This window comes from Pseudoalteromonas sp. EB27 (assembly GCF_001974875.1).
Lineage (GTDB): Bacteria > Pseudomonadota > Gammaproteobacteria > Enterobacterales > Alteromonadaceae > Pseudoalteromonas.
On the sequence record NZ_MTQD01000005.1, the window covers coordinates 57,672 to 173,014 of the forward strand.

101 protein-coding genes and 1 other RNA gene (2 of these 102 cut by a window edge) are annotated in these 115,343 nt (G+C 39.4%); 42 read left to right on the plus strand and 60 right to left on the minus strand.

Going from position 1 to position 115,343, the window contains the following annotated elements; translation table 11 throughout:
• On the minus strand, nucleotides 1-211 hold the beginning of the coding sequence (gene dnaQ, locus BW142_RS07100; protein ID WP_076924405.1) for a DNA polymerase III subunit epsilon. It extends 503 nt beyond the left edge of the window; 211 of the gene's 714 nt are visible here — the first part of the coding sequence; its start codon is at nucleotides 209-211; its stop codon lies off the left edge, out of view.
• A gap of 68 nt (nucleotides 212-279) precedes the next feature.
• Between dnaQ and rnhA the strand changes: the two genes are divergently transcribed.
• Nucleotides 280-744 (plus strand): ribonuclease HI, encoded by a 465-nt coding sequence (rnhA, locus tag BW142_RS07105; RefSeq protein ID WP_007378210.1) that lies wholly within the window; start codon nucleotides 280-282, stop codon nucleotides 742-744.
• A 154-nt stretch (nucleotides 745-898) separates the two neighbouring features.
• Here rnhA and BW142_RS07110 read toward each other — a convergent pair whose 3' ends face one another.
• A complete protein-coding gene (locus tag BW142_RS07110) occupies nucleotides 899-1,684 on the minus strand; it encodes a class I SAM-dependent methyltransferase (protein WP_024599756.1) in 786 nt (261 codons plus the stop codon).
• A gap of 53 nt (nucleotides 1,685-1,737) precedes the next feature.
• On the opposite strand from BW142_RS07110, the gene gloB reads away from it, so the two are divergent.
• Nucleotides 1,738-2,511: a hydroxyacylglutathione hydrolase gene (gene gloB / locus BW142_RS07115; RefSeq protein WP_024599757.1), complete on the plus strand. Its 774-nt coding sequence runs from the start codon at nucleotides 1,738-1,740 to the stop codon at nucleotides 2,509-2,511.
• A gap of 155 nt (nucleotides 2,512-2,666) precedes the next feature.
• The gene (locus BW142_RS07120) at nucleotides 2,667-4,247 is read left to right on the plus strand and encodes a LysM peptidoglycan-binding domain-containing protein (RefSeq protein WP_076924406.1); all 1,581 of its coding nucleotides are present in this window, start codon (nucleotides 2,667-2,669) and stop codon (nucleotides 4,245-4,247) included.
• 68 nt (nucleotides 4,248-4,315) lie between these two features.
• Here the strand turns inward: BW142_RS07120 and BW142_RS07125 are convergent, their stop codons facing one another.
• The 3 genes from BW142_RS07125 to BW142_RS07135 are packed head-to-tail and all read right to left on the minus strand — an operon-like array spanning nucleotide 4,316 to nucleotide 5,842.
• Nucleotides 4,316-4,765, minus strand: a complete 450-nt coding sequence (locus BW142_RS07125) for a flavodoxin (protein ID WP_076924407.1) — start codon at nucleotides 4,763-4,765, stop codon at nucleotides 4,316-4,318.
• Nucleotides 4,765-5,529 carry a tRNA pseudouridine(65) synthase TruC gene (truC, locus tag BW142_RS07130; RefSeq protein ID WP_024599760.1) on the minus strand — a complete coding sequence of 255 codons (765 nt, stop codon included), beginning with the start codon at nucleotides 5,527-5,529 and terminating at the stop codon, nucleotides 4,765-4,767. The genes BW142_RS07125 and truC overlap by 1 nt, the downstream gene beginning before the upstream one ends.
• Complete coding sequence (locus BW142_RS07135) at nucleotides 5,522-5,842, minus strand: YqcC family protein (protein WP_024599761.1); 321 nt, start codon at nucleotides 5,840-5,842, stop codon at nucleotides 5,522-5,524. Before BW142_RS07135 ends, truC begins: the two co-directional genes overlap by 8 nt.
• A 104-nt stretch (nucleotides 5,843-5,946) precedes the next feature.
• On the opposite strand from BW142_RS07135, the gene BW142_RS07140 reads away from it, so the two are divergent.
• Together BW142_RS07140 and BW142_RS07145 are read left to right on the plus strand one after the other, a co-directional pair.
• Nucleotides 5,947-6,975: a DUF3549 family protein gene (locus BW142_RS07140; RefSeq protein ID WP_024599762.1), complete on the plus strand. Its 1,029-nt coding sequence runs from the start codon at nucleotides 5,947-5,949 to the stop codon at nucleotides 6,973-6,975.
• On the plus strand, nucleotides 6,976-7,275 hold the full coding sequence (locus BW142_RS07145) for a DUF3301 domain-containing protein (RefSeq protein WP_002963032.1): 300 nt from the start codon (nucleotides 6,976-6,978) through the stop codon (nucleotides 7,273-7,275).
• An 849-nt stretch (nucleotides 7,276-8,124) separates the two neighbouring features.
• Here BW142_RS07145 and BW142_RS07150 read toward each other — a convergent pair.
• Nucleotides 8,125-8,778 carry a GNAT family N-acetyltransferase gene (locus tag BW142_RS07150; protein ID WP_076924408.1) on the minus strand — a complete coding sequence of 218 codons (654 nt, stop codon included), beginning with the start codon at nucleotides 8,776-8,778 and terminating at the stop codon, nucleotides 8,125-8,127.
• A 314-nt stretch (nucleotides 8,779-9,092) separates the two neighbouring features.
• On the opposite strand from BW142_RS07150, the gene BW142_RS07155 reads away from it, so the two are divergent.
• The 3 genes from BW142_RS07155 (at nucleotide 9,093) to BW142_RS07165 (ending at nucleotide 10,479) form a co-directional block, all read left to right on the plus strand.
• A complete protein-coding gene (locus tag BW142_RS07155) occupies nucleotides 9,093-9,329 on the plus strand; it encodes a DUF2789 domain-containing protein (RefSeq protein ID WP_024599764.1) in 237 nt (78 codons plus the stop codon).
• Between the two features lie 96 nt (nucleotides 9,330-9,425).
• On the plus strand, nucleotides 9,426-9,692 hold the full coding sequence (locus BW142_RS07160) for a hypothetical protein (RefSeq protein WP_007378199.1): 267 nt from the start codon (nucleotides 9,426-9,428) through the stop codon (nucleotides 9,690-9,692).
• A 13-nt stretch (nucleotides 9,693-9,705) separates the two neighbouring features.
• Nucleotides 9,706-10,479 carry a Zn-ribbon-containing protein gene (locus BW142_RS07165; protein ID WP_024599765.1) on the plus strand — a complete coding sequence of 258 codons (774 nt, stop codon included), beginning with the start codon at nucleotides 9,706-9,708 and terminating at the stop codon, nucleotides 10,477-10,479.
• A gap of 66 nt (nucleotides 10,480-10,545) precedes the next feature.
• Here the strand turns inward: BW142_RS07165 and syd are convergent, their stop codons facing one another.
• Nucleotides 10,546-11,085 carry a SecY-interacting protein gene (syd, locus tag BW142_RS07170; protein WP_076924409.1) on the minus strand — a complete coding sequence of 180 codons (540 nt, stop codon included), beginning with the start codon at nucleotides 11,083-11,085 and terminating at the stop codon, nucleotides 10,546-10,548.
• Nucleotides 11,086-11,144: 59 nt separating this feature from the next.
• On the opposite strand from syd, the gene queF reads away from it, so the two are divergent.
• On the plus strand, nucleotides 11,145-11,990 hold the full coding sequence (gene queF, locus BW142_RS07175; RefSeq protein WP_076924410.1) for an NADPH-dependent 7-cyano-7-deazaguanine reductase QueF: 846 nt from the start codon (nucleotides 11,145-11,147) through the stop codon (nucleotides 11,988-11,990).
• Nucleotides 11,991-12,504: 514 nt separating this feature from the next.
• Here queF and BW142_RS07180 read toward each other — a convergent pair.
• From BW142_RS07180 to BW142_RS07190, 3 genes are read right to left on the minus strand one after another with little or no spacing between them, the layout of a single operon-like run.
• Nucleotides 12,505-13,410, minus strand: a complete 906-nt coding sequence (locus BW142_RS07180) for a peptidylprolyl isomerase (protein ID WP_076924411.1) — start codon at nucleotides 13,408-13,410, stop codon at nucleotides 12,505-12,507.
• Between the two features lie 32 nt (nucleotides 13,411-13,442).
• Nucleotides 13,443-17,132 (minus strand): translocation/assembly module TamB domain-containing protein, encoded by a 3,690-nt coding sequence (locus BW142_RS07185; RefSeq protein ID WP_076924412.1) that lies wholly within the window; start codon nucleotides 17,130-17,132, stop codon nucleotides 13,443-13,445.
• Nucleotides 17,132-18,859, minus strand: a complete 1,728-nt coding sequence (locus tag BW142_RS07190) for an autotransporter assembly complex family protein (RefSeq protein ID WP_024599770.1) — start codon at nucleotides 18,857-18,859, stop codon at nucleotides 17,132-17,134. The genes BW142_RS07185 and BW142_RS07190 overlap by 1 nt, the downstream gene beginning before the upstream one ends.
• A 217-nt stretch (nucleotides 18,860-19,076) precedes the next feature.
• Between BW142_RS07190 and BW142_RS07195 the strand changes: the two genes are divergently transcribed.
• Complete coding sequence (locus BW142_RS07195; RefSeq protein ID WP_024599771.1) at nucleotides 19,077-19,412, plus strand: ribonuclease E inhibitor RraB; 336 nt, start codon at nucleotides 19,077-19,079, stop codon at nucleotides 19,410-19,412.
• Nucleotides 19,413-19,447: 35 nt separating this feature from the next.
• On the opposite strand, the gene BW142_RS07200 is transcribed toward BW142_RS07195, so the two are convergent.
• From BW142_RS07200 to BW142_RS07210, 3 genes are all read right to left on the minus strand, one after another.
• Nucleotides 19,448-21,199 carry a DEAD/DEAH box helicase gene (locus tag BW142_RS07200; protein WP_076924413.1) on the minus strand — a complete coding sequence of 584 codons (1,752 nt, stop codon included), beginning with the start codon at nucleotides 21,197-21,199 and terminating at the stop codon, nucleotides 19,448-19,450.
• A gap of 124 nt (nucleotides 21,200-21,323) precedes the next feature.
• Nucleotides 21,324-21,626 carry an H-NS histone family protein gene (locus BW142_RS07205; RefSeq protein ID WP_076924414.1) on the minus strand — a complete coding sequence of 101 codons (303 nt, stop codon included), beginning with the start codon at nucleotides 21,624-21,626 and terminating at the stop codon, nucleotides 21,324-21,326.
• Nucleotides 21,627-22,151: 525 nt separating this feature from the next.
• A complete protein-coding gene (locus tag BW142_RS07210; protein ID WP_076924415.1) occupies nucleotides 22,152-24,779 on the minus strand; it encodes a TonB-dependent receptor in 2,628 nt (875 codons plus the stop codon).
• Nucleotides 24,780-25,093: 314 nt separating this feature from the next.
• On the opposite strand from BW142_RS07210, the gene BW142_RS07215 reads away from it, so the two are divergent.
• The 3 genes from BW142_RS07215 (at nucleotide 25,094) to BW142_RS07225 (ending at nucleotide 29,316) form a co-directional block, all read left to right on the plus strand.
• Nucleotides 25,094-26,257, plus strand: a complete 1,164-nt coding sequence (locus tag BW142_RS07215; RefSeq protein ID WP_170071914.1) for a DUF547 domain-containing protein — start codon at nucleotides 25,094-25,096, stop codon at nucleotides 26,255-26,257.
• A gap of 63 nt (nucleotides 26,258-26,320) precedes the next feature.
• Complete coding sequence (locus BW142_RS07220) at nucleotides 26,321-28,117, plus strand: putative 2OG-Fe(II) oxygenase (RefSeq protein WP_076924417.1); 1,797 nt, start codon at nucleotides 26,321-26,323, stop codon at nucleotides 28,115-28,117.
• A gap of 5 nt (nucleotides 28,118-28,122) precedes the next feature.
• The gene (locus tag BW142_RS07225; RefSeq protein ID WP_143475917.1) at nucleotides 28,123-29,316 is read left to right on the plus strand and encodes a DUF547 domain-containing protein; all 1,194 of its coding nucleotides are present in this window, start codon (nucleotides 28,123-28,125) and stop codon (nucleotides 29,314-29,316) included.
• 46 nt (nucleotides 29,317-29,362) lie between these two features.
• Here BW142_RS07225 and BW142_RS07230 read toward each other — a convergent pair whose 3' ends face one another.
• The 3 genes from BW142_RS07230 to BW142_RS07240 all read right to left on the minus strand — a co-directional run bounded on the left by BW142_RS07230 (nucleotide 29,363) and on the right by BW142_RS07240 (nucleotide 36,554).
• Complete coding sequence (locus BW142_RS07230) at nucleotides 29,363-31,015, minus strand: sulfotransferase (RefSeq protein WP_076924419.1); 1,653 nt, start codon at nucleotides 31,013-31,015, stop codon at nucleotides 29,363-29,365.
• A gap of 59 nt (nucleotides 31,016-31,074) precedes the next feature.
• On the minus strand, nucleotides 31,075-33,939 hold the full coding sequence (locus BW142_RS07235; RefSeq protein ID WP_076924420.1) for a TonB-dependent receptor: 2,865 nt from the start codon (nucleotides 33,937-33,939) through the stop codon (nucleotides 31,075-31,077).
• A gap of 275 nt (nucleotides 33,940-34,214) precedes the next feature.
• Complete coding sequence (locus BW142_RS07240) at nucleotides 34,215-36,554, minus strand: DNA polymerase II (RefSeq protein ID WP_076924421.1); 2,340 nt, start codon at nucleotides 36,552-36,554, stop codon at nucleotides 34,215-34,217.
• A 108-nt stretch (nucleotides 36,555-36,662) separates the two neighbouring features.
• On the opposite strand from BW142_RS07240, the gene BW142_RS07245 reads away from it, so the two are divergent.
• The 7 genes from BW142_RS07245 to BW142_RS07275 all read left to right on the plus strand — a co-directional run bounded on the left by BW142_RS07245 (nucleotide 36,663) and on the right by BW142_RS07275 (nucleotide 43,318).
• A complete protein-coding gene (locus BW142_RS07245) occupies nucleotides 36,663-38,396 on the plus strand; it encodes a tetratricopeptide repeat-containing sulfotransferase family protein (RefSeq protein ID WP_024599780.1) in 1,734 nt (577 codons plus the stop codon).
• An 84-nt stretch (nucleotides 38,397-38,480) separates the two neighbouring features.
• Nucleotides 38,481-40,556 carry an ATP-dependent DNA helicase DinG gene (gene dinG / locus BW142_RS07250; protein WP_076924422.1) on the plus strand — a complete coding sequence of 692 codons (2,076 nt, stop codon included), beginning with the start codon at nucleotides 38,481-38,483 and terminating at the stop codon, nucleotides 40,554-40,556.
• Complete coding sequence (locus BW142_RS07255; protein WP_024599782.1) at nucleotides 40,556-41,332, plus strand: TSUP family transporter; 777 nt, start codon at nucleotides 40,556-40,558, stop codon at nucleotides 41,330-41,332. Before dinG ends, BW142_RS07255 begins: the two co-directional genes overlap by 1 nt.
• A gap of 1 nt (nucleotide 41,333) precedes the next feature.
• Nucleotides 41,334-41,942, plus strand: coding sequence for a primosomal replication protein (locus tag BW142_RS07260; protein WP_024599783.1), 609 nt, complete (start codon nucleotides 41,334-41,336; stop codon nucleotides 41,940-41,942).
• A 13-nt stretch (nucleotides 41,943-41,955) separates the two neighbouring features.
• Nucleotides 41,956-42,849 carry a histone deacetylase gene (locus BW142_RS07265; protein ID WP_076924423.1) on the plus strand — a complete coding sequence of 298 codons (894 nt, stop codon included), beginning with the start codon at nucleotides 41,956-41,958 and terminating at the stop codon, nucleotides 42,847-42,849.
• Between the two features lie 51 nt (nucleotides 42,850-42,900).
• The gene (locus tag BW142_RS07270; protein WP_024599785.1) at nucleotides 42,901-43,182 is read left to right on the plus strand and encodes a late competence development ComFB family protein; all 282 of its coding nucleotides are present in this window, start codon (nucleotides 42,901-42,903) and stop codon (nucleotides 43,180-43,182) included.
• Nucleotides 43,166-43,318 carry a DUF2496 domain-containing protein gene (locus BW142_RS07275; RefSeq protein ID WP_076915774.1) on the plus strand — a complete coding sequence of 51 codons (153 nt, stop codon included), beginning with the start codon at nucleotides 43,166-43,168 and terminating at the stop codon, nucleotides 43,316-43,318. Before BW142_RS07270 ends, BW142_RS07275 begins: the two co-directional genes overlap by 17 nt.
• A 2-nt stretch (nucleotides 43,319-43,320) precedes the next feature.
• Here BW142_RS07275 and BW142_RS07280 read toward each other — a convergent pair whose 3' ends face one another.
• A complete protein-coding gene (locus tag BW142_RS07280) occupies nucleotides 43,321-43,842 on the minus strand; it encodes a sel1 repeat family protein (RefSeq protein ID WP_076924424.1) in 522 nt (173 codons plus the stop codon).
• 176 nt (nucleotides 43,843-44,018) lie between these two features.
• On the opposite strand from BW142_RS07280, the gene BW142_RS07285 reads away from it, so the two are divergent.
• Nucleotides 44,019-44,816, plus strand: a complete 798-nt coding sequence (locus BW142_RS07285) for a DMT family transporter (protein WP_253188806.1) — start codon at nucleotides 44,019-44,021, stop codon at nucleotides 44,814-44,816.
• Nucleotides 44,817-44,860: 44 nt separating this feature from the next.
• Here BW142_RS07285 and BW142_RS07290 read toward each other — a convergent pair whose 3' ends face one another.
• From BW142_RS07290 to BW142_RS07300, 3 genes are read right to left on the minus strand one after another with little or no spacing between them, the layout of a single operon-like run.
• Complete coding sequence (locus BW142_RS07290; RefSeq protein WP_076924426.1) at nucleotides 44,861-45,373, minus strand: hypothetical protein; 513 nt, start codon at nucleotides 45,371-45,373, stop codon at nucleotides 44,861-44,863.
• A gap of 25 nt (nucleotides 45,374-45,398) precedes the next feature.
• On the minus strand, nucleotides 45,399-46,139 hold the full coding sequence (locus BW142_RS07295; protein WP_076924427.1) for a hypothetical protein: 741 nt from the start codon (nucleotides 46,137-46,139) through the stop codon (nucleotides 45,399-45,401).
• Nucleotides 46,136-46,627, minus strand: a complete 492-nt coding sequence (locus tag BW142_RS07300) for an RNA polymerase sigma factor (protein WP_076924428.1) — start codon at nucleotides 46,625-46,627, stop codon at nucleotides 46,136-46,138. Before BW142_RS07300 ends, BW142_RS07295 begins: the two co-directional genes overlap by 4 nt.
• 141 nt (nucleotides 46,628-46,768) lie before the next feature.
• On the opposite strand from BW142_RS07300, the gene BW142_RS07305 reads away from it, so the two are divergent.
• Nucleotides 46,769-48,115, plus strand: coding sequence for a S8 family serine peptidase (locus BW142_RS07305; protein WP_076924429.1), 1,347 nt, complete (start codon nucleotides 46,769-46,771; stop codon nucleotides 48,113-48,115).
• Here BW142_RS07305 and BW142_RS07310 read toward each other — a convergent pair.
• The 3 genes from BW142_RS07310 to BW142_RS07320 form a co-directional block, all read right to left on the minus strand.
• Complete coding sequence (locus tag BW142_RS07310; protein ID WP_076924430.1) at nucleotides 48,099-49,052, minus strand: surface lipoprotein assembly modifier; 954 nt, start codon at nucleotides 49,050-49,052, stop codon at nucleotides 48,099-48,101. The genes BW142_RS07305 and BW142_RS07310 overlap by 17 nt on opposite strands.
• 66 nt (nucleotides 49,053-49,118) lie before the next feature.
• Nucleotides 49,119-50,000 (minus strand): hypothetical protein, encoded by an 882-nt coding sequence (locus BW142_RS07315; RefSeq protein ID WP_076924431.1) that lies wholly within the window; start codon nucleotides 49,998-50,000, stop codon nucleotides 49,119-49,121.
• A gap of 135 nt (nucleotides 50,001-50,135) precedes the next feature.
• Nucleotides 50,136-52,337, minus strand: a complete 2,202-nt coding sequence (locus tag BW142_RS07320) for an exonuclease domain-containing protein (protein ID WP_076924432.1) — start codon at nucleotides 52,335-52,337, stop codon at nucleotides 50,136-50,138.
• A gap of 89 nt (nucleotides 52,338-52,426) precedes the next feature.
• Between BW142_RS07320 and BW142_RS07325 the strand changes: the two genes are divergently transcribed.
• Nucleotides 52,427-52,921 carry a dual specificity protein phosphatase family protein gene (locus BW142_RS07325; RefSeq protein WP_076924433.1) on the plus strand — a complete coding sequence of 165 codons (495 nt, stop codon included), beginning with the start codon at nucleotides 52,427-52,429 and terminating at the stop codon, nucleotides 52,919-52,921.
• A 102-nt stretch (nucleotides 52,922-53,023) separates the two neighbouring features.
• Here BW142_RS07325 and BW142_RS07330 read toward each other — a convergent pair whose 3' ends face one another.
• Both BW142_RS07330 and BW142_RS07335 read right to left on the minus strand, forming a co-directional pair.
• Nucleotides 53,024-53,767 carry a competence protein CoiA family protein gene (locus BW142_RS07330; RefSeq protein ID WP_076924434.1) on the minus strand — a complete coding sequence of 248 codons (744 nt, stop codon included), beginning with the start codon at nucleotides 53,765-53,767 and terminating at the stop codon, nucleotides 53,024-53,026.
• 62 nt (nucleotides 53,768-53,829) lie between these two features.
• Complete coding sequence (locus BW142_RS07335) at nucleotides 53,830-54,285, minus strand: hypothetical protein (protein WP_076924435.1); 456 nt, start codon at nucleotides 54,283-54,285, stop codon at nucleotides 53,830-53,832.
• Nucleotides 54,286-54,670: 385 nt separating this feature from the next.
• Here BW142_RS07335 and BW142_RS07340 point away from each other — a divergent pair, with 385 nt between their 5' ends.
• The 4 genes from BW142_RS07340 (at nucleotide 54,671) to BW142_RS07355 (ending at nucleotide 58,238) form a co-directional block, all read left to right on the plus strand.
• On the plus strand, nucleotides 54,671-56,095 hold the full coding sequence (locus tag BW142_RS07340) for a sugar porter family MFS transporter (protein WP_076924436.1): 1,425 nt from the start codon (nucleotides 54,671-54,673) through the stop codon (nucleotides 56,093-56,095).
• 132 nt (nucleotides 56,096-56,227) lie between these two features.
• Nucleotides 56,228-56,641: a YeeE/YedE thiosulfate transporter family protein gene (locus BW142_RS07345; protein ID WP_021032090.1), complete on the plus strand. Its 414-nt coding sequence runs from the start codon at nucleotides 56,228-56,230 to the stop codon at nucleotides 56,639-56,641.
• 3 nt (nucleotides 56,642-56,644) lie between these two features.
• Nucleotides 56,645-57,046: a DUF6691 family protein gene (locus tag BW142_RS07350; RefSeq protein ID WP_076924437.1), complete on the plus strand. Its 402-nt coding sequence runs from the start codon at nucleotides 56,645-56,647 to the stop codon at nucleotides 57,044-57,046.
• Nucleotides 57,047-57,143: 97 nt separating this feature from the next.
• Entirely contained in the window at nucleotides 57,144-58,238 is a 1,095-nt protein-coding gene (locus BW142_RS07355; protein WP_076924438.1) for a mechanosensitive ion channel family protein, read from the plus strand.
• A gap of 34 nt (nucleotides 58,239-58,272) precedes the next feature.
• Here BW142_RS07355 and BW142_RS07360 read toward each other — a convergent pair whose 3' ends face one another.
• On the minus strand, nucleotides 58,273-60,408 hold the full coding sequence (locus BW142_RS07360) for a TonB-dependent siderophore receptor (protein WP_076924439.1): 2,136 nt from the start codon (nucleotides 60,406-60,408) through the stop codon (nucleotides 58,273-58,275).
• A gap of 223 nt (nucleotides 60,409-60,631) precedes the next feature.
• On the opposite strand from BW142_RS07360, the gene zigA reads away from it, so the two are divergent.
• Both zigA and BW142_RS07370 read left to right on the plus strand, forming a co-directional pair.
• Complete coding sequence (gene zigA / locus BW142_RS07365) at nucleotides 60,632-61,831, plus strand: zinc metallochaperone GTPase ZigA (RefSeq protein WP_076924440.1); 1,200 nt, start codon at nucleotides 60,632-60,634, stop codon at nucleotides 61,829-61,831.
• Entirely contained in the window at nucleotides 61,831-62,520 is a 690-nt protein-coding gene (locus BW142_RS07370) for a DUF1826 domain-containing protein (RefSeq protein ID WP_076924441.1), read from the plus strand. The genes zigA and BW142_RS07370 overlap by 1 nt, the downstream gene beginning before the upstream one ends.
• A 143-nt stretch (nucleotides 62,521-62,663) precedes the next feature.
• On the opposite strand, the gene BW142_RS07375 is transcribed toward BW142_RS07370, so the two are convergent.
• From BW142_RS07375 to BW142_RS07385, 3 genes are all read right to left on the minus strand, one after another.
• Nucleotides 62,664-64,190, minus strand: a complete 1,527-nt coding sequence (locus BW142_RS07375; protein ID WP_076924442.1) for an acetyl-CoA hydrolase/transferase family protein — start codon at nucleotides 64,188-64,190, stop codon at nucleotides 62,664-62,666.
• Between the two features lie 286 nt (nucleotides 64,191-64,476).
• An RNA gene (gene ffs, locus BW142_RS07380) (signal recognition particle sRNA small type) lies at nucleotides 64,477-64,573 on the minus strand.
• Nucleotides 64,574-64,712: 139 nt separating this feature from the next.
• Nucleotides 64,713-65,588, minus strand: coding sequence for a DUF3014 domain-containing protein (locus BW142_RS07385; protein WP_076924443.1), 876 nt, complete (start codon nucleotides 65,586-65,588; stop codon nucleotides 64,713-64,715).
• Nucleotides 65,589-65,807: 219 nt separating this feature from the next.
• Between BW142_RS07385 and BW142_RS07390 the strand changes: the two genes are divergently transcribed.
• Nucleotides 65,808-66,953: a patatin-like phospholipase family protein gene (locus tag BW142_RS07390; protein ID WP_024599802.1), complete on the plus strand. Its 1,146-nt coding sequence runs from the start codon at nucleotides 65,808-65,810 to the stop codon at nucleotides 66,951-66,953.
• 15 nt (nucleotides 66,954-66,968) lie between these two features.
• Here BW142_RS07390 and BW142_RS07395 read toward each other — a convergent pair whose 3' ends face one another.
• Nucleotides 66,969-68,942: a monovalent cation:proton antiporter-2 (CPA2) family protein gene (locus BW142_RS07395; protein WP_076924444.1), complete on the minus strand. Its 1,974-nt coding sequence runs from the start codon at nucleotides 68,940-68,942 to the stop codon at nucleotides 66,969-66,971.
• A gap of 133 nt (nucleotides 68,943-69,075) precedes the next feature.
• Here BW142_RS07395 and BW142_RS07400 point away from each other — a divergent pair, with 133 nt between their 5' ends.
• The gene (locus tag BW142_RS07400; RefSeq protein ID WP_076924445.1) at nucleotides 69,076-69,972 is read left to right on the plus strand and encodes a GGDEF domain-containing protein; all 897 of its coding nucleotides are present in this window, start codon (nucleotides 69,076-69,078) and stop codon (nucleotides 69,970-69,972) included.
• Between the two features lie 73 nt (nucleotides 69,973-70,045).
• Here the strand turns inward: BW142_RS07400 and BW142_RS07405 are convergent, their stop codons facing one another.
• The 6 genes from BW142_RS07405 to lpxB all read right to left on the minus strand — a co-directional run bounded on the left by BW142_RS07405 (nucleotide 70,046) and on the right by lpxB (nucleotide 77,992).
• Entirely contained in the window at nucleotides 70,046-70,387 is a 342-nt protein-coding gene (locus tag BW142_RS07405) for a hypothetical protein (protein WP_076924446.1), read from the minus strand.
• Nucleotides 70,388-71,692: a tRNA lysidine(34) synthetase TilS gene (tilS, locus tag BW142_RS07410; protein WP_076924508.1), complete on the minus strand. Its 1,305-nt coding sequence runs from the start codon at nucleotides 71,690-71,692 to the stop codon at nucleotides 70,388-70,390. It abuts the gene before it with no gap.
• An 83-nt stretch (nucleotides 71,693-71,775) separates the two neighbouring features.
• Entirely contained in the window at nucleotides 71,776-72,732 is a 957-nt protein-coding gene (gene accA / locus BW142_RS07415) for an acetyl-CoA carboxylase carboxyl transferase subunit alpha (protein ID WP_024599973.1), read from the minus strand.
• 16 nt (nucleotides 72,733-72,748) lie between these two features.
• Nucleotides 72,749-76,240: a DNA polymerase III subunit alpha gene (dnaE, locus tag BW142_RS07420; RefSeq protein ID WP_076924447.1), complete on the minus strand. Its 3,492-nt coding sequence runs from the start codon at nucleotides 76,238-76,240 to the stop codon at nucleotides 72,749-72,751.
• 2 nt (nucleotides 76,241-76,242) lie between these two features.
• On the minus strand, nucleotides 76,243-76,845 hold the full coding sequence (rnhB, locus tag BW142_RS07425) for a ribonuclease HII (protein WP_076924448.1): 603 nt from the start codon (nucleotides 76,843-76,845) through the stop codon (nucleotides 76,243-76,245).
• Complete coding sequence (gene lpxB / locus BW142_RS07430) at nucleotides 76,835-77,992, minus strand: lipid-A-disaccharide synthase (RefSeq protein ID WP_076924449.1); 1,158 nt, start codon at nucleotides 77,990-77,992, stop codon at nucleotides 76,835-76,837. The genes rnhB and lpxB overlap by 11 nt, the downstream gene beginning before the upstream one ends.
• 301 nt (nucleotides 77,993-78,293) lie before the next feature.
• On the opposite strand from lpxB, the gene BW142_RS07435 reads away from it, so the two are divergent.
• The 5 genes from BW142_RS07435 to cydC are packed head-to-tail and all read left to right on the plus strand — an operon-like array spanning nucleotide 78,294 to nucleotide 84,711.
• Nucleotides 78,294-79,877: a cytochrome ubiquinol oxidase subunit I gene (locus BW142_RS07435; protein ID WP_076924450.1), complete on the plus strand. Its 1,584-nt coding sequence runs from the start codon at nucleotides 78,294-78,296 to the stop codon at nucleotides 79,875-79,877.
• Nucleotides 79,874-81,013, plus strand: a complete 1,140-nt coding sequence (gene cydB, locus BW142_RS07440; protein WP_076924451.1) for a cytochrome d ubiquinol oxidase subunit II — start codon at nucleotides 79,874-79,876, stop codon at nucleotides 81,011-81,013. Before BW142_RS07435 ends, cydB begins: the two co-directional genes overlap by 4 nt.
• Nucleotides 81,014-81,025: 12 nt before the next feature.
• The gene (gene cydX / locus BW142_RS07445; RefSeq protein WP_002958303.1) at nucleotides 81,026-81,190 is read left to right on the plus strand and encodes a cytochrome bd-I oxidase subunit CydX; all 165 of its coding nucleotides are present in this window, start codon (nucleotides 81,026-81,028) and stop codon (nucleotides 81,188-81,190) included.
• Nucleotides 81,180-82,973, plus strand: coding sequence for a thiol reductant ABC exporter subunit CydD (gene cydD / locus BW142_RS07450; protein WP_076924452.1), 1,794 nt, complete (start codon nucleotides 81,180-81,182; stop codon nucleotides 82,971-82,973). The genes cydX and cydD overlap by 11 nt, the downstream gene beginning before the upstream one ends.
• Nucleotides 82,966-84,711 carry a thiol reductant ABC exporter subunit CydC gene (gene cydC, locus BW142_RS07455; protein WP_076924453.1) on the plus strand — a complete coding sequence of 582 codons (1,746 nt, stop codon included), beginning with the start codon at nucleotides 82,966-82,968 and terminating at the stop codon, nucleotides 84,709-84,711. Before cydD ends, cydC begins: the two co-directional genes overlap by 8 nt.
• Here cydC and BW142_RS07460 read toward each other — a convergent pair.
• From BW142_RS07460 to rpsB, 14 genes are all read right to left on the minus strand, one after another.
• Entirely contained in the window at nucleotides 84,694-85,086 is a 393-nt protein-coding gene (locus BW142_RS07460; protein ID WP_010553743.1) for a septal ring lytic transglycosylase RlpA family protein, read from the minus strand. The two genes, cydC and BW142_RS07460, sit on opposite strands and share 18 nt — an antisense overlap.
• 146 nt (nucleotides 85,087-85,232) lie before the next feature.
• The gene (gene lpxA, locus BW142_RS07465; protein WP_007580998.1) at nucleotides 85,233-86,003 is read right to left on the minus strand and encodes an acyl-ACP--UDP-N-acetylglucosamine O-acyltransferase; all 771 of its coding nucleotides are present in this window, start codon (nucleotides 86,001-86,003) and stop codon (nucleotides 85,233-85,235) included.
• Between the two features lie 2 nt (nucleotides 86,004-86,005).
• On the minus strand, nucleotides 86,006-86,458 hold the full coding sequence (fabZ, locus tag BW142_RS07470; RefSeq protein WP_076924454.1) for a 3-hydroxyacyl-ACP dehydratase FabZ: 453 nt from the start codon (nucleotides 86,456-86,458) through the stop codon (nucleotides 86,006-86,008).
• Between the two features lie 26 nt (nucleotides 86,459-86,484).
• The gene (lpxD, locus tag BW142_RS07475; protein ID WP_076924455.1) at nucleotides 86,485-87,507 is read right to left on the minus strand and encodes a UDP-3-O-(3-hydroxymyristoyl)glucosamine N-acyltransferase; all 1,023 of its coding nucleotides are present in this window, start codon (nucleotides 87,505-87,507) and stop codon (nucleotides 86,485-86,487) included.
• Between the two features lie 7 nt (nucleotides 87,508-87,514).
• The gene (locus BW142_RS07480; protein ID WP_007580993.1) at nucleotides 87,515-88,033 is read right to left on the minus strand and encodes an OmpH family outer membrane protein; all 519 of its coding nucleotides are present in this window, start codon (nucleotides 88,031-88,033) and stop codon (nucleotides 87,515-87,517) included.
• A gap of 11 nt (nucleotides 88,034-88,044) precedes the next feature.
• Nucleotides 88,045-90,516 carry an outer membrane protein assembly factor BamA gene (gene bamA / locus BW142_RS07485; RefSeq protein WP_024599063.1) on the minus strand — a complete coding sequence of 824 codons (2,472 nt, stop codon included), beginning with the start codon at nucleotides 90,514-90,516 and terminating at the stop codon, nucleotides 88,045-88,047.
• 96 nt (nucleotides 90,517-90,612) lie between these two features.
• Complete coding sequence (gene rseP, locus BW142_RS07490) at nucleotides 90,613-91,965, minus strand: sigma E protease regulator RseP (protein ID WP_024599062.1); 1,353 nt, start codon at nucleotides 91,963-91,965, stop codon at nucleotides 90,613-90,615.
• A 1-nt stretch (nucleotide 91,966) separates the two neighbouring features.
• Nucleotides 91,967-93,172 (minus strand): 1-deoxy-D-xylulose-5-phosphate reductoisomerase, encoded by a 1,206-nt coding sequence (gene ispC, locus BW142_RS07495; RefSeq protein ID WP_076924456.1) that lies wholly within the window; start codon nucleotides 93,170-93,172, stop codon nucleotides 91,967-91,969.
• Nucleotides 93,169-94,035, minus strand: a complete 867-nt coding sequence (locus BW142_RS07500) for a phosphatidate cytidylyltransferase (protein ID WP_076924457.1) — start codon at nucleotides 94,033-94,035, stop codon at nucleotides 93,169-93,171. Before BW142_RS07500 ends, ispC begins: the two co-directional genes overlap by 4 nt.
• A 19-nt stretch (nucleotides 94,036-94,054) precedes the next feature.
• Nucleotides 94,055-94,834 carry an isoprenyl transferase gene (locus BW142_RS07505; RefSeq protein ID WP_024599059.1) on the minus strand — a complete coding sequence of 260 codons (780 nt, stop codon included), beginning with the start codon at nucleotides 94,832-94,834 and terminating at the stop codon, nucleotides 94,055-94,057.
• Nucleotides 94,835-95,158: 324 nt separating this feature from the next.
• The gene (gene frr / locus BW142_RS07510; RefSeq protein ID WP_024599058.1) at nucleotides 95,159-95,716 is read right to left on the minus strand and encodes a ribosome recycling factor; all 558 of its coding nucleotides are present in this window, start codon (nucleotides 95,714-95,716) and stop codon (nucleotides 95,159-95,161) included.
• A gap of 13 nt (nucleotides 95,717-95,729) precedes the next feature.
• Nucleotides 95,730-96,479 carry a UMP kinase gene (pyrH, locus tag BW142_RS07515; RefSeq protein WP_024596498.1) on the minus strand — a complete coding sequence of 250 codons (750 nt, stop codon included), beginning with the start codon at nucleotides 96,477-96,479 and terminating at the stop codon, nucleotides 95,730-95,732.
• 157 nt (nucleotides 96,480-96,636) lie between these two features.
• Nucleotides 96,637-97,488, minus strand: a complete 852-nt coding sequence (gene tsf, locus BW142_RS07520) for a translation elongation factor Ts (RefSeq protein ID WP_008168613.1) — start codon at nucleotides 97,486-97,488, stop codon at nucleotides 96,637-96,639.
• A 103-nt stretch (nucleotides 97,489-97,591) separates the two neighbouring features.
• The gene (gene rpsB, locus BW142_RS07525) at nucleotides 97,592-98,320 is read right to left on the minus strand and encodes a 30S ribosomal protein S2 (RefSeq protein ID WP_024599057.1); all 729 of its coding nucleotides are present in this window, start codon (nucleotides 98,318-98,320) and stop codon (nucleotides 97,592-97,594) included.
• Between the two features lie 271 nt (nucleotides 98,321-98,591).
• Here rpsB and map point away from each other — a divergent pair, with 271 nt between their 5' ends.
• Genes map through dapD form a run of 3 tightly spaced genes read left to right on the plus strand, consistent with a single transcriptional unit; the run spans nucleotide 98,592 to nucleotide 102,863 of the window.
• Complete coding sequence (gene map / locus BW142_RS07530) at nucleotides 98,592-99,377, plus strand: type I methionyl aminopeptidase (protein WP_024599056.1); 786 nt, start codon at nucleotides 98,592-98,594, stop codon at nucleotides 99,375-99,377.
• A 30-nt stretch (nucleotides 99,378-99,407) separates the two neighbouring features.
• Nucleotides 99,408-102,026 (plus strand): [protein-PII] uridylyltransferase, encoded by a 2,619-nt coding sequence (gene glnD, locus BW142_RS07535; RefSeq protein WP_076924458.1) that lies wholly within the window; start codon nucleotides 99,408-99,410, stop codon nucleotides 102,024-102,026.
• A gap of 9 nt (nucleotides 102,027-102,035) precedes the next feature.
• On the plus strand, nucleotides 102,036-102,863 hold the full coding sequence (gene dapD / locus BW142_RS07540; RefSeq protein ID WP_076924459.1) for a 2,3,4,5-tetrahydropyridine-2,6-dicarboxylate N-succinyltransferase: 828 nt from the start codon (nucleotides 102,036-102,038) through the stop codon (nucleotides 102,861-102,863).
• A 112-nt stretch (nucleotides 102,864-102,975) separates the two neighbouring features.
• Here the strand turns inward: dapD and BW142_RS07545 are convergent, their stop codons facing one another.
• From BW142_RS07545 to pspA, 10 genes are all read right to left on the minus strand, one after another.
• Entirely contained in the window at nucleotides 102,976-103,821 is an 846-nt protein-coding gene (locus tag BW142_RS07545) for a DUF4435 domain-containing protein (RefSeq protein ID WP_076924460.1), read from the minus strand.
• Nucleotides 103,811-105,235 (minus strand): AAA family ATPase, encoded by a 1,425-nt coding sequence (locus BW142_RS07550; RefSeq protein WP_076924461.1) that lies wholly within the window; start codon nucleotides 105,233-105,235, stop codon nucleotides 103,811-103,813. The genes BW142_RS07545 and BW142_RS07550 overlap by 11 nt, the downstream gene beginning before the upstream one ends.
• A gap of 197 nt (nucleotides 105,236-105,432) precedes the next feature.
• Entirely contained in the window at nucleotides 105,433-105,777 is a 345-nt protein-coding gene (locus tag BW142_RS07555) for a 4a-hydroxytetrahydrobiopterin dehydratase (RefSeq protein ID WP_002958326.1), read from the minus strand.
• A gap of 37 nt (nucleotides 105,778-105,814) precedes the next feature.
• Complete coding sequence (phhA, locus tag BW142_RS07560) at nucleotides 105,815-106,612, minus strand: phenylalanine 4-monooxygenase (RefSeq protein ID WP_076924462.1); 798 nt, start codon at nucleotides 106,610-106,612, stop codon at nucleotides 105,815-105,817.
• A 237-nt stretch (nucleotides 106,613-106,849) separates the two neighbouring features.
• Entirely contained in the window at nucleotides 106,850-108,031 is a 1,182-nt protein-coding gene (megL, locus tag BW142_RS07565) for a methionine gamma-lyase (protein ID WP_076924463.1), read from the minus strand.
• A 150-nt stretch (nucleotides 108,032-108,181) separates the two neighbouring features.
• Entirely contained in the window at nucleotides 108,182-109,204 is a 1,023-nt protein-coding gene (locus BW142_RS07570; protein ID WP_076924464.1) for a TIGR01620 family protein, read from the minus strand.
• Complete coding sequence (locus BW142_RS07575) at nucleotides 109,201-110,619, minus strand: YcjX family protein (RefSeq protein ID WP_076924509.1); 1,419 nt, start codon at nucleotides 110,617-110,619, stop codon at nucleotides 109,201-109,203. The genes BW142_RS07570 and BW142_RS07575 overlap by 4 nt, the downstream gene beginning before the upstream one ends.
• A 63-nt stretch (nucleotides 110,620-110,682) precedes the next feature.
• Nucleotides 110,683-111,084: an envelope stress response membrane protein PspC gene (gene pspC / locus BW142_RS07580; RefSeq protein WP_024596503.1), complete on the minus strand. Its 402-nt coding sequence runs from the start codon at nucleotides 111,082-111,084 to the stop codon at nucleotides 110,683-110,685.
• Entirely contained in the window at nucleotides 111,081-111,314 is a 234-nt protein-coding gene (gene pspB / locus BW142_RS07585; protein WP_076924465.1) for an envelope stress response membrane protein PspB, read from the minus strand. Before pspB ends, pspC begins: the two co-directional genes overlap by 4 nt.
• A gap of 67 nt (nucleotides 111,315-111,381) precedes the next feature.
• Entirely contained in the window at nucleotides 111,382-112,041 is a 660-nt protein-coding gene (gene pspA, locus BW142_RS07590) for a phage shock protein PspA (RefSeq protein WP_002958333.1), read from the minus strand.
• A 186-nt stretch (nucleotides 112,042-112,227) separates the two neighbouring features.
• On the opposite strand from pspA, the gene pspF reads away from it, so the two are divergent.
• The 3 genes in view from pspF to BW142_RS07605 are tightly spaced (at most 15 nt apart) and all read left to right on the plus strand, a layout consistent with a single transcriptional unit that may run on beyond the window.
• Nucleotides 112,228-113,292, plus strand: coding sequence for a phage shock protein operon transcriptional activator (gene pspF, locus BW142_RS07595; RefSeq protein WP_076924466.1), 1,065 nt, complete (start codon nucleotides 112,228-112,230; stop codon nucleotides 113,290-113,292).
• 15 nt (nucleotides 113,293-113,307) lie between these two features.
• Entirely contained in the window at nucleotides 113,308-114,915 is a 1,608-nt protein-coding gene (locus BW142_RS07600; RefSeq protein ID WP_076924467.1) for an ABC transporter substrate-binding protein, read from the plus strand.
• Nucleotides 114,915-115,343, plus strand: partial view of an ABC transporter permease gene (locus BW142_RS07605; RefSeq protein WP_024600106.1) — the 5' end (the start) only. It continues 606 nt past the right edge of the window; only the first 429 of its 1,035 coding nucleotides appear in the window; the start codon lies at nucleotides 114,915-114,917; its stop codon lies off the right edge, out of view. The genes BW142_RS07600 and BW142_RS07605 overlap by 1 nt, the downstream gene beginning before the upstream one ends.

Sequence of the window (115,343 nt, forward strand, 5' to 3'; positions counted from 1 at the left end):
ACGGTTTATCACGTAAAAATTCGTTAGTGATACCGTGAACGTCTATCGCTTCTTCTTCACTTGGCCGTTGTGGATTTATATAAACGTGAAAGTTATTGCCTGTTAAACGGCGATTTACTAACTCCACACACCCAATTTCTATAATACGGTGCCCTTGTTTAGGGTCTATGCCGGTGGTTTCTGTATCTAAAACTATTTGTCTACGTGCCATATCGAATTTAGCCTGATTCTGGTATCTTTCTATAATCACTTTATTGTACATAAGATCAAGGTAAAACAGTGCAAAAAACCGTAGAGATTTACACCGATGGCTCATGTTTAGGTAATCCAGGCCCCGGCGGTTATGGTATTTTTATGATTTATAACGGCCACGAAAAAGAAATGAGCCAAGGTTATAAACTCACAACAAATAACCGAATGGAAATGCTCGCGGCTATTGTAGCCCTAGAATCACTCACTCGAGAATGCGAAGTAAATCTAACAACCGATAGCCAATATGTTAAGCAAGGTATTGAATCGTGGATCACTAACTGGAAAAAACGTGGCTGGTTAACATCAGCTAAAAAGCCGGTTAAAAACGTCGATTTATGGAAACGCCTAGATAAAGCCTGTAGCGAGCACAATGTAACCTGGAAATGGGTTAAAGGGCATAGCGGCCATAAGTACAACGAAATAGTTGACGATTTGGCGCGCGATGCAGCTGGCAGCAAAGATTTACTAGAAGATGTAGGCTACCAGCCTTAATTAGCTGTTGTTACACCAATTTTATTAAAAACAAGTTCATTCTATCGCATTAAATAACTCACTAACTGCGTTAAAAATGATTCATATAGAACAACTATATGTCACAATTTTCGTCTTGTTAATGTGCTATTTTCTTAGCGCTATAATAGATCACTTATTTAATGCAATTGGTATTATTTTCTTGGTCGCACGTTTTGTAATGCTGCTTTGACGTTTGTCTAAGCCCTGCCCCTTTTACTGGTGCAAACTGCGGCCTTGCATGCCACTTAGGTTTTATTGGCGTAAGTGGCGCAACTCTTTTTCGTGCCACCAGCATATAAACACTGCCCATTGGTTTTAAATACTGTTTTGCAAAAGTACGCCAAAACTCAAACCTTGATAGCCTATTACCTCTTGCCAGTGATGAATAAATAAAACGTTCATCACTTACAATTTCAAAACCAAGTAAGTTTAGCCAATCTTTAACCCGTGCGGGTGTAAAAAAGCGCCCCGTCCATGGTAATTTCTGACCACTAAAAGGCAGCATTTGTGCAAGTCCGCATAAACTAAATGGATTAAAGCCAGTCACTACTATATAACCACCCGGAATAAGCGTGCGATGTGCTTCTCGTAAAATGTGATGTGGGTCTGAATGATACTCTAAGCAATGGCTTAGTATGCAGGCATCAATACTGTGCTCGTAAAATGGTAATTCGTCTATGTCAGCGACTACCCCGGTGTAAGGCCCAGGCTCTGCAACACACACTTGGTGTTTAATCGTACTTATACTTGTGTTTAATTCGCCACTTAAATTACCTAGCTTAAGCATATGATAGCCAAACATACGCGGCAGCCACTGCTCCATCTTACGTTCAATATCTGCACGCAAATAATCCCCATGAGGAAACTGCTGCCACGACAGTGGTTTGGGTCCTTCTTGAAAACTAAGGGCTGGTTTCATTTTTTGAGCTCGTTATACTATGCGATAAATGTCACTTTATAGAGCAATTTACCATGGTGCAAGTCAAAGCAATTAAAGCCTTTTCTGATAATTACATTTGGTGTTTAACTACCGATAACAGTAACCAAGCATGGGTAGTCGATCCTGGCCAAGCACAGCCCGTATTAGCGTATCTAGCTGAGCACGAACTTACGCTTGGTGGGATTTTAATTACGCATCATCACTACGACCACACTGATGGCGTAGCTGCATTAGTTGGCGCCTATCCAAATATATCGGTTTATGGCCCCGCGAATAGTCCATTTAAAGGCATTACTCACTCACTTACTGATGGTCAAAGCATTAGCGTACTTAATATTAACTTTACTATTTTAGCGACGCCTGGGCATACACTTGATCATATTTGCTATACAAATGATGAACTTGCTTTTACAGGCGATACATTGTTTAGCGGTGGATGTGGGCGCCTATTTGAAGGCACGCCAAAGGAAATGTGGGAATCGTTTAATAAACTAAGAGAGTTGCCTGCAAGCTGTAGTGTGTATTGCACGCACGAATACACGCAAGCTAATCTTGCCTTTGCCAAAGCGGTTGAACCACGCAACCCGGAACTCCTTGCGTACAGTAAAAAAGTAAATGAGTTACGCAGTAATAACCAAATTTCCCTACCAACTTCTATTGGACAGGAGCTAAAAATAAATCCATTTATGCGTAGCGATTTGCCAACCATTACAGAGTTAGTGCCAGGAAAATTCATCTCGGTTACAAAAAACAATGAACCTTGGGGAAACTTTGCTAGTCTGAGACAGTTCAAAGACAATTTTTAATGCACAAACTAATACTTTAATATTTATTTTATTAGAATCATTAACTTAAGATATAGTGATGATTCTATTTCTGCGTTTTAAAAAGTCATTAAGTGGCAATGTTAACTCATAACAGGTAGTATTCGCCGAGTTTTTTACCCGATGTATTGGTATTTATGAATAAATCTCCCCTATTAATAGCCTTGGCGTTAGCGCTAAGTGGTTGTCAAACTGTGGCAACTCTAGACTCAGACTCTCAAGTCGCCACGCAAGCAAACCAACAACTCGAAGGCGCAAGTCCTAACGACATTAACAATGCATTGATGGTAAACGCACAATATCAGCAAGTTGACCCTGATGAGCAAGAAGCTCCCGTATTTGATGATGTATGGGAGCGAATTCGCTACCAACTTTCTATCGAAATACCGCAAAACCGCCCTGTTGTTACTGAACGTAATTATTACGCTCGCCACCAAGCCTATTTAGATCGTATTTCTAAACGTGCAGAACCTTACTTACACTTTATTGTTGAGGAAGTAGAAAAGCGCGAAATGCCAATCGAGATTGCACTACTTCCTATTGTAGAAAGCGCATTTGACCCATTTGGATACTCTAATCGCAGTGCGTCGGGCATTTGGCAGTTTATGCCTGCAACTGGTGAGCGATTCGATTTAAAACAAAACTGGTGGTACGACGGTCGTCGCGACATCGTGCAATCGACTCGCGCAGCACTTGACTACTTATCGTATTTACACAAAACCCTTGAAGGCGATTGGCTAAATGCGATTGCTGCTTACAACTCGGGTGAAGGGCGCTTGATGCGCGCTATTAAAAAGAATCGTAAAAAGCATTTACCTACCGATTTTTGGTCTCTTGATTTACCAAGTGAAACAACAGCCTACGTACCAAAGTTATTAGCACTTGCCGATTTATTAAAACGCTCAGATGATTTTAACGTTACATGGCAACCAGTAATTAATGCACAAGTGGTTGAAGTGGTTGATGTTGGCTCGCAAATAGATTTAGCGCTTGCTGCTGATATGGCTGATATGACGCTTACTGAGCTATACAGATTAAACCCTGGTTTTAATCGCTGGGCAACTGATCCTAATGGCCCTCATTCTTTATTATTGCCTGTTGATAAATCAGAGGAATTTAGTCAAAAACTAGCAAACACTGATGTTAAAAACAGATTACGCTGGCAGCGTTATATTGTGGCTCGAGGCGACAGCTTATCGGTAATTGCCAAAAAGTTTACAACAAGCTCAAGTGCAATCCGATCGCTTAATAAACTCAAATCAAATACGATTAAAGTAGGCCAAGAGTTATTAGTCCCCCTTACTGATGGCGCTATAAATAGCGAACATTTACCAAAGCAGATGCGTTTAGCTGCTAATAAAGCAACTCGCACAAAGCTTTCGCACACAGTTAAAAGTGGCGACACATTATGGGACATTAGCCGCGAATATGACGTAACTATGGATGAGCTGGCTAAATGGAATAAGCTAAAGAAAAACTCTGTATTGCGCCTAAATCAAAAACTAACTGTTTATAAATCAGCTAATAAACCACAAGCAACGGCAAGTACCAACCGTACTATTACATACAAAGTACGCCGTGGTGATTCACTGGCACGTATTGCGTCTAAATTTAATCTCAGCGTTAACGAAATTATTAAGTGGAATAACTTAGCCGGTCAAAAATACTTACAACCTGGCCAAAAGCTAAAACTTAAAGTAGATGTCAGAAGTAGTTAATTTATAAAACTATATTAAAAGTAAAAAGGAGCGCATGCGCTCCTTTTTCAATACTTTAACGTTAAGGATTAAGCAGGTAGTTTCTCCAGCCATGCTTTTAACCAAGGCTCGGCTACCGGCCATGGTTCAAAATCTTCACATGCATCTATTTCTAGGCGGTTGCCCACAGGCTTTGCTTGTAAATCGCGTAGTAACTCGTCAAAGCTACGTCCTGCGCCACAAAATGTATCGCCGTAACATCTGTCACCCATTGCAATTACACCAAACGGTTTATCGGTAAGCATTGGGAAAGTGCTATTCATTGCAAAGTACAATCCTGCCAAATTACTCGGTACATCACCTTGGCCTGTTGTGGAGGTAACAATTAAAATATGCGATGCATTTTTTATATCATCAAGTGATGCTTCAGTAATTAGCGTTGCAGTATGACCCGCTTGCTCAATTGTGGCTGCAACTTCATCGCTTAAACGCTCTGCACCGCCATTAACGCTGCCTACAAAAATACTAATATGTGCCATTAATAATCCTTTTCTTGCTTTGGCCAACCTAGCTGCTTACATATTTCAAGCATGTCTTCACCTAGTGGCGCTTTAATTGTTATTGATTCATTACTATAAGGGTGCAAAAAACTAAGCTCTGTTGCAAATAACATTAAGCGTCTTAGTTCAAAATGCTCTCTAAAAAATTGATTATGCTGATTATCACCGTGATTTACATCACCAATAATAGGCAGTGATAAGTGCTTTAAGTGTCTGCGAATTTGATGCTTGCGCCCTGTTTTTGGAAAACACTCAACTAACGAGTAACGCACTGTTGGGTACTTACCAATAGGAATAGGCAGTGCAGCTTGGTGCAGACAATTAAACTGGGTTTGCGCTTCTTGCGGTGCTTTATCTTGATCTGCAAACTTATCGGCTATTTTATCAAGTTCTTCTTTAAGTGGTTTATCTAAAAATACTGACTCTGGTGCAAAACCGCGCACTAAGGCCAAATAGCGCTTAGCAATGGTACCTTCAATAAATAGCTGGTTCATATCGCGAGCTGCTTCAGAGCTCAGTGCAAACAGCAATACGCCCGACGTAGGTCTATCGAGCCTATGTACTGGAAATACATGTTGCCCTAGCTGGTCACGCAACATTTGCATAGCAAACTGGGTTTCGTGTTTATCTAAAAACGAGCGATGCACTAATAAACCTGAAGGCTTATTTATAGCCACATAATTTTCATCTTGATACAAAATAGTCAGCTCGCCATATTCAATAGGCGCTGGACGCTCACTCATTTGGTTCTCCTAAAAAGGTATCAAGGGCTGTTAGTAATTCAATTATTTCATCACTCCCTGCTTTATTCACAAGTGTCATTTGCGCCATAGGCGCAATAGCAAAGTTACGTGGCAGTGGTTGCTTGTGCGTTATTAATTTTTGTATTTTATCAATAAATACAAATTGTAACCACTGCTCAAATGCCATTGTATCGTGACAAAAAGGAGTATTTGAAAGCAGTGCATCAGCGTCTATTGGCTCACTTTGCCAAAGCTGATGCTTTTTTAAAAGTGCCGTTAACTGCACTAAATAAGTTTGGGTTTGCTGGTACATAACCACCCTCTTTTATATATGTAATGCAATTATACCCTGTTCCCTCATAGGCGGCTATGGCGTATAATTGATGTAATTTTGCAGTAAAAACAGTTGAGAAAACAATGAGTGATCAAATAGCTACATTAGGTCAGCTTTTAGATGGTGCGGGTACTCAGTGGCGTGCTTTTGATATTGGCAGGCATATTACTAAGCTTGATAAAAAACAATTTTTAGCTATTGAACAAGCTCAAGTGCCTTACCCTTATCCTCTTGCTGGTCATGCTTGGCTAGCTATTCAATTTTGGGATACTAAAGCCAGTAAAGAACCTTATGTATGGTTTTTAAAGTTTCCACTAGACGAGCAAAGTATACTTGTAAGTGCTAGTCGCGATCATTTTGCTGATATGATTATTCAAGCCCTAGGCACTGAAATTACAGGTGAGCAAGCCGATGGAAAGCTTGATAATAACCCTTATGTTTTTACGCCAAACGCAAATAAATTAGCGGCATTTAATGCCCAAGTAAAAGTACTATTAAAACAGCCTGCGTCGCAGTATTACGAGCATGCACAATTATACTTTAGCGGTAAAATTGGTTTTGATAATTGGCAAAGTGTTGCACTGCAGGGTATTGCCGATTTTGCACTACGCTTAGACAGCGATACAAACTTAAGTAATCTTCAAAAAGCATGGGCGCATTTACCCATTGAAGTACTGCAACCACTCAGTGCCATGCTTGAACACGTTGAAATACCAACATCAATGAGTGAGTTACTTGTTAATTACACGCAGGCCGCAATTAGTAACAACGACACAGTGGCTATAACCGCAGCACTAAGATCTGCATCAAAAGGTCAAGCTCAAGGGCTATGCGCTCAATTAGTTGATAATGTATTAAGCTCACCGGTGGGACAAGACTCTGATGTATTATTAACAATAGCTGGACGGTGTTTTAAGCAATTAGAGAACCCTGAACGCTTACATGTATTTATGGATAATTGCGCACATCATCAAAAAATTGAAGAATTGTTTCCAAGTATTTTTGCTGACTTAGTTGCAATACCGACTATTCGCCCGCATTTATTAGGCTTATTACGTAAAGAAAATCGTAGCGAAACCCTCGCGCGTGCAATTGGAAGGTTATTCTCTTAAATGGCAAGTTTATGGACGTTCATACTTATTGGTAGTGTAATTTACTTATTTTGGCTTAACCGAAAGGTTGCTGAAGCGGCGAACGTTCATGCTAAACGTCAAAGTGAGCAACTGCAGGTGCAGTTGATGAGTGTTGCATGCACAAAACGCCGCTTTGGTTTTTTAAAGAACGGCAAGCCAGGCATCAAAAGCGAATTTATATTTGAGTTTTCAAGCGATGGTGAAAATGCTTATCAAGGTGTGCTAATTATGGAAAATGAGTTTTTGAAAAGTGTGGTTGTTCCGCCGCATAAAATATAAAGCTTATACCTTAAGGGAATTTGTTTTGATTTAATAAACTTAATTCAGCACAAAAAACTAAGGCGTAACTAAAGTTACGCCCCAATTGGACTGCATCCTGCTAGATATCCATTATCTTAAATCCGTATTATCATCCCCTGAACGAGTAAACAACCTTGTTTACCCTCACATTGCATCCTGCAATATCCATAGCCACCTTGGCAAACCCACGAAATCTATCGTTTGGCTACATACCGTAGCATCATCCTTGGTAATCCTTTTAAGTAGCTCCTGCCACTTATTGCATCCAGCAATATCCATAGCCATCTTGGCAAACCCACGAAACCTATCGTTTAGCTACATCCCGTAGCATCATCCCTGGTAATCCTTTTAAGTAGCTCCTGCCACTTTTTGCATCCTGCTATGTCCACTTGCCATCTTGGCCGTCCTGCGTAAACTAACGCTCCTGCTACTTCCTGTAGCGCCATCCGTGATTATCCTAAAGTAACTCCTAGCTACTAAGTGCTTCATGCACTTCCTTATTCTTCCTTGTATCCGTTTTAGCTTGTCCTTTATGCTTCCTGCTAGCGTCTGCTATGTTGCCTATTCCGTATCCTTGGCAGTTACTCAATCATTGAGCTATGTCGTCTTGACAAAGAGAAGTTTAAAGCAATCAGGGGGGAGAAATAGGACTTAACATTAAATAAATAAACGTCACAAAAATGAAAAATAAAAATAGACTTTAAATAACAATAGCTTGAATGAAAAAAGGCTACTTATTAATAGCCTTTAACTGAGAATGCTCACGACAATGTAAGATATATCTCACGGTCTTATGTCCGTTTGGGCGCATTGGCTTACATTATAATTTTAAATAGTTGGCTCAATTATTGATTTAAACAGTAACTCGCCCTCTACTTGGTTAAAAGTAAGGTTTTTAAATGCTTCAAATTTTTCGGTTTTAAAAAATTCAATGTGTTCTTTGCGCGTTACAAATACAGCCATCCCCGTTGACTCAGTGTTACATTTAACTAAATCATCAAGCCCTCGTAGTAAGTAACGACCAAACCCTTGCCCATGAAAATGCGGATCTACGGCAATAAAAGCTAAAAAGTAGTAATTGCCTTTCTCTTTAAGGGCATCTCTAATTGTTTGTTCTTTATCTATTAATTGATTTGTTTGTAAGTAGCCCGCACTCAGCATTAATTTTAAACGCCAGTGCCAATAACGCTGCGCTTGTAATTGGCTATTAGATTCAAATACACACGCTACTGCTTTTAATTTATCGTTGCGGTATAAACCAATTAATGGCTGCTTTTCTTGCCAAAAACTACTGAGCTCTTCGCGAATTAATGAGCGTAATTTTTTTTCGTAAACTGATTTATTTTCGTCATTGTAGCTAAGCATGTTTAGTAATACAGGATCGTCATGGTAAGCCTGATAAATTAAGCTCGCTGCAGTGCTAATATCTTCTGCGGCTAAATACTGTACGCTGAACGTATCAGCTGGTGTGGTTACACTCATTGTATTTCCTTTATTATTTAGCTATAGACTGTTTAACTTTATACCTAACTATATACCTAAAATTATTAACCGTAAATTCAGCGAGAGTTTAACTAGCTAGGAGTAGAGTTAGTCCTTAGAATAAGTTTTCATTTAGTTAATACCAATTGCATTAAATGAGTGTTCTATTATAGCGCTAGGAAAATAGCACAATAACAAGGCGAAAATTATGACATATAGTTGTTCTATATGAATAATTTTTAACGCAGTAAGTGAGCTATTTAATACGCTAGAATGGTCATGTTTTTAATAAAACTGGTATAAGGAGCAATATCATGGATACGACTAAACACGACATCAATACACTATTTGCACAACTTGGATTACCTAATTCTGATGAACAAATAGATGCATTTATTGCCTCACATGAATTAGAAGACACAACGCTACTCCAAGAAGCTTCTTTTTGGGATGAAGCACAACAGCACTTTTTAGCTGAATCGCTTGCACAAGACGGTGATTGGTGTGAAGTAATTGACGAGTTAGATGTACGCATTCGTCAAAGTAAGTAACTTTATTTAATGTACCCTCCCTTATTTATTGCTAACATAGCATCTGCGCAGCATTTATATGCTGCGTATTTATTTTATTAAAGAGTTATATATCTAATGAATTCAGTTGTATTTGATGCAATTAAAGCCCTTCTTGATGAAGGCAAAACCCCTACTGTAGCACTAACTAAAAGCCGTTTGGCGCAACCGGTTCCTATGCCGATGATTATTGCAGCAGTAAGCCAATATAAAAACAATCCTGATTCAATTAATAACTTCATGAGAAACCCACAGCAGTCAGATAATACTGAGCTTAAAACAAGTCAATTAGATAGAATTGAGCAAAAACTCGATAAACTTCTTGCACTGCTAGAACAAAAATAATTTGAGACTATAAATGTTCGTTGTTGATTTAACTTTTGATTGCTACCAAGACACCACCTTAGAACAAGCCGAACAGGCAATAAATCGCTTAGTCAATGCACTGCGTTTTAATGGTCAAATAATGGGTGAAGAATTTCCAACCGTTTTAAAAGATGGATTTTTTATTACCCGTGTAATGTGCCCGACCGAAGATGCAATGCACCCGCTAAATAACAGCCCGTTTGTTAAGCACAGTATCGAAAAGTTGCATAGTGCGGGGCTACTTGCGCCAAAAGTGAAAGTGATTGGACAAGATATTCATTCCAACGGCGCTGATTGCTGTAAAGAACCATCTAGTTATATTTTATACACAACCTATGTACATACGTGTAGCCCGCTTTATTGTGGTGATGACTTTTTGCCTGTGCCGCTATTTCGTATTCCGGCAATTGCTAATGGTGATTACAAAACACTTATAAAATGGCAAGAAGATTGGCAAGCCTGCGATCAAATTCAAATTAACGGCGCAACCCGTTGTGAATTCCCGGCACTTGAAGAAATATCGAGTATTAAAAGCGACTTATATAGACGCGGAAAAGACATAACAAAGCGAATTAGTTTTTTAACTAAAAAGCCAACCTATTATTATTTATACCGTGTAGGCGGCGTAGATAAAGCGTCTGAACTTGAACGAAAATGCCCTAGTTGTAATGGCGACTGGAAATTACCTGAATCGTGGTTTGGGTTATTCGACTTTAGGTGTGAGCCATGTGGCTTAGTGTCTAATATATCGTGGGATTTTCAGTAATTACACTAAATTAATGAGCAACAATAGCTTGGTGCTAAATGCACCAAGCTGATTCTTGAATAGACTCTAAACCTCTAATGCCTTTAAAAAAGCATTAATGTTGGGAGCAAGTACATGGTGTGTGTTTTTGCCAACATGCTCTAAACATACTTCACCAGTGTGCACCAAAACACTCACTAGTAAATCATCTTGATCTGTTAAACCAATAAATACCGTTTCTGGCTGCTTGAGCTTGCGTTTCATTAAAACGTGACCCGTTATATTTTGCTGTAACAAATTAAAGTCTTCTTCGTTCCATGCTTGTAGCAATTCAACTTGATGCCCATCAATACTTGCTGAAATGCTTCCACCGTACATATGCCCATATAGCTCGCTAAGCTCTTTTGGAAACTCAAGCTCAAGTGCGCTGGCTAAATCATTAAGCGAACCTGCAGGTTGCTGACGCGCGCCCTGCCATTGAATGTTACCTTGCTCGTCAACCTCACCAACTTCACATGGGCTTGGCCATTGATCGTCGTGTGTAATAAGTGGGTACTTTGCAGTGTTTTTAAGGGTATTTTCGCTAAATTTTTGATGAAGTTGTTCTATAAGCAATGCAACAGACATACTGTGAAACTCATTTAAATTAGATATAATGTCCCCATTGTAACTATTTAAGAGCAAACATGACAGATTACAGCAATTCTCCAGACCTTAAAGGTAGCGTATTAGGCCAATCTACTGAGTATGTAGATGTGTACACGCCAAGCTTGCTTTTCCCTATTGCGCGCAAATTAAATCGTGATGCTTTAAATATTGACGAAGCTGAGCTGCCATTTAAAGGCCAAGACATTTGGACAGGTTACGAGCTTTCATGGTTAAACATTAAAGGTAAACCCCAAGTTGCCGTGGCCTTATTTACCTTTGAGTGCCAAAGCAGCCATATTATTGAGTCAAAGTCGTTTAAACTTTATTTAAATAGCTTTAACCAAACCCGATTTGAAAGCATTGATGTAATAAAACAGCATTTAATTGATGACTTATCAAACGCGGTTAACAGTCCTGTCAAAGTGACTTTATATAATCCTGATGATTACAATTGCTTACCGTGTACGGCGCTACCAGGTGAATGTATTGATGACTTAGATATTGAAATTAATAATTACGATATTGATGCTAATTCACTTAAAGCAAAAAGTGATAACGTAGTAACTGAAACGCTCTACAGTCATTTACTCAAGTCAAACTGTTTAATTACCTCCCAGCCTGACTGGGCAAGTGTGATTATACGATACACAGGCGAGCAAATATGTCGCGAGTCGTTACTGCGTTATTTAATTTCGTTCAGAACGCATAACGAATTTCATGAGCAGTGTGTTGAGCGTATTTATAGCGATTTAACAACACAACTTAATATTAAAGAGTTAGAGGTTTACGCGCGTTATACTCGTCGCGGCGGGCTTGATATAAACCCGTATCGCTCTACGCACTATAACGATACGCCATTTGCCGTTAAAATTAATCGTCAGTAGGTTATTTTAAACTGGAATATTAGGGTCTGTTGACCTTTCATGGTTAAATTTGCAGCAGTCTATTTAGTATTTAGGCAAGGCAGAGCCTAAGTAGTGTGGTTGTTCCCCATAAATAGGCGATAACGTAGCATTAATGCCAAACAGGAGTTGCCCAAAGGGTTCTGCCTAGGGGCTATTCACTCTTTGTTGCTCGGTTTTTACTTATTCTTACATGGATGTAAGCCAGTAGAATAACGCAGGAGCAGTTATCGAGCCCACTAGGTTACAAACCTCGCGCCGCGATTAAACAGCCCCTAGGTTGAACAAATTTTAATCCGCAAAGTTCGACAGACCCTAGTATTAAAAAAGGAGCCTGGGCTCCTTTTTACATTCTTTAATTAATACCAATTCCATTAAGTATGTGATCTAAATTTTACGCAGAAAAAACAATTCAGTTCTAGGCGTAAATTGATGTAAATGTTCCCTTTGTGAAATTTACAACAAAGAAATGGGTTGTTTTAGCAAGTAAAATAGATCAGCTATTTATTGGAATTGGTATAACTTCGCGCTTAGTAGGTATGGGCATACCACACACATCAACGTAGTTATGTGCTTTAACAAACCAAGGTTCAACACGGTTTTTACGAGCACTGATTAAGTTTTTAAACACAGCTGAGTTTGTTTTCATCACTTTAAATATACTTTTATCGCTTTGGACATCGCCAAGGACTTGTATATTGGTAATTGGGTTAAATGCTTTTCCCTCAGTTGGTGTACGCGCTAAACGGTTAAAATGTTCTATACCTTCGAGCACTCGACCAAACACCGTAATGTTTTTATCAAGGTAGCGCGGGCCTTGCCCTATCGTTACAAAAAACTCCGTGCTCGCACTATTTATATAGTTATCGCGCGCCATGGCAAACACGCCACTACAATGCACTTGCCATGTTTGCGTATGTGCTGAGTTTTGAGCTACTGCAAAGCCGTTTAAAAAGCCAGTAACTGGTGCATATCCGTCGCCATTTAGCTCAGTAATTAAAAGTGGCTTGTTTGTTGTTGAATAAAACTCAGCAGGGACTGTTCTATCCGCTGTTTTAATTAATTTTTTACCCGAGCTGTCGCCACCTTGCGCTACAAAACCTTCAACAAACCGATAAACGCTGGTATTTTTATAAAACCCTTCTCGTGCTAACTTTTTAATGTTTTGAACGTGCTTTGGGGCAAGCAGCTCATTAAGCTCAATGTACGCATCGCCCGTTGGCAGCGTTATCTTTAAAATATTTTGAGCGTCCACCACTCGCCAGTCATTATCTGTTGCACTAGCAATGACTTCACTCGCGCTCAATAAAGGTAGCTCTTGATTAACAACACCATTGCCAAATTGTTGAGCACAACCGCTTAATAAAACACTAAGCAGAGCTGGCAATATAATTTTTTTCATCACTCATATCCTTATAATTATTATAGTTTTGGTTATTCCCAGTCAAACTTATATAGCACATCAACATTTTGGTATAGGCCGCTCGTTATTTCTATGTATAACTGTGAAAGTAACTGATATCGCACAGCCACCTCACTGAGCGAATCAAATACACCCACGCTATATTTAACTTGTAAGCTGGGTGCTACGTAACCTGATATTTCTACTTTGGTGCTATCGCCACTACCAGATGAGCTTAAACTTACATCTGATAACCCAAAGGTTTCACCCACCTTAGAAACAACCCCTTCGCTGCGGCTAACCCCTTGAGAAAGTAATAACTGTGTGAGCATAGCATCGCTTGACGAACTTTCCCCGTCACCCAAAGGTTGGCCATTAAGTAAATATGCAAGTGCTTGAGCTTGATCCATCGCAGGCTCAGAAAATATTTTGAGCGTGGGTTGTTCAACATTTCCCGTGAGCGTGACCCCTGCAATGACTCCATTTGCAGTGGTATCTGGGTTACGTATAGCTTTTATATTCAAAAATGGTTGTTCAATTGAGCCGCTAAAACCGACTTGCCCGGTGCTGATTATTAAGTCTTGCCCAAAGGCTAAGTAAGTACCTTCAATTAAGTTAAGCTCACCTGTGGCTATAATTGGCGCACCTTGACTCATTTTTATCGCTAAATCACCCGCAACTTTTGATTCCAAGCCAAACGATTCTACTTTTACATCGTTTTTAACAATCACTTTTAAATCTATGTCGTAATCAAACGGGACTTTTTCGGTAGCTTCAGTTTTTTGATCAACAATAATTTCATCATCGCTAACTTGCACCGCCCCCTCAGGGAGCTCTTCAATCATTATGCGACCGTAAGGCACAACTACCTCACCAACAAGCTTGAGTGCATTATTAGCCAAACCTATTTTTAAGTCTGGCGATACTTTAAAAGTAACTCCCTGCTGCGCGCGAACATAAAACTGCTCGCCAACTACCGCAACATTTACAGCAGGCTGCGAACCTTGCCAATCAACATCACCTGTTAGGTTTATTTTACCGCCCTGATTGTCGTTTAAGTTGCCTTTTATTGTGGCTGTTGTTTTATCAAACAATACGTTTATGTTTGATTTTTGCAGCGCTATAGGTAGTTGCTCGCCCTCTAAACTAATATCGCTAACGTTAAGCTCGCCATTTAATAAAGGATCTTTTAACGTACCTGCTAACGCGACTTTCCCACTAATATCTCCTTTTAACTGCTCGAGAGTTTCAAGAAATGGTTGTAAGTCTGACAGTAGTATTTTATCTATATTAATGGTGCCATTAAGCGCTTGAGTATTTTGTATATCGTCGATATTAATTTGTGTATTTATTTTACCAAGTACACTTGATTCTAAGTTAGCTTCAAGCTTGCCAATTTGAGAATCCGAAAATGCACTGATACTTAACGTTTCGATAGGTAATTTGAAACGATCTTCATCAGAAATTAAAACCGCAGTTAAATCGCTAGAATCGATATTTGCACGTAATGTTTTAAGTGCACCGCCACGCCAATTAAGTGCGACATCGCCAGCAATATTACCGCGAGTCCGAATATTATCAGGCAAAAAGTGCTTAAGCTCTTCAAGTGCTAAGTTACTTAATTTTGCATTTAACTGACCAAGTTCTTTTGTTTGAGCTAGCGTGTCTATACATAATTCACTTTGCTCAGATGCCCAACAATGCGCGCTTACATTAAAGTCGCTGGTTTGAGTATTAACCATAATGGCAATATTTTTAGTGTTACTAAAGCTTAGCTTTTTATCACTAAGTGTTATATTGCTAAGCTCGCCATTCCAAGTGGTATTATTAATTTTGCCATTAACTTCCAGCTCTACACTGCCTTGCTCGGCATCTACTGATGCCGTAAGTTGGTGATCAGTTTTATCGCCGCTGGCATCAATTTTAACGCTATTAATTTTTTGGTCGGCCACAAGCGCCGAACCAACACTTACCGATATATCCGTTTGCCAATCGGCAGCGGTATCTAACTGCCCTTTTACTGATAATTTATTAATGTTTATTTCATCAAAAATAAAGCGATCTAGTATTAACGCTAAATCAACAGAGGGCGTTAATCGCTCACCTCTCACTTTTAAATTTGCGTTGCCATCAGCAGTAAATGGAATATTAGCTTTTTCATCACTTTTTAGCGTTACTTTGCCATCAACCTGCCAAGTATCATCAACTTGTCCGCTTAGTACTAACTTATTGGTGCCGCTACTTAAATAAAAGCTATCAATGTTCGCTTTTAACGTATTATCGAGCTTAAAGTTTGAAGCAAATTCTAGTGGTACATCGTTAAGTAATCCGCTTAACTTTGTATTATCCATTTGTAGCTGCCACGCATCAGCTGCGGCATTAAACGAGCCTTTAAACTGCCCTGAAATGTCACTAGTGACAGCGTCAGTTAAGTACTGCGCTTTTAAGTTAGCAAGCGTGCCATTAAAGCTAGCCTGTATTCCTTTTTGCCAATCAACATTGGCTTTTATAGTTGCACTGCTTTCGTTCGCTTTTATGCTTAGCGCTTGTAATGTTGCTTTGGTGAGACTGCCATTTAATTGGGTCTTTAAGTCAACAGCTGGGTAAGCGCCTAGTTGGCTATTCGCCTGCAGGCTAAGCTGATAGTCGTCAGCATTACCTTGTGCGTTAAGGTTAACATTTCGTACTTTAAGCTCATTACTTTGCGCATCAATAAGCCACTGCTTAATTTTGCCATTTAACTCAAACGGGTAGTTTTTTTGCTTTAAATTTGCTGTTGCCGTTAAATTAAGTGGATATTGCCCCTGTGTTTCTAAATTTAAGTTTAGGTTTGATAAGTCGCCACCTAGTTCCAAGTTAGCTTGGTGCTCATCACTTTGTAAAACAACACTCCCTTTTAAAGGTAAGTTTCCTGCAAGCTCAGCGTTAAGATGTGTATTGAGCTGCCACTGTTCATACTTTGCTGAGAATGACTCTAAATTAACAGCCGCATCTTCTACATTTAACCGCAGCGCTATATTTTCAATAATATGCTGGGCTTCGCCTTGTTCTATCGTAACTTCAGCTATTTCAAAGTCCTCAACGACTAAATCAAGTGGCGAAGTAAATTCTATATTAGGCAAAGCAGGTAGATGCGTTAAAGGCGCTTGAGCATTTTGCGCAGTTTGTGTTTTCGCGTCTTGTTCTTGCTCTTTTAAAGCAATCAGTATGGTAGGGATATTCAGGCTTTTAACCGTGAGCTTAGAGCCCTCTGCTTTTGCTGAGAGTTTAAAGTTATCCACACTTACGTTTGCGCTTGGATGCTCTAGAGTAAATTTGTTTATCGCAATATTTTTTACAGCAATATTAAAAGGTAAGCTGATTTTTTCAAGCGGCTCTGTCGGGGCTTCTTCTTGTGATTCTGCAGTTTTTGGTAACGTTAAATCTATAGATTTAGCACTTAAGTTATCTATACAAATCCCATCGCATTGCCACCAAAACAAATCAATTTTCAATTGTTGAGCATTAAAATCCAAGCCATTGCTAGTAAAGCGTACATTAAAGGCATCATTATAAATAAAACGGCCATCTTTGATTTCAATATGTAGGCCATCTACGGCTTTGTTTGCACTATAGGCAATAAATTGATTACCGGGTGCGGTAAATAACAAACAAAATAGTGCAACAACTAACGTGACAAAAATAGCACTTACGGCGGCTGTTATCTTTTTTAATACTGACATTAAATTTCTGGCCCTATGGTAATACTTAAACGTGTGCTTTTACTTTCTTTTGTTAATCCCCAAGCGTGATCTATACGCACAGGGCCAACGGGTGTTAAATAACGAAAACCAAAACCAGCGCCTACTTCAAAGTCATCAGAAAAATCATTCGTCGCAGTACCACCGTCAACAAATAAAGCCGCGCGCCAGTTTTGAGCAAACTGATAGTTGTACTCTATTGTACTGGTGAGTAAGTATTTACCACCGATGAGGTCGCCATCATCATTTTCTGGCGATATTGATTGGTACGCAAAACCACGAACACTTTGATCGCCACCTGCGTAAAAACGCAGTGAGTAAGGTACGTTTTCAATATCATCAACTAGCATTGCACCTACATTTGCTTTTAAAAACACTAAATGCTTATCTAAATAAGTACGTAACCATGCATGTTGCATTTGCACCCTAATCAAATTAGTACTCGAAAGTACATCATCTAAACCAAACTCAGCAGATATAAGCCACTGCTCTCCCCAATAAGGAGTCGTGCCGCCTTTTGATTTTTTGCGCGCGTAGCTAATGCCGGGCATTAACATTTCGGTGCTTTCTTCAGGCTCATCACCAATGCGATAAGTTTCTTGGTCACGGCGTAAAAATGCCGTACGCACCCACTTATTTTCGGTCAACCATTGTCGCTGAACTTGCCCCGTGAGTATTTCACTGTAAGTGTCGTTTGTTAGTTCATCTTCTAACTTGTAGCCAACAGAGAAACGCCATAAATCATCATTAGGATCATCAACTGGAATTGTATAGGCCATGGAAATATCTTGCTGTTTTTGTGCCACGTTTAGATTAGTTTCGAGGTAATGGCCGTCTTCTGTGATCCACGGTTTACTCCATTTAAAACGCACTTTGGGTCCTAAGTCAGTGCTATAGCCGCCACCAACTTCATAGCTATTAGCGGGCTTAGGGAGTACATCTACTTTAATAGGAACTTGGCTATTTTGACGTGCTGCAATGTCAGCATAAACACGCACGCTTGCGAAATAAGGGGTGCTTGATAGATCTAAATTATAATCAGCAATATGTGTTGATTTATAAGGTTGGCCCTGCGAGAAAGGCGCTATAGAGCGTATGTATTTTTCAGCGGGTGTATTAGTGGCAATTTGTATATTGCCAAACTGATACCTGACTCCGGTATCAATAACAAAAGTAATAACAGCACTATTTTTTTTAACCGACACTTCTAATTTACGTGCTGGCCACTTAGCATCAAAATAACCAAGTTCTAATAGCATTGATTCTATTTTTTTATGGGTTGAGTCGTATTTACCATGATTTAGAACATCGCCTTGTTTTAAGCTGATGTTGTTAATTAATGCCTGCAATTGGGTATCGCTTTGGCCATCCCCATTTAAAGTAATGTTAATTGCTTCTATACGAGTTGCAGGCCCTCGCTCAACTTTAACGATTAATTCACTGTCGTCTTTATCAAACTCAACTTCAACGGTTGGGCTGTAATAACCAAGTGCTTTGATACTATTTTGTACTTGCTTTTGAGCATAGCGGCGAAGTGTACGGGTTGGCTTCTCACCAATTAATTGCTTGAGGTAAAGGGCTACGTTACTTTCTAAATCACCATTTAACCCTTTAATTTCGTAATCTTCTATGACTTTTTCTGCCGCATAGCTATTTGTCGCAATTAAAGCGATCACAACACACATGCAACGTAAAAACTTAATAAACAAGTAAATATCCTTACTTTTAATATCTTAAATACACAGTTAACGAATTAAAGGCATATTAGCATAGCCATAATGAGCAACACATTAACTTAATAACAATCTAAGGTGATAAATTATGTATTGTATAAAGGTTGATATAATGAAAATTAGTACGCGTTAGGACAATATTTTAGTTACAATAGTGCCTACGAATACAAAATTAATTTTAAATGAGTTTTTAATGCAATTCCCTGATGATGATAACGGCCAACTTTTAGCCGAAATAGCTGCTGCTGGCATTGATTTAAATAAAATGCACCAAGTCGATTTTTTTATCTTATTTGAACAAGAAGCCGATGCTGAAAAATTTGCTAAAGAAATAGTCTCTGATGCATTAGTTCAAAACACTGAGCTTGGAAAATGCAAAGACACTGGCGTTTGGGAAGTAATCACTCAAGTACAAATGGTGCCAGAGCACACCCTTCTTGGACAAGCCGAGCAATACATTGAAAGCATTGCTAACAGCTTTAATGGATACGGTGACGGTTGGGGATTGATGGATGATGACGAGGCTTAATTGCCTTTTAATCTAATGTACTCGATCAGTTAAGCTTATCGGCTTAACTGATTTGCTTTTCTAAAATTCCCTTTATAGTCAAATAGCTTGTCTGCCACTTTCCAACCATACTTTTTACTTTTTCGTGCAATAACAAAATCCGGTGGTACTAATTCAAATTGTGCTTTTACTACTTGCTCTGCAGTTTTAAAGTCTATCGGTGTTTGCCCAAGCCCCACGCGTTGACCAAATTGCTTATTAAATATAAATTGCCCGCCTTTATTTGCCAGGTTATATACCTCATCGCAACTTGTGCCATCTTCATCAAAATACGTTATTTTAAAGAGCTCATCTTTAATTTGAGTTACTGATAAACCACTACAACGAAGTACAAGTGCGTCTTTTAGGTTTAAGGCATTACGTAATTTATCATCAGGATCGGCCATTACCGCGCCGCAATCGTGGCATTTACGTGCAGCAATATCATTTTGGGCACCGCACTGCTCACACTCTTTAAACCTAAAACGATAATCGCACTGCTCTTTATGCCCATCATCATCTTCTAACAGCCCTTTACATCGCCTGCCAAAGTGCTCTATTACTTTTCCTGCAGAATCAGTTTTACCCCAAAATATATTTGCAAAACCACAGCCAGGACAAAGTACCTGCACAGGTTCATTATCACTATCGCCTTTTTTATCGCCTACTTCTGGGTGAAATAAATTAAAACCATTGCCGGCATAATCGATTACTAAGCAATCTGTTTTTGATTCAGATAACCTGAGACCTCGCCCCACAATTTGTTGATATAAACTAACTGATTCTGTAGGTCTTAAAATAGCTATAAAATCGACGTGTGGCGCATCAAAGCCGGTCGTTAGTACTGATATATTAACTAGATACTTTAATTGCTTAGCTTTAAATTGCGTAATGATTTTATCGCGCTCATTGTTTGGCGTATCACCTGTTATAAGTGCGCTTTGATGAGCTGGCAAGTAGCTTAATATTTCCTGAGCATGCATTACCGTGGCTGCAAAAACCATAACACCTTCACGCTCTTCACTGTATTGAATAACTTGCTGTAATATAGCTTTCGTAGCGCGCTCACTGTTTTTTAAAAGCGCATTCATATCATTAGTCGTGTATTGCCCAAATGCATTACTATCTAAAGACGAAAAATCATAATGACTTATCGCTGCATCAACTTCGTTTGGCGGCGTTAAATAATTATGTTTGATCATATACCTGAGCGGCAATTCAAAAATACAACTTTTAAACGGACTTTCTTGAGTACCTTTAACAAAGCCATGATAATGATGATGGTATATCCACCCCGTTCCTAGCCGATAAGGTGTTGCTGTTAAACCCAATACTTTTAACTGAGGGTTATATTCTTTTAAACTGTTTATTACTTTACCGTACTGACTTTTTTTATCCCCATTTACCCTGTGGCATTCATCAATAATAAGTAACGAATAATGCTCATTTAATTTATTTAAATTACGAGAAAGTGATTGCACACTAGCAAACGTTACTTGATGGTTTAATGACTTTTCTTTTAAACCTGCTGAAAATATACTCGCCTCTAAACCAAAACTTTTATATTTTTGCGAATTTTGCTCTACCAACTCTTTTACATGAGCAAGTACTAATATTTTTTGCTTAGCAATACGGGCAAGTTCAGCAATAACAAGGCTTTTACCTGCACCAGTTGGTAGCACAATAACGGCAGGATCATTACTCTTTCTAAAGTGTAAAACGGTGCGTTCTACGGCTTCTTGCTGGTAAGGTCTTAGTTTATAGCTCATGGGAAAACAAATAGGTTTGAGTAAGGAGATTTTAGCAAATAATAGCTGGGAGTTTTAAACTTAAATTATATTTTATTGAGGGGTAAACAAAAAAGAGAAGCCGAAGCTTCTCTTATATTTAGCTTTAGGCTAAAAATTTCTCAAGCTCAACACCTTCAAACGCTTTAGGACGACGGCCACGGCCTGTCCATTCAATAGTCTCACCATTGTGTTCCATACGGTACTTAGGCTTAACTTTGGTACGTTTGTCAGATGCTCCATCTTGTAAATCTTCTAGCGTAAGTCCTTTTTCTTTTAAAAGATCCAAAACTTCCTGTTTCGCTTTTTGCTGCTGGGTATATTTTGAAATTGCATCATTGATAAGCTGTTGAGCTTTTTCAAGATCCGTTAATGATGCTGTTTTAATAAAAGATCGGACTTCTTTCATTTATATCTCGCTAAATTGTGTGATTGGAATTATTTAATTATTCTTTTTTAGTATAAGGGTATTTTTCAGGAATGACTATTACAAGATATAAACTAAATAACCCCTCTATTAAATATACGCTATTAGTCTTACGTTATTAAATTAGGAGTAATTTAATATAAATTGCCGATGTATAAGGGAACTTCATTTTATAAGATATATAGTCGATAAAAACACTACTAATCCGTTGAATAATAAATGTCAGCTTTCAGTACAATAAAGCAGCTAAGAACTTATATGCAATTTGCAAATATCATTACTTCGACTCAATTAAAAAATCACATTATTTATTCTTAGTGTCAGGTGAATATAATCGGAAATCACAAAGTAACAAGCTTAAAAATGAAGTGAGCCAGTAAGTTCATACAAACCATAATTTAAATTTCAAATAGCAAACCAAATGTAAAAAGGTCAGAAGCATAAGCAACTGACCTTTTACTATAGTCGTCAGCGTATTAAAGACGAAACATAATCTATAAACGATTTTTAGAAGTTTTGTTCAACTTTTAAAAATACAGCTCGGCCTAAAACATCATATAATGATGTTGAAGCATCGCGATAACCTCTAGTGCCATCGTTTAGCTGAGGCGCTTCTTTATCAAACACATTGTTCACACCTAGTACAAACTTACCATTCCATTCATGGTTATATGATACTTGGATATTGTGTTTAATATAGCTTGGAATATCAGCTAAATATGTTACACCATACTCCTCATTGCCTGAGTCTTGGTCGCCTATGTAGTATGTAGTCCATGCTGCACCAAATGCATCATTTGTCCAATCAAAGGTAACATTACCACGAAGCTCTGGGTACTCTTGCAGACCAGCGTAATCGAATGCGTCAGCACCCTCTTCTGTTACTTCTTCAAAGTCACTTACATAACTTAACTCACCTTTAAGAGCAAAGTTACCAATGCTAGACTCAAACATGTAAGCTGTTTTAAAATCAAAACCTGATGTTTCTAAACTCGCCATATTTTGGTCAAAGCTGTACATTACATCAATACGACCTGTATTTGGATCGCGAACTACTGCAGGGTTAGAGCCATTGTCTTGCTCGTCTTTTAATAGGCGCTCAACACTTACTGCTGCGATTCTATTTTCTAGCTTGATATTATAGTAAGAAAGCTCTACAGATAAGTCATCTGTTACATTCCAAACAAAACCTGTTGTAAATGATTCACCTTCTTCTGGCTCAAGATCTGGATTACCACCAAACCAAGTTTTATGTTGCTGTGAAGCATTTGGGTTACAGTAAATAGCATCAGAACCTGCATTGCCTTGCGTATCACACCAAATTGTATCGTAAGCTTTTTCGAAGCTTAGCGCCTGACTAGAGAACATTTCGCCCATGTTAGGTGCACGGAACGATTCACCCCAGCTAGCTCGAACTAATAGCGCATCAGAAGGACGCCATGCAACACCAATTTGAGGGGCAACATTATCGAATGTTCCTGATACAAATTGTGAACCAACGTCACCTTCTTGCTCGTATTTGTCATATCGAACAGCTGCTTTAATATCAACATTGTATGGTAGGTTTACTTGTAGCTCTGAATATACAGAAGTTCTGTCACGCTCTGCATTAACATCATCACCACCTGAACCACCTGACACTCGACCTGAAGCCGATTGAGGGTCACTCATTTGTTCAAATTCTACTTGCTCAAATTCAGCACCGACTACGCCAGCAATCGAAACATCACCATTATCAAACAATAATGTAGATGCTACTGTATCAAATTGAGTACTTGTAAAACGAGCTTGATACACACCTGTGTGAGCGGCTTGGCCATACAAGTCTTTCATGCTGCTATCCCAGTTAGCAAAGCTCATTCCTGATGTATTAAAGATATCATATTCGCCGCTATCAATTAATTTCTGAACAACATCATCATTTATAAGATTTGTATTGAATGAGTTAGTTGTAGAACGGCTGTGTTGTACATTAAATTCCCAGTCAATACCATTTGCAACATCTACAAAACCGACTAAACCACCTAAGAAATCAATACTATTAATTTCAGTACGAGTATCTCGCTCACCAATGTTAGCTGAGCGCATGTATAGAGTTAAATCTTCGCCTACAGGGTTTAAAGGATTATCAGCCAACATAGTTGGTTGATTTGTAGATACAGGTGTACCTGCATAGCGAGAATCAGTTTCAGAAAGTGATGCACTTGCGCGTCCGCGGAACTTTAAGTTATCAGTGAATTCATAATTGAAATTTGAAAGCATTGAGTTCTGAGTAGTATCACCAAATAATTTAGTTACTGCACCATAGTTATATAAACAGCGAGTGCCTCCATCAACCGTGTTATTTGATTCTGCACACATAGTAGGGCTTGTAACCCAACCACTAGCACCATTACCATTTGGAACTGAGCTAAATGACGAATAATCAGCATAAGTCTCATCATTTAATTTCCAAATATCTCTATCGTATACTGATTCAGCATCATAATATTCATAAGTTAGTGTAATATTACCCTTCTCACCAGAGTAACCTGTACTTACGTTAAAACGATTTGTATCACCACCTTCAGCACTAGGTAGTTCAGTATCATATGAAAAACTTAAACCGTTAAAGTCTTTTTTTGTAATAATGTTAATAACACCTGCAACAGCATCTGAGCCATATACAGCAGAAGCACCTTCACGAAGAATCTCAATTCTTTCTACTATTGCCATTGGAATACGAGAAGTATCTGCGGCGGCGCCTGAAGACGAACTTGTACCAGGCATACGGCGACCGTCAAGTAGCACTAATGTGTACTCAGCCCCAAGGCCACGCATGTTAATATTACTTGTTGCTGCTGCGCCGTTACCGTAGCCAGACATACCACGCCATGAACCAAAGCTATTTACAGAAGTATTATTTAAAACATCAGCAACTGATGCTTCACCTGATAATTGTAGATCTGCAGCGGTAATAACAGTTACTGGTGATGATGTTTCCATATCAACTTGTTTAATGCGAGACCCAGTTACTTCTATACGCTCAACTTTTTCTTTTTCTGCTGCCATAGAGCTTGCAGAAAAAGCAGCGGTTGATACCGCACTAAAAGCGATAGCTAAGCGAACTGCCTTTGAGATTTTATTATTTAACATTGGATTATCCCTAGAATATTTTTTAATTATTTTGTTTTCAAAACGGTCTGTAATTCATCACAGTACCTATTTCGGTTTGAATAGTAGTCCCAACCTAACCAAAAGGTCAACACTCTGACAACGAAATAAATACATTAATTTACAACAACTTAAAGAAACAAAAAATCAACACATTGCCATATCCTCACCATTAACCAAAGTGCAATATTCCCCTTTTGGGTGCATGCTAATAAAATGAAATTAAATGTAAACAAACCTTGAAAGTGAATTAACATTTGTAGATTATGGTGTTCCTAACAAACAAAGGAATTGCTATGAAAACCTACTCCGCATTTATTTTTATACTTCTTGTCTCTTGTTCAGCTTTCGCTGACTTAAAAGAACTTCCGGAAGAATTTTCAGATTTTAGTTTGAACAGAGATATTACTGTCTCTTACGATGACCTAGACACTCTTCTAAGTTTTACTGTTATTGATACTGGAGCATCAGATCGTTCCAAACTAAATTCTCAGGCCTCTATCGGCACAAGAATGAAATCGCATAAAAATAACGACACAGCATTGGAGGCAAATCGTTTCTTTTTTGAAGAAGTAACAAAATCAGAGATTAAAGATGGTTTTTATAAGATTAGAGTTAGCCTAGAAAGTCTTCCAAATGAAATCTCACTTAACGAACTCAGCCTTGATGAGCAACTTGCTTATTGGTTAAACCTTTACAATACGGCTATGTTAGAAAAACTAATCACACACTATCCTATTCGCGATACAGAAGATTTACTCTTTGGCAGCAATTCAATTTTAGAGGATGAGTTTTTAAATGTTGCTGGCCATAAACTTTCTTTAAACGATATACAACAAAATATTGTTTTTAAAAAGTTTGGTATAAAAAAACCAATAGTTATGTATGGGTTTTATCAAGGAAATATAGGAAGTCCTAACATTCGTGCCGAAGCATATAAAGGAAACAAGGTTTATCATCAGTTAGTTAAAAACGCTGAGGAATTCGTCAATTCAAACAGAGGAACTAGTATCAAGCGAAAAAATCGCCTTTATGCCTCTAAGTACTATGAGCAAGTTAAACCATTATTCGAAAACTTCGAGAAAGATTTACGAGAACACCTAAAAGACTATGCTAACCCGCCAATGAGCTCTGATATAAAATATGCTAAAAGCTTTAAAATAGGTATTGAAGATTGGAGAATCACTGATATTTATGGCACAGAGCGAAAGTTTGGTGGCGCAGCGTCAACAAATCCTGCCGCCATGCTCAATGCTGTTGCAAATAACTCATCAAAACCAATAGGAGCTGATGGCGCAGGTTCAGGATTAGGTGCTGTTAACATAAGCTTTTTATCTAATTCTATTTCGGAGAAAACGATGGACTTTGGCCGTTTTTCTCCAGAAATGCTCGAAAAAATTAGAGCTCTCAAGCTAAAAGAAACTGATAATAGTGGCTCTGTAAAAATAAAAGACCTTTAATAAATTTTATTATTTAACTTTAAAAAACACCCTGTTAACATGGTACGAAAAATAGGGTGTTTTATGTCTAACTTTCTTAACTCTGCGCTCACTGCTTATAATTCACGCCAATATAACCAAGCTATTCTTTTTTTAAACAAATGTGATATTAAAACTGTTGATTGGTATATTTTACTTGCCGCTACATATAGCGCACTTAACCAAAATGAAAATGCCGAACAAACATATTCTTACGCAGTAAATAAGTTTCCTTCATCCCTCCCTCTAATTGAAAACTATACAAACTTGCTATGCAGAACTACTAAACATTCGTTATGTTTAAACTTTTTAAAAAACACAAGGTATTTGGCACAAAGCGAAAAGGTATCTCTGAATTTTATAGAAAGCTTGATCAAAACCAACCAGCTGTTACAAGCAAAAAAGGAACTTTCTAAAACCTTATCTGATGAAACCTTAAAAGAGAGGTATCACTGGTTAAAGCTTGAATTACTAGAACGTTTGGGTGACTTAGAATTAGTTGAAAGCTATTACCTGTCTTTACCTGCCGATTTAAAAAATCAATTTTTATTTAAATATAAACGTGCTTGTAATTTTCGCAATATGGGTAAATTCGACAATGCTTTAGATATATTTTTAATGCTAAGCGATAAGCAGAACAAGTATAGCCCCGAGGTTAACTTTTTGATTGGCTGTACTTACTATGATTTACTAAAATTTGAGCTCTGTGAGCAGTATTTAAAACGATGTCTTGAACAGGCTCCTAACTATATACCTGCGCATGAATGTTTAAATAAATTATACTGGGATCGTGCAAACAAATCAGCCCTTATGAGCTCCTACAATAGTACATTCTTAAATCATGCTAAAAACCCACAACTAGTTCAATCACAACTAGCTCAGCTTTTACATTTTAAAGATTTCAATCAAGCCCTTGATGTATCTTCACAAGCAATTAGGCTCTTCCCTGATAACTTAGACATAAAACATGCTCATGGCATCATTTTAGGTAAGCATGGGCAAAGTGATAAAGCATTCATTATATTAGATGAGCTTGTATCACAGGCTCCGCAATCAGCAAGATATAGTGTAGATTTGGCAAACTACTGTATTGAAAATTTTGAATATAAAAAAGCAATATTGCACTTAAACACTGCAGTTAAACACAACCCTTTTAATCAAGAAATCTGGGCTTATTTATCCACAGCTTGGCGCTTAGCTAAAGACGATAAATATCATTGGTTAACTAATTACGATATGTTTGTTAAAACAATGGCTCTACCTACGCCTAAAGGCTACAAGTCGTTTGACTCTTTTGGGAAGGAACTCAAGGAACTATTACTTACTTTACACACTAAAGAACAAGACCCGCTTGATCAAAGTGTTCGAAGAGGAAGTCAAACTGAAGGACACTTACTCTATCGCTCAAATACGTTACTCTCATTATTTAAGCAGTCAATGGAGTCATGTATATCTACTTACTTAAATGATTTACCAGCAGATAGTATGCACCCATTAACGGCAAGAAATAGCCTAAACTTTACTGCCAAAGGCAGCTGGTCAGTAAAACTAGAAAATGGAGGATATCATGCCAATCATATTCATCCTCACGGTTGGTTGTCAGCACCCAGCTATATTTCTATACCTGATGAAATGAGTAAAAATGATCCACTTAAAAATGGCTGGTTAAAGTTAGGAGAAACATGTCTTGATCTAGGAAAAAGAGAATCAATAGATCGCGAGATATGCCCTGAAAGTGGACAAATTATCATTTTTCCTAGCTATATTTGGCATGGCACAAATGAGCTTAAAAGCGATAGACCTCGCTTAACAATACCTAGCGATATTATGCCAATTGGTTAATCTAGTTGATTAAAATTCAAACTAGTGCTATAAAAATAAACAAAAACAAAGGATTGATCATGATAAAATGCTTGCTACTTATAATCGCTATTGTTTTTATTCCAGTGAAAGCTGAAGAATTCTCTTTACCCGAAGAGTTTTCAGATTTTGGCTTAAATAGGGATATAAGCATATCTTATGAAGACCTAGACCAACTCCTAGAGTTAACCGTTATTGACATGGGTTTATCTGATAGGACTATTCTAAAACCAATAGTAGGTAATGGCACAAGGTTACGATCTAATAGAGACAGAGATACGGCTTTAGAGGCTAATCGCTTTTATTTCGAAGAAGTTGTAAAATCGGATATTAAGCTAGGTTTTAAAGTAATTCGCCAAAGCCTAGAAAAAGTACCTGAAGAAGTCCCTTTAAACGCATTAACCTTAGATGAGCAATTAGCTTATTGGCTAAACTTATATAATACAGCCATTATTGAAAAGTTAATTGAACATTACCCAGTTCGAAATGCAAAAAAATTACTCGAAGGTGAAAACTCAATACTAAACGATAAATTTATAAATGTTTCAGGCCATACCTTGTCACTTAATAATATTCAACATGATATCGTTTTTAAGAAATTTGGGAATAAGAAAATAGTAATGTATGGCTTCTATCAAGGGATAATCGGAAGTCCGAATTTACGTAACGAAGCTTACACAGCTGATAAGGTATATAAACAACTTTCAGGTAATGCTGAAGAGTTTGTAAACTCCAACCGAGGCGTTCAAGTTAAAAGAAATCGTCTAAACGTTTCTATTTTTTATGATCAAGCAAAAATTTTATTTCCTGACTTTGAGAACGATCTACTAAAGCATATTTTAAACTATTCTGATTCTTCTATTAACTCACAAGTAGAAGATTCGGAAGAATTAATTCTAGCTATTGAGGACTGGAATGTAACCGACATATACGGCACTGAGCGCTCATTTGGTGAGGGTAATGCCACTAACAAAGCGGCCTTACTAAATGCCGTAGCAGCCAATAGTAACGTGCCTGGTGCAGGGGCTATGAACCTTAGCTTCCTAAGCGATATGTTATCCTCTAAAGTTAGCTCTCAATCTCGCTTTTCACCTGCAGTATTAGACAAAATTAATAAGCTTCGTCTCAAGAAAAAAATCAATAGTAGTAGTGTTAAAATAAAAGACTTACCCACTAAATAATTAAATTGTATTCAGCGCTCTATTGAGTGCTGAATACTCTCAGTGATTAATCTAATACATTATTAAACTCTTCAAAATCAGAAATAGATAAGCTTTCTTTAATATATCTACTGAAATTTTTATATCTTCCCGATGAAGATGTATAAAGAGGCTTTCTCACCTGCCAAACACTAGCAGTACTTACAATATTTTTTTGTTGATGAAATAAACCGCTTTCACCTTGATATTTTACGCCTAAAAATTCGAACAGAGGCAATAATACCCCCTCGGGCTTTGAAACAAGTTCATCATAATTGACTGTAAAAATATCATTAGGATACTTTTTTAGCCAATGTGCTTTAACACGCTGCTGCGCTTTATGATAGTGCACTGTATCATTCAGTGCGGTCGCATAATTCAAACTTGGGCCTAAATGTTGAAAGTAAGCTGATAAACTGTTATCTCTAATATCGCGCTGTGTCCAGATAATCTTAGCTTCAGGGTACATAGCTTTAATTACATCAACGTATAAGTAATTCTCGGGCCGTTTATCAGTAACCAGACTACTATTTCCTGCTCTTAACTTTAATTCTTTCTCATAACCTTGCTGAAATAATGGTGAGTTAACCCTGCTTGACAGCACTTTAGGCTTATCAATTAAATTAAATAACTGCTTATGTAAGAAGTCAATCTCTCCTCCATTGCTAATGACTTCAGAAGCGCAAACTATTTGTTCTATTAAGGTTGAGCCAGACCTAAACATGCCACAAATAATAATTGGAACAATATCGCCAGTCTTACTTTTTACGTTACTAAGCTCTCTTGCTAGTGTGCTACTTACTTGATGTTCAATATCAACTCTGTTGTATTGCGGGATATATTTTCGGTTAAAACTATTAGCTTTAGTATAATAAGACCATGATTTTTCATAATCTTTGCTATCGTCAAAAGCTTTCCCAAGCGCATAATACATATCAGCTTTTAACACATCATCTTCTATAGTTTTTAAAATAGGTAGGCTTTTTAGTTCGTACTTTAACGCTTCACTCTTATCAAATGTTTGTATATCAGCAATTCTCGCATGCGCCAGACCATCTAAAGGATTTATCTTTAATACCTGATTAAAGCTCTTTAAACAGTTTTGCTTATCACCAAGCTGCTCATATATATTAGCAAGATTAAAATAGGCATTAATTTTATTTGGTTCAATCGTAATTGCCTGCTGTAAATAATTAGTCGCAGTCTCATAATCAATTAAAAGCTCAGAGTAGACGGATGCTAACTCCACATAAACGGTATATATGTCGTGGTAACCAAGCTCGATAGCTGCTAAGAAAGATGTATTTGCAAGACTGCCTTCGCCATTTTTTTTTGCCATCTCACCTAATTGAAAATACGACATTGCGCTATCTGGTACTATTTCAGTGTATTTTTTAAGCAAGTCTATTGCTAAAGAGAATTCATTACTGGCGGCATATAACTGACAAAGAGTATTTACATAATCGAATTTTTTGGGGGCTAATGAAATGAGCCTTTTACAAACTTCCTTACTTTTTAGTAAATCGCCTTCATTCATAGCGACTTTAAACAATACGGCTAGAGCTTGCTCATTAACCTCAGGGTTGCCGCATAAATCTTCTAGAATGGCCTTTCCTGCCACAATATTTCCACTATTCAATTGCTGTATTGCCAACAGTAAACTTTCTTTTGCCGATTTCATTTTTTCCCCATAAAAAAAGCGAGCCTAAGCTCGCTTAATAATACATTAATTAATTCAAATTAGAATTTTAATGAAAGGCTCGCATGGAAGTAACGACCTAACGAATCGTAGTAACCAGCAATAGCATTTGCGTTTGTTGATAATGAACCACCAACTAGAGGTGCTTCTTTATCCATAACGTTGTTAACACCTACTAATAAAGACGTGTAATCATTAATAGTAAATGTACCTTTAAGGTCAATATAGCTTTGTGAGCTAATACCGTCGTCTTGTACTAATGTATCAGCACCAGTGTAATCGTTTACACCGCTGAAGAAACGCCATTTAGCAGTAGCTCTCCACCAGCTGCCAGTATCGTAGCTAGCTGATACAACATGACGCCATTCTGGTTGAGGGAAACAACCGTTATCTAATGAGTCAACACAGTCATATACTTCACTTACACCAGGAATATTATCAAATTCCTTAGTTAACATGTAGGTACCAATGATACTAGTTTTTAATGTACCTTCAGCAATTTCCATATCGTAGTTTGCGCTTAAATCGATACCTTCGTAATGGATATTACCTAAGTTAGTATTTGTAGCAACAACTTGGCCAGAACCTATCCAAAGGCTACCACTACCAGGTGTACGGTCTACGTTATCACAAAATACAGCCGCGCCGCTTTTACCACATTGTGTAACAAGAATTTCTGGGTCAATATTACCAATCGCGTCTTCAAGTTCAATATCCCAGTAATCGATTGAGAAGTTGAAGTTTTCAAATGGGTTACCAACAACACCTAAAGTAATAGTATCAGCGATTTCTGGAGATAAATCTGGGTTACCACCAAACAGAGCATTATATTGATCCGCAGGGCTCTTACCTACATTGCCGTACTGGCTTGCAGAAACACCTGTATTTGCACACTCAGCTGCTGATAAAGTTGGTGTACCAGCACATGGATCTGTACCTGCCCATAAACCAGTGCTTTGTTGAGCAAATAACTCACCATTGTTTGCTGCACGAACTGCACGGTTGTAGCTTGAACGAATTTTCCAATCGCTAGTTACATCCCAGTTCATTGCCACTTTATAAGTCGGCTCAGCACCTGAAGTGCTATAGTCTGACCAACGGTAGCCTAATTCAACAAGTAAACTTTCAACTAACGGTAAATCTTCAACGATTGGTAGGCTAAGCTCACCAAACACTTCACGTACTTGATAACCACCATTTAAACTCTTAGTAGTACCACCTTGGCCAAGTAGTAGACCTTGTGCGTATACTTCATCAGCTGTTCTACTGAATGTTTCTTCACGATACTCTGCACCAAATACTGCAGCAACTGGGTACTCTGAAGATGGAAGTGAGAAATCGAATTCGCCAGTAACAAAACCACTTACAATCAATTGCTCAGTAACACCGTTCAAAATTGCCGTACCAGTAAGTGACTGTGCAGCTTCTTCAGTTACACCATCAAACTGAAAAACATCATATGGGATACAACCAGAAGTCGCGCTACAATCTTCACCATTTGCTGATAAAGCGGTGATTATACGCGGACCAAAGAAGTCATTTTCATATGCTGAAGAAGATGAAGTAGAACCGTATTGAGCAAATGCTTCGTAAGACCAAAGGTCGTTAATTTCGCCTTTACTACCTAATACTAAACGGAAAGAGTTATGTTCAAGGCTGTCTGCACGAGCACCACCTTCAACGTTACGCTTACCAATATAAGTTGCAAACTGATCGCCAGAAGTCAAACCAAAGCGCTCAGTTAGTTGTGCACGTTGTGTATCATTTAGTAATGGGCTATCAAAATCAATCGAGTAATTATCATTAAAGAACGTACCAGACTCAGCAATTTGCGCTGTAGTGCGGTTACGCATAAACATTGCTTCCATAAACGGACGGAAGCTATCATTGATTTCGTAGTTAGCAAACATGCCTAATGTATGACGTTCATCAGGACGCATAAAGTGGTTAATTGGCGCATAGTTATATGTATTACCAACTGAAGGAATAAAGCTGCTATCTTGACCTAGAGTCCAGTATTCGTATTGGCCTTCGCCAAAATCTACAACACCGTCAGCATTAGGAGCTGAGATATAGAAGTTAGGGTTAACAGCATTACCTGAACCGCCACAAGCTGTGCCAGCTGCATTTAGAGCACAAGATGAGTAATCACGAGCACCTTGGCGTAATTCGTTTTGTCTGTTGTAAGTAAAGTAAGCTACTGCATGGCCCTTACCGCTATCGAATGCACCACCTAAAGTCGCAGCAAAATCAAATGACGCACCATCAAGACCAGTATTACCTTCTTCATAGTCAAAGCCAGCATCATCCATTAGGCCTTGCATGTATTCATTATCGTTATTATGTTGGTAAGCAGTTGTACCTACATTAACTTCAAAACCTTCAAACTGATCGTTCATTACAAAGTTTACAACACCAGCAACAGCGTCTGCACCGTAAGTAGATGAACCACCACCAGTCATTACATCTACGCGTTTAATTAGCGCAGCAGGAATTTGGTTAATATCAGCTGATTGTGTGTATATACCACCAGCTTGCATACGACGACCATTTACAAGAACAAGAGTACGCTGAGGGCCCATACCACGTAAATCAAGCGTTGCAGTGCCCGAAGCGCCATTTGATTGGAAAGAAGTGTTAGACGCTTCTAGTTGCGGTAAACTATTCATCATGTCTTCAACACGAGTAAAACCTGCAACAGCAATTTCTTCTGCAGTTGTTACTTGTACTGGGCTAGCTGTTTCCATATCTGTACGTTTGATACGTGAACCAGTAACTTCAATTCGTTCAACTTTATCAACTTTTTCTTCTTCAGCAGCAAAAGAACTTGCTGAAAACGCAGCTGTTGAAGCTGTACCAAAAGCTATCGCTAAGCGAACAGCCTTAGAAACTTTATTATTTAACATTTGATTCTCCCAGAATACTTTTATATTTTTTATATTTTTTTACGATCACTACTTGTTAACAAATAGTAATCATACGTCATGATAATACCAGCAGCACAACATGGTCAACATATAATTAACTTAATGTTAATTAACAATGTATCCACAGTTAAAATTATTACAATTTAAAATCACAACATTTACATTGTAGTTGTTTAACAGCACCATTAGTGCATTAAATAAAACTACGGAAGGGTGTTTAAATTCAGGAGGGTTAACTTTTAGCTTATAATCACTTAAAAGAGAGAGGTTTGGGAGTTCTCTGATAGAGTCACTTGCATTGCACTAAAAATCATTTCGGCTATTGGGTCTAACTGTTTTTTTATATACAAAGAATAATTCAGTTTTTTATTTGTATTACTGAGTTCAGGTCCATCAAAAGTGTACACATATTCTATAATTTGCCCTCGTTTCACCTCAAAGTTTGGGTTTGAGGCTTTATATTTTTTAACAGCTTGGACATGAGGTGGTATATTCTTTTGATATTCAGTTAAATTTTGCCCTAATCTTTTTCTGTAGATTAATTTATCGTCAAATTCTCCGTTTTGTAAACGTCGAGAATAAGAATTAACTAATTCCACTAACAGACTTATTTTATAATCACTACTAAATAAAGCCTCAAACAATTCAACTTGAAACTCCTGAGCGAACTCAGTCCAATCACTTCGAACTGCTTCAACACCTTTGAATACAAGCTCGTCGTGATTTTTATTAATTTTCTTACCTACATACCGTTTTTTAGAGCCCATAGTTTTCCCCCTAATTGTAGGCATAAAAAAGGGGCTGTATAAGGTCTCAAATTCAATTTCCAAAAAGCTCTCTAAGTTGTGGGTCTGATTTATTTCTTGTACCCACTGTTGATTGATCTTGATAGCTAATTGTTTACCAATTTCATAACATTGAAGTGTGTCTAAATTGTCATCTAAAGTAATAAATATTGAATCTGTATCACCATAAATTACATTGTGCCCGCACTCCTCAATCCACTTTTTTGTAGTTTGCATTATATCGTGCCCACGTAAGGTTATTGAACTTGAAAGACGTGGATCGTAAAAACGACATCCTCGAGAACCAAGCACTCCATATAAGCTGTTCATAATAATTTTTATAGCCTGCGATAACATAGGTTTTTGGCTATCTTTTGCTTCTTGCCTTGTTACTGATAAAGTTTTTATAAGAGTTGGTAAATGATTTTTATGTCTTGAAAAAAGTGCATTATTATATCCTGGTATTGCATCTGTTGGATTTAGCAAACCTTCAATTAAACCAAGAGGGTCAATACAAAAAGTACGCATAATTGATGGATATAGGCTTTTAAAGTCGAGTACAACTACATTTTTATAAAGCCCAGGTTTTGAAGACATTACATAACCTCCTGGACTATCAAAACTTAAGCCATGTTCTCCTAAATTGGGTGCGACATAACCACTTCGGTGGAGTAAGGGCAGATAAAGGTTAACAAATGAAGCTACCGAACCGCCCATTCTATGAAGTTCAAGCCCCGTCAATTGACTCCTAACAACAGCAAAATCAAGTAAATTTAATTTGTTAAAAATACGTAGAACAAGTACACAATCTTGTCTATTGTATTTGGCAAGGGATAACTTATCATCATTAAATTGGCGTTCAATTTCTGCTAGCTGGTCACTTGAACTGATGAATTTTTTCTCACCAAGCTCCTTAGCTGCTACATTTGACAGGCTAAAGCTGTCATAGTGATAGGTCGCATTTTTTAACGTGTCTATCCCATCTATAACAACTCTTCCAGGTATAGTTAATCGAGTATAATGACCTACTCGTAATTTTATTTTTTCGTTATTACGCCCAAGACGCAATTCTATACCTAGAGTTTCAGCTCTGGAGTTAAGAACAGAAAAATCAAACTCAATAACATTCCAACCAATAATAAGATCTGGATCTGTTTGGGCTATAAAATGCTGGAATTTATGTAAAAGATCGATTTCATCAATGCACCATATTACTTCAATTGCATCATTATATTTAATCGGACTACCAATCATTAAAACACAATCTATGCCATGACCGACCAAACCTATCGAGAATAATACCCCTTCTCCGTTACATTCTATGTCTAAAGAAACTGTTTTAAACTTAGGACTTACATCGGGGTTATTTTTAAATTGGCAATTGGTTAACAACCTATATCCGTCTTTATGTGTAATATCTCCTCTCACCCATATAGAGCCTTTAATAAATCGCTCCATTAAAAAGCGATCTATAGGTCGTATGTCATCTTCGTATGTCACAATGGCTTCTAAGCTTAGAGCCTTTAACGCATTGTAGTAGTGCTTAAGTGATTTAAAGTAGCAACCAGCCACATTACCTTGCTGGAAGTTTTTTAATTCTACTGGGACAATGTCAACAGAAACACCTGCGCACTGCAGCACTTTTTCTGCCGTCGTTTTATCCGTTAACTTGATAAAAAAAACAACTGACTCTGGTATGCTAATTGTCTTTAATGGCCCTTTTTCAGTTAAAAGCCAAATAACAAAACTTACGCCCAAAGTTGAATCGACTGTTTCTGTAGAGAGAATAAACCCCGAGTCTAAGTGCATTAATGAAATAAGCCCCGTAATAAAAAACAACAAAAATAAAATATGTAAAGCAGGTTATATTTTATTTCTTTCTAAGTTAGTCTTAAGAAAAAATAATATGAGCATTCAATGAGCCCTTCTGAAATCATCCAACTCGCTAATAATCTACTTCAACAAAACAAGCTTCAACAAGCTAAAAAGTTAATATTACCTCTAATTCAAAGTGCACCAGAACACCATCAAGCTTGGCAAATATTAGCCCAAATACATCGACAACTAAAAGAGCAAGAGCAATACCAACAAGCCACAAAGCAATATGAGATGATTGCTTGGTTTAACCAGCGTTTAGATAAAGCGAATCAGCATCTATTAAACAAAGAATTAAAGCCAGCAGAAACCATTGCCCATGAGTTGCTCAATCTTGTTACGAATGAATACCGTGTTTTAGTGTTATTAAGTAAAATAGCTTTTCAAGCAAGCGACTTAAAAACGTATTTGGCTATTACTTCTCATAATATAAATATAAACAATACAAAATCAGCCGCTTATGATGCGCACATTGAAGCATTATTTAATACAAAGCAATATTTAGAACTAATCTCCTTTTATAATAGGTCGACCACATTAGTTACTTTACTACCAAAATCCCAAAGTTTACTCGCTGCTGCCTATGTAAAAATGATGGACTTCAAAAATGCATTTCTAAATTACCAATCTTTGCTAAATAAAAATTATCACCCCGCATATTGCAATTTAAGACTTGGGAACATAGAAAAGATAGTTGGAAATAATCAAAGTGCGATTGCATTTTATTGCAAAGCAATAAAACTAGCTCCTCATATAGGTGAAGCCTATTGGAACTTAGCAAACTTAAAAACATATACTTTCACTCAGCTAAATGTAGCTAATTTAGAACAGCAGATAACAATAGACTCAAATAAATTAAATAAAGCACAACTTCACTTTGCTTTAGCTAAGGCATACGAACAGCAAAATCGATACGAAGATGCCTTTTTACAGCTAAAAATAAGTAACGATTTACAAAAGTCACTTACTCCTTACATTACTAACGACTTTAATGAACGCTGTAAAAACTACATAACTAAAAAAGCTGCCAATGAAGTACTTCCTTTAAGCGAGAGTGAAGTCCAGCTAATATTTATTGTAAGCCTGCCAAGAAGTGGCTCTACACTTATTGAACAAATACTAGCATCGCATAGCCATGTTGACGCCAGCTATGAATTATCAGAAATCAACTCTATTGCAGTAGAGTTAGAAAACCTTCAAATAAAAAGCAACGTACCTTATAAACTAAGTAGTTTGACTCAAGAACACTTGGCAGGATTAGCCAAGCGCTATTTGAAATTCATTGAACCGTTGCGCAATAACAAACCTTACTTTATTGATAAACAACCAGTCAACTTTCAGCATATTGCTCTTATCAAAACTTTGTTCCCTAATGCAAAAATAATCGATGTACAACGTGACAAAAAAGCAACAGCATGGAGCCTTTATAAGCACTCATTTTCACAAGGTCATAGTTATAGCTATGATCAAGAAGATTTAGCTCACTACATGAATGAATATTACAAGTTGATGACGCACTGGCATACCGTATACCCAGACGAAATATATACGATTAATTATGAGAACTTAGTAAATAACTTTACCGAAACGGTTAATGCTTTATTTCAACATTGCAATTTAGTAGTGGAGCAAGCGTGTTATGAGTTTTATAATAATCAACGCCCTGTTTTAACTCCCAGTTCAGAACAAGTACGTAAACCCATTTACAAAGAAGCGCTGACTGATTGGAAAAACTATGCAAATCATCTTACCCCACTGCTTAATAGGCTAAATTAATAAACAAGCTGCTTGTAGTTACACCCTTATAACTCTAAAATCCATAGCACTGTAATTATATACATACTTTAGGTAAATCATCCCATGCTTTCTGACTCACTAAAAAAAACAATTAGGCAAGTACACCAGCATGTGGCTAGTAACCTAAACGATTATCGCCCTCGCAGCAGCCAAAACTACCTTGTAGCTGAAATAGCAAAAACCCTTGCAGGCGAATACCATAAAAAGCAGCGCATATGCGTAATTGAAGCTGGCACCGGTACAGGAAAGTCTCTTGCCTATTGTTTAGGCGCATTACCGCTTGCCTTAGCGCAAAAAAAGAAGCTCGTTATTTCTACCGCAACCGTTGCACTGCAAGAACAATTAATAGCAAAAGAACTGCCATTTTTTAAAAAGCATTCAGGCCTCGACTTTAAATTTGATTTGGTAAAAGGTCGCCATCGTTATATTTGTGCCCACAAATTACATAATGCTGTAAACGGCGATAGCCAAACACAAATGGACTTTATGCCAACGCTTACTTCACCACTGAGCACAATGGAAACCAAGTGTTTGAATGATCTATATAACGCCTATGTTAATAAAAAATGGCAAGGCGATAGAGACAGCTGGGCCGATACTGTACCCGATAGAGTGTGGAACTTAATAGCCTGCGATAAACACTCTTGCCAACGCCAAATGAAAGCACACCAAACGTGTCCGTTTCAGCTTGCTCGTAACCAGCTTATGCAAATGGATGTGCTGGTAATTAATCACTCTTTATTACTTGCCGATTTAGACTTAGGCGGTGGTAAAATTTTACCAGAACCCGACAACACCATTTATGTTATTGATGAAGCGCATCATTTAGCGCACATCACACGCGACTTTTCATCTGCTGCAGCAACAATTAAAGGCACCATAGAATGGCTTGATAAACTCACTAAATTTAGCGGAAAAATGGCTAAAATTTTAGTGGGGCAAAGAGCTATTGGCCAAAACTTTAAACTTTGCGACAGCATTAATGACGCGAATAAAGATTTAAAAGTAGTGCGCGATATTCTTGATAATGCCGACTTTGAATACTCAAAAGATGATACTTATCGTTTTGAGCACGGTGAAATCCCAGAATCATTGCACAGTAAAGCGAAAGACATAAGCGAAGCCACGCAAGATGCGCTGCGCTGTTTGAACAAAATGCACGACACCCTTACCCAAGATGTGAGCGATGGCGATATAAAACCTTACGTTGCCGACCCCATATTGGGCGAAAGCGGACAATACATAAACAGGTTAGAGCAACTAAACAAACTATGGTTTAGTTACGCAAAAAAAGGCGAAGGTGCTCCTCATGCACGGTGGATAAAACGCCTTGAATACAAAAGCCATCACGATCACCTATTAAGCGACTGCCCTATCGAAGTAGGTTACTACCTAAAAGATAAATTGTGGCGAGAATGCGCGGGCGCTGTTTTATGTTCGGCCACATTAAGCGCGTTGGGTTCATTTGATCACTTTGCCTACGAAACAGGACTTGCTAAAGAAGAAGGCGTTAAATTTATTAAAGTACCTTCTCCATTTGATTACCCCAAACAAGCCACTTTACGTATTCCAGTATCAAAAGTAGAACCTACCGATAAAGACTTTAGTGATCACTTAGCTAAAACATTACCAGAGTACATAAATGATAAAAAAGCGAACCTTGTACTATTCGCTTCTTACTGGCAAATGGACCACGTAACAAAGTTTCTTAGAACAAAAGGTTTTAACTTATTAGTACAAGGTGAAATGTCGCGAGAAGCATTGCTTAAATTACACACTAAAAATGTAGACGAAGGCAAAGGCAGCATTTTATTTGGAACACAAAGCCTTTCGGAAGGTCTTGATTTGCCTGGAAAATATTTAGAGAACTTAATAATTACTAAAATTCCGTTTGCTGTACCTACTTCGCCAATAGAAGAAGCGCAAGCAGAGTTTGTACAAAGCAAAGGTGGCAACCCGTTTTTAACGATTACCGTACCAGACGCCGCAAAGAAATTGGTGCAAAGCTGTGGTAGACTGCTGCGAAAAGAGAGTGATGAAGGCTGTATTACTATTCTCGATAGACGCTTAGTTACTAAGCGGTACGGTAAAGCCATGCTCGACACCCTACCACCTTTTAAAAGACAAATAGATTATTAATGTTTGAACTCGCACTCGATCCAACAACCTGGGCTGTTTTATGTGCTGTTGCACTTGCCGCAGGTTTTATAGACGCTATCGCCGGTGGCGGTGGCATGTTAACTGTGCCCGCTTTATTAACTGCAGGCTTACCTCCACATTTAACATTAGGCACCAATAAACTCGCGGCTAGTTTTGGCTCCTTAACAGCTAGTTATACGTACTATAAAAAGAATTTATTTAGCCCGAAATTTTGGGCAGCCTCCATCATAGCTACTGCAATAGGTGCATTGATAGGTACTGTTATTGTTGATCATTTAAGTATCGATTTTTTAAACAAATTACTACCCATTATTATTATTTTAGTTGCCGCCTATAGCTTATTTGGTAATTTAAGTACCACAGAAGGCGATGAACTGCCTAAACTAAACAAAGCGATGAAAATAAAACAATGGCTACAGGGTTTAGCATTAGGCTTTTTTGATGGTTTAGCAGGCCCAGGTACGGGTACTTTTTGGACTGCTTCTAATGGCATGCTTTATAAAATGAACCTGCTACTCAATTGTGGTTTAGCGCGTTCAATGAACTTTGTTTCTAACTTTATATCGCTCATTACCTTTGTAGCACTCGGACATGTAAACTTTTTACTTGGCATTACTATGGGCTTTTTTATTATGCTTGGTGCATGGATTGGAGCGCATTCAGCAATACGGTTTGGTAGCAAATTTATTCGCCCTGTATTTAATACTATGGTTATACTTTTAGCATTAAAGCTAATTTATGAGGCTTACTTTTAATATGCACCCTACAGCTTTAGATAAACTACGCCAACAAGTTGCAACGCTAAAACAACAAGCTGAGCAATTTGATAAAGCTAAACTTTTTTCTAAAAATCGTTACATGCAAGCGCAACCTAGCTTGTTTGACCGCGCCGTTTTTAGTACAAAAAGCATGAACCTAGTCGATTACGTAATAGAAATAGAAGACGAAGTGTCACGATTACCGCCAAGTGAGCATCGCCATGCTTATACCTACGCGCTTGAACGTATAGGAGCTCAAGTACAAGCTGTATTCAATGTTATTAAATCAACGCCTATTTGGATTAAAGAAAACAAAAGCCATTATAAACCTCGCCCTAAGCAAACTGTTTATAAGCACGCTGTACAAAAAATAATGCAATCATCGCATGAGCTTTACGATGAATTAAAACAAAACCATGAGTTTGAACGCCGTTTAGTACTCATGATTGAAGAACGTAAGATGCAAATGGATAAAGCCTCGCCAGCTAAAGCACAAAAACTTAACCTTGAAATATTAAGCACACACGCTCGATTAGGTCGCTGCAGAAAAGCAATTTCTGCCACCGAGGACAAAATACAACAAGTAGAAAAACAGCAGCTACGTTAAGGCGCACTTTACTATGCAGCTTTATTATCATCCATTGTATTCAGACCTTATACTCCCAGAACGTCATCGATTCCCTATTCAAAAGTATAAGTTACTTAAAACCGAAATAGAAAATCTAGGTGTTTCGGCTATTCACTTTAAAGATCCTAAAAAAGTAACCGCATCTCAACTTGCGCTATGTCATAGCCAACGTTATATAGATGACTTTTTAGCTGGCGGGTTAAGCGATAAAGCGATTAAAAAAATGGGATTCCCCCATTCGCAACAACTTGTAGAGCGTACTCTTTTATCAATTGGCGGGAGTATTCAAGCTGCTGAAGCGGCTTTTAGTCACGATCTAACCTTCAATTTAAGCGGTGGTTATCATCATGCCTATAGCGATTTTGGCAGTGGCTTTTGCATTTTTAATGATTTAGCTATTGCAGCAGCACATTTAATAAATACAGAGCAAGCCGACACTGTTTTAATTTTTGATTGCGACGTACACCAAGGCGATGGCACAGCACAAATCACTCAAAACTATAATCAAATTATTACCTGCTCAATTCATTGTGAACAAAATTTTCCTCGTAATAAGCAAGAGTCTACTTACGATTTTGCATTGCCCGCTAAAACAACCGACGCTGAGTACCTTGCTACATTAAGGCAAGCTCTCGATTTTTGCGTGCGCATTCATAACCCCGATATTATTTTGTATAATGCAGGCGCTGATATTTATACTAAAGACGAGTTAGGCTTGTTTAATGTATCGCTCAATGGCGTATATGAGCGCGACTTGTTTGTTCTCAACTTCTGTAAGCAACATCAAATCCCACTAATGTGCGCTTTAGGTGGCGGTTATCAGCGTAATTTGAGTTCACTAATTAATGTTCATAAACAACTATTTAAAGCCGCTATCGATTTATAGTAAGCCTTAGTATAGACTCAGTTAAACGGATTATTTTAAAGCGGTGGGAATATGCGATTACACGAAGATATACACAACTATTACGAAAAGATTGTAGTTGAAGAAATCATCAAACTTAAACTTGATGAAAAATATGGTGAAGATGTAATGGCTGACTTTTGTTGTACGGTACTAAATCAGCTCCCGCCACGATATATTCGCTACGATGTAGATATGGCATTTTATTTACCGCAATCAGAACGCATACATATGGAACAGCGTGTGCAAACAGCAATAAATGTCGCCATTAGTCAAATATCAAAAAAGAAAGAGTTAAATGACCAACCCACTTGATCAAGCCCCTACACATATTAAACTTGCAGTAGATTTAATTATGATACTAGAGCAACACGATGTTGCTCCAGAAGAGGTCTTAAAAGCACTCGATATTGTTAAAAGCGACTTTGAAAAAAAGCTAGAAAAGCCGTAACTCTATTCTATTATTTGTATGTCGTACTCGGTAACGATACCTTCGTGCTTAGTGCAATCAATTTTAACTTCACCAAATGTGCGCCTAGGCGAAGTTGAACGACGACAGGTCATATTTTGTGCTTTAACGCCAAATTGCGTTATATACAACGCAACTATTTCGTCTATTTCTTGTTTTTGCTGCACAGTCGCTGCACTGTAAAATACATCGTATTGCGCAGACCAATTTTCAACCCCCGCTTCTTTTGCAACACCTAGCCAGCCCATCCCTAGTTTAGTAGATTGCTCCAAGTATTGGCCTTTCAAAAACATAAATGCCAATGTGTATTGTGCACTTTTATAGCCTAGTCCAGCAGGCTCTTTTAAATAATTGAAAGCGGCCTCAAACTCCCCTTTTCGATACGCTTTAATACCATTGTATTCATTCTTTTTCATGGTGGTATCACTGTAAAGGTTGATTGGGCTTGAATTACATCCCCCCAACAAAGTAATAAATACCATAGAAGCTACTGAGAACTTTTTCATTCTTATCCTTAATTTATTATTTTTATATGCCAGTTCCGAATATGGCTTACACTTTTTATAAACCCTGTTATTCTAAAAACCAATCAGCATAATTAAAATACTATCATGACCTTAGCAAGCTTACTGCGATTATTTTTCTGGCCGCTATTTGGGGCGCTTCTTTTTTATTTATGCGAATGGCCGCTAACAGCTTGGGGCCTGCGGTATTAATTGAGTTTAGAGTAGGCTTTGCTGCAGTTACTTTATTTATTGTTGCTTTGTATTTAAAACGCCGCTTAGCCTTTACTGAACACAAAAAACACTTTTTTATTATAGGCGCGTTTAATTCTGCTCTGCCATTTTTATTTTTTGCTTACGCAGCTCAAACTATAAGCGCTTCTACTTTATCAATTTTAAATTCAACAACCCCTATTTGGGGCGCAGTAGTTGGTATTTTATGGACAAAAACAAAGCCCACCAGAAGTATGGTGCTTGGTCTATTGCTTGGCTTGATAGGTGTTGCAATACTTGTTGGGCAAAATCACTTTGTATTAAATAGCCAATCAATTATAGCCATAGTAGCAGCATTAAGCGCTTCACTTTGCTATGCCATTGCATCGCATTACACTAAAAATGCGCCCAAATTGGCTCCATTCGATAACGCTCATGGCTCAATGTGGGCGTCGAGTTTTATGGTATTGCCACTTATTTTATTTATGCCAATACGTGAAGTTCCAACCACCAACGTTATGCTAGGTGTATTAGTACTGGGCGTCGTATGTACCGCGCTTGCGTATATATTATTTTTTAAATTAATCGAAGATATAGGCCCAACCTCAGCACTCACGGTTACATTTTTAATTCCATTATTTGGCATATTTTGGGGGCATTTATTTTTAGATGAGCAAATAGGGCCAAATACATTACTAGGCGCACTATTTGTAATTGTAGGCACAATGCTGGTTACTGGTTTTTTACCACGAAAAGGCACTTAGCGAAAACAAGCTAAGTGCTTATATCAAGCGCTTTTACCAAACGTTTACTTTTGCGCCTTTTTGCTTAAGTTTTCAATTAAGTCTTGGGCGCTAAAGCTGTTGTCACTTGGTTTTATCCCTTTGCCCATTTTAATATCAATTAGGGTGTGCACTTCTTTGCGTTTATCATTATTGCTCACTTGTACGCCTACGCTGCTTGTTGGGCGTGCGCGTGTTTCGCAGGTTAATAAACCACAGTTTCGCTCATATTGCTGGCTTTGTGATGCACTAATAGATGACGCAGGAGCTTGCGATTTAGACTCAACAAAGGTTTCTTTATTAGTTACAACAAACCAGTCGTAGCCTTGCGCTTGTGTAAGCTCAGCCGCGCGCAATAATGCATAGTCACCGGCATCGGCTACGTTGTTTGACACACTTTTAAATTCTACTCGGTATTGATCGTCGCTAATTTTTTGCTCACTGTAACCTTGTGAGCCATTATTCGCGGCGCGGTAATCAGGTTTAGATGCACAGCCCGCCATAAGTAAAATACTGATAATTAAAATAGATGTTTTCATAATTCACCTCGTTTTATACACATTATTATTTGTTTAACTGCCACTTTGCGCTAATTGCTTGCTGCTCTTGCGCTCTATCTAGTGGTGCGCCGCTGATCATGCTATCTATAACAGCATCTAACTCACTGTTGTTAGACGCCGTTTGATATTGCGCGCTATTATCACTTTGCTGCGCGGCTGTTTGCGCTTTAATTTGCCAACCGCTTTGCGTTTTACAAGCAATGCTTGTTTGCGTTGTATTATTTGAGCTTAGTGCATACTGCCTACAAAGCTCACCTTGCTGATTTTTAAAACTAAGCTGCGCACTAAATACTGAGCCATCACTTTGCTCAAACACACCACTACTTAGTTGTGTGTTAAGGGCTGATGCGGTATTGCTGGCTACTAAGTTTTGCGCCTCACTGGGTTGTAAATAGCTCGTCATTGCAATACCAAATACCACAGCAACGCTTGCTGCTATTGCTAAACTTTTATTAGCCGATTGCTTAACCTTTTGCCAAGGCGTTAACGTCACTACATTGCTGTTTAACGTGTTTTTTGTAGTAGCTGCATCAAGCTTTGCAACCGTTTTAGCTAATGAGTCACTAAGTGGTGCGTCGTCAATACTTATTGCGTGCTCCTTTGCTAGCATGTCTACTTCGCTAAATTCTGCAAGTCGCATTACTAGCGCATCATCGGTTTCAAGGGCTTTACGCACTTGCTCCATTTCGTGCTCGCTTAGCTCTGAGTCTAAAAAGGCGCTAAGAGTTTCGTCGTTAATGTTCATACTTGCTCCTTTTTAAAGTCGGGTTTTATTAAGTTATAAAGTGTACTGCGTGCGCGCGATAATTTACTCATTACACTGCCTATAGGTATATCTAGCGTATGTGCTACTTCTTTATAGGCCATGCCCTGCACTGCCACCAGCGATACTATGGCGCGTTGTTCTTCAGGTAACTGCCCAAGTGCTGTATTTACATGTTTAAGCATTTGTTTGTTTTCGAGTGTGTGATGCTCATTACTTGTTATTGGCTCTGGTAAAATATCGGCCTGAGCCGTATTTTGCCTTACCTTGCGTGAGCGGTATTCGTCTATCCACACATTACGGCAAATTTTAAATGCCCACTTAGCAGGCTCAACGTCATCCGGAATGCCTTTTACTAATAGTTTTTCAATTGTTATTTGCACTACATCGTCTGCATCTGCTTTACTACCCGTTAGCGAATAGGCAAAACGCCTAAGCATGGGCAATAAGGTTTTTAGAGTTTCATTCATTGATTTTTACCCCTTTTATAAAGAAGACGATTCAAAAAAACATTTATTCCCAAACAATCAAAATAATTTAAAATAATGAAATATTTCTATGTGTTAAACGTTAACTAACCAGCATGATAAATTTAATAGAAGTAACCCACTATGAATATTAAAAACACACGCGTTAAACACATAATAGCCGCCTCGCTTTGCATATTTAGCGCAACGAGTTCAGCCAACATAGTAAGAGTCGATCAGGTGCTTGGGCAGCTAAGCCCAATAGAGCAGCGTATTGAACAAACTATAGAGCGAGCACAACGCCTGCCGCTTCCAGTGCCTGTACCACAAATATCGATTGATGAACTAAAAGCTCAAATAAGTGAGCCAATTAGCAGCTTACCTAATGTGCTTAACATTAATATAAATAGCCAAAACACCGCATTTGTAGAAGTAGAGCTTGAAAACGGCTTTAGAGCAATAGAGCGCCAATGGTTATTAATGGCAAATAGCCAACAACTTAATACGCTAAAGCAGCAAAATGTAACCATTGTATCGGTAAAAAATTACAACGCACTTAATATGAGCTTAGTGCGCTTTAATGTACCCCAAGGTGTTAATTCTAAAAGTGAGTTATTAAAAGCACTTAACTTAGGTGAGTCTGCAATACTTGACCGAAACCACATATACCAAGCGCAAACAGGCGAGCCTACCGCAAAACTAACACCAAATAAATCTATTGCCCCTTACTGCACACAAAACGTAAAAATTGGCATGATCGACAGCGCCATTAATACCAAACACAGTGCTTTTAAAGGCGCAAATATCACCACGCAAAGCTTTTTACCACAAGGGTTAAGCTCGCCAAATTTACACGGCACCGCCATTGCAGGGCTAATTACAGGTAAAGGCGCAAAACTTAACCCGCTTTTAAGCAGTGCCGAGCTTTACAGTGCAGAGGTGTTTTATAGACAATCTGAATATGCACAAGGGGCTACATTATTTGCCATAGTAGAAGCACTTAACTGGCTAGTTAGTAATAAAATACCCGTAATAAATATGAGCCTAACGGGGCCAAATAACGCAATTTTAGAAGCAAGTATTACTGCAGCAATAAAACAAAACGTATTAATTGTAGCTGCTGCGGGTAATCAAGGTCCGGCGTCGCAGCCGTTATACCCAGGTGCATATAAAAGCGTGATAGCGGTAAGTGCTATTGATTCAAAAAACCAAATTTATAGATGGTCAAATAAAGGCGATTACATAGACTTTACAGCCTTTGGTGTAAATGTTGTTACAAGCCAGGGTAATAGGAAATTTGGGAGAGAGTCGGGTACGTCAATGGCGGCGCCGCATGTAAGCGCGGCATTAAGTTGTTTATTGTTAAAGCATGGTAATAATAAAACTAAAGCACTTAACGAGCTTACTTCGCTGGCCGTCGATTTAGGCGAGCAAGGCAAAGACACCACCTTTGGTTATGGCGCCATTTACCCACCTAAAAGTGCACTTTAACTGACGCCGATAAAACCGATTGCGTATAGGTATTACTACTAAGCTTTGATTGATAATCGCCATATTCAGCCTCGGCTATTAGTGTTACGTGATCAAACACAGCTAGGTTATAAAACGCATTGACTACATTTCGGTGCTCATCTCGCGACGGTATTTGCTCAAAAAAATCATCCGTTGTTTGCTCATCGTAATCTTTATTTTGATAACGCCAGCCAGCCCCCACTTTGTTAGCCACATTAAAGGCCGTAAATTTGTGGGTAACTTTAGTAGTAAAGCCGTAGCCGTTAAAGTCGTATTGGTTGTCGTCGGCGTTTTCTTTATCGGCACTTAGCGCTGCCATTAGCATGGTTTGTCCATTATTTAAAAAATGATACAGCGCTACATCGGCACCTACGCCGTCGGCATTACGTGCTTTTGCAGTAGCAAAACGTTTAGCTTTGGTTTTTATACTCATACGCAAATACGTATGCGGGTTCAAAAAGTGGCCATAGTAGGCGCTGGCTTGATTAAAATGTAAAAATGGTTCGCCATCTACATTTGCTTTTGCACCATCGTAACGCACCCCCACCTCATGGCTATTAAAGCTATAGCTGCCATCTAAACCATATTGATGAAGGTCTAAATCGTATTGATCAAATTCATCGTAGTCTTGTTGTTCAAACTTATAGCTTGATGTTAATTTAGCGCTTTTGGCTAATTGCCATTTTGCATTAACACCGGCTGCGGTTTTTATGCCGCTGTCGCTTTGCGACGAAATATCATCAAGCTCCTGAACCGACAACGCCGAATTACTTAATACCCCAACTTCAGCATCTGCATTTAGCTCAAAGCTACTTTTAAAGGGCTTACTTTGCTCAGGTGTTTCAACGTGGTTAGTTTGTGCAAGGACCGCTTGGGCACTAAAAACACACAATGTGGCGGTTAGAACTGCTTTCATATTTATTCTCCAACAGGCCGAATAGGTTTCCCTATTCGGCATTTGTGCAAACACGCTTAGGCCGTATTAAAGACCTAGGTCTAAGTCGTTAGTAATGTTGGTAACTACTTCACTTGCAGTGCTAAGTGCTACATCGTTACTAATTTGATCAGTGACCGCTGCACTCACCTGCCCGCTAACACTTTGCTGTACCGTATTTTGTAAACTGCTAACCGTACTATCTTGCACACTAGCAATTAAAGATTGCTGAACACTGCTTACTACTTCATTACTGGTATTAATTGCATCACCTATTTGCAGTGCAGAATTCACTGAGTTTGCAGCCGTATTAGTAATTGCTAATTGGTTTGTAAGCTCACCCGCATTAAGCGCATTTGTTGCATCAGCTTGTGTTACTGAATCGATTGCGCTGCTGACATTTGAAAGTAAAGAGGCATCGGTTGGTGTATCGGTAGTGCCTGTCTGAGCGGCTTGATCAGAGGTAAGAGAAAGTAATGACGACTGACTCACAGCAGTCGTTAAATTACCCGCCGATGAGGTTAACTGCGTTGTTGCATCGAGCGCTGTATTGGCTGAGGTATTGCCTGTGGCATTTAAAGACGATGCCGATGCATTCAATGAGTTATTTAAAGATGAGCTGGCAGATGCAACTAATGAATTTGCAGGCTCTGCGGCCTCACTACTTTCTTGCGCTGAAGTTTGCGTGTTATTCGCCGTTGAATCTGTGTTTTGCGAGTCATCTGCCGTTACTTGTGTATTGCTAGATGCGTTTGTGTCATTGCTACCACTGGCTGTTAAATCATTTTGTGAAAGCGCAATAGATGTAGATGTTTGTTGCTGCGCCGACGTTGACTGAGATATTTCAATATCAGCGGCGTGCACTGCACCTGTAAAAGTACACACACCGCTTAACATCATTACGCTTACAATTTTATTTAATTTAGTCATTGTTTTGTCCTCTAGTTTGTCGGATTGACATAAAGAAGACGATTTACAAAAACACTTTATTCCAAAATAAATTAAAAAATTACAATAAAATCACTTATTAACTAAATTTCAAATACTTAAAGGTAAGCCAATACCCTACGGCGTTTGCGTTTCACTATTTTGTATCAGCAATAACAGCTCGGCAGTGGCGGTTGCGTCGGCCAATGCGCGGTGATGGCTGGTTAAATTTAAATCAAAATGCGCACTAAGGTTACCAAGCGAATACGACTTTAAGCCTTTAAACGCTTTGCGTGATTCAACCACGGTGCACATTTTTGGCATTTTAAAAAAGTGCCCTGCCATCTCGCACTCTTTTTTAATAAAGCCGTAGTCAAAATTAACGTTATGGGCTACAAAAATACTGCCTGCGAGTATATCTAATAGCGGCTTAACTATATTGGCAAATACAGGCGCGTTGTAAACCATACTGTCGCTAATACCGGTTAATGACGTAATAAAGCCAGGTATATGGCGCTCGGGGTTAACTAAGCTTGTCCAAGTATCAATTACTTTACCGTGCTGCACTTTAACAATGCCAATTTCGGTAATTCGGTTGCCGCCTTTTAAGCCGCCCGTGGTTTCTATATCAACTACGCTGTAAACACGGTTTGGGTCTACAAACCACTTAACTGCAGCAATGTGTACTGTAAAGCCCACATTTTTTAAATTATCAATAGTTGTAAGTTGGTTGCGCCTAAGCTTATCGCCTGGGGCTTTTACTTCTTCAAAATGTACTTGGCCATTATTAATAACCATTAAGTCGGGGTAGCCGTCTTTTAGCTGTAAATAATGTTTACTCATAGCCGTTAAATGAGTAATTAATGCCTCAAGTGGGCTGTTTAAAATAAGCGCTTCTAGTGGCTCTAATAAATTGCTGCGCCATCTAAATAATCCATTGGGCTGATCAAAGTATTGCGCTGCATTTTTGCATACTAAATTAAGTAATGCTTGCGACGTTTGGCACTGAGCTAAGCGCTCGTTTATCTGTGTTTGCTGCGCTTCATAAAAATTACCAAGCCTTAATACTTGCGGATAAATATCAAACTCATTGCATGGCGGATAAGGCGACTCCACAAATAACTCGTGCCAAAATACTAAACCAAACAAACTTTGCCAAAGCGTGTTTTCGGTATTAAATACAGCCATACCTTCGCGAGTATAATAATCGTTTACGCCCTGCTCTACTTCACCTCGGTACAGTTCATCTATTTCTAGCACGCACTGAGTATCGGCAAGCATGGCACTTAAACGCGAACGTGTTTTTTTATTAAACTTACGCATTAAAAAATCGTCAGCAAAATACAGTAAATCATCAGTAAGTGGGTTTTCGATAATGGCTTCTAATCGAGCTTTTACCCACTCTTTATTGCCAAGCCTGTATTGCTCTCTTATTTGAATTTCTTGTGCTTCGCTATCATCCACGCACCCTTCAAGTAAACTAAAAGCAAGTTCGCTATCAACTGTTTTTAGCTGCCTATAAAGCCTAACTAATAGTTTGTTTTTTAATACAACGGCAATTGCACCATGTGCAGCTTGCACTAAAACCTGCGACGCTAAAGCGACGTAATCGCTCTCATCTGTAATATTTTTAAATGCTAACCGGTAACGGTTTAATAAATAGTTTGATTGCGCTTCGTCAAGTGTTTCAAAACGTGACAAACTCTCGCTGTGTCCTTCGCGCGTAGCGGTTAAGCCTAAATCTCGCATTACAAAACGGTTTTGATGATTCACATCTCCACTGCTTAGTTTACCTGCAAATAAAAACTCAAAATACTCGTAGTAATCACTGCGGTTATTAATTACATACTGGCTATAAAGTGGCGCAAGCTCTTGTGGGCGTGCTTTAAAAAACTCACGCGCAATATCCACCAGCGCGCCTTTAGCGGCACTCTTTTTAAAACTTATTTGCTCACTGTAATTACTTAGCAACTCAACCAAAGAAGGCTTAGTTAAGTGCGCTAAAAGCTGCGAATAATACTGCTCGTTTGGCTCAAATAAAATATCGGCTTTTTTTAGCGTATAAATAGCCTGATGCGGCGAGGTTATTTCTTCATAATTAAGCGATTGCGCCTGCACTAAATAAGGCTTTCGCGAGTACACACGCGCCAACATGCATTGGCTTTGCTCATCTAGCTGGTTAATTTTACTAATAAATTCGCTGTGTTTGGGCTCAAGTAAATGCATACATTTACTAGTTACAAACTCAATAAGCTCTCTAAAATGCGCTAAATAGTATTTTGCTGGTAATTCTTTTTTCATAATATCGCCATAACTGTATATAAAAACAGTATCTAGCATTTGTGCTTATTATTCAATCTTAAACTTGTAACTAAAACACGCTATAGTGAGCGTATTAAAGCAAATTTATTAAAAATAAAGGACTTACCATGAGCGCGCACCCATACAATGTTTTATCACTTAATAACGGCGCAAATATTATTTTTACGCCCTGCCCTGGCACAAAAACGCAAAACCTAGCGGATTCAATCACCACATTAAAGGCGGCTGGCACTCACATGCTGCTTTCACTTATGCCGCAAAAAGAACTTGAAAAAAACAACGTACAAACAATTAATAGTGAGTGCAATAAGCACGATATAACGTGGTTTCATTTACCAATAAATGACGACGAAGCACCCAAACAGCCTTTTACATCAAGCTGGAACACCCACAAAACCGACATATTACAGGCCATACAACACAAACAAACCATTGCCATACATTGTAAAGGCGGCACTGGCCGCACAGGGTTGGTCGCTGCGCTTATTTTAAATTCGGCAGGTTACACAAAAGAAGAAGTATACAGCCTAGTACAAGGCATTCGCCCTAAAGCACTCACTATAGAATTGCAAAAAGAGTACTTTGAGAATTTTGAGGTGTAAGACAGAAATTGGGGAGGATTTAGCACTATAAATAGTGCCAATAATTCTATTTATAGCCTGTAATGAATTAGCACTGATAAGATTGATCACTTGTTATGCAACTCATTTAAACTTTGCCAAGAAATCATTTTTAATACATGCCTTAATACAGAAACTACTATAATTGTTAAAACGCATTAATTGCCAGATGACACCTTGTCCAAAGTCCAAATAAACTGGTTTTGTTGCTTTAAACCAAACATATCTAGGCCTTTTCCACTCAAAGAGGAAGTGTCCTACATGCGTGGATTTAATTATTCCATCTATTTTATCTGAGCTATGTATTTCTACTAACTCATTCGGACCTCGATACTCAGAAATAAAAGAATAAACGAAATGAGTTTTATGATTACTTGAATGAATAGATATATCTTCCATTGATTCATGCAGAGGATCAGGAAGCATCGCACTTAATTTTATGTTTTTCGCTAGATTACGACCATTTATTACCCAAATCATATCTCCGTAGAAATCCTCTCTTGATTTCAACTCAGCTTCAGACATTGGGGAGTTTTGAAATTCAATTACAATATTCTGCTCATTAACAACATCTGCAATATGCTTTTCACCACTTTTATCAAAGTATACTATTTCTTGATTATGATCTTCCCAATGATTTTTCCAATCTCGATGCCATTGGGATTCATTATCCCACCAAGGATCACAACTACATTTTACCTTGTGCGCCCAATGCCATCTAATTTTTGAACCACACTTTGCTACGGTTGGGCTACCACAATATATACAAACTCCTTTCATCTTAGGCAGAGGAGCTTGCTTAAATCCGTCAACTAATGAAAATTTCATAAGTACATAACACTCGGTTGTATAATGCCTCAATCAGCCGCTGCTGGATTGGCTTGTTATATTTATTTAACCAATTCAGGAGCGGGTAAAGTTTTTGTAATACTTTTATTTAGCGAATGATTGTCAAATGCTATAGAAACCATTGAAAGTTTCGCCACCAATTTTTCCCCCTTAAATAGAGCTAAATCCGTTCCTAATTCTGCACCATCAAGATCGGAGAGTGGAAAAGTTTTGTCAATTTTTTTCCAGCCAGATAATCCTTTAAGTAGGATTACTTCACTGTCTATTTTGATTTCGTATTGCCGAAAGCTGAGTACCATCCACCAAGCAAAAATAGATGTTGTAACCAAAGCGAGAATTAACGCCAAAAGTTGTTCATTTGGCGATAACGAAGTATTGCTCTCGCTAAGGAATAAAAGAGCGCCAGCATATATTGCAAAGAATCCGATACAGTTAAATGATAGTAAAAAAATTGATTTAAAAATGATTTGAAAAACTGAGCTACGAATTACAGACATGGTATCTCTATAAATATGACAATTTAATCTACGACATTTGACGCTTTATAAACCGACAAACGACCCTATTTTTTAACGTATTTACCTTATCCACCAAATAGCCAACTGTAAACAATTACTTAATTTCGAACAGATTATGTAATTGCAGAAACACACCCAAATGGGTGAGATCAGTAATATTGCTACAACAGATACTTCCCATACAACGCACATTGCTTATTGAATTCAGCCTGTGTTATTTAAAAGGCGGTGACTTAATTTTAAAGCCTTTAAAAACAGCTCAATATATACTCGCCAAACCCTTTATACCTGCACAAATGTATTCAGCCATAGCGCTTTACGATATTATGCTCTTTTATATTTAATTTAACTTTCAGGGCATATAATGACAACGCACACACCGCCTTCCCACTCAGCCAACACAGCTGAAAACACCTCTCTTGTTTACGTGATTTTTATATCGGCCGTGGCTGCTATTGGTGGCTTTTTATTTGGTTTTGACTCGGGCGTTATTAACGGCACGGTGTCGGCGCTCGGTAATGCATTTAATTCTAGCAGTGTGGCTACGGGCTTTAACGTAGCGTCTGTGTTACTTGGCTGTGCCTTAGGTGCACTTGCTGCGGGGCCGCTGGCTGATAAATTTGGCCGCCGTGCAATTATGATCATCACCGCGATTATTTTTGCCATTAGTGCATTTGGCTCAGGCATTAGCGAAAGCTCTGCGGAGTTTATTTTTTATCGTTTATTTGGTGGCTTAGGTATTGGTGCTGCATCGGTATTAGCGCCAGCTTACATTGCTGAGGTTGCGCCACCTGCACTTCGCGGTCGTTTAGCTACATTGCAACAACTCGCTATTGTACTGGGCTTGTTTGCTGCGTTTTTAAGTAACTATTTAATTGCTGATGCAGCAGGCAGTGCGCAAAATATTTTAATGCTTGATACAGCCGCTTGGCGCTGGATGTTTTGGGCTGAGCTTGTGCCTGCAGTGTTGTTTTTAGTCGGTGTATTGTTTATTCCTGAGTCGCCTCGTTATTTAGTGGCACAAGGTAAAATAGCCGATGCCAAAGCGGTATTTAGTAAAATATCGAACGACAATGTTGATGCGCAAATAAGCGATGTTAAAAGCTCTTTGCATACCGATAAAATGCCAAATATTCGTGATTTATTTATTGATGGCAGTAAAAAAGTACACCCAATTGTTTGGGTGGGTGTGGCGCTGAGTGTATTTCAGCAGTTTGTGGGTATTAACGTGGTGTTTTATTACGGCTCTGAGCTTTGGCAAGCCGCTGGGTTTGATGAGTCGCAATCGTTATTTATAAATGTATTAGCGGGCACCACTAATATTGTATCGACCTTTATTGCCATTGCCCTAGTTGATAAAGTTGGCCGTAAACCACTGTTGCTTGTAGGCAGTATTGGTATGTTTATTAGCTTAAGCGCGCTTACTTATATATTTGGTAGCGCAGGCCTTGATGAAGCAGGCAAACTTGCCCTTAGCGATAACATGGGTACTTTTGCACTTATTATGGCTAACTTATTTGTGGTATTTTTTGGATTAAGTTGGGGCCCCGTTGTGTGGGTGTTATTAGGCGAAATGTTTAATAACCGTATTCGCGGTGCAGCGCTTGCTGTTGCTGCAAGCGCGCAGTGGATTGCTAACTTTGCCATTACCATGACCTTCCCTATTATGCTGGCTAATATTGGCCTTGCAGGTGCGTACGGCTTTTATGCTTTATCGGCACTTATTAGCATATTTTTTGTTGTTAAATACATTAAAGAAACACGTGGTAAAACGCTCGAATCTATGTGATTTTTAAAAGCGGTGATTTTATTCGCCAGCAAAAAAAGTAACGGGTGCTAACTACTTAGCGCCTAATCAACAATTATCAATCGAAATGAAACAAACCGGCTTAGGCGTTTCTATTGTTTGGGAAATTTAAAAATGATAACAGAATTCACCCCAGTATCGGCTGCAATAGGCGGTGCATTAATAGGTATAGCGTGTACGTTATTACTGGTTTTATACGGAAAAATTGCGGGCATATCAGGCATTGTTAAGTCTGTATTCGCTAAAGCAAATTCAGACTCTCGTTGGCAGTTATACTTTATTTTAGGGTTGTTGTTGGCAGGAGTGGCTGTAAGGGTATTTGCGCCATCTTTATTAGAAGGCGAATTGCAATTACCGCCTTGGCTTATTGTTGTTGCAGGGCTTTTAGTTGGCGCTGGTACAACGTTAGCTAATGGGTGTACAAGTGGCCATGGTGTGTGCGGCATGTCGCGCTTTTCTACTCGCTCTTGGGTTGCAACATGCACATTTATGCTTGTCGCCTTCATTACAGCAAACCTTGTAGGATAAATAATGAAAGCAATTATGATGGTTGTTATAGGCTTTATATTTGGCTTAGGACTTATTGTTAGCGGGATGACAAACCCCGCTAAAGTGATTAACTTTCTTACCTATGGAAACCAATGGGACGGAAGCTTAATTATAGTGATGGCTGTTGCCATGCTAATAATGATGCTGACATGGTTATGGGTTGCAAAAAAAGAAAAGCCATTTCTTTCAGGAACGTTTAATTTAAGTGATTTAAAAAAAATTGATGCACGCTTAATTATCGGCTCGGTACTTTTTGGTTTAGGCTGGGGTTTAAGTGGTATATGCCCAGGCCCGGGTTTGGTTCAATTAGTATCTCTTAAAATGGAGTTTTTATTGTTTTTTGCAGCCGTGCTAGGCGGTATGTGGTTAGCCAAAAAAGTATAATATTTGCTGCCGACTAAACTCGGCAGCTACTTTTACCCAAACAAAGGTACATAACTTGCTGCAATATATATAAAACTATATTGAACAGGTTTAAGTTATGCTAAATAAAGCGCTGGAATTTTCTAACAACACACCTTGGTTAGGCGCAGCGTCCTCCCTTTTACTTATAGCTATACTACTGTTTTTAATTCGTTTTTTTGTAATGTACTGGCTAAAAAAATGGACTTCAAAAACCAAATTTATATTCGATACTTTACTAATAGAGTCAATATCTAAGCCGCTAACACTGTGCACAATTATTGTGCTACTCACCATTTTAGAGCACGACACTTTCATTATTAGTACTTCTATTTCTCAACAGATCCCTTTTAATAGCATTAATATTGTATTAGCGCTGCTTGCACTTATTATGTTTTTAGACCGCTTTATTATTGGCACTATTAATTACTATGGTAAACAATCTGCCGTGGTTTTTAATTCAAAAAGCATAATTAAAGGCGTGATACGCGTTACATTATCGTCAGTGGGATTACTGGTATTAATGGGCACGTTAGGTATTTCTATTACGCCCATTATTGCCTCGTTAGGTATTACATCACTGGCTGTTGCTCTTGCTTTGCAACCTACCCTCGAAAACTTTTTTTCTGGCGTGCAGCTAGTAATAGATAAACCTATAAGGGTGGGTGATTTTATTGAGCTTGAATCTAAGGAGCAAGGCTTTGTTGATCATATAGGCTGGCGATCTACATGGGTTAAAATGCTACCTAACAATATGATTATTATACCTAATAGCCAATTATCTAAATCGCGTATTATTAATTACTTTTACCCTGAAAAAGAGCTAAGCGTGCCTGTTGATATAAGTGTGCATTACGATTCAGATTTAGAATTTGTTGAACAAGTAACACTTGAAGTGGCTCGTGAAATACTTATTTCACACGAATGGGGTGTTGATGATTACAATACCTTTGTGGTTTTTCATACCTTTGATAGATCAAGCATTAACTTTACGGTGATGCTTAGAGCTAAAGAATACTTTAATCGCTTTTGGGTAAAATCTGCTTTTATAAAAGCCCTGCATAAACGCTATAAAAAAGAAGGTATTGTAATCCCCTTCCCTATTACGGCTATTAACACTACACAAGAATCCGCTAAATTTAATAGTGATAAAAAGGTGCAAGGCGATACTTAAAACAAAGCGCGAGAGACACTCGCGCTAATAAGTATTAAAACTTGTAGGTTATTTGCCCAACAATTTCACGCGGGCTACCCGGAAAGTGACCGTTACGCTGGCTAAATCCGCTTACAGCATATTCCTTATCAAACAGGTTGTTAATATTTACACTTAGTAATACGTCATCAAAGCGACTCGTCCAGCTCATATCAAATACGGTAAACGGTTTTACTTTTTGACCATCGGAGCTTACTTGCTCACTCACATAATTAGCGCCAAACGCAATAGAGGAATTAATTGCATCGAGTCCATAGCGTGACCATAAACCCGCCTGGTGGCGCGGCGCATTAGCAAAGCGCGAGCCATCACCAAATGTATCTGAAAGCGTATCACCCGTTACACCGTCTACTACTTGCGTATCGTTGTATGCGTAATTAGCCGTTATTGTCCAATGCTCGGATAAATCGCCTACTAAGGTTGTTTCAAATCCACGGCTTTCTACTTCACCTATATTTAATAATGCGGCAATGCCATCACCCGCGCCCGTATCGTCAGGGTTGCTCATTACCACATTTTCTTTATTAATTTGATAAACAGCAAATGTACTCATTATTTTGCCATCAAACCATCGGTTTTTCATGCCCAACTCGGTTTGTTTACCTGTTTCTGGGTCTAAGTTGCCCTCGCCTACAACATCTTCCTGATCGCCCGACGATGTAGGATTAAAGCTTTCAGAGTAGTTTATGTAAACAGAGGTGTTTTCTATTGGCTGGTACGTTACTGCAACGCGAGGTGTTACACCGTTATCGGAATAGCTAAAGCCTGTTTCCTTATTTAATTCTTTAAAGTAATCGTAGCGTAAGCCTGCAATTACGGTCCATTGTTCGCCGATACTTATAACATCTTGAGCGTATACACCAAAGCGATCGGTATCTACACCATCACGATCTAAATCGGTTAAGTTATAGGTGCTAGGGTCTGTTTCACCGTAATTAAGTGTATAAATATTTAAGTTTGCTACACCATCAGCCTCATATCGGGCACGCAAGTAATCGTACTGCGTTTCTACCACATGGTAATCGCCACCAAATAAAAATTGATGCTCTAAATTACCTTGCTCAACGTTATATACAAAATCAGTTGTTAAGCTTATTTCTTCGTTTGCTCGAAACTGTTTGCGGTATTCTCGTCTTATAGTTTCATCATCTATATTAGCAACGCCATCACCATTTACGTCAACCCAATTTTGCGACTCGTGATACGCTTGGTCGCGCTCATTATCAAGGTATCGCACAGTAGAGCTAACAGAAAAGTCATCAGAAAAACTATGTTTTAACTCAGCTTGAAGCACCAAAGCTTCCATATCTTGATAGTCAAATGATTCGTTCGCGTTATACGAAGGGTCTACCAGAAAGTTGCCGTTATCATCTACCGGTACTCCACGTAAGCGATTGCCACCTAAGTCTTGTTTTATGTAATCAATACTTGTTGTAAGCGTTGTTGAATCACTCAAATCAAATAACAATCCGCCTGTTAGCTCGGTGTTTTTTGAGTCTGCATTGTTACGAAAGCTGTCTTGCTCTTCATAAAAACCACCCAATCTATAAGCCATTGTATCGCTTAAACCACCGGTCATATCGAGTGATGCGCCACGCGTGTTGTAGTTACCCAAGGTGAGCTTTAATTCGCGCTTTTCTAAGTAGCTTGGTTTTTTGGTTACGTAATTAATCATCCCACCAGGTTCGCCACCGCCATATAAAGCTGAGGCTGGGCCTTTTAATACTTCAACAAGTTCAACATTAAATAACTGCGGTACACCAAAGCCTGAGTACGGGTCGCCGCGCACACCGTCGTAAAATACATTGGCATCATCTCTAAAACCACGAAAAGTTACGCCTGAGTAGCTATATTCGCTTACGCCAGCAATTGAGCGGTATAAGTCGGTAATGTCACGCGCGGCTTGGTCAATAATAAGTTGCTCGGTTAATACCTGCGCAGATTGCGGTAATTTAATAAGATCTAAATCCGTTTTAGTACCAATTTTACTTTCGGTTTCTAGGTAAAATTGCTGGGCACGGCCAGTTACTTCTATTTTTTCAATATCGTTATTTTGCTCGGCAAATGCCACATTAGAAAAAGCAGAAAAAGACGCAGCAATACTGAGCGCCAAATATTTTTGGTTAAACATATTGATCCAAAGAAGAGGTTTATAAAACACTGTGAATGATAACGACTATCATTAACATGTGCAATGTAAATAATTTCATATTCATCCTTATTTTTCGAATGAAGAGTTTTTGAGTAACACACTAAATTTGCAGCTCAGCATTAAAAAAATTAATTAGCATTACTGGAATACGGAATTGATATAATATAACATACCTTTAATTGTAATTTAATAAGATTATTAAATGATAAATAAACTGCCCGTCACAGTGTTATCAGGTTTTTTGGGGGCTGGTAAAACCACTGTACTTAGCCATATTCTTAATAACAGGCAAGGTAAAAAAGTGGCTGTTATAGTTAACGATATGAGCGATATAAATATCGATGCAGCCACTATTAAAAACGATGTATCGCTCAATCACAGTAACGAAAAGCTCGTTGAAATGAGCAACGGTTGTATTTGCTGCACCTTACGTGAAGACTTGCTGATTGAAGTAGGAAAACTGGCCAAAGAAGGTCGTTTTGATTATCTCGTTATTGAATCAACGGGTATATCTGAGCCCCTCCCAGTGGCCGAAACATTTACCTTTACCGATGAAAACGGTAATTCGCTGGGTGATGTTGCCACTCTTGATACAATGGTAACGGTGGTTGATGCAGTCAACTTCTTAAACGATTACGAGCAAGCAAACGATCTACAACAAACGGGTGAATCACTTGGTGAAGACGATGATCGCAGTGTAGCCGACCTACTTGTTGATCAAGTTGAATTTGCCGACGTAATTTTAATAAGTAAAACTGATTTAATAACATCTGTTCAATTAAATAAACTTACTGCCATTTTAAATACACTTAATACTCAAGCCAAAATCATTCCTATTTCAAACGGCAATATTAATATAAATGAAGTACTCAACACCGGCCTATTTAACTTTGAGCGAGCTCAACAAGCTCCTGGTTGGCTTAAAGAAATGCGCGGTGAACATATCCCCGAAACCGAAGAATACGGAATTAGCAGCTTTAATTACACAGCTCGGCGCCCCTTTGATCCTGAAAAGTTTTATAACTTTCTTCACAGTACAGAGCAATTTGGCAAGCTTATCCGCTCAAAAGGCTATTTTTGGCTAGCAACGCGTCCGTTATTTTGCGGGCAATGGAGCCAAGCAGGCGGTATTGCTCACTACGGATTTGCTGGTATGTTTTTTAAGGCCATCCCCCAACAAGAGTGGCCTACCGAGCCCGAACTGCTTGCTGATATTAATAATAAATGGGTAGAGCCTTTTGGTGATATGCGTCAAGAGCTTGTGTTTATTGGTCAATCGTTAGATCAACAAGCCATGATGAACGCGCTTAATAACTGCTTATTATCAGAAGATGCCGTACTCAAGGGTAAGGACTTTTGGAGAACCTATAACGACCCGTTTCCTATTTGGGAGGAAGAATAATGAACGCACTAGCCCCAATAACTGCGCAAATAAAGCCTGCGGAACCGCTGTACCGAAAAGCAGCTAAAGAGTGTGACGCCAATGTATTGCCACAAATTTATAACCAAGACACTAACATTGTTATTTGGAAAAGAGGCCTTGAGCAAACATTAACAAATGCAGTTAATACACTGCTTACCACCTACGCGTTAAAGCCAATAGAACTTGCTTTATCGCCCGATGACGCTTTTGATCAGTTAATAACTGCGCTTAAGCCAGAAGATAATAATCGTGATGAAGTTAATACACTTTGTGAAGACATTGTCTTACTTGTTGAAATGTTTTGCTGCCTGTTTGATTTAAAGCGCGCTGGGTTAAGGCTTACCGTATTGGAGCGTCCCATGTGTCCGCGTTTTCATGTAGACAAAATTCCGTGCCGGTTAGTTACTACCTACCAAGGCGTTGCTACGCAGTGGTTAAATCACAGCGATGTAAACCGCTCAAAGCTAGGTACGGGTAATTTAGGTAAACCAGATGAAGAGTCTGGTTTATTTGAAAACTTAAGCAATATTAATCAACTACAACAAGGTGATGTGGCACTGCTTAAAGGAGAATACTGGGATGACAACGAGGGTGCAGGTTTAGTCCATCGCTCGCCACCAGTGGCTGTAAACGAGCAACGCTTATTACTCACGCTGGATTTTATTTAATGCGTTTAAATTAATAATATACCTAATGTAATGGCGTCTCTTTTCAATAATTGGCCAACCCTTTTTAACACTCAATGCTAATACAAAAAACGCTCCATAAAGGAGCGTTAATCAAAGCATCTATCTATTAACTAAAATAGACCTTAAGCAGATAGCGGCATTGGAATATCTGTTGCGGATACTTTTTTCATGCTGCCTTCTTGCTCTAAGCGAATATGCCAGCTAAACGCTTCTTCAAGTAAATGAGGCGTATGCCCGCCACGCTCACAAGCGCGCTCGTAATAGTCTAACATTGCTTCGCGATAATCTGGGTGCACACAATGCTTAATAACTTGTACAGCACGCTCACGCGGTGCTAAGCCACGTAAATCAGCTAAACCTTGCTCGGTTACTAAAATATCAACATCGTGCTCATTATGATCAACATGGCTCGCCATAGGTACAACGCTTGAAATAGCGCCATTTTTAGCAATTGACTTAGTCACAAATATAGCTAAATGAGCATTACGAGCAAAATCACCCGAGCCGCCAATACCATTCATCATTCGTGTGCCACACACATGTGTTGAATTTACGTTGCCGTACATATCAAACTCAAGTGCAGTATTAATGGCAATAATACCTAAACGGCGCACTATTTCAGGATGGTTAGAAATTTCTTGAGGGCGTAACACTAGTTTATCTTTGTATTTTTCTAAATTATTAAATACTTGTGCGTTACAACGCTCTGACAAAACAATTGAGCTGCCCGATGCAAAGCTCATCTTACCTGCGTCAATTAGGTCAAACGTCGAATCTTGTAGTACCTCTGAATACATTGTTAAGTCTTTAAAGTCAGAGTCGAGTAGCCCCATCATCACTGCATTAGCAATGTTACCAATGCCTGCTTGCAGCGGACCTAAATTAGCTGGCAATTTATTTTGAGCCACTTCGTCTTTAAAAAAGTTAACCAAATGGCGCGCAATTGATGCAGTGTCTTCATCAGGGTCGGTTACGGTAGAAAACGAGTCGCTTTGGTTAGTAAAAACAATACCAACAATTTTTGCAGGATCGATAGGAATAGCAGTGCTACCAATACGGTCATCTACTTTAACTAACGGCATTGGTTGGCGAGTAGGACGATACGAGGGAATGTATATATCGTGCAAACCTTCAAGATTAGGGTTATGCAGCATATTAATTTCAACGATAACTTCTTTAGCAAAAATAGCAAAACTCGCTGAATTACCTACCGATGTAGTTGGCACAATATGCCCTTCTTCGGTAATAGCGACTGCTTCAATAACAGCTACATCAGGCATGGTTAATTGATGATTACGTAAATGCTCAACTGTTTCAGATAAATGCTGATCAATAAACATAACTTCGCCGTTATTAATCGCTTTACGTAAAGTACTATCTACTTGAAAAGGCATACGACGCGCTAAAATGCCCGCTTCGGTAAGTAGTTTATCTAAATCATTACCTAAAGATGCGCCCGTCATTAAATTTATTTTTATTGGATTTTTTTTGACTTGCTCAATTAACGCTCTGGGTACTGCTTTAGCTTCTCCGGCACGAGTGAAGCCACTCATCCCTACAGTCATTCCATCTTTAATAAACAGACTAGCCTGCTCAGCAGACATAACTTTATTGTGTAGATTACTATTGCGAATACGTTCCAAGTTCATTTTGAGCCCCTTTCTAAATTTCACATTATTCTAATCCTAACTTCGTACTAAACAATCTAGACTTAAGTCGCATTTACGAAGTGGGGATAAGCAATATGCTAAAAAGAGAAACAACCTTACAACTTGTTAACATTAATACGTGGTTATTATTAATACTTTCAACAAAAATAAAACAATAACTTGTACTGTAATCCATAAATTAATTGCATTATTATATGAGATGAAATGTTTTTTGAAGAATTAAGATTATTAATTTAAACACCCAAATGAGGAATTTGGGTGGCAGTCTTACCAGCCACATCTCGGCACACACGTCACAAACTGTGGCTGCTCCCTTCCGGGCCTGACCAGGTTCGCCTGCTAGTGTTGCGAGAGGACCAATAAGACTACCATTGAGGGCCTTGGTTGGCGCGGGAAGGATTATCTCTACTTTTGCTCTGTTATTCAAGGGATAATCTAAAAAGAAAGTGCGATTGCATACTTCATATACAATCGCGGTGCATTTAGCTGTTTTAGTGCGTATTAATTGTTCTCTAACTGTGCTTTTATATTACGAAGTGCTGCTTTTACTTTTTTCATGTTTTCTGGACCCATACGTAAAAGCTGTTTTTGTGCCGCAGGTAATTGCTCCCACTCCGAAAACGCATACTGGTACGTTACTGAATCACGTAGTAACGGCAAATCACCTTCTGGCTCTGGCGTATCAAGTAGTAAATCGATAGCATCCTCCAAGGTTTGATTAAACTCATCATCACCGTAGCCAATTTCACTGTAAGCATTATTTATAAGTGGCTTGTACTCTTCGTACATGCGAACGGCTTGCGCTGCACTCATACTAGTAAATATTTTTACGTACGGTGTGTAACGCTCGTAGCTGTTAGGGTTAATCGTTAGGATGTCACCTTCATTTACGCTAAATTTCTCTTCTGGCTGTACAACAGGCGTGTGCTTTTTAGCTACTTTACCTTTAGCTAGGTTATCTACAAATACAACACCACGGCGAATTACATCGTCGGTTACCATTAAGCTCATTACTGAGTCGCTTAGGTATTCGTCGATTTTTGCAACAACAACCGCATCACTTTCGTTAAGCGTTGGTAATGGTTTTACTTCAGGCACCGGCTCACTTGGGCTTTGTGCTGGCACTTCAAGCTCTGCTGGCTTTTCTGGCATAACTGATGGTGCGTCAACTACGGGATCGTTTTCAGGTTTAAGCTCCATCATTGGTTGCTCTTTTGGCGCTTGCTCTACCTCTGTGCGTGTTTGTGGCTCATCACTTGGCTTTAATAGTACAAACGCGGCTGCGCACACAACTATTATTAAAATAATAACGGCGAAAAGAAAATTGTTATTAGGCGGACGTTTTTGAACATCTGACGCTTCTGGTTTATCTGACATACAAACTCCATAAAAATTAAAAGTGCGTTATCACTCAGAGTTCTCTGAATGGAAAAAATTCATCATGAGTAGTAACTATAAATACATAACTATTTTAGCTTACAAATATAAACATAAGCTTACTGTACTTACTATTACTCAGTTATCCTTTGATTCTTCTAGCTTAAAGACTTACAGTTAATAAATAAAGTAAAGACGTTGAACAGTTTAAACACCAATATGAAAATCAAGCAAGTCGATCCAGAAAAACCAAAAATAGCCCTATTATTAACGGGCGGTGGCGCACGAGCTGCTTATCAAGTGGGTGTACTTAAAGCGCTAGCTCATAGTATGCCTCGTACTGCTCCATTGCCGTTTAGAGTAATAAATGGCACCTCTGCTGGGGCTATTAACTCTGCGGCTTTAGCATGTTACGCCTCTTGTGCACATTTAGCTGTACGAAAACTTGAATCAGTTTGGAAAAACTTTTCGACCTCGATGGTTTATAAAAGTGACTTCTTAAGCGTATTTGGTCATATTGCGCGTAATATTTTAACTAGCTTTCAGTCAGAGCATATTAATCACCCACCAGCGAGTTTGCTAAATAATCGCCCTCTACGTGGTTTGCTCAATGAGATTTTAGACTTACACCGGATAGAGCGTAACTTACACCGTAATTATTTAGATGCGCTGTCTATTACAGCTTCTAGTTATACGACGGGCGACTCTGTTGCGTTTTTTCAATCAAATACGCAAACACCATGGCAACGCGCCAAACGCGAAGGCCAAGCCACGCGTATTAACGTTGAGCATTTAATGGCGTCGAGTGCCATTCCTATGGTGTTTCCAAGTGTAAATATTTATAACCATTACTTTGGTGATGGCTCTATACATCAGCTTTCGCCCTTGAGTCCGTCGATTCATTTAGGTGCTGAAAAAATATTTATTATTGGGGTCGACCAGCCTAAAGAGCTTCACCCACCGGGTTATTCGCCGCATTACCCTGGCTTATCAGCTGTTGCAGGGCATTTACTCGATAGCGTATTTACCGACACTATGCAGTCGGATTTAGAGCGACTGGAACGCGTTAACCGCACTTTAGGATTACTCCCCGCTCGTGATAAACATCAAGAACTTAAGCAAATTGATACCTTTGTTATTAACCCTTCGCAAAACTTTAACGCCATTGCCGCGCAGTATTACGACGATATGCCGTGGGCGATTAAAGTATTACTGCGTACGATCGGTGTTAAAAAACATTCGCAATCGAGTTTGACCAGTTACCTATTGTTTGAAAAACGCTACACCCAACATTTAATGCAAATTGGCTATGAAGATGGCATGGCGCAGTTACCTAAAATGCGTGAGTTTTTAGAGTTAGATTAAGCCCAAACAAGCACATTATTCTATCCCGTCGAGCAGGTAGTGCTCTACCCGCTCAACACGCCTTGGTTTACCTTGTAGTACTAAAACGTCGTTAGGTAACAAGGTTGTTTGCGCTGATGGCGTGTCTATTTCGGATCCTTCTCTGCGAAGTGCTTTTACGAGTACTCGCCGCTTTTCTAAATTTAGATCTTCAATTGTTTTACTCACGGCATAAGCTTGCTTGGGCAATGCTACAACGTGTAAATATTCTAATCGGTCGGTTGAGGCATCTTCGCTATCTTTAAAATACCCTGCGTAAAAACTTTGCATTAATGGATAACGATTACGTCGCTCTTTACTTACTCGGCGAACAATACGTGTCATGGGTACGCCCGACATAGACAACACATGCGACACGAGCATTAAGCTCGCTTCTAACGACTCGGGCACCACTTCGGTTACACCTAGCGCTTTTAAATAATCGAGCTGGCTGTCGTCACGAGTCCTAATAAGTATTTTAACGTTAGGTGCTATTTGCTTTATGGCATCAATAACAACTTGCGCGTGATCAAACTCAGTAAAAGTAATAATCACCAACCGAGCTCGCTCTACTCCTGCGCACTTTAAAATATCTTTTTGCTTAACATAACCAAATATTACAGGCTCGCCAGCCGCTTTGCCTTCTTGTACAAGTATTGGGTTACTTTCGATGGCAACGTAGTCTATTGCTTCGGGCTTTAAAAAACGAGCTATAGTTTGTCCAACACGCGAAAAACCACAAATAACAACATGATCGCTATAAAGTGTACTACTTTGTGGCTCACTCTCCAGCGCTAAACTTGGGCGATCGAGTATGCCTAAACGATTTAAAATGAATGGCGTTTTATCAATCAAAAATGGTGTAAATGCCATTGAAAGCACACCCAATGCAATTAAAAATGAAGCTTGCTCTGAGTTTAATAACTGATGCTGGCCAGCAAGTGCGATAAGTACAAAACCAAACTCTCCCATTTGCCACAACATAATGCCACAGGCGAGTGAATCTTGGTTTCGTTCATGCATTAGCCGCGCACTAAGTGCTACTACTGTAATTTTTAATATGAGTAACCCAAGCAATGCGCCAATAATTATTACTATGTGCGCCAGTACAAATAAAATATCTAGCTGCATACCCACAGTTACAAAAAACAGCCCCATTAATATATCGCGAAATGGACGTATATCGGCCTCTAACTGATGCCTATAATGGCTCTCACCTAACATCATTCCCGCTAAAAATGCGCCCAATGCCATAGACAAGCCAAACATATACGTTAAAAAGCCCGCAAATAGCGCTACTAATATAGTCGTAAGTACAAACAATTCATCGGTTCGTACTTGCGCTATTTCTTTAAATACAATGGGCAATACCCATTTACCAATTGCCCAAAGGAGCACACATACAAATGCACCTTTACTTAGGGCAAAGGCTAAAGCCCAGCCAATACTTTGTGAGTCGCTTGATGCAAATAAGGGAAGTATTATTAATAGAGGAACAACAGCAATATCTTGAAAAAGCAGCACACCAACGGCTAACTGCCCTCGTCGCTGATTAAGCTCACCCGTCTCTTTTAATAGCTTAACAACCACCGCAGTTGAAGAAAGCGCCATAATTGTGCCAATAGTAAAGCTGGTGAGTAGAGAAAAGTCTAAACAATATAAGATAATAATGAAGAGTAAGCTGGTTATGCCTACTTGCAGAGATCCCAGTCCAAATACTAGGTTTCGCATTGCCATTAACCGCGAGATAGAAAACTCTAACCCCAAACTAAATAACAAAAAGACAATACCAAGCTCTGCTACAAACTCTATTTCATGAGATTGTGCTAACCAACCAATACCATGGCTACCGGCTAAAACCCCAGTTGCTAGGTACGCTAAAATAGGCGGCAAGCCAATGCGTTTAAAAAACCACACAAAAAGCACTGCCGCTACTAATAAGCCAAAAATTTGAGCATTAATACTTTGCAAATGCAGCCTCGCGCTTAAATTAAACTAGTAGCTTGTAAGTAAATATAGCAACCATATGTTTTTCAGGCAATTTTAAAATATGGCACAAAAATAGCTTAGTTATTGCAAAGTAACACCCTCGGGGGAGAATTTAATGGAAAACGTCCATATTTTGACGCAACGTGTGTCAGGTCGCGGTGATTTTTTGCCGTTTTCGGCTGAACATTCACCAACAAACGAAATAACAGAAACACATAAACTCGTTACAGAGCTACAAACAAGCTTAGTGATTGAGGATGTTTTAGCTATATACGCAAAATTTACAAAACAATTGTTAAATTTTTCTGGTTTACAGTTTCAATCAACATTAGGAACTACACAAACATCAGAAAGTGACACAAATAGTACTCCCTATATTTTTGATTTAGCTATTGGTAATGAACACTTAGGGCAACTAATTTACTTTAGTAAGTTTCCGCTTGGCCAAGCAATTGAGAAAAAATTAAATATTTTACATACTGCGCTGCTTTATCCAATTCGCAATGCAATGATGTATAGCAGAGTATTAAAGCTTGCTACAAAAGATGCATTAACCGGTTTAAACAACCGTAGTCAATTTAATGACTTTTTACTGCAAAAACTTGAAAACTGCCGTCGTTATCAGCGTCCATTTAGTTTAATGCTACTTGATCTGGATAACTTTAAACAAGTTAACGATAACTTTGGTCATAAAATTGGTGACGATACACTTAAAGAATTTTCAAAAGTACTGTGTAGCAGCATACGTGGCACTGACTCAGTGTTTAGATTTGGTGGTGATGAGTTTGCTTTACTTATTGAAGACCCTGAGTTTACCACTAATAAAGTGATTGCTGAACGCATAATGTGCTTAGTAAGAAAATCGCCATTAATGTCTAAGTACAAAGTAACAACCAGTATTGGTTTTACTTTAGCTAACAGCCAAGACAGCGAAACTGAAATATTTGCTCGAGCAGATAAAGGCTTATACAAAGCAAAAGCATCTGGCAGAAACTGCGCAAAAGCCTACTAATATTTGCTTAAACTAATTGAATAAAAAAGCCTAGCTTCCCCCGCTAGGCTTTTTTATTGCTAAAATTTCACCCCTAAGGTTTTACACTTACCAATTTATAAATAAACAAAGCAGCACAAAAGCCGAAAAAGAATCCGCTAATTAAATTAAGTAATGCGGTAATTGTAGCAAGCGGTGTAAATAACACTAAAAGCAGTGGCAGGCTCACGCCTAAAATAAAAAACAATCCACCTTTACCTAACCAATAAGCTAATAAAAGCACTGAAGATACAACTCCACCCGCAACTGCATAACCTAACGTAACTATATTTAACTCAAGTAAAACATTAGCGATAATAGCTATTACGGCCGTTATCAGCATACCCATTGGCGCTTTAGTCACTAACGACAAACCAACATGCGGCTGTTTACCCATTTATTTACACTCCCAAAAAATACCATTTTCATCAACATGCTTAGCACTTATAAAATAACCAACCACTTGCACTAATTCATCATTATAGAAAATAAGCGGTACGCTGGCGCGAAGCCAAGGTGCTATTTTTGCATCTTTAAACCAATGCTTAACTGTATTACTACCAGGCTTTTTAAGTGGTTTTATACGCGCACTATTGCAATTAAAGCGCACTATTACTTGCTCATTAGCGTGTGGAGGTCTTACACCGCTACCAGCCCTTTTAATTAATAAACGCCCATCAGCAAGTTTTAGTTCTGAATGATTCAGCTCTGTATCTGTTAATACTTCACTTGGTGTTACAAAATACAAATAACCTTGATGCCGGCGTATTTGTCCATCTAGCAAGTCGATACGCATTTGTGCATCGTTTTTTGCGCACATTGCTTGATTAATAATTTGCTCAAGTTGCTTTTGTGATGGCATCACTTGAGTAAATAGAGCAAGCCACGCACGTACTATATTTGCTATGCGCGCTGCGCTGTATTCACTTATTTGGCTAATGCACAGTGCTTGATGCTCGTTAACACACTTATTTAAATCAAGCTGGGTATATTCATCAAGTAGAGTTTGTTGTTGCTGTAGTAGCTCAATGCTTCGTGCAGTGCATTGCTCAAACCCATTAAAGCGCTCAGCTAACACAGGCACTATTTTTGAGCGTAAAAAATTACGATCAAAACTTTCATCTGTATTAGAGTCATCGGTTATGTGGTTAATACCGAACTGCGCTGCAAACGCTTCTATATCGCTTCGCTTAACGTTCAACAATGGCCGAAAACATACACGGCCACTTTGCAGCAAACGCGCTTGGTGCATAGCACCAAGCCCTTTTAAACCTGAGCCACGCTTTAAGCGCAGTAAAAACGTTTCTACTTGGTCGTTTAAGTGTTGGCCCAGTAAAATAATGCTGCTTTGTGGGCTTAGTTCATCAAGTGCTTTATAACGGGCGTCGCGTGCTTGGGCTTCAAGACTTGTGCGCGACTGCTGCTCAATGACAACTTTCGCAGCTTCAAAAGGCACACTAAGCTCAATACATACGTTTTTGCAAAAGCGTTGCCAGTCATCAGCATACTGGCTCAAGCCATGGTGAACATAAATAGCCGAGACATTAATTGCAGGGTTATCTGCTTTTAAAGTGCGCATTAAATGCAACAACACCACAGAATCAACGCCACCAGAGAGCGCCACTGTAAAAGCAGTGTAGCCTTGCTCAATATAGCTATTTAGTGATTTTTTTAATTGCTGATAAATTGCTGATGTATGCATATGGGCGCACTTTAATATAAAAACTCTGAACATTTTAAAGCAAAAAAGCCGCATAAGCGGCTTTTTTTTAACATTTAATGCGTTTAGCAATAACCAAACGACATTAAACGTTTGTAACGTTGGTCAAGCATTTCTTCAAGCGTAAGCGCTTGAAGATCAGCTAAGTCACGTTTTAGGCGTTCTTTTAAGTTACGTGCCATACCATCGTAATTGCGGTGCGCTCCACCTAGAGGTTCATCAATTAAATTACTGATTAAATCTAGTTCTTTCACGCGCTCTGCGGTTACACCCATAGCTTCTGCTGCAAGTGGTGCTTTGTCGGCGCTTTTCCAAAGAATTGACGCACAACCTTCAGGCGAAATTACAGAATAAGTGCTGTATTGCAACATGTTAACTCTGTCGCCAACACCAATCGCTAATGCACCACCTGAACCGCCTTCGCCTATAACCGTACATATTGTCGGCACTTTAAGTGTCGCCATTACTTTTAAGTTACGTGCGATTGCTTCAGATTGACCACGCTCTTCAGCGCCAACGCCTGGGTATGCACCCGGTGTGTCGATAAAAGTCATGATTGGCATTTTAAAACGCTCAGCCATTTCCATTAAGCGTAATGCTTTACGGTAACCTTCTGGCTTTGGCATACCAAAGTTGCGTTTAATTTTTTCAGCAGTGTCACGGCCTTTTTGTTGGCCAATAACCATTACTGGTTCGCCATCTAAACGCGCAACGCCACCTAAAATAGCCGGATCGTTAGCAAAAGTACGATCGCCAGCAAACTCGTCAAATTCCGTGAAAATGCGCTCGATATAATCTCGAGTGTAAGGACGCAACGGATGACGTGCTAACTGTGATACTTGCCAAGCGCCTAAATTAGAAAAAATCTCCTGTTTTTGTTTGGCACTTTTTTCTTTTAGTTTGCTGACTTCCTCTTCTAACTCAAGGTCTAATTCGCCAGCGCGGCTTATATTTTGTAATTCTTCAATTTTTGCTTCTAATTCTGCAATTGGAAGCTCAAAATCAAGATAATTGAGGCTCATGCTCTAAACTACCTAATTAGTTAAATTCTAGTTCTACATCTTGCGCTGCCATTAATGATAACTTATGTATTAAGTCGTCACTTGGCGTAACACACCATTCGATCCCAAGAGTTAATTGAGCCAACGCATCTGGACGTTGGTAATAAACCTTGATCGGACACGTTCCCATTTTATAGGGTTCGAGTACTTTTTGTAATTTATCGAAGAAACCTGCCTCGACTTGCACCATGTTCAGCGTCATTTTAATCGCTTTAATACGTTTTTCACGCGCTTGAGCAATGGTGTTTATTTCTCTGGCGGTCATTGTAATACCACCGGAGAAGTTATCAAAGCTGACCTGTCCAGATATTACCAAGATATTGTTAACTTGGAGCATATCTTGGTACTTTTCAAACTCGTCTGAATACAAGCGTACATCAATCCGTGCACTCTTGTCATCTAAAGTTACTAAGGCCCAACGATTTCCTTTTTTATTAATTAATACCCTTGAAGCAATCACTAAACCTGCGGCCGTTGCAAATACATCACGGTTAGTTGGCTGTAAATCAACTATTTTCCCGCTGGTATAATGCCTAAGCTCACGTCGGTACTGATTTATCGGATGCCCAGTTAAATAAAGGCCTAACGTTTCTTTTTCACCATCTAACCATTCGTTATCGTTGAGTCCCGTGGCTTTAATAAAGGCTTGTTCAACTTCGTCAGGCTCGGTGGCTAATAAACCAAACAAATCACTTTGCCCTAATAGCTCAGCTTTGTTGTGTTGATCAGCTGCACGCATTGCATCTTTTAAACTGGCCAATAATGTAGCACGTCCAGATTGGGTTTTTTCTGGCCCTAAATTATCTAGTGCACCTGAGTAAATTAATTTTTCAGTGACGCGTTTATTTAAGCGTTTTAAATCAACTCGGGCACAAAAATCAAATAAATCTTTAAATGGGCCACCTTTCGCACGTGCTTCTAATATTGCATCAACCGGTGCTTCACCCACGCCTTTAATAGCGCCGATGCCGTAAACAATTTCACCTTGTAGGTTTACTGTAAACTTAAACTCACCTGCATTTACGTCTGGCGGCAATAAAGTGAGCTTCATGTTTTCACATTCGTCCACCAAAATAACTATTTTGTCGGTGTTATCCATATCGGCCGACATTACCGCAGCCATAAACTCAGCAGGATGGTGCGTTTTCATCCACAGCGTTTGATACGAAACGAGTGCATATGCCGCTGAGTGAGATTTATTAAAGCCGTAACCAGCGAATTTTTCTACCAAGTCGAAGATTTTTATCGCGAGCTCGCCGTCAATGCCGTTATTTCTTGCGCCATCTTCAAACGTTGAACGCTGCTTTGCCATTTCTTCGGGTTTTTTCTTACCCATTGCACGACGCAGCATGTCGGCGCCACCTAGCGTGTAGCCTGCTAGTACTTGCGCAATTTGCATTACTTGCTCTTGATACAAGATAATGCCGTACGTTGGATCAAGTATTGGTTTTAAGCTTTCGTGCTGATATTGCGCATCTGGGTATGAGATTTCTTCTCGGCCCAATTTTCGGTCGATAAAGTTATCTACCATGCCTGATTGCAGCGGACCTGGTCGGAACAAGGCCACAAGTGCAATCATATCTTCAAAGCAGTCGGGTTTAAGTCGGCGTACTAAGTCTTTCATACCGCGCGACTCTAGCTGGAATACAGCGGTCGTCTCAGCACGAAGTAGTAACTCAATACTTTTTTTATCATCCAGTGGAATAGTGTTTATATCGACAGGGTCTTTACCTCGGCGCTCCATGCGCACGTTGGTCATATCGACTGCCCACTGCAATATAGTCAGTGTACGTAAACCCAAGAAATCGAACTTAACTAAGCCTGCCGTTTCTACGTCGTTTTTATCAAACTGTGTTACCGGAAACTTACCTTCGTCATCGCAATAAAGCGCGGCAAAGTCGGTAATAGTGGTTGGCGATATTACTACGCCACCCGCATGTTTACCGGCGTTACGTGTACACCCTTCAAGGATGCGACACATGTCGATTAAATCTTTTACTTCGTTGTCGCCATCGTAGGCTTCTTGCAAGCGTGGTTCTATGTCAAACGCTTTAGCAAGCGTCATCCCAGGATCGCCTGGAATCATTTTTGAAATACGATCAACAAACCCATAAGGATGCCCAAGTACTCGCCCTACATCGCGTATTACCGCTTTTGCAGCCATAGTACCAAAGGTAATAATTTGCGATACGGCGTTTCGACCATACAAAGCCGACACGTGATCAATTACCTCGTCACGTCTATCCATACAGAAATCGACGTCGAAATCGGGCATTGATACACGTTCTGGATTCAAAAATCGCTCAAAAAGCAAGTCGAATTCAAGTGGATCCAAATCGGTAATTTTAAGTGCGTACGCAACTAACGAACCCGCACCTGAACCACGACCAGGTCCAACAGGGATATTGTTATCTTTACTCCACTGAATAAACTCCATTACGATTAAGAAGTAACCGGGGAATCCCATTTGGTTAATTACGCCAAGTTCTATATCAAGTCGCTCGTCGTATTCAACGCGTTTTACTTTTCGCTCTTCTTCATCGGGGAATAAAAACTGCAGTCGCTCTTCAAGACCGTCTTCTGACACTTTAACTAAAAACTCATCAATCTTAAGTGAGCCAGTTGGGTAATCAGGTAAAAAGTAAGTCCCTAGCTGAACAGTTACATTACAACGCTTAGCTATCTCTACCGTATTTTGTAAAGCCTCAGGAATGTCGCTAAACAGCTCTGCCATTTGCTCTGATGTTTTTAGGTATTGTTCTTCAGAGAACCGTTTAGGGCGGCGTTTATCATCAAGCGTGTAGCCGTCAAAAATAGCAACACGAATTTCGTGCGCTTCAAAGTTTTCTGGCTTTAAAAATACCACTTCGTTGGTGGCTACAACAGGTAACTGCTCTTTGGTGGCAAGCTCTACCGCCATGTGCAAGTAGTCTTCTTCAAGCGGTCGATTGGTGCGAACAAGCTCAAGGTAGTAGTTATCGCTAAAATGCTGCTTGTAAAAACTAACAACCGATTCAATGACACTTGGGTTATTTTTTAATAACGCTTTACCTAAGTCACCGTCTTTAGCGCCAGAGAGAATAATTAAGCCCGTTTTATGTTCCACCAGCCATTCTCGGTCAATCACTGGCCGATGAAACACATGCCCACGCTGATACGCTTTAGATATTAACAAGGTAATATTTTTATAGCCGTCGTTGTCTTTGGCTAATATGGTTAAGCGGCTTGGTTCGTCAGGAAATTCAGGACTACGAACCCAAAAGTCTGCCCCCACAATAGGCTTAATACCGGCGTTATGCGTGGCGCCATAAAAGCGCACTAAGCCACAAAAGTTCATTTGATCGGTAATCGCAATCGCAGGCATTTGCAGCTCTTGCGCTTTAGCGACTATCGGCTTTGTTTTAGCGAGGCCGTCAACCATCGAGAAGTCAGAATGAACCCTTAAATGGACAAAATCAGGAGCCGCCATGCTTAACCCTCGCCATTGGCTTGCGCCAATACACGCTGCACAGGCTTAAAACTTTTACGATGCTCGTCAATCGCGCCGTACTGCTCAAGCGCCGCAAAATGCGCTTTAGTCGGATATCCTTTGTGCCCTGCAAAGCCATATTCTGGGTGGCGTTTATCAAGTTCAATCATTTCATCATCACGCGCTACTTTAGCTAAAATAGACGCGGCTGATATTTCAGCTACCAAGCTATCGCCTTTAACAACGGCTTGCGCTGGCATTGCTAATTTAGGCAAACGATTACCATCTATAAATACAAATTCAGGTTGTGTGCTTAACGCCTCTACTGCGCGGGTCATGGCAAGCATCGTTGCGTGCAGAATATTTAATTCATCAATCTCTGTCGGATTGCAGCGACCATAGGCGTAACACAATGCTTTTTCTTTTATTTCAATCGCGAGTGCTTGGCGTTTTTTATCTGTTAATTTTTTAGAATCTGCTAAGCCTGCAATAGGTTTAGTGGGATCTAAAATAACGGCGGCAGTGACTACGTCGCCAACAAGTGGACCGCGCCCTACTTCATCTACACCGGCAATTAAGGCTACGTTGGGTCTATCAATTTGCATTTATTAACTCCGCCACAGCATTGGCTGCTTGTTCACTGGCATTTAATCTAATTTTTTCATGAATAGCTAAAAAGCGTGCTTTTAGCTCAATGTTATCTGTATTAAGCATAGGAGTAAGCGCATTTGTTAAATTAGCCACATTACACTCACTTTGTAAAAACTCAGGTACTAGCTCTTCGTCGGCTAATAAATTAGGCAGCGAAAAGTACTTAATATTAAACGTAAATAAGGTTTTAAAAATCCAATAGCTTAAAGGCTTTATTTTATAGCCCACTACCATTGGCTTTTTATAAAGCATGCCTTCAAGTGTTGCGGTGCCCGACGCTAATAAAATAGCATCAGCAGCTTGCATAGCTAATTTTGATTGTCCATCAAGCAGGTTAACATTAAGGTTTGGCGCGGTAGCATTTAATATATCAGTAAACTGCGCTTTGCGTTTTTCGTTAACCAGTGGCACCACAACTTTAAGATTTGGGTTTTTAGCTTGCAACTGCGCGGCTGTTTTAATGTAAGTTTCACTTAGCAAACCAACTTCAGATCCTCGACTACCAGGTAGCAACGCCAGTACTTTGTCATCAAGGCTTAAGCCGAGTTCTGCACGTGCTTTACTATCGTCGTGCTCAAGCGCTATATCGTCAGCCAAAGTATGCCCTACAAATGTACATGGCACTTGGTGTTTATCATAAAATTCTTTTTCGAATGGTAATAACGCCAACACTAAGTTAGTCGCTGCACTAATTGTATGAATACGCTTTTCGCGCCACGCCCAAACAGACGGACTTACATACTGTACGGTTTTAATGCCCGCATCTTTAAGTGGTTTTTCTACACGTAAGTTAAAGTCGGGTGCGTCTATACCTATAAATACATCAGGTGGATTATCTACAAAATGCTGCACGAGTTGTTTACGTATTTTAAGCAAACGCGGCAAACGACCAAGTACCTCAACAAGTCCCATTACCGAAAGCTCATCCATGTCGTAAAGTGTTTTACAGCCTTGCGCTTGCATTTTAGGCCCAGCTATACCTTCAAAAATAGCGTCCGGAAAGTGTTTTTTAAGGGCTTTAATTAAGCCTTCGCCTAAAATATCGCCCGACAGTTCACCTGCCACAATACCAATTCGTAGTTGTTTTTTATCTTCATTCATTTGATTTTATTTCACAAGTAAACCAGGCGTTCATGAGTATTAGTTTACCGTGTTTTACTGTTTGGTTAAACGCTTTAAATAACTGGTTTTTTATCATTAAATTTAATTTATTGTATTGTTTGTTTTTAATACTGATGTAGCATATAAAATATATATTAAGTTTTACTAATATACATATTGACAAAAATTGCACAAACGTAAATAATATTACAAACTTTCAGTAATTACTGAAAGTTCATTAAATATTAACTTTACCAATTAAATATTGTCCTGTTAATCCGTCACTCTCAAGGAGCCAATAATGATAGATGAAACCTTTGTGGATCTATCGCGATTACAGTTTGCTGTTACCGCTCTCTTTCATTTCTTATTCGTACCGTTAACTATAGGTATGACCTGGATTTTAGTTATTATGGAATCGGTTTATGTTATGACCGGCCGCGAAATTTATCGTGACATGACTAAGTTTTGGGGAAAATTGTTTGGTATTAACTTTGCAATTGGTGTGGCGACAGGCCTTACCATGGAGTTTGAGTTTGGTACTAACTGGTCTTATTACTCGCATTACGTGGGTGATGTTTTTGGGGCTCCCCTTGCTATTGAAGGTTTAATGGCATTCTTTTTAGAATCGACTTTTGTAGGTATGTTCTTTTTAGGCTGGGATAGACTCTCTAAACGCCAACATTTAGGTGCAACCTTTTTAATGGCTATTGGTACCAATATGTCGGCGCTGTGGATTTTAATTGCCAACGGCTGGATGCAAAACCCAGTAGGTGCTGAATTTAACTATCAAACCATGCGCATGGAAATGACAAGCTTTGCAGAGCTTGTATTTAACCCTGTAGCACAAGTTAAGTTTATTCATACTGTATCGGCAGGCTATGTAGCTGCATCTATGTTTGTACTGGGCATAAGCAGTTGGTACATATTAAAAGGCCGTGATTTAGCGTTTGCTAAACGTTCTTTCTCGGTCGCATCGGGCTTTGGTTTAGCGTCAATTTTATGTGTAATTTTACTCGGTGACGAATCAGGCTACGAGGTAGGTGAAGTTCAAAAAGTAAAACTTGCAACAATTGAAGCTGAGTGGCACACCGAAGAAGCTCCGGCTGCGTTTACCGCATTTGGTTTTCCTGATTCAGAAGAGCAAGTAACACATGCTGCGGTTAAAATACCTTATGCACTGGGATTAATTGCTACGCGTTCACTTGATGAGCAAGTAACGGGTATTAACGACCTAGAAAAACAACACGAAGTACGTATTCGCAACGGTATGATTGCTTATGAATACCTTACAAAGCTCAGAAACGGCGAAGATACACCAGAAAATATTGCCAAGTTTAATTCTATCAAAGACGATTTAGGCTATGGCTTGTTACTTAAGCGCTACACACCTGATGTTGTAGATGCTACCGAAGAGCACATTCAAAAAGCCGTTAAAGACTCATTCCCTAAAGTAGGCCCTATGTTCTGGTCATTTAGGATTATGGTTGCCTGTGGTGTAGCCATGCTTGGTGTATTTATATTGGCATTTTACTACAACGCACATCGCGTTATTGAGCAAAAGCGCTGGTTGTTATGGGCTGCAGTATTGAGCATTCCGCTACCTTGGATAGCTATTGAATTTGGCTGGATAGTTGCTGAGTATGGCCGTCAACCTTGGGCAATATCTGAAATACTGCCGACCTTTTTAGCGACGTCGTCACTGACAGTAAACGATATTTTAATTAGCTTAACTGGGTTTATTGTTTTCTACACTGGTTTAGCCATAGTTGAAGGTTGGTTGATGATTCGCTTTGTTAAGCAAGGACCAAGCTCTCTACATACTGGTAAATACCATTTTGAATTACCAAACAAAGCTGAGCAAACTAAAGGAGAGCAATCATGATTTTTGATTATGAAACATTAAAAATGCTTTGGTGGTTGATCATTGGTGTGCTGCTTATTGGTTTTGCTATTACCGATGGAATGGATATGGGCGTTGCTATGTTGCTTCGCCTAGTTGGTAAAACTGACTCAGAGCGACGTACGGTAATTAATACCATTGGCCCGCACTGGGATGGTAACCAAGTATGGTTTATAACTGCAGGCGGCGCGTTATTTGCAGCGTGGCCTATGGTTTATGCTGCCGCATTTTCGGGCTTTTACTTTGCCATGATGCTAGTACTATTTGCTTTGTTTTTTAGACCACTTGGATTTGATTACCGCAGTAAAGTAGACTCAAAACGCTGGCGCAACAACTGGGATTGGGGCTTGCTTGCAGGCAGCGCGATTCCAGCTCTCGTTTTTGGCGTTGCATTTGGTAATTTATTTTTAGGCGTACCGTTTAATATTGATAACCTAATGCGTGTTAGCTACCAAGGCTCATTCTTTGGCTTACTAAACCCATTCGGATTACTTGCTGGCTTAGTCAGTATTACTATGTTGGTTGCTCATGCAGGTATGTGGTTACAACTTCGTACAGCCGATGCAGTAGCTGAGCGTTCGGGTCAATATGGGCGTTATTCACTAATTGTATTTATTGTGTTATTTGCTGCAGCTGGCTTTTGGGTTGCTAATTTAACGGGTTATCAAATTGTATCAATGGCTGATACGCAAAGTCATGCAGACCCTTTAGCTAAAGTAGTCACTACAGCGCAAGGTGCTTGGTTAAGTAATTACAGCGATCGTCCGTGGACAATGACCTTCCCTATTTTAGCCTTTGCAATGGCATTAAGTGCACTTATGTTTTCTAAATTAAATAAACCAGCACTTGGACTTATTTCAACAAGCTTAATGTTAATTGGCGTGATTATGACGGCCGGTGTTTCACTGTTCCCATTTATTATGCCATCAAGTAATAACCCTAATATTAGCTTAACAATTTGGGATGCAGTATCGAGCCATAAAACGCTCAATGTAATGTTTGTTGCAGTGTGTATTTTTGTTCCACTTATTTTAGCTTATACCACTTGGTGTTACGTAAAAATGTGGCGCAGAGTAACGGTTGAAGAAATTGAAAACAACACTCACGGTAGCTACTAAGGAGACTAAACTATGTGGTATTTCGCTTGGATTTTAGGTGTACTTTTGGCCTGTACCTTAGGTGTAATAAATGTAATGTGGTACGAATTTCATCAAAATAAAAACAGCATTGCTGATGATGAACAAGCCATGCACGATTTATTAAACGATGCTAACAACACAAAAGATGACGACTAACCCCCGACCAGATCGCGCGCAGCAGCAATCACTGCGCGCTTTTTTAAAGCGTCAAAGTAAACCCGCTGCAGTGTGGTTAAAGTTAAGCATTGCACTGGGTACTTTTAACGCATTACTAATGATTGCGGGTGCTTATTTACTTGCGCAAACTATTCACAATGTAATGTTTGAAGGTAATAATTTAGCCCAAGTTACTCATTTATTATGGCCCTTAGCAGGCATTACTCTATTGCGCGCGGTTTTTTTAGCGTTAAGCGAACGCTTGAGTGCATATGCTGCACTTAAAATAAAATCGGCTATGCGCCAAACACTTCTAAATAAGCTCAGCTTACTTGGGCCAAGCTATATAGAACAACACGGCCAAGGCGCTACATTAAATACCCTACATAATGGCGTAGAAGCACTCCACGACTATTATGCTAAATACCTACCCGGTGCTGCTTACAGCGCGCTTATCCCGCTGGCAATATTGGTTGTTATTTTTCCGACAGATTATAAAGCTGGGTTGATATTTTTATTAACCGCCCCGCTCATTCCTTTTTTCATGATTTTGGTAGGCTCAAAAGCCGAAGCTTTAAACCAAAAACGCTGGAAGCAACTTGCTGTACTGGGCAATTACTTTTTTGACCGCGTACAAGGTTTAACTCAACTCAAGCTATTTAATGCAACACGTACCGAGCTTAAACAAATAGCTAAAATTTCAGATGATTTTAGACACGCTACACTCGATGTTTTAAAAATCGCGTTTTTATCATCATTTGCACTTGAATTTTTAGCCACCATTAGCGTGGCATTAGTCGCAGTAATTATTGGTTTTAGACTGTTTTTTGGCACTCTTGATTTTGCTACTGGTTTTGTGGTGCTACTTTTAGCGCCTGAATTTTATTTACCACTGCGCCAGCTAGGTAGCCATTACCATGCACGCTTACAAGGCATTAGTGCCGCTGCCGATATGGTTGCGATTTTAAATGCACCACTGCCAAATGACGAAAATTCGTCAGTGACTACAAGTACGCTTGAAAACAATTTAACTTTAAATGCAATTAACTCCATGAGTATTACCGACCTTAATTTTATATACCCAGATAGTAACGAAGGCATTAAAAATATAAATTTAACACTGCCAAATAAAGGCTTAATTGCAGTTGTGGGCAGTAGTGGCTCAGGTAAAAGTACGTTGTTTGATTGCCTATTAGGGTTTCATCCTGAGGTGATTAACCACCTATCTATTAATGATCAGAGTTTAAGCACAACCGATATTACTTACCTGCAAAATAACATTGCATGGATACCACAAAAAGCGACGCTGTTTTACGACACCATTGCTGCCAACATTAAATTGGCCAAACCAACTGCCACACAGCAAGAGCTTGAACATGCAGCAAAGCAAGCTGGTGTGCTTGAATTTATAAATACCCTACCCGATGGTTTTAACACACTGATAGGTGAGCAAGGGGAAGGGCTTTCTGGCGGACAAAAGCAACGCATCGCACTCGCACGTGCATTCATAAAACAAGCACCAGTTTTAGTGCTTGATGAGCCTACAGCGCACCTTGATAGCCAAACAGAGCTGCTTATTCAAGATGCTATTAATGAATACGCTAAAAATAACTTAGTATTAGTCATTGCTCATCGACTAAATACCGTTAAACATGCCAGCAATATCATCGTTATGCACGATGGAAAAATAGCTGAGCAAGGTCACTTTGAAACACTTGCAGCGCAAAATGGTGCATTTGCTGATTTATTAAAAACGGCTAAACAAGGGGTTGCGCATGCATAATTTTATTCGCTTATTAAAGCTTTGTGCTCCTCATTATAAAGCTATGCTATTGGGTACATTTTTAGCAACGATTACGGTATTAGCTAATGTGGGCTTGTTGGCTATATCTGGCTGGTTTTTAGCGTCAATGGCGGCTGCAGGTCTTGCGGGCGTGCAAATGAACTACTTTACTCCAGCAGGAACGATTCGGTTTTTAGCAATTGTACGAACTGCATCGCGCTATGGCGAACGCCTAGTTACTCATAACGCCACATTTTTATTACTAAGTGAAATACGTACCAATGTCTTTGCAACGTTAAGTAAGCTTAACAATGTTGATTTAGCAATGAGCCGCAGCGCCGATTTAGTTAACCGATTACAAAACGATGTAGACGCACTCGACAAGTTTTATTTAAACGTTTTACTTCCTATGCTAGTCGCTCTTTTAAGTGTGCCAATCATCATGCTGTTTATGTCGGTCTATAATGGCAACGTCGCCCTTATTTGCTTTACTGGCATTATACTTATTGGTGTGGTTATACCTGCCCTACTCAGCGCAAAGCTCACTAAAAACAGCCATAAAGAAACACAACTTAGTGCACAACTTCGCTCTGAGCTTTCAGATACACTCACAGGACTTAGAGAGCTTAGTATTTATCAAGCCCGTTCGCAGCAACTTAATAAGTGCGACGAATTAAGCGAGCAGTACAATCAGCAATTATTTATTCGCCACAAAGCACTGGCAAACTCAGATGGGTTAAGCTTATTGGTTGTTCAATTAGCGATGCTTGCTAGCATAGTAACCATTGTCCCACTGGTTTACGCAAGCAGTATGGTAAATGTAGAACTTGCTATGTTAAGCCTGTTTGTACTGGCAAGCTTTGAAAGTGTATTGCTACTACCCAATGCGTTTATAGAGCTTCCTAGTGTATTAAAAGCAGCAGAGCGGTTGTTTACACTTGAAGATAAAGCCGCTAACTCACAAGTTAAAGATACACATGTAGACGTTGATGAAAACTTTAGCGCGCAAAACCACACGCTAGCACTTAACAATATTAGCTACCAATATGGTGAGCAAACAGCGCTTACTAATATCAGTTTTGAGCTAATGCCCCAGCAAAAAGTAGCGATTGTCGGTAGAAGCGGCAGCGGTAAAACAACGCTTGTAAATCTACTTACTGGTTTATGGCCTTTACAACAAGGCAGCATAACGCTAAACAATCAAAATAGCGTTGTTGACTTACATTCGTTAAATAATGATATACGCGCAAGTGTGATAAATATATTAGCCCAGCAACACCATATTTTTGATGGCACACTGAGTGAAAATTTGCGTTATGCCGTGCCAAATGCAACTAAAGAGCAAATGATTGAAGCGCTCTCGTTAGCGCAATTAAGCCCGTGGTTTAATGAACTAAAAGAAGGTTTAAAAACACGATTAGGCACTGGCGGGCGTAATGTGTCGCAAGGTCAGTCTAGACGTATAGCCATTGCACAAGCATTACTTAAAAGCCCAGCTATTTTAGTTCTTGATGAACCAACAGAAGGTCTTGATAATCAGTCTAAGCAAGGGGTAATGCAAGCAATAATGCATGTTATGAATAACGCGAGCGTGCTCACAATTACGCACGATCCCGCTCTACTTGCTCAAATGGATAATGTTGTATGGTTGGAAGGCGGTAAAGTAGTCGCACAAGGCTCTCATAAAGAGCTCAGTGGGGCTTATCCTGGTTATGTTGCGCTAACTACCCGGTTTTAAAACCTTTACTGATACATCAATAACGCCGACCTTAGGGTCGGCTATCTTTTTAAACATACTTTTTGATAAATCAATAATACGACCTCGCACATACGGGCCTCTATCGTTAATTCTTACCGTGACTGATTTGTTATTGGCTAGATTAGTAACAACCACCGTAGTACCAAAATCGAATTCTAAATGGGCTGCCGTGGCGGCTTGTTGACTAAAGCGCTCTCCGTTGGCGGTTGTTCTTCCGTGGTATTTATCAGCATAAAAAGATGCTTTCCCAACTTGAGTGATTTCTCCAGCAGATGATTTAACAATAGGCTGGCTACTACAAGCGGCTAAAACTGAAGTAATAAAAAGAGTGACTACTAACTTAGGTAAACGCATAGGACGGCTTTTATTATATAAATTACCCGCATACTAACTCAATTACCCTGAGTATTAACTGAATTAGCTTAAAGCAGGGCAATAAAAAACCACCTTCGATTTATCATCTAGGGTGGTTTTTTTAATGCTTAAAGCAAACCCGCGAATTATCTTACGATGCCGCGCTCTGAGTTTTTAACAAAGTCGACCATCAATTTCACAGCAGGATACTTTGCAGCATCTTCACTAAGCGACTCAATAGCTTCTTCTGCACCTAAGCTTTTACGATAAAATGCTTTGTATGCACGGCGTACAGCCATAATTTCATCACTTTCGAAACCACGACGCTTCATGCCTTCTTTATTGATAGCTGCAGGACCTGCAGGCATACCAATGGTAGTAACAAATGGTGGTACATCTTTGTTAACACCTGAATACATACCAATAAAGGCATGTGCACCAATTTTACAAAACTGATGAACACCCGAATTACCACCAAGGATAACCCAATCGCCTACATGTACATGGCCGGCCACACTTGCGTTGTTAGCAAAAATTACGTTATCGCCAATTACCGCGTCATGTGCAACGTGTGTATAAGCCATAAACAAATTATTACTACCAATTTTAGTAACACCTTGGTCTTGAATCGTACCACGGTGAATAGTGGCACATTCACGGATAACGTTGTTATCACCCATGATTAATGTAGTTGGCTCGTTATTGTATTTTTTGTCTTGGCAGGCTTCGCCTACAGACGCAAATTGAAAAATATGATTGCCAGAGCCAATAGTTGACGGCCCTTTAACAACAACGTGAGACTCAATAATACAGTTATCACCGATAACAACATCATTGCCAATATAACTATACGGACCAACTGAGACATTGTTGCCTAGTTTAGCGCCAGGTTCGATTATTGCTGTAGAATGGATCACTATTAAAACTCTCTTCTCGCACACATAATTTCGGCACTACACACTATTTTGCCGTCGACTTTTGCTTCTGCAGCAAACTTCCAAATGTTGCGACGTTCTTTTAAAAACTCAACATGAAGATGCATTGTATCGCCTGGTATTACGGGTTGCTTAAAGCGCGCATTATCAACAGCTGCAAACAAATAAAGCTCATTTTCGCTGCGATTTTCAACCGTTTTAAAACCCAATAAACCCGTTGCTTGTGCCATCGCTTCTAAAATTAACACACCCGGAAAGATAGGCTGGTTTGGAAAGTGCCCAGTGAAAATAGGTTCGTTTATAGAAACATTTTTAATAGCATGTAAAGATTTACCTGGAGTAAAATCGATAACACGATCAATTAGTAGCATCGGGTAACGATGCGGTAATAAAGCTAAAATTTCTTGAATATCAAGGCTATTTAATTCGTTTGCCAAAATAGCATCCTTATTAGTGTTCAATATTATGACTTAGCCAATGCTTCAAGCGCTTTAAGACGAGACTTCATATCTGAAAGGTTACGCAAGTGAGCAATAGTTTTACGCCATTCTTTGTTTGTTGTATGGGGCATACCAGATGAGTAAATACCTGGTTCGGTGATTGATTTTGTCACCATACTCATGCCGGTAATTATAACACCATCACATACAGACATGTGACCATTAATTGCAACCATGCCACCAATTTGACAGTTCTTGCCAATGGTAACGCTTCCTGCAAGAACAGTGCAGCCCGCAATTGCGGTGCCTGAATTAACTTCAACGTTGTGCGCTATTTGACACTGATTATCGATAATAACATTGCTATGGATGATGGTATTGTCCAGTGCACCACGATCAATTGTCGTACTAGCACCAATTTCAACTTTGTTGCCTATGATCACTGAACCAAGCTGAGGTATTTTAACCCACTGCCCGCGCTCATTTGCATAGCCAAATCCATCACTACCTACAACACTATTTGCTTGAAACAAACAATCTGAACCAATTTCAACATCGTGATAAATAGTCACACTAGGCCAAAGCTTAGTGCCTGAACCTATTTTAACACGTTCCCCGATAAAACTGTTCGGACCAATTTGCGCGTTGTCACCTATCACTGCATCAGCTTCAATGACTGCGTTAGCACCAATAGCGGCGCTATCACTAACAATCGCAGTCGAATGAACAGTTGCACTTGGATGAATACCCGTCGAGGCTGAGCGTGGTGTAGTATCCATAAATTGCGCTAATTTTGCGTAACTTACATACGGATTAGCAACAATAACTTTGCTACCACTAAAGTACTCTGCATCAGCTTGGCTTACTATTACAGCGCTGGCTTGAGTAGTCTCAAGTTGCGAGCGATATTTTGAGTTCGCTAAAAATGCAATATGCCCAGAATGGGCATTTGCAAGTGTCGCTATTTTTTTTATTTCTAAAGCGCCATCACCCTGAAGTTCGGCGCCTAGAAGTTCCGCAATTTGCGAAAGCGTATAATTTTGCATAGAGTGATTATTTCTTACTAACAGCGGCTACAACTTTAGATGAAAGATCAGTCACTTCTTTAGGGTTAAAGTAAATAGTAGTGTCTTTTACTTTAACTTCGTCGAAGTCGCCGTCTTTAGCAATCTCTTCAATTGTTTTGATGATTACACCTTGAACTTTTGCAAGCTCTTGGTTTTGACGCGCTTTGATTTCTTGCTCTAAAGGGCGACCCTGTTCAGCAAGATTTTTTTGCATGCCTTGAATTTTTTCACGTAAAGTATCTTTTTGAGCTTGGCTCATAGTGGTACTTTCACGTTTAAATTTTTCAGCTTCAAAACGAATATCGCCTTGTAACTTTTCAAGCTCTTGACGACGTTCAGCAAACTCAGTTTGTAAAGACTGTTCAATTTTAGCCATTTGAGGAATTTGCTTGTAGATTTCCTGCATATCAACAATACCTACTTTGTGTGCAAATGCATTCACAGAAGTACCCATCATTAAAGTTGCTAGAACTGCTACAGCTGTTGATTTAAATAATTTTTTCACAAAAAACTCCTTTAGAAAGTGTTACTAATGTTAAAGCTGATGGTTTTCGTATCGTCATCTTCTTCTTTTTGCAATGGATACGCAAAACTGATCAGCATTGGACCCATTGGAGAGATCCATTGTAATGAAAGACCGGTTGAAACCCTAAAGCGCATTGGGTCTGAATAGTCATCTAACTTAGCACGTTCATCAACGCCTAAGTTTTGATAGCGGTCTACGTTAAACTCAGTATCCCATACGTTTGCAGCATCAACAAAGAAGCTAGTACGTACAGAGCTGGTATTTTCTTCATCTAAGAATGGCGTAGGAACAATTAGCTCCATACCTGCCACTGCTTTAGCATTACCACCAATACGGCCTTGTGGCACTAGAATATCAAATTCTGATGCGCCACCAATGCTACCGGTTGTAGTACCGTCTGCACCTGGCGTACCCGGAATAGACTGCGGTATACGTGATACAGCACGTGGTAATATTGTATTACGGTCAAAGCCACGAAGTTCCATTTCAGTTATACGGAAGTACTCTTGGAATGGAAGTGTTTGCTCATACCCATTTGTAGAACCATAACCATTACCATAACCAAGTGCTGCACGCGTTGAGAATACCCAACGGTGATCATTTGATATAGGCCAGTAAAAACGCGAATCGTAATTCAGTTTAAAGTACTGAAGATCTGAGTTAGGCGTTGTTGCTGTTAAGTTTAGAGTTTGACGCGAACCCGCTGTTGGGAATAAACCACGGTTAACGGTAATACGCGACCAACCAACACTCAGCTCATACTTAGTAAAGTCAAAGCCTGCATCTGGGTTATCTGGATCTAAGAATGTTTCACGAAGTACACGCGTTTGCTCGTACTCTGCAATATCCGAAAGCTCTTCTTTAATCCAACGAGCGCCAAAGTTAACACGATTTACAGCATCAATTGGAAAACCAATATTTGTGCCTAAACCATAACTTTTCGATTTATATTCAACAAGACTAAATTTACTTGCATCGTAGTTTCTGTAAAAGATACTACTGCCTTGCGATACACCATCTGGCGTAAAGTACGGGTCTGTGTACGATAAGCTTAAGCTTTCAGAACCTGTAGACGTATTAAGGTTTAAACCAATTTGGTTACCTGTGCCTAAAAAGTTAGATTCTGTTACACCAATATTAAACTGCAGACCTAAGTAAGAGCCATAAGCAAGACCAGCATTAAAGCTACCTGCTGATTGCTCTTTTACAGTAAAGTCTACGTCAACTTGGTCATCCACACCCGGTACAGGCACTACGTTAAAATCAACAGTTTCCATGTAAGGTAAACGTTGAATTTGCAGTTTTGAACGCTCAAGGTTTTGATTAGATAACCATGCGCCTTCAAGTTGTGTCATTTCACGACGAAGTACTTCATCAGCCGTATTTTGGTTACCGCCAACAATAATACGACGAACGTATACACGCTTACCTGGATTAACCGATAGTGTTAATTGCACTTCTTGGTTTTCGTCGTCAATTTCTGGAATTGTACGAACTTCAGCATTAGCATAACCAAAACGTGCTAAGTAGCTTTTAATAAACTCTTCAGATGAAGTAACTACAGAGCCGTTATAAAGCTCACCCGCTCTAAGGGGGATAACACTTTTAATTAAGTCTTCACGACCAAGCAAGTCACCAATAAAGTCAAAACCTTTAACTTTATATTTTACGCCCTCAGTTAAGTTAGCTGTAACGTAAACTGATTCACGTTCAGGACTCACTGAAACTTGCGTTGAGTCGATATTAAAACGTAGGTAACCACGGTCTAAATAATAACTACGAATTTTTTCTAAATCGCCTTCAATGGTTTGCTTTTGGTAGCGGTCGCTACCCATAAACTGCCACCAAGGTAAATCTTGCTGCGATTCAGCAAGTTTAAGAAGCTCTTCATTAGAAAAAAGTTCATTACCCACTAAGTTAATTTGGCGGATAGAAGCAGCATCACCTTCATCAAACTCTAACTTAAGTTTAACGCGGTTACGTGGCAGCTTAGTAATACTGATGTCTACTTTAGCGTTGTATTTACCAATACTGTGGAAAAACTCAACTAAGCCTTTTTCGATACTATCGATAACGGTTTTATCAAGTGGTTCACCTTGGCGAATATCTTGCTGATCAAGAGACTCATTAAGCTGCTCGTCTTTAATGTCTTTATTGCCTTCAAACTCAATAAAGCTGATGGTAGGACGTTCCGTTACTTTAAAAATAACGTTGTTGCCATCACGAAGTGCTTTTATGTTATCAAAGTGCCCTGAACGATAAAGTGACTTTATTGTTTTTGAAATCGTATAGTCATCAACATTATCGCCTACGTTAATAGGAATATGTGTTAGCGCTGCACCAAGTGCTACGCGCTGCAAACCTTCAACTTTTAGGTCTTCAACAATAAAGGAGTTTTGGCCTAGGGCTGCAAAACTTGCACCCAATAAACTTGTTATTGCCAAATGTTTTTTTATAGCCATTTTATTATCTTTATCCTTTACAACTGTATTACCGCATAACACCTTACTAGTGGTGCTTTACAATCGTGTTCTAATTAGTAATTTGCCACGCTGTAACTACAAACGCGATACATCATTGAACAAAGCGAAACATGTTAGAAAAATGAGCAACAAGGCACCCACTTTAAAACCAAACTCTTGTGTCTTTTCAGAGACCGGCTTTTTACGAAAAAGTTCAATTATGTAATACATTAAGTGTCCGCCATCAAGCACTGGTAAGGGTAATAAATTAAATACACCCAAGTTAACGCTTATTAAAGCTAGAAAGCTTAAAAAGGCCACTAACCCATAGCTTACGCTAGTTCCAGCGCCGACTGCAATGCCCACAGGACCACTTAAATTTTTAACCGAAACCTGGCCTGTAATTAAATTACCAATCATATCAAAACTGAGAGTAATTAAGCGCCACGTTTCTTTTGTGCCTCGCACGATACTATCGAGCGGGCCGTAATGTCTAGTCTCTACATAACCATCAGGCCATTGCTGAACAACAGGAGCAACACCTAAAAAGCCTTGCTCAATACCGTTATTATCTATGCGCCCTTTAGGGGTAACTGTAATGGCTTGTATAGTATCTTGTCTTTTTACACTAAATTGTAAAGATTTGTTAGCTGATTGCGTAATAAGATTAACTAATTGCTGCCAATTGCTTATTGTTTCACCGTTTACAGCTAAAATTGTGTCGTTAACTTGTAAATTAGCGTGTTCTGCGGCTGAGTCTTTAGTTACGGCGGCTATTGTTAAAGTTGCCTGAGGTCTAAATGGCACAATACCCAACGAACTTAGTGGTGGTACGTCTCGCTGATCAAGCTTCCACCCCTCTAAATTAAGCGTTTTAACACGTGGTTGCAGGTTTTTATCACGAACAATAACTTCAACGCTTTCTTCGCCTAAGTTAGACATAAGCGCAAACGTGGCATCTTGCCATGTCGTTATGTCATCATCACCAATTTTTATAATATGTTGAGAAGGCATAATGCCTGCCTGCTCTGCGCGACTGCCTTCGGTTATGCTGCCAACAACTGGCTTTACCGACTGCACACCTACCATATACATCACCGCAAGAGCAAAAATGGCAAACAAAAAGTTAGCCATTGGTCCCGCAGCAACAATAGCAATACGGGCTTGTACAGATTTAGCGTTAAACGACAAGTGACGTTGATTTGCTGGTACGTCATCAACTCGCTCATCAAGCATTTTTACATATCCGCCTAATGGAATAGCGGCAATCACGTATTCGGTATTATATTTGTCATGCCATTTTAACAGTGGCTTACCAAAACCAATTGAAAAACGCAGCACTTTAACGCCCATTTTTCGTGCAACCCAAAAATGGCCATATTCATGTATGGCCACTAAAATACCAAGCGCTAAAATAAACGAGCCAAGATTCCAAAAAAAATCAAACATATTAATGCGCCACTTTTGTTATAAATTCTGAAGCGCTAATACGCGCTAATTTATCACACTCTAAAATTTCATCTAGGCTTTGCACATTGGTGTAAGTTGCAGCTTCTAGCGTCTGTGCATTTATTTTGTATATATCGGTAAAACCAATTTTACCGTTTAAGAACGCGCCCACAGCTATTTCATTTGCTGCGTTAACCGTTGTTGTTGCGCCCTGCCCTGCACTACACGCATCAATCGCTAATTGTAAATTTGGGTAACGAGAAAAATCAGGTTTAGTAAACGAAAAATCACAAATATCAGAGAAGTTTAACGGTTTAACACCCGCATTAATTCGCTCAGGATATGCAAGCGCGTGTGCAATAGGTGTACGCATATCGGGGTTGCCCATTTGCGCTAAAATAGAGCCATCATGGTACTGCACCATTGAATGAATAATACTTTGCGGATGAATAACCACATCAATATCACTCGCATCACAATTGAATAACCACTTAGCTTCAATAAACTCTAAGCCTTTATTCATCATAGTTGCGGAATCTACTGATATTTTTTGACCCATCGACCAATTAGGGTGCGCTACGGCTTCACTTATAGTTACATCTTTTAATGTGTTTATGTCGCGCGTTAAAAATGGGCCGCCAGAGCCGGTAAGCAAAATTTTACTTACGCCATGTTGCTGTAGTTTTTGACCGCCTTTGGCATTTTGTAACGAAGAAGGTAGGCATTGAAAAATTGCATTATGTTCGCTGTCTATTGGCAGCAAAGTGGCTTTATGTTGTTTAACTTTGTCAATAAACAACTGACCTGACATAACTAAAGATTCTTTATTAGCAAGCAGTACTTTTTTACCTGCTTCAACAGCACTTAATGTTGGCAGTAAACCCGCTGCACCTACAATTGCCGACATTACAATGTCAACATCAGGGTGAGCGCATAAATCGCTCATTGCTTGCTCACCGTGCATAACAAGAGTTTGGCACTGGGTATTAGCTAAATAAGCAGATAACTGCTCTGCGGCCTGCTGGTTGGCCATAATTGCATAAAGCGGTTCATGTTCAATACACAACTCCGCCATTTTTTTTGCATTTTGTCCTGCTGCCAAAACAAAAACATCAAATAACTCTTTATTGCGCGATACAACATCAAGTGTACTTAAACCAATTGAGCCTGTTGCGCCTAAAATAACCAGCAATTGCTTTTGGCTCATAAACTAAGAGTCCACGCATAGCACATAACAAACATTGGAGCAGCAGCCGTTAGGCTGTCAATTCTATCTAAAATACCGCCGTGCCCTGGTAAGCATCGACCGCTATCTTTCAAACCAGCTTCGCGTTTAAACATACTTTCCAGTAAATCACCTACCGCAGAAAACAAAGCAATAAATGCTGTCATTATCGCGTACACAGGCCATACAACTAAATCAACATCGGTAAAGTGGCAAAATGCTAATACAAAAATAATAGAAGCAACTACACCGCCTGCTAACCCTTCAATTGTTTTATTAGGGCTTACTTTAGGCATTAATTTATGTTTACCAAAACTCTTACCTGTAAAGTAAGCACCCACATCGGCGCTCCATACAATACCAAGTACGACTAAAATTAGTACTGAACCAAAATGAGTTGATTCAAGGTACTGCGCGCTACGTAATGTATTTAGTGCAAGCCATAACGGTACAAGCGTTAATAAACCTGCAATGCCGCGCATAACTAAGCCTTCATTCCACGCTTTAGCCATTTCTGGGTAGCGCCAAATTAGATAACTAGCAACAATCCACCAAGCAAACGAAAGCGTAAATAAATAATTTGCATCACCTACTAGCTTGCCATTTTCCCATAATGATTCAATAGGCCAATGTAAATTAAGCAGGCCAAGTAAGGCTGCAATCAACACAACAAAGGCGCCACGTTTGAGCTTGTTACATAAGCCCATAAATGCAGACCATTCCCATGCGCCTAATAATACGATTGCACCAGCAAAGTAACTAAATAACGTAAGCGGTGTATAAAAAACCAAAGCCAATGCTGATGGTGCAAGCACAAGTGAGGTTAAAATTCGTTGTTTTAACAAAATGTGACCCTTATTCTATTTAGGTTTGAGCGAGTAATTGTTTTATTTGTTCGCCCGTACAACCAAAACGTCGCTCTCTGGCAACGTAACACGCAATGGCCTCAGCAAATGCTGCTTCATTAAAATCAGGCCAAAGTGTCTCGGTAAAGTAAAGTTCTGCATAAGCAACTTGCCATAGTAAAAAATTACTAATACGAACATCGCCACCAGTGCGAATAAGCAAATCAGGTTCTGCCTGATCTGCCATGCTCATATGCTGTGCTAAGCGCTCTTCTGTAATATCTTCTGCGTTTAGTGTGCCCTGCGCAACTTGCAAAGCAAGTTGTTTAGCCGCATTGGCAACATCCCAACGACCACCATAATTGGCTGCAACATTTAAACACAGCCCGGTGTTATTTTCAGTCAGCTTATGCGCAGCGTCTACCTTGCTACGTAATCCTTCAGAAAATCGTGATAAGTCTCCAATAATGGTCAGTTTTACATTGTTTTTATGAAGCTTTTTAACTTCCTTTGTTAAAACAAATAAGAAAAGCTCCATTAAAGTGTTTACTTCGTCTTCAGGGCGGCGCCAGTTTTCACTACTAAAAGCAAATAAGGTTAACGATTGTATCCCTAATTTAGTACAAAACTGAACAGATTGACGAACTGCGTCTACGCCTTTTTTATGCCCATACACACGAGGTCTATTTCTAGCTTGCGCCCAACGTCCGTTCCCATCCATGATGATAGCAACATGTTTGGGTAAACATTGCTGTGAAATTGTGTCAGCATCTAGAACCATAAATATCGAGTATTCCATAAAAAAACGCCGCCTAGTATACCCTAGACGGCGTTTCAAAACTAATAATTTTAATAGGTCCTGTCGACCTTTCAGGATTGTAATTTGTTCAATCTAGGGGCGACTTAATCGCGGCGCGAGATTTGTAACCTAGTGGACTAAGTAAAAATCGAGTAGCAAAGAGTTAATCGCCCCTAGGCAGAACCCTTTGGGCAGCGCGTGTTTGGATTTTATGCATCGTTATCGCCTAATTATGGGGAATAACCACACTACATAGGCTCTGCCTTGCCTAAAAACCAAATACACTGCTGCAAATTCAACCTCGAAAGATAAACAGGACCTTACTTAGATTTCCATCAATTCTGTTTCTTTAGCTGCTAATAAAGTATCCATTTCTTTAATAAACTTATCAGTAAGCTTTTGAATCGCATCATCTGATTGACGCGCTTCATCTTCAGATATGTCTTTATCTTTTAATAAACCCTTTACATCGCCATTAGCATCACGACGAATGTTACGAATAGCAACACGACCGCCTTCAACTTCAGCGCGTACAATTTTGATTAGGTCTTTACGACGTTCTTCTGTAAGTGGAGGAAGTGGTACACGAATAACAGTTCCTGCCGACATAGGGTTTAAACCTAAATCAGACGCCATAATTGCTTTTTCAACAGCTTGCGCTAAAGACTTATCAAATACACCAATAGCCAGTGTACGAGAATCTTCAATTGTTACATTAGCAACTTGGTTTAAAGGCGTTGGTGCTCCGTAGTACGATACCATAATGCCATCTAAAATTGCAGGATGTGCACGGCCAGTACGAATTTTAGATAATTGGCTACCTAGTGCTGTTACACTTTTTTGCATGCGCGCTTGCGCGTCTTTTTGAATATCGTTAATCACGGTGTAATCCTAATTATTTGATTATTTCATCTGAGGCTTGTGAAGAAATAAGTGTTCCTTCTTCTTCACCCATAATTACGCGTTTTAGCGCGCCTGATTTATTCATGTTAAATACGCTCAATGGCATATTGTGATCGCGGGCTAAAGTAAATGCCGCTAAATCCATAACTTTTAATTCTTTTTCAATGATTTCATTGTAGCTTAAATGGCTGTAAAGCGTTGCTTCTGGGTTTTTAACAGGATCATCACTGTATACGCCATCAACTTTAGTCGCTTTAATTACTGTATCTGCTTCAATTTCGATACCGCGTAAACATGCTGCAGAATCGGTAGTAAAAAATGGATTACCAGTACCCGCTGCAAAAATAACAACGCGGCCAGTTTTCAATAAACTAATTGCTTCAGCCCAGTTATAAGCGTCACATACACCATTAAGCGGAATAGCCGACATCAAACGACAATTTACAAATGCACGGTGTAGCGCATCACGCATTGCAAGGCCGTTCATAACCGTTGCAAGCATACCCATGTGATCGCCGACTACGCGATTCATACCTGCTTCTGCAAGTGACCCACCGCGTAAAAAGTTACCTCCACCAATAACTAAACCCACTTCTACGTCGAGCTCAACTAGCTCTTTAATTTCTTGTGCCATACGGTCTAAAACTTTAGGGTCGATGCCGAAGCCTTCGTCTCCCATTAAAGCTTCACCACTTAATTTGAGAAGAACACGTCTAAAAATAGGTTTGCGATTGATAGTCATAGTATTGGGGCCAACTTTTATTGAATTATGGATAAAAAATAACCGCGCTTATGTTAAACATAAAAGCGCGGTTATTTTAAAGAATTTCTAGCTGCGAAGCAAAACCAAATAGTACTTTAATTGCATCTAATTTCCTTTTGCTTCACAAATAGTAATCTTACTTAGCTTTAGCAGCAGCGATTTGAGCAGCAACTTCAGCAGCAAAATCTTCTTCTTTCTTCTCGATACCTTCACCAACTTCTACACGTACGAAGCTAGTAACTGTTGCGTTTTTCTCTTTAAGAATATCGCCAACAGATTTTTTAGGCTCCATGATGAAAGCTTGACCAGTAAGAGAAACCTCACCAGTGAATTTTTTCATACGGCCAACAACCATCTTCTCAGCGATTTCAGCAGGCTTGCCTTCATTCATCGCAATTTCGATTTGTACTTGCTTTTCTTTTTCAACAACGTCAGCAGGTACATCTGAAGGTGTTAGGTATTCAGGGCTAGATGCAGCAACGTGCATTGCAACGTGCTTAAGTGTTTCTTCATCAGCAACACCTGCAACAACAACACCGATACGATCGCCATGACGGTACTCAACTAGGTTTTCACCAGTTACGTACTGTAAACGACGTACATTGATGTTTTCGCCAATTTTAGTAACTAGCTCAACACGGTCTTCTTCAAACTTAGCTTGTAAGTCTTCGATAGAGATAGTGTCAGCAATTGCAGCGTCAGCAACTTTATTAGCAAATGCTAAGAAGCTTACGTCTTTTGCAACGAAATCTGTTTGACAGTTAACTTCTACTAGCACTGCAACACCAGCGTTTTGCTTGATGATGATAGTACCTTCCGCAGCAATGTTACCTGCTTTTTTAGCAGCTTTAGCAGCGCCACTTTTACGCATGTTTTCAATCGCTAACTCGATGTCGCCATCAGTCTCAGTTAACGCTTTTTTACAATCCATCATGCCAGCGCCTGTGCGCTCGCGTAATTCTTTAACTAGGGCAGTAGTTACAGCCATTAGTAAATCCTCAAATCTGAAATCAGGTTAGATAAGCGGGTTACCCGCTCGACAAGAATAGCAAGTCTTCACCTTAAAAAGATGAAGACTTGATGACAGCTAATTACTCAGCTTCAACGAAATCGTCTTTCTCAGCTTGAGCAACGATGTTATTCTCGCGACCTTCAGTAATAGCAGCTGCAACAGCGCTAGTGTAAAGGCTTACAGCACGGATAGCATCATCATTACCTGGAACGATGTAATCAACACCGTCTGGGTTAGAGTTAGTATCAACGATTGCAACAACAGGAATACCTAGGTTGTTTGCTTCACGGATAGCAATGTGCTCGTGGTCAGCATCGATAACGAAAAGCGCGTCTGGAAGACCGCCCATGTTTTTGATACCACCAAGGCTCTTTTCAAGCTTTTCCATTTCGCGGTTAAGCATTAACGTTTCTTTCTTAGTTAACTTCTCGAAAGTTCCGTCTTGGCTTTGTGCTTCAAGGTCTTTAAGACGCTTGATTGATTGACGTACAGTTTTCCAGTTAGTCAACATACCACCTAACCAACGGTGATTTACGAAGAACTGGTCGCTTTCTAAAGCAGCTGATTTAACTGCGTCGCTTGCTGCGCGCTTAGTACCAACGAAAAGAACTTTACCTTTGTTTGCTGCAGCACTTGATAAAAACTTAAGTGCGTCGTTGAACATTGGTACAGTTTGCTCAAGGTTGATGATATGTACACGGTTACGTGTGCCGAAGATGAAAGGCTTCATCTTAGGGTTCCAGTAACGTGCTTGGTGACCAAAGTGAACACCAGCTTGAAGCATATCGCGCATTGAAACGTTTGCCATTTTATAGATCCTCTATAGTTGTTTAGGGTTAGGCCTCCACATATCCCATAGCACCAACACCGAAGTAATTAAACTTCAAATGCACCCAAGTGTATGTGACGATACGTGTGTGTGTTAAAATAAAATTGTGTTTGCCTTAAATACAAAAAATCATTTAAGAATTTATTTGTAAAAAGACGGCGCGCTTTATACCATATTAAAATTAAATACTCAACGTCGCGTGCAAAATTTGTTCGGCGATAAATGTTAAAAACTCAACTTTGGAGCCTCAATGAGCGCTATTATCAAGACCCCTGAAGAAATAGAGAAAATGCGCGTAGCTGGGCGCTTAGCGGCCGATGTACTTGAAATGATCGGCCCTCATGTAGTGCCAGGTGTTACCACCGATGAGCTAAATACACTTTGTCATGATTATATTGTTAATGTGCAACAAGCAATCCCTGCTCCGTTAAATTATCATGGCTTTCCAAAATCAGTTTGTACGTCAGTTAATCATGTTATTTGTCACGGAATTCCAAATGACAAAGCATTAAAAGAAGGTGACAGCGTTAATATTGACGTAACGGTCATTAAAGATGGTTACCACGGCGATACATCTAAAATGTTCCACGTTGGTACACCAAATATTCAAGCTAAACGTCTTGCAGAAGTAACACAAGAAAGCCTATACCTTGCTATTAAAATGGTAAAACCAGGTGTGCGTTTAGGTGATATTGGTGAAGCAATTCAAAAATATGCAGAGAGCTTTAATTACTCAATTGTACGTGAGTATTGCGGCCACGGTATTGGCGCAGGATTTCATGAAGAACCACAAATAATGCATTACGGTAAAGCCGGTACTGGCGAAGCCTTAAAAGCAGGTATGTGTTTAACTATTGAACCTATGGTTAATGCGGGTAAACGCCAATGTAAGCTTCTTAAAGATGAGTGGACAGTAGTTACACGCGACCGTAGTTTGTCTGCACAGTGGGAACACACATTATTAGTGACTGAAAATGGTGTTGAAATTTTAACGCTACGATCAGATGATACAATCGACAGGATCATAGAACACTAATAATAAATAAGAAATTAGGAGCCAGCCCACGTGGCATTACCCAACAAAGTAAAAAAGTTGCTTAGCGATGCTGAGCAACTTAGTGATTATCGCGATTGTTCTAGCTATTTTTATAAATGGTTACATAACGAATTTTCTAAACAACCGGTTGGGAATTTAATTAATGCCCGGGCTGAGTTTATTGACCGCCTACTCATTAAGCTTTTTCATGTTTACGACTTAGCACGCGAACCTGATTTAGCATTAATAGCTGTGGGCGGGTACGGACGTGGCGAGCTACACCCCTACTCCGACATCGACTTTTTATTGCTTGTAACTAAACCGCCAAGCGAAGAAATATGCGAAAAAATAGGCCAGTTTGTTACCATGCTATGGGATCTCAACTTAGAGATTGGACACAGCGTGCGCACGATAGAACAAGCCATTGAGCAAAAACGTGAAGACGTTACTTTTGCCACCAGCTTGCTCGAAAGTCGCCTTATTTTTGGTAACCACATTGAGTTTGAAAAACTCAAAATGCATATTCTTGAAACGCCAGTATGGCGCTCAGGCGAATTTTTTACTGCCAAAGTTCAAGAACAAAATTTACGCCACAGAAAGTGCCACGGCACCGCGTATAATCTTGAGCCAAACATTAAAGAAAACCCAGGTGGTCTGCGCGACTTACAAACCATTATTTGGGTGGCAAAAAAGCACTTTAGAACCGAAACCCTGCAAGAATTAATAAGCCACGGATACTTAACTCACGAAGAGTTTCAAGAGCTTTCTGAGTGCCTAGAAAACCTATGGAACATTCGCTTTGCACTGCATCTAGCTGCAGGTCGAGCGGAAAACCGCTTATTGTTTGATCATCAACCGCTAGCCGCCGAAATTTTAGGTTTTGGTAGCGACGGCAAAGCGTCTGTTGAGCGTATGATGAAGCGCTTGTTTAGAATAATGAGCCGCGTGCGCGAACTTAACCAAATGCTACTTTCATACTTTGAACAAAGTATAATGCCCGAAAGTAGTGCTGTGGTAGCAATAGAACTCGACAGAAACTTTGAGCAAGTAGGTCATCAAATACGCGTAAAAGATCCGTCGGTATTTTTTAGACGTGACCAACTCTTTGTATTGTTTGAGCACATAGCCGATAACCCAGCAATAACGCATATTTACCCAAGTACTATTCGTACTATTCGCCAAGTGCGCCGTCGTTTATTGGGTGACTTACAAGATTATGCAGCCTGTCGTGAAGCCTTTTTACGCCTTGTTAAACACCCTAACGGCATGGGCCGCGCATTTACATTAATGCACAAGCACGGCATGCTTGCCGCCTACTTACCGCAGTGGCGTAATATATTTGGGCAAATGCAGTTTGATTTGTTTCACGCTTACACCGTAGATGAGCACACCCACAAATTAATCAAAAATATTTACGAATATTTTGATAAAACAGGCATTAGTGAGTTTCCTATTTGTAGTGAAATAGTCACTCGAATGGACAAACCAGAGCTACTTTATTTAGCCGGTATATTTCACGACATTGCTAAAGGCCGAGGTGGTGACCACTCAGAGCTTGGCGCTGTTGACGCAATAGCATTTGCTAAATTACATGGTTTTTCATCGGTGGATGCAAAACTCGTTGCATGGCTTGTAAGTAACCATTTACTTATGTCGGTTACCGCACAGCGTAAAGATATTAACGACCCTGCTGTAATAAAAGACTTCGCTACACGCGTTAAAACAGAGCGCCAACTCGACTACTTATATTGTTTAACCGTTGCCGACATACGTGCAACCAACGACAACTTATGGAACGATTGGAAAAACACCCTACTGCGTGAGCTATACTTACACACGCAGCGCGCTTTGCGCCTAGGGCTCGAAAACCCAATGGATCAACGCGACCAAATTCGCGATAAAAAGCACCAAGCTAAACAACGCTTAATAAATCTGGGTTATGCCGAGGAAAAAATTGATTTAATTTGGAGCCGCTTTAAAGCTAATTACTTTACCGCCTTTAGCGAACAGCAAATATCATGGCAAAGTGAGCATTTATTAAGTAGCACAGACTTAAGCCAGCCAAGTGTTATTGTATCTAACAAAGCTATGCATGGTGGCACACAAGTATTTGTATACAGCCCCTACTCTGGCCCACTGTTTGCCCGATTAGTAAGTGTAATTGGCTCTAAAAAAGCACAAATACAACATGCGCAAGTACTGACCACTAAAGACGGTTACGTCTTGTTTAGCTTTGTAATACTTGAAGTAAGTGGTGACCCTATTGCAAGTGGTCGAGCACAATCAATTAAACGCGGGCTTGAGCAAGCACTGAGCGATCCGCGTAAAAAGATTCGCTTTAAAAAGAGCCGCTCTCAACGTTTTAAAGATTTTAATATTAAACCTAAAATTGTGTTGCGCCCACATGCACGCAAAGACCGCAGCTTAATAGAAATTCAAGCTGTCGATATACAAGGTTTACTAACCAAAATAGCCGAAGTTTTCCAAGCGCATTTACTACATATTCACGCTGCCCGTATTACAACGGTAGGTGAACGAGCCGAGGATTTCTTTGTTGTATCAAATAACGAATACCAAGCGCTGACTGATGAAGAGCAAGCAAAAATTCATCAGGCATTACGTAAAAAATTCAACGCCGAAACAGAATAGAGGACACACATGTCAGATTTAAAAACGATGATCGAAAACGCATGGGACAACCGCGATAGCATTAGCCCAAGCACAGTATCAAGCGACGTAAAACAAGCTATTATCGACGCACTTGATTTACTTGATAGCGGCGCAGCACGCGTTGCTGAAAAAATATCAGGTGAATGGGTTGTACACCAGTGGCTTAAAAAAGCAGTGTTACTGTCGTTTCGTATTCGCGACAATCAACCAATGAACGACGGCGTAAATCAGTTTTACGACAAAGTACCGCTTAAATTTAGCGACTACACGCCAGAGCAATTTCAGCAAGGCGGTATGCGCGTAGTACCAAACGCTGTAGCACGTAAAGGCAGCTTTGTAGGTAAAAACGTAGTACTTATGCCATCGTATGTAAATATTGGCGCATACGTTGACGACGGCACCATGGTTGATACATGGGCGACTGTAGGCTCGTGTGCACAAATTGGTAAGAACGTACATTTATCAGGTGGCGTTGGCATAGGCGGCGTTTTAGAGCCTCTACAAGCTAACCCAACTATCATTGAAGATAACTGTTTTATTGGCGCTCGTTCGGAAATTGTTGAAGGGGTAATTGTTGAAGAAGGCGCAGTTATTTCAATGGGTGTTTACATCAGCCAAAGTACCCGTATTTATGACCGCGAAACTGGCGAAATTTATTACGGCCGCGTACCAGCAGGCGCTGTAGTTGTTCCTGGTGCACTACCGTCAAAAGATGGCACTCACAGCCTTTATGCTGCAATCATCGTGAAAAAAGTAGATAAACAAACACGTGAAAAAGTAGGCATAAACGCCCTACTACGCTCAATTGATGAGTAATAGTCGGTTGGGTTGAGTGAAACGAAACCCAACGATACATTGAAGTTAAGTGTTTTAGCTAAATTTTAATTGTATATAGAAAGCTCTAAGCCCTTTTAATAGGGCTTTTCACTTAAGGCGTTGCTGTCAAGTTTTCTAATACGGACTTCACCCCGCAATTTTTCATTAATCTTGATGTTAAGGATTGCATTAAATGATCCACATTAGTTAGTGAACTAAAGTCACCACCATTCTGTGAACAGTGAAATTTCAAATATCTAAAAAATGATTTTTTTATCAATTTACCTGGAAAACAAATTGATAAACACTCGCCTTTTAAATGACTTTGATTGAAATAAGTTAAGCATCTTTGTATGGTGACTCCCATCTCACTAGTCAATTGCATGGTTAGTTTATTTACTTTATTTGAGCAAATTCCCCAATTATCCCTATTTTGGACGATATCAGTCTCACCCCAACCTTTTTTTTCTTGCATATAGTTTTTTTGATAATAGAAAAGAACTGCGATAAGTTCGGATAGCTCCTCTTCCCAGTTTTTGGTAAGTTCATCAAGACTAAGCCATTGACTCACTTCATCTATAGTTGAATTAGATAGGCTAGCAAAAAGTGGAGCTAAAACATCAACTGAGAAATAATAGTTTTCAATACTATAAACTTCTAATGGAACTATTCTTTTGTCTAACAAGTCAATATTCGGGTCATCAAAATCTCTGTCAAGGACTACTTTGACACTAACATTAGGCTTCTCTTGCAGCCAGCACAGTATATTCGGTTTACCACCTCCAGAACCTATTATTGGCTTATCAAACTGAAAGCCATAATCTTTAAGTTGAGATAACAGCTCACTAAAAATTGGTTTATCACAATCCCCTTCAACTACAATATAAAATCCATTTGTATCCATTTCAGCTGCTTTAAATACATCTGCTGATGTGTAATTAAGTCCATTACTCATCATAAGAGTAGCACTCCAAGATATTGATCATTAAAGCATTTTCAGGGATTACAGCTGGGGAGTGAGTGGCTACTATTATCTGCATTTCAGGTGAAATCTCGTTAATAGCTGGAATAATTTTCCTCTGCCATTCAAGATGTAAGCTTAACTCAGGCTCATCCGCTATAAATAATGTACTTTTACTAACGGCTGATAAACATACCCGCGCTAATATTGCTAAAATATGTTTTTCTCCTGATGATAGCTCATGAAATTGAACAACTTTTCCATTAAAGCGGATTTCAAAATTTCCAGAAGTACCTAATCTAAATTTTTTATTCTTCGTCAAAAAGGTATTCATTTGCGATTCAAATGATCGAAAGGGAGATAACGCCATGTCCTTTTTCTTCTGAGCTTTTTTAATATCCTCGATAGCATGACTGAATTTTCGATTAAATTTAATTGAAGCTAAACACCTAAAGTAAGCCTTAGAATACTCTTCATTTAAACTAATCAATTTGGTACTCTCTATCTCTTTCCCTCCACTCTGAGCTTGTTGTAAAGCTCTTGATGTCTCTAAAACATCTTCTTGAGTTTCTCTCCATATAGAAAAGTGTCGCTCTACTTTTTTTGTACTAATGGTTATGTTGGCATCTTCGATATCATTAATTACCTGCTCTTTCTGTTCTTCGGTATAATCCGATACACTGCCACTGTCGGTCAAGGCTCTAAGAACTTCCATATCCTGCTTTATTGATGCATCACTATCAGTAAATAGTAGATGTTCGAACATTTTGGACTTTAACTTCTCTAATTCAACGCCAACTTTTGAGTTAGCTGAGCCATAGCGACCAACAAACTCTTCCTGTAAATCAGATAACATCTGTACATAAGGATCGTTTCCACCTTCAATATTTCTCAATCTTCTTTTGGCTACAACAGACTCATGCCCTCTAAGTAAAGGTACATAAGTAGCAGCTAATATTGATTCTATTAATATTTTCACTCGATAAGATGAAATATTAAAACCTTCGTCATCAAGCGATATTGTTATTGAGTCACCTTTTTTTATAGGTAAATCAATTTCAGGTACGGTTCTTAGAAATGCAACTCGAGAAAGTGTACCTCGTTCACATTTAGGTGTAAGACCTACATGAAAGTTATATGTAATTTCATTATCAGTCCTACTAGCAGTAAACATCTTAGAAGGTCTTTTGTTACCTTCTTTAAGTGTATAAATAGTTATAGACGAAAATTTAATTTTTTTAAGGTACTCCAACTGACAATTCAAAGTACCAACTAAAAGGTTTATAAATACTGTCTTTCCTGACCCATTAACACCATGTATACAATTAACATTATTACTCAATTCCATTTCCAGCTGTGTTTTTGAATCAAATAATCCTTTCACAACGGCTCTCTTTAAATAGACTTCCATGAACCTCACCTTATTTTAATAAACAATTTGGAATTGATTTTACTCTTTTAGTTATAAAATATATAAATATTTTTATATTAGAAGGATAATAATTAGATAGGTACTAGCTAATATTTTTCTACTATAGATCATTCTCCCAAAACCAAAAAAGCACTTATAAAAATAAGTGCTTTTTTGGTTTGCTCAATTAGTGTGGTTTACAGCGCGTTAAATACGTCGTCTGTTTTAGCTGCGCAAATAAAATCGTTTTTGTGTAGGCCTTTAATTGAATGGCTCCACCATGTAACCGTTACTTTGCCCCACTCGGTTAATAAACCTGGGTGATGGCCTTCGTCTTCTGCCATGTCGCCTACTTTGTTAGTAAACGCGATAGCTTGCTTAAAGTTTTTAAATTTATAAACACGCTCAAGCTGCATAATGCCGTCGCGTACTTCTGGTACCCAGTCTGGGATTTTAGTAATTAATTGTGCTAACTCTTCGTCAGATACTTTTGGCGCATCTACGTGACAGGCTTCGCATTTTTGTGCACTTAATGAAGACATTCTAAATCCTTACTTTTAGCTTTTTTAGCATTAATGTTTAACTGGCTAATTTTTCTTTTGGTGGAAATTTTGGGTCGTGCAAGCCAAGCTCTTTAGCTCGCTCAACCAAAGTCATAATATCCATTTGCGATATATCAAACAGATCATGAATCGAATTTATGGTGTAGTACTGTGGCTGCATAATATCAATACGGTACGGCGTACGCAGTACATCAAGCACATTCATTGGGCTGATTTCTGGCGTGTTTGAGTATACGTACTGAGTTTCACCTGGGCTTGATAAAATACCGCCGCCGTAAATACGCAGGCCGTCTTCGGTTTGCATTAAACCAAATTCAACTGTAAACCAGTATATACGCGCAAGGTATACACGGTCCTTTTTCTGCGCTGCGTAACCTAATTGCCCGTACTTGTGCGTAAACTCGGCAAAGTCAGGGTTAGTTAGCATGGCGCAATGGCCAAATATTTCATGAAAAATATCTGGCTCTTGTAGGTAGTCAAATTCTTCGCGGCTACGAATAAATGTAGCTACCGGAAACTGCTTGTTTGCTAGTAATCTAAAAAACTCATCAAAGTCGATAAGCGCAGGTACTGGCGCTACTTGCCAACCGGTAGTGGCTAATAACACTTCGTTTAGTTCGCTTAACTGCGGAATACGATCGTGCGGCAGGTTAATCTTTTTTAACCCTTGCATGTACTCGTTGCAGGCTTTGCCTTTAATGCATTCAAGTTGACGCGCTACAAGCTCAGACCAAATTTTATTTTCTTCATCACTCCAGTGTATAACACCATTTTCGTCTGGTGTTTTGGATGTGTATTTACTTGCTTTAGCCATAAGTACCTTCTTGGGTGTGAGCCCTAAATCGGTGTCAGTGTGATACTCAAACCTATTGAATATCGAATGACCCCATACTATGCAAAAGTGAAGAAAAGTTTAATAGATAGGCTAACATCAGTATTTGTCGCGATCACTCAGATCGTAAAGTTAAAATTACACCTGTGGCACATTAAAAATACAGGTCATCAAATAAAGGCCTACAGCTTATTTTTATGTGTACATAATTAAATACACCTAGCCAATATTAGTAAAAGCTTGGTCTAAATCACTAATAATGTCATTAACATCTTCAAGCCCAACCGAGAGTCTGATCAGCCCATCACTTATTCCAGCAGCGGCTCGCTCCTCTGGCGTATAAGGCGAGTGAGTCATAGATGCAGGATGCTGAATCAGTGTTTCAGCGTCGCCGAGACTTACTGCAAGTGTACAAAGTTTCATACTATCAATAAATTGTGCGCCATCTTGTAGCGTGCCTTTTATTTCAAATGCAATAACACCACCAGCGGCTTTCATTTGGTTACCAATAAACTTATGACCTGGGTGCGATTTAAGCCCTGGGTAATATACGGTACTTACTTGTGGGTGCGCTTCTAGATATTCGGCTATTGTTTGTGCACTCTGACAATGGCGTTCTATTCTAATGGCGAGTGTTTTTAGGCCTCGATTAATTAGCCATGCATCGTGCGGGCTTATGGTTGCACCAATATCCTTTAGTACGGTCATTTTAATAAGCGTTATATGCTCAAGCGATCCACATACAATACCCGCTACTACGTCTCCGTGGCCGTTTAAGTACTTGGTCGCACTGTGCATTATAATGTCGATACCGTATTTTTTTGGTGATTGCAGTAGCGGCGTTAAAAAGGTGTTGTCGACCACACTAATTAAGTTGTGCTCTTTAGCAACTGCGCCAATGAGTGCCAAATCAATAACCGCCATAGTGGGGTTGATTGGCGTTTCTACAAATATCATTTTTGAATTAGGTTTGATGGCAGCGCATAGTTCGTCCTCGTTGGTCATATCAACAAACGTGACTTCAATTCCCCAGCGCGGCAACATATGCGAGAAAAACGCAAAGGTACAACCATACAAAGCACTTGAGGCAACAAGGTGATCTCCTTGCGATAAAAAGCTCAGTACTGAGGCAGATACGGCCCCCATACCTGTTGCGGTTGCAGCAGCTGCTTCACAGCTCTCTAGTTGAGCAACTTTTTGTTCAAGCTCTGTGGTTGTAGGGTTTCCTAAGCGCGTATAAATATAGCCAGGTTCGTCGCCTGCAAAACGCGCAGCACCTTGAGCGGCATTTTCAAAATGAAAGGTAGAGGTTTGATACAAAGGAGAAGTGAGTGCGCCGTGCGGGTCGTTTGCTTTTTGTGGTCCGTGAATACACTGGGTGTTTATATGATGCTTGCTCATTGTAGGCTCATTTTTTGATTATTATGTTTTTGCGATTCAACAATCAAAACGTATGCGCTTACAAACAGCAAGCATGCCGGATGCTCAGATGGCTATTTGTGTAAAAACCGTGCAGCGCACGTTTGTACACAAATATTGCCACTACCTTTACTACGTTGGTTCCGCCTTTTTGCGGCTCATAATTTTACCTGCGATGCTTTGCACAGTGCCTTTTAGTAAGCTGCGCTTGTTTTCAAGCCTTGGTAATGGGCGACTAAGCTCCATTGCTTTGTAACCAATACGCGCTGTAAAAATACCAGCACTAACCCCTTGCGCTGCCCGCCCCGAAAGCTTACCTAAAAGCTCAGCACTTAGTGCAGTTGCAGCAAGGTCAGATACAAGCTCTGCACTGCCAACAAACATTACTTGTTTTATCAACATGCGGTATAACTTTATACGGCTCGCGTAGCCAAAACCAATGCCGTAAATTTTACCAATTTGTTCTATTAACTTAGTACCGCGCCAAAGCACAGCCATCATATCCACCAGCGCAAGTGGGCTTAAGGCAACTAGCAGTGCAGATTCAGTCGCAAAACGATTTATAAGCTTTTTAGCTTTGGTGTCTTGAGTTACTAATAAACTATTGGCGTACAGTGTCATTATTTCTTTGTCGCTGTGATGCATCGATACTTGGTTTTTAAAGATTTCAAAGTTATCAAGCTCTTGGTGTTTATTGAGCTTTTCGAGCCAAGGTAATGCACCACCTACTTGCTCACTATTTAAAAGCCTGTCGGCTTCAACTCGATGTAATTGGTTACGCTTTAAACTGCGCAGCATTCGGTACTCTCGCCACAATAAGCGGCCTATTAGCAGTACGCCACTTACAACCGCAGTTAAATAAACACTGCCTAAAATAATTGACTGCTCGAAAGCAAATAATAACGAGTACGCAAATTCTAAAAGCACCAGTACTATAAAACTAATAGCAAAAACACCTTTGAGCGTTTGCCACTTTGACTTTTTGTACACAGGCTCCAGATCTATTTCTGGCTCTAGTGCTTCATCTTCAAGTTCTTCGTAATCACTTTGCCCGTGTTGAATAATTTTTGCAGGTGCTAAAACGGGTTCGTTTTGTTCAATGCTTTGCGTATCTATGCGACGCCCTGCTTGAAATGTTTGGTTTGACTCACTCATGTTAATTTGTCTCCTAGCAGGTACTGCATGACATGATCTAATCGAATATGTTTTAGTTGTTTATCGGGGCTCGGCATTGGAGAAAACGATAAAAACTCAAATCCCTGTGCTGGCCACTCACTTTTATTAAGCATCCGCGAGGGAGGTTGCGGCGGTAAATAGGTAAGCCAATCAGGCTCGTGTAATGGTTTACCGTAAATGCAGTCAAGCGTTAGGCCTTTGTCAGTAATTTGGCGCGGCTGCGTTGCTGTAATTGACGACATGGCCATGGTTTCTATTTTTACACCATCAAACTTTAAATGATTACTTTGCTCATGCACGAGCGAATCAAGCAGTAGTGCTAAATCTTTATGATGCTTTGCACTTATGTGATCGGATTTATTAGCTGCAAATAATATTTTGTCTATGTTTGGCTTAAATAAACGTTTAAAAAAGCCTGATTCACCATAGTTAAAGTGTGCAAGTAATTGGTTTATTACACTGCTTTGCTCTTGAAGGGTTTCGTGCCCTTCGTTTAATGCACTAAGTACATCTACAAGTACGATTTGGCGATCAAAGTGCCTAAAATGCTCATTATAAAATGGTTTTACAACTTCTTTTATATAGGCGTTAAAGCGCTTAATTAAATGCGCTAAATTAGAACCCGCAACGACATCGTCACTATTTACTTCACCCGATACCGGAAAAAACAATAACAATGGCGCCCCTTGTAAGTCGCCAGGCATGAGCATACGCCCTGGTTGTAGCATGGCAAGTTTGGTGTCTTTTTTAAGCCCTACTAACATGCTTTGATAAAGCTGAGCAATATGAGCCAGTGCGTTTTCATCTACAGGTGCATTTAAATCAAGTTGCTCAACGGCTGCTAGAAAATCACTTGATGTATTTACACGCGAAGGCTGAGTTAATAACGGATATTGCTGCTCGCACCATTGAGAATAGCTTTGCTCAAGCATAGGTAAATCAAGGAGCCATTCCCCCGGGTAGTCAATAATATCTAAATAAAGTGTTGATTGCGGCGAAAAGTGACCACGCAGTCCCGCATTACTTTGATACTTTATTGCCAAACGTAGTGTATTAATTCGCTCGGTTGATGCAGGCCATGTGGGCATCCCATCGCTAGGTAATAATGAATTTAGCGCGCGCGTATAATTAAATGTAGGGACTTTTAACGCCTCTTGCGGCACAACTTTAGTGGCAACATGGCGGTGCTCGCGCATTACATCAAAAAAAGGTAAGTTTTTATCGTCCGCTTGGGTTGTTAAGTGTTTAACAAGCGCGGTAATAAAGGCTGTTTTACCACTACCACTTAGGCCAGTTACGGCAAGTTTTACGTGTTGGTCTAAACTGCGATGAAGGGCTTTTTGTGCTTTGCCTTTAATGCTTTTAAAGGTCTTTTTTGCAAATGATTGGCTCATAAAGTGTCTTGCACCTAATTTGCCGTAATTTATCACGTTGCAAATAAGGTGCTATTAAATCCTTTAAAGTTTGTTAATTTCACGGCTCACCGTAAACTCGCTTGAAGTTACATGGCGCTCCATATCTTGAAGGCGAGTATCTACACGCGTTAAACGCTCTTTTAAATCTTGCAATGCGCGGCGCGGTGGCTCGCCCTTTTGCCATACTTTAAATTTTACTTCTAGCGGATCGTCTGTTTTAGTTGAGCTTTTTGTTTGCGCTGTTGCGGGCTCTTTTTTATCTAAAATGAACCAGGCTGCAATATACGCTACCACAAATAATGGGCCACCCGTTAGCAGTACCGCACTAACAAATATAATGCGAACTAACCATAACTCCATATTAAAGTAGTCACTTAATCCCGCACATACTCCAGCTATTTTACCGCGTTGTGGGTCTCTTAATAATTCGCGTTTGGCACTCATACTTTGCGTCTCCATTGTGGTGACTCTTGATCAAGCAATGCTTCAAGTGTTTCAACTCTGTCTGCCATTTTTTCGGCTTTGTGTGCAAGCTCAAGTAACTGGCGATGTTCGTGTTCACTTAAACCTTGGCTTACTTGTTTTTTGCTACGGTAGTGTAAAATTAACCACAGCGGGGCAACAAAAATCATAAACATAACAAATGGAACAATTATTACCTCTGAATCAAACATAATCCTCTCCTGACAATCCGTTTTGATGTTTTTAAGCAGTGGGGCACTTTAAGTACCCCTTTATAAGTTATTTATCAGCTAGCTTCTTTTTAAGTTCGGCTAGCTCATCATCTATCTTTTCATTTTTTTGTAGATTAGCAATTTCGTCCGCTAACGTCTTTTTACCTAAATCGTAAGACTCAATTTGAGATTCTAGTCCATCAATTTTAGTTTCGTAACGTTCAAAGCGATTAAGTGCGTCTTCTACTTTTGAGCTATCAAGTGTCTTTTTCACTTCAAGGCGCGACTCAGCTGAACGCTGGCGAAGTATAATCGCTTTTTGACGAGATTTCGCATCTGCTAGTTTTTCTTGTAGCGTCGTTACTTCTTGTTGTAGTTTCTCAATATGAGACTCTACATGTTCAAGTTCACTCGCTACTGAAGCAACGGCATCTGCCGACTTTTGCTTTTCAAGTAGGGCTGAACGCGCTAAATCGTCGCGGTCTTTGCTTAAAGCCAGTTCGGCTTTATCTTGCCAATCACTTACCTGCGCTTTAAGTGTATCTAAGCGGCGTACAATTTCTTTTTTCTCAGCCAGTGTTTTAGCTGATGTAGAACGTACTTCAACAAGCGTATCTTCCATTTCTTGAATAATCAGACGAACCATTTTTTCTGGGTCTTCTGCTTTATCTAAAATGGCGTTGATATTAGAATTAACAATATCTGCAAAACGTGAAAAAATTCCCATAACATTTACCTCTGTAATTAAAACGTAGTTAGTCTGCTATAACTAGTATCAATATGCTTGCCAACTTTTTAAAAGTTAAAATACACTTTATTTTCATTACGTTAAACTAAATATACAAATTTCTTTAGTTATCCCTAATTATGAAATACACTAACTGTTAGTAAAAATGACCAAGAGTTAGGAAATATGAGCCAATATCGCCAACAGGATAATTTACTCGGCCAATCAGATAGCTTTCTGTCTGTACTCGATCAGGTATCGCAACTGGCTAATCTAGATAAACCGGTACTTATTATTGGTGAACGCGGCACAGGTAAAGAGTTAATAGCAGCACGCTTACACTTTTTATCAAAACGTTGGGATCAAAACTACGTAAAACTTAACTGTGCAGCGCTTAACGAAAACTTACTCGAAAGTGAGTTATTTGGCCACGAAAGCGGTGCTTTTACGGGGGCAAGTAAACGTCACGAAGGTCGTTTTGAACGCGCTAACAGTGGCACACTGTTTTTAGATGAATTAGCTAATACCTCAGCTATGGTACAAGAAAAACTGCTACGCGTTATAGAATACGGTGAGTTTGAACGTGTTGGCGGCAAACAAACTGTAAAAGTAGATACACGCTTAGTGTGTGCGACAAACGAAGACCTCCCTTATTTAGCTGAGCAAGGTGAATTTAGAAGTGACTTACTCGACCGTTTAGCCTTTGATGTAATTACCCTGCCACCACTGCGAGAACGTCAAGACGATATTATGCTTCTTGCTGAGCAGTTTGCGATGAATATGGCACGCGATTTAGAGTGGGAACTGTTTAGCGGTTTTACTCGAAGCGCAACAGAAACACTGCTTAGTTATGATTGGCCTGGTAATATTCGTGAACTTAAAAATGTGGTTGAACGCAGTTTGTATCGCCACGGTAGTGAACATATCCCCGTTCACCAGATTATTTTAGACCCATTCGATAGCCCATTTAGACCAAAAGCGCGCATAAAAGCACCTATAGCGGCTCAAACTGTTAATGCAGAGCCTATTGCTGTTGCGCCACCGATTGCTCAAGCAAGCAGTAATATAGCCGTTGATATTCAATTTCCATGTAGCTTAAAAGAGCGCTCAAACGACTTTGAAATAAACATGATTAATAAAGCGCTCGAACATAGCCAATTTAATCAAAAGAAAACTGCAGAAGTACTTGGTTTAACGTATCATCAATTACGTGGTTATCTTAAAAAATACAACTTGTTGGATCAACAATAGTCAGAGGTTATGCGGGTGCATAAATTATTACTTGTTTTGCTTGCCACCACTTTAGTTGGTTGCCTTGATAGCAAAGAAGAAATCATAGAAGAAAAAAACCAAGGCTTAGTTTATTGCGCTGAAGCTAACCCTGTGTCGTTTAATCCGCAAGTAACGACCACCGGTTCAACTATTGATATAATTGCTAACCAATTATATGACCGTTTAATTAGCATTGACCCTGTTACGGCAGAGTTTCAAAGTGAATTAGCAACCGATTGGAAAATTAGTAAAGATGGTAAATCGGTTACCTTTACCTTGCGTAAAGATGTAAAGTTTCATACAACTTCTTATTTTACGCCGTCGCGTGATTTTAACGCCGACGACGTTATATTCACCTTTAGCCGATTATTCGATGTATACAATCCATACCACTTTGTGGGCGATGCCAATTACCCGTATTTTCAAAGTGTGGGGATTGATCAACTCATTCGTAAAATTGTGCGCGTGTCTGACTACCAAGTGCGCTTTGAGTTATTTAATCCTGAAAGTAGCTTTTTAGCTAATATGGCTACCGACTTTGCTGTGGTACTTTCAGAAGAATACGCCATGGAACTTAAGAAAAACAAGCAAGAAAACTTGTTTGATCAGTATCCTATTGGCACCGGCCCGTATATTTATAAAGAATACCGTCGAGATCACCTTGTACGCTTTTACCGTAATCCACTTTATTGGAAGCACGACGTTGTCCTTGAACAATTAGTTTACGATATAACGCCTAACGGCACTACGCGCATAGCAAAAATGCTGACTAAAGAGTGCGATGTAACGGCTCATCCAAGTAGTGCGCAATTGAGTATTTTAGCGCAACGTGATGATATAAATATTGAAAAAGAAACAAATTTAAACATAGGGTATTGGGCATTTAATACAGAACGTGCCCCGTTCGACGACTTGCGCGTGCGCCAAGCACTCGCGCATGCAATAGATGTAGATAAAATAATGCAAGCGGTTTATTACGGTAACGGTACTCGCGCACAATCTATTTTACCGCCAACCTCTTGGGCGTTTGAGCCGCAAGAAGATATACCTACATTTGATCCAGAACTCGCTAAAAAGTTACTAATTGAAGCAGGCTTGCCTGATGGCTTTGATATGACAATATGGGCAATGCCTGTAAGTCGTATTTATAACCCCAACGCACGTAAAATGGCTGAGCTTATGCAAAGTGATTTACGCAAAGTGGGCGTTAATGTAAGCATTGTAGAATATGAGTGGAATACGTTTATTCAACGTATTGGCGAGCACAGGCACGACAGTGTATTACTTGGTTGGGCCGCAGATACACCCGATCCTGATAACTTTTTTAGCCCACTGTTGAGCTGTACCGCTACTTTTAGTGGTAAAAATCCAGCAAACTGGTGTAATCCTCAATTTGATCTATTGCTTACTCAAGCACTCGATACGACTGATTTAAACAAACGTAAAAAATACTATGAAGACGCACAAAGCTTAATTATTCAAGAGCTGCCGTTATTACCTATTGCTCATGGCCTGCGTTTTCAAGCAAGTAGCGCCGATGTGGAAGGCATAACACTTGGCCCATTTGGCGCTATTTCGCTTGCCAATGCGAGGAAAAAATAATGATCTTAGATTATATTTTACGTCGCCTTGGTTTGTTCTTTTTTATGATACTGATGCTCAGCGTATTTACATTTTCACTGGCGTATTTATTTCCCGGTGATCCGCTAAGTAATTTAAGTGGCATACCAAGTAGTAACTTTGCACAGCATAGTGAGCTTGAAGACAAATATTTATATAACAGCAATTACTTTATGCAATACATTGCCTTCCTGGGGCGAATATTCCAAGGTGATTGGGGGCTTTCGTTTGCCTCTGGTAACAGTGTATTTAGCCATATTGTTGATTTGCTACCGGCTACTTTAGAACTAAGCGTGTACGCATTAATAGTATCGGTTGTTATTGGTGTACCTACTGGTATTTTAGGCTCTGGCTATCATAAACGTTGGCCCGATAAACTTATAAACTCGACCACTATGGTGGGCTATTCA

Bases quoted from the DNA above. Each gene is read 5' to 3' on its own strand.
- BW142_RS07305 (WP_076924429.1), top strand. From the start codon at position 46,769: ATGAATATTAAAAACACACGCGTTAAACACATAATAGCCGCCTCGCTT.
- BW142_RS07405 (WP_076924446.1), bottom strand. From the start codon at position 70,387: ATGGGTAAACAGCCGCATGTTGGTTTGTCGTTAGTGACTAAAGCGCCA.
- BW142_RS07200 (WP_076924413.1), bottom strand. From the start codon at position 21,199: ATGAGCTATAAACTAAGACCTTACCAGCAAGAAGCCGTAGAACGCACC.
- BW142_RS07245 (WP_024599780.1), top strand. From the start codon at position 36,663: ATGAGCCCTTCTGAAATCATCCAACTCGCTAATAATCTACTTCAACAA.
- BW142_RS07340 (WP_076924436.1), top strand. From the start codon at position 54,671: ATGACAACGCACACACCGCCTTCCCACTCAGCCAACACAGCTGAAAAC.
- tsf (WP_008168613.1), bottom strand. From the start codon at position 97,488: ATGGCTGTAACTACTGCCCTAGTTAAAGAATTACGCGAGCGCACAGGC.
- dinG (WP_076924422.1), top strand. From the start codon at position 38,481: ATGCTTTCTGACTCACTAAAAAAAACAATTAGGCAAGTACACCAGCAT.
- gloB (WP_024599757.1), top strand. From the start codon at position 1,738: ATGGTGCAAGTCAAAGCAATTAAAGCCTTTTCTGATAATTACATTTGG.
- lpxB (WP_076924449.1), bottom strand. From the start codon at position 77,992: ATGAATGAAGATAAAAAACAACTACGAATTGGTATTGTGGCAGGTGAA.
- BW142_RS07230 (WP_076924419.1), bottom strand. From the start codon at position 31,015: ATGAAATCGGCAAAAGAAAGTTTACTGTTGGCAATACAGCAATTGAAT.
- map (WP_024599056.1), top strand. From the start codon at position 98,592: ATGAGCGCTATTATCAAGACCCCTGAAGAAATAGAGAAAATGCGCGTA.
- BW142_RS07215 (WP_170071914.1), top strand. From the start codon at position 25,094: ATGAAAACCTACTCCGCATTTATTTTTATACTTCTTGTCTCTTGTTCA.
- dapD (WP_076924459.1), top strand. From the start codon at position 102,036: ATGTCAGATTTAAAAACGATGATCGAAAACGCATGGGACAACCGCGAT.
- BW142_RS07120 (WP_076924406.1), top strand. From the start codon at position 2,667: ATGAATAAATCTCCCCTATTAATAGCCTTGGCGTTAGCGCTAAGTGGT.
- BW142_RS07400 (WP_076924445.1), top strand. From the start codon at position 69,076: ATGGAAAACGTCCATATTTTGACGCAACGTGTGTCAGGTCGCGGTGAT.
- BW142_RS07320 (WP_076924432.1), bottom strand. From the start codon at position 52,337: ATGCTAGATACTGTTTTTATATACAGTTATGGCGATATTATGAAAAAA.
- cydX (WP_002958303.1), top strand. From the start codon at position 81,026: ATGTGGTATTTCGCTTGGATTTTAGGTGTACTTTTGGCCTGTACCTTA.
- BW142_RS07545 (WP_076924460.1), bottom strand. From the start codon at position 103,821: ATGATGAGTAATGGACTTAATTACACATCAGCAGATGTATTTAAAGCA.
- BW142_RS07290 (WP_076924426.1), bottom strand. From the start codon at position 45,373: ATGAAAACATCTATTTTAATTATCAGTATTTTACTTATGGCGGGCTGT.
- zigA (WP_076924440.1), top strand. From the start codon at position 60,632: ATGATAAATAAACTGCCCGTCACAGTGTTATCAGGTTTTTTGGGGGCT.
- pspB (WP_076924465.1), bottom strand. From the start codon at position 111,314: ATGTTTGATTCAGAGGTAATAATTGTTCCATTTGTTATGTTTATGATT.
- syd (WP_076924409.1), bottom strand. From the start codon at position 11,085: ATGTCTGTTGCATTGCTTATAGAACAACTTCATCAAAAATTTAGCGAA.
- BW142_RS07280 (WP_076924424.1), bottom strand. From the start codon at position 43,842: ATGAAAAAGTTCTCAGTAGCTTCTATGGTATTTATTACTTTGTTGGGG.
- BW142_RS07310 (WP_076924430.1), bottom strand. From the start codon at position 49,052: ATGAAAGCAGTTCTAACCGCCACATTGTGTGTTTTTAGTGCCCAAGCG.
- bamA (WP_024599063.1), bottom strand. From the start codon at position 90,516: ATGGCTATAAAAAAACATTTGGCAATAACAAGTTTATTGGGTGCAAGT.
- BW142_RS07235 (WP_076924420.1), bottom strand. From the start codon at position 33,939: ATGTTAAATAATAAAGTTTCTAAGGCTGTTCGCTTAGCGATAGCTTTT.
- BW142_RS07150 (WP_076924408.1), bottom strand. From the start codon at position 8,778: ATGAGTGTAACCACACCAGCTGATACGTTCAGCGTACAGTATTTAGCC.
- pspA (WP_002958333.1), bottom strand. From the start codon at position 112,041: ATGGGAATTTTTTCACGTTTTGCAGATATTGTTAATTCTAATATCAAC.
- BW142_RS07145 (WP_002963032.1), top strand. From the start codon at position 6,976: ATGGCAAGTTTATGGACGTTCATACTTATTGGTAGTGTAATTTACTTA.
- BW142_RS07195 (WP_024599771.1), top strand. From the start codon at position 19,077: ATGCAATTCCCTGATGATGATAACGGCCAACTTTTAGCCGAAATAGCT.
- BW142_RS07460 (WP_010553743.1), bottom strand. From the start codon at position 85,086: ATGCGTTTACCTAAGTTAGTAGTCACTCTTTTTATTACTTCAGTTTTA.
- BW142_RS07255 (WP_024599782.1), top strand. From the start codon at position 40,556: ATGTTTGAACTCGCACTCGATCCAACAACCTGGGCTGTTTTATGTGCT.
- tilS (WP_076924508.1), bottom strand. From the start codon at position 71,692: ATGCATACATCAGCAATTTATCAGCAATTAAAAAAATCACTAAATAGC.
- accA (WP_024599973.1), bottom strand. From the start codon at position 72,732: ATGAGCCTCAATTATCTTGATTTTGAGCTTCCAATTGCAGAATTAGAA.
- BW142_RS07210 (WP_076924415.1), bottom strand. From the start codon at position 24,779: ATGTTAAATAATAAAATCTCAAAGGCAGTTCGCTTAGCTATCGCTTTT.
- BW142_RS07160 (WP_007378199.1), top strand. From the start codon at position 9,426: ATGAATTCAGTTGTATTTGATGCAATTAAAGCCCTTCTTGATGAAGGC.
- BW142_RS07435 (WP_076924450.1), top strand. From the start codon at position 78,294: ATGATAGATGAAACCTTTGTGGATCTATCGCGATTACAGTTTGCTGTT.
- dnaE (WP_076924447.1), bottom strand. From the start codon at position 76,240: ATGGCGGCTCCTGATTTTGTCCATTTAAGGGTTCATTCTGACTTCTCG.
- BW142_RS07360 (WP_076924439.1), bottom strand. From the start codon at position 60,408: ATGTTTAACCAAAAATATTTGGCGCTCAGTATTGCTGCGTCTTTTTCT.
- BW142_RS07220 (WP_076924417.1), top strand. From the start codon at position 26,321: ATGTCTAACTTTCTTAACTCTGCGCTCACTGCTTATAATTCACGCCAA.
- BW142_RS07135 (WP_024599761.1), bottom strand. From the start codon at position 5,842: ATGTACCAGCAAACCCAAACTTATTTAGTGCAGTTAACGGCACTTTTA.
- megL (WP_076924463.1), bottom strand. From the start codon at position 108,031: ATGAGCAAGCATCATATAAACACCCAGTGTATTCACGGACCACAAAAA.
- BW142_RS07335 (WP_076924435.1), bottom strand. From the start codon at position 54,285: ATGTCTGTAATTCGTAGCTCAGTTTTTCAAATCATTTTTAAATCAATT.
- BW142_RS07300 (WP_076924428.1), bottom strand. From the start codon at position 46,627: ATGAATGAAACTCTAAAAACCTTATTGCCCATGCTTAGGCGTTTTGCC.
- rnhB (WP_076924448.1), bottom strand. From the start codon at position 76,845: ATGCAAATTGATAGACCCAACGTAGCCTTAATTGCCGGTGTAGATGAA.
- BW142_RS07325 (WP_076924433.1), top strand. From the start codon at position 52,427: ATGAGCGCGCACCCATACAATGTTTTATCACTTAATAACGGCGCAAAT.
- BW142_RS07315 (WP_076924431.1), bottom strand. From the start codon at position 50,000: ATGACTAAATTAAATAAAATTGTAAGCGTAATGATGTTAAGCGGTGTG.
- BW142_RS07265 (WP_076924423.1), top strand. From the start codon at position 41,956: ATGCAGCTTTATTATCATCCATTGTATTCAGACCTTATACTCCCAGAA.
- BW142_RS07125 (WP_076924407.1), bottom strand. From the start codon at position 4,765: ATGGCACATATTAGTATTTTTGTAGGCAGCGTTAATGGCGGTGCAGAG.
- BW142_RS07350 (WP_076924437.1), top strand. From the start codon at position 56,645: ATGAAAGCAATTATGATGGTTGTTATAGGCTTTATATTTGGCTTAGGA.
- lpxD (WP_076924455.1), bottom strand. From the start codon at position 87,507: ATGCAAAATTATACGCTTTCGCAAATTGCGGAACTTCTAGGCGCCGAA.
- truC (WP_024599760.1), bottom strand. From the start codon at position 5,529: ATGAGTGAGCGTCCAGCGCCTATTGAATATGGCGAGCTGACTATTTTG.
- BW142_RS07330 (WP_076924434.1), bottom strand. From the start codon at position 53,767: ATGAAATTTTCATTAGTTGACGGATTTAAGCAAGCTCCTCTGCCTAAG.
- queF (WP_076924410.1), top strand. From the start codon at position 11,145: ATGACAGATTACAGCAATTCTCCAGACCTTAAAGGTAGCGTATTAGGC.
- BW142_RS07385 (WP_076924443.1), bottom strand. From the start codon at position 65,588: ATGTCAGATAAACCAGAAGCGTCAGATGTTCAAAAACGTCCGCCTAAT.
- BW142_RS07240 (WP_076924421.1), bottom strand. From the start codon at position 36,554: ATGCACTTAGACTCGGGGTTTATTCTCTCTACAGAAACAGTCGATTCA.
- BW142_RS07285 (WP_253188806.1), top strand. From the start codon at position 44,019: ATGGCCGCTAACAGCTTGGGGCCTGCGGTATTAATTGAGTTTAGAGTA.
- cydC (WP_076924453.1), top strand. From the start codon at position 82,966: ATGCATAATTTTATTCGCTTATTAAAGCTTTGTGCTCCTCATTATAAA.
- BW142_RS07390 (WP_024599802.1), top strand. From the start codon at position 65,808: ATGAAAATCAAGCAAGTCGATCCAGAAAAACCAAAAATAGCCCTATTA.
- BW142_RS07505 (WP_024599059.1), bottom strand. From the start codon at position 94,834: ATGGAATACTCGATATTTATGGTTCTAGATGCTGACACAATTTCACAG.
- pyrH (WP_024596498.1), bottom strand. From the start codon at position 96,479: ATGACTATCAATCGCAAACCTATTTTTAGACGTGTTCTTCTCAAATTA.
- BW142_RS07165 (WP_024599765.1), top strand. From the start codon at position 9,706: ATGTTCGTTGTTGATTTAACTTTTGATTGCTACCAAGACACCACCTTA.
- BW142_RS07205 (WP_076924414.1), bottom strand. From the start codon at position 21,626: ATGAAAGAAGTCCGATCTTTTATTAAAACAGCATCATTAACGGATCTT.
- BW142_RS07375 (WP_076924442.1), bottom strand. From the start codon at position 64,190: ATGAACTTGGAACGTATTCGCAATAGTAATCTACACAATAAAGTTATG.
- BW142_RS07575 (WP_076924509.1), bottom strand. From the start codon at position 110,619: ATGAGCCAATCATTTGCAAAAAAGACCTTTAAAAGCATTAAAGGCAAA.
- BW142_RS07275 (WP_076915774.1), top strand. From the start codon at position 43,166: ATGACCAACCCACTTGATCAAGCCCCTACACATATTAAACTTGCAGTA.
- BW142_RS07155 (WP_024599764.1), top strand. From the start codon at position 9,093: ATGGATACGACTAAACACGACATCAATACACTATTTGCACAACTTGGA.
- BW142_RS07555 (WP_002958326.1), bottom strand. From the start codon at position 105,777: ATGTCTTCATTAAGTGCACAAAAATGCGAAGCCTGTCACGTAGATGCG.
- BW142_RS07345 (WP_021032090.1), top strand. From the start codon at position 56,228: ATGATAACAGAATTCACCCCAGTATCGGCTGCAATAGGCGGTGCATTA.
- BW142_RS07295 (WP_076924427.1), bottom strand. From the start codon at position 46,139: ATGAACATTAACGACGAAACTCTTAGCGCCTTTTTAGACTCAGAGCTA.
- rseP (WP_024599062.1), bottom strand. From the start codon at position 91,965: ATGTTTGATTTTTTTTGGAATCTTGGCTCGTTTATTTTAGCGCTTGGT.
- BW142_RS07260 (WP_024599783.1), top strand. From the start codon at position 41,334: ATGCACCCTACAGCTTTAGATAAACTACGCCAACAAGTTGCAACGCTA.
- rpsB (WP_024599057.1), bottom strand. From the start codon at position 98,320: ATGGCAAACGTTTCAATGCGCGATATGCTTCAAGCTGGTGTTCACTTT.
- BW142_RS07370 (WP_076924441.1), top strand. From the start codon at position 61,831: ATGAACGCACTAGCCCCAATAACTGCGCAAATAAAGCCTGCGGAACCG.
- cydB (WP_076924451.1), top strand. From the start codon at position 79,874: ATGATTTTTGATTATGAAACATTAAAAATGCTTTGGTGGTTGATCATT.
- BW142_RS07140 (WP_024599762.1), top strand. From the start codon at position 5,947: ATGAGTGATCAAATAGCTACATTAGGTCAGCTTTTAGATGGTGCGGGT.
- pspC (WP_024596503.1), bottom strand. From the start codon at position 111,084: ATGAGTGCCAAACGCGAATTATTAAGAGACCCACAACGCGGTAAAATA.
- BW142_RS07270 (WP_024599785.1), top strand. From the start codon at position 42,901: ATGCGATTACACGAAGATATACACAACTATTACGAAAAGATTGTAGTT.
- cydD (WP_076924452.1), top strand. From the start codon at position 81,180: ATGACGACTAACCCCCGACCAGATCGCGCGCAGCAGCAATCACTGCGC.
- BW142_RS07180 (WP_076924411.1), bottom strand. From the start codon at position 13,410: ATGAAAAAAATTATATTGCCAGCTCTGCTTAGTGTTTTATTAAGCGGT.
- ispC (WP_076924456.1), bottom strand. From the start codon at position 93,172: ATGAGCCAAAAGCAATTGCTGGTTATTTTAGGCGCAACAGGCTCAATT.
- BW142_RS07570 (WP_076924464.1), bottom strand. From the start codon at position 109,204: ATGAGTGAGTCAAACCAAACATTTCAAGCAGGGCGTCGCATAGATACG.
- BW142_RS07550 (WP_076924461.1), bottom strand. From the start codon at position 105,235: ATGGAAGTCTATTTAAAGAGAGCCGTTGTGAAAGGATTATTTGATTCA.
- BW142_RS07185 (WP_076924412.1), bottom strand. From the start codon at position 17,132: ATGTCAGTATTAAAAAAGATAACAGCCGCCGTAAGTGCTATTTTTGTC.
- phhA (WP_076924462.1), bottom strand. From the start codon at position 106,612: ATGGCTAAAGCAAGTAAATACACATCCAAAACACCAGACGAAAATGGT.
- BW142_RS07355 (WP_076924438.1), top strand. From the start codon at position 57,144: ATGCTAAATAAAGCGCTGGAATTTTCTAACAACACACCTTGGTTAGGC.
- BW142_RS07110 (WP_024599756.1), bottom strand. From the start codon at position 1,684: ATGAAACCAGCCCTTAGTTTTCAAGAAGGACCCAAACCACTGTCGTGG.
- pspF (WP_076924466.1), top strand. From the start codon at position 112,228: ATGAGCCAATATCGCCAACAGGATAATTTACTCGGCCAATCAGATAGC.